100 protein-coding genes, 7 tRNA genes and 1 other RNA gene (1 of these 108 only partly in view) are annotated in these 113067 nt (G+C 56.7%); 10 read left to right on the top strand and 98 right to left on the bottom strand.

What is annotated here, in order from left to right:
* The 17 genes from NTX17_09775 to NTX17_09855 form a co-directional block, all read right to left on the bottom strand.
* A protein-coding gene (locus NTX17_09775; protein ID MCX5801661.1) for a glycosyltransferase crosses the window boundary here: on the bottom strand, nucleotides 1-241 show its 5' end (the start). It extends 683 nt beyond the left edge of the window; the window shows 241 of its 924 coding nt (coding positions 1-241); its start codon is at nucleotides 239-241; its stop codon lies off the left edge, out of view.
* Between the two features lie 116 nt (nucleotides 242-357).
* Entirely contained in the window at nucleotides 358-1593 is a 1236-nt protein-coding gene (locus NTX17_09780; protein ID MCX5801662.1) for a Wzz/FepE/Etk N-terminal domain-containing protein, read from the bottom strand.
* Between the two features lie 150 nt (nucleotides 1594-1743).
* Nucleotides 1744-3372 (bottom strand): SLBB domain-containing protein, encoded by a 1629-nt coding sequence (locus tag NTX17_09785; protein ID MCX5801663.1) that lies wholly within the window; start codon nucleotides 3370-3372, stop codon nucleotides 1744-1746.
* Nucleotides 3373-3409: 37 nt separating this feature from the next.
* Nucleotides 3410-4513: a UDP-N-acetylglucosamine 2-epimerase (non-hydrolyzing) gene (gene wecB / locus NTX17_09790; protein ID MCX5801664.1), complete on the bottom strand. Its 1104-nt coding sequence runs from the start codon at nucleotides 4511-4513 to the stop codon at nucleotides 3410-3412.
* Nucleotides 4514-4532: 19 nt separating this feature from the next.
* Complete coding sequence (rfbB, locus tag NTX17_09795) at nucleotides 4533-5564, bottom strand: dTDP-glucose 4,6-dehydratase (GenBank protein ID MCX5801665.1); 1032 nt, start codon at nucleotides 5562-5564, stop codon at nucleotides 4533-4535.
* Nucleotides 5557-6012 (bottom strand): dTDP-4-dehydrorhamnose 3,5-epimerase family protein, encoded by a 456-nt coding sequence (locus NTX17_09800; GenBank protein MCX5801666.1) that lies wholly within the window; start codon nucleotides 6010-6012, stop codon nucleotides 5557-5559. The genes rfbB and NTX17_09800 overlap by 8 nt, the downstream gene beginning before the upstream one ends.
* Before the next feature lie 119 nt (nucleotides 6013-6131).
* Complete coding sequence (locus tag NTX17_09805; protein ID MCX5801667.1) at nucleotides 6132-7451, bottom strand: UDP-glucose/GDP-mannose dehydrogenase family protein; 1320 nt, start codon at nucleotides 7449-7451, stop codon at nucleotides 6132-6134.
* Nucleotides 7448-8440 (bottom strand): GDP-mannose 4,6-dehydratase, encoded by a 993-nt coding sequence (locus NTX17_09810; GenBank protein MCX5801668.1) that lies wholly within the window; start codon nucleotides 8438-8440, stop codon nucleotides 7448-7450. The genes NTX17_09805 and NTX17_09810 overlap by 4 nt, the downstream gene beginning before the upstream one ends.
* Complete coding sequence (locus NTX17_09815) at nucleotides 8437-9390, bottom strand: GDP-mannose 4,6-dehydratase (protein MCX5801669.1); 954 nt, start codon at nucleotides 9388-9390, stop codon at nucleotides 8437-8439. Before NTX17_09815 ends, NTX17_09810 begins: the two co-directional genes overlap by 4 nt.
* A 99-nt stretch (nucleotides 9391-9489) precedes the next feature.
* Nucleotides 9490-10260 (bottom strand): orotidine-5'-phosphate decarboxylase, encoded by a 771-nt coding sequence (pyrF, locus tag NTX17_09820; protein ID MCX5801670.1) that lies wholly within the window; start codon nucleotides 10258-10260, stop codon nucleotides 9490-9492.
* Between the two features lie 76 nt (nucleotides 10261-10336).
* Nucleotides 10337-11302, bottom strand: coding sequence for a dihydroorotate dehydrogenase (locus NTX17_09825; protein ID MCX5801671.1), 966 nt, complete (start codon nucleotides 11300-11302; stop codon nucleotides 10337-10339).
* Between the two features lie 50 nt (nucleotides 11303-11352).
* Nucleotides 11353-12237, bottom strand: coding sequence for a dihydroorotate dehydrogenase electron transfer subunit (locus NTX17_09830; protein MCX5801672.1), 885 nt, complete (start codon nucleotides 12235-12237; stop codon nucleotides 11353-11355).
* A 98-nt stretch (nucleotides 12238-12335) separates the two neighbouring features.
* Entirely contained in the window at nucleotides 12336-13859 is a 1524-nt protein-coding gene (locus NTX17_09835; protein MCX5801673.1) for a tetratricopeptide repeat protein, read from the bottom strand.
* 59 nt (nucleotides 13860-13918) lie between these two features.
* Nucleotides 13919-15208 (bottom strand): dihydroorotase, encoded by a 1290-nt coding sequence (locus NTX17_09840; GenBank protein MCX5801674.1) that lies wholly within the window; start codon nucleotides 15206-15208, stop codon nucleotides 13919-13921.
* 25 nt (nucleotides 15209-15233) lie between these two features.
* Nucleotides 15234-16169, bottom strand: a complete 936-nt coding sequence (locus tag NTX17_09845) for an aspartate carbamoyltransferase catalytic subunit (GenBank protein MCX5801675.1) — start codon at nucleotides 16167-16169, stop codon at nucleotides 15234-15236.
* Nucleotides 16166-16708: a bifunctional pyr operon transcriptional regulator/uracil phosphoribosyltransferase PyrR gene (pyrR, locus tag NTX17_09850; protein ID MCX5801676.1), complete on the bottom strand. Its 543-nt coding sequence runs from the start codon at nucleotides 16706-16708 to the stop codon at nucleotides 16166-16168. The genes NTX17_09845 and pyrR overlap by 4 nt, the downstream gene beginning before the upstream one ends.
* Nucleotides 16709-16914: 206 nt before the next feature.
* Entirely contained in the window at nucleotides 16915-17994 is a 1080-nt protein-coding gene (locus NTX17_09855; GenBank protein MCX5801677.1) for a methylated-DNA--[protein]-cysteine S-methyltransferase, read from the bottom strand.
* Nucleotides 17995-18521: 527 nt separating this feature from the next.
* Between NTX17_09855 and NTX17_09860 the strand changes: the two genes are divergently transcribed.
* The 4 genes from NTX17_09860 to NTX17_09875 are packed head-to-tail and all read left to right on the top strand — an operon-like array spanning nucleotide 18522 to nucleotide 22821.
* A complete protein-coding gene (locus NTX17_09860) occupies nucleotides 18522-19739 on the top strand; it encodes an efflux RND transporter periplasmic adaptor subunit (protein ID MCX5801678.1) in 1218 nt (405 codons plus the stop codon).
* Between the two features lie 24 nt (nucleotides 19740-19763).
* Nucleotides 19764-20507 (top strand): ABC transporter ATP-binding protein, encoded by a 744-nt coding sequence (locus NTX17_09865; GenBank protein ID MCX5801679.1) that lies wholly within the window; start codon nucleotides 19764-19766, stop codon nucleotides 20505-20507.
* A complete protein-coding gene (locus tag NTX17_09870) occupies nucleotides 20507-21646 on the top strand; it encodes an ABC transporter permease (protein MCX5801680.1) in 1140 nt (379 codons plus the stop codon). Before NTX17_09865 ends, NTX17_09870 begins: the two co-directional genes overlap by 1 nt.
* A 2-nt stretch (nucleotides 21647-21648) precedes the next feature.
* Nucleotides 21649-22821, top strand: a complete 1173-nt coding sequence (locus tag NTX17_09875; GenBank protein ID MCX5801681.1) for an ABC transporter permease — start codon at nucleotides 21649-21651, stop codon at nucleotides 22819-22821.
* Nucleotides 22822-22843: 22 nt separating this feature from the next.
* Here NTX17_09875 and NTX17_09880 read toward each other — a convergent pair whose 3' ends face one another.
* From NTX17_09880 to NTX17_10085, 42 genes are all read right to left on the bottom strand, one after another.
* Complete coding sequence (locus NTX17_09880) at nucleotides 22844-23581, bottom strand: ZIP family metal transporter (protein ID MCX5801682.1); 738 nt, start codon at nucleotides 23579-23581, stop codon at nucleotides 22844-22846.
* Nucleotides 23582-23729: 148 nt separating this feature from the next.
* A complete protein-coding gene (locus NTX17_09885; GenBank protein ID MCX5801683.1) occupies nucleotides 23730-24098 on the bottom strand; it encodes an FKBP-type peptidyl-prolyl cis-trans isomerase in 369 nt (122 codons plus the stop codon).
* Nucleotides 24099-24503: 405 nt separating this feature from the next.
* Nucleotides 24504-24722, bottom strand: coding sequence for a BrnA antitoxin family protein (locus NTX17_09890; protein ID MCX5801684.1), 219 nt, complete (start codon nucleotides 24720-24722; stop codon nucleotides 24504-24506).
* 982 nt (nucleotides 24723-25704) lie between these two features.
* Entirely contained in the window at nucleotides 25705-25965 is a 261-nt protein-coding gene (locus tag NTX17_09895; GenBank protein ID MCX5801685.1) for an MBL fold metallo-hydrolase, read from the bottom strand.
* Nucleotides 25966-26260: 295 nt separating this feature from the next.
* Entirely contained in the window at nucleotides 26261-26590 is a 330-nt protein-coding gene (locus tag NTX17_09900) for a type II toxin-antitoxin system PemK/MazF family toxin (GenBank protein ID MCX5801686.1), read from the bottom strand.
* Nucleotides 26575-26832, bottom strand: a complete 258-nt coding sequence (locus NTX17_09905; GenBank protein ID MCX5801687.1) for an AbrB/MazE/SpoVT family DNA-binding domain-containing protein — start codon at nucleotides 26830-26832, stop codon at nucleotides 26575-26577. Before NTX17_09905 ends, NTX17_09900 begins: the two co-directional genes overlap by 16 nt.
* A 149-nt stretch (nucleotides 26833-26981) precedes the next feature.
* A complete protein-coding gene (locus tag NTX17_09910) occupies nucleotides 26982-27209 on the bottom strand; it encodes a hypothetical protein (GenBank protein ID MCX5801688.1) in 228 nt (75 codons plus the stop codon).
* Nucleotides 27210-27267: 58 nt separating this feature from the next.
* Nucleotides 27268-28938 carry a phospholipase D-like domain-containing protein gene (locus NTX17_09915; GenBank protein ID MCX5801689.1) on the bottom strand — a complete coding sequence of 557 codons (1671 nt, stop codon included), beginning with the start codon at nucleotides 28936-28938 and terminating at the stop codon, nucleotides 27268-27270.
* Between the two features lie 165 nt (nucleotides 28939-29103).
* On the bottom strand, nucleotides 29104-29706 hold the full coding sequence (locus tag NTX17_09920; GenBank protein ID MCX5801690.1) for an isochorismatase family protein: 603 nt from the start codon (nucleotides 29704-29706) through the stop codon (nucleotides 29104-29106).
* A 203-nt stretch (nucleotides 29707-29909) separates the two neighbouring features.
* Nucleotides 29910-30257: a hypothetical protein gene (locus NTX17_09925; protein ID MCX5801691.1), complete on the bottom strand. Its 348-nt coding sequence runs from the start codon at nucleotides 30255-30257 to the stop codon at nucleotides 29910-29912.
* 191 nt (nucleotides 30258-30448) lie between these two features.
* On the bottom strand, nucleotides 30449-31321 hold the full coding sequence (locus NTX17_09930) for a hypothetical protein (protein MCX5801692.1): 873 nt from the start codon (nucleotides 31319-31321) through the stop codon (nucleotides 30449-30451).
* Nucleotides 31318-31680: a hypothetical protein gene (locus NTX17_09935; GenBank protein MCX5801693.1), complete on the bottom strand. Its 363-nt coding sequence runs from the start codon at nucleotides 31678-31680 to the stop codon at nucleotides 31318-31320. The genes NTX17_09930 and NTX17_09935 overlap by 4 nt, the downstream gene beginning before the upstream one ends.
* 408 nt (nucleotides 31681-32088) lie before the next feature.
* Nucleotides 32089-34212 carry a glycine--tRNA ligase subunit beta gene (gene glyS, locus NTX17_09940; GenBank protein MCX5801694.1) on the bottom strand — a complete coding sequence of 708 codons (2124 nt, stop codon included), beginning with the start codon at nucleotides 34210-34212 and terminating at the stop codon, nucleotides 32089-32091.
* On the bottom strand, nucleotides 34209-35117 hold the full coding sequence (locus NTX17_09945; protein MCX5801695.1) for a glycine--tRNA ligase subunit alpha: 909 nt from the start codon (nucleotides 35115-35117) through the stop codon (nucleotides 34209-34211). Before NTX17_09945 ends, glyS begins: the two co-directional genes overlap by 4 nt.
* 57 nt (nucleotides 35118-35174) lie before the next feature.
* Nucleotides 35175-35942 carry a DNA repair protein RecO gene (gene recO / locus NTX17_09950; protein MCX5801696.1) on the bottom strand — a complete coding sequence of 256 codons (768 nt, stop codon included), beginning with the start codon at nucleotides 35940-35942 and terminating at the stop codon, nucleotides 35175-35177.
* Nucleotides 35943-35996: 54 nt separating this feature from the next.
* Nucleotides 35997-37211 (bottom strand): hemolysin family protein, encoded by a 1215-nt coding sequence (locus tag NTX17_09955; GenBank protein ID MCX5801697.1) that lies wholly within the window; start codon nucleotides 37209-37211, stop codon nucleotides 35997-35999.
* Nucleotides 37211-38458 (bottom strand): CBS domain-containing protein, encoded by a 1248-nt coding sequence (locus NTX17_09960; protein ID MCX5801698.1) that lies wholly within the window; start codon nucleotides 38456-38458, stop codon nucleotides 37211-37213. The genes NTX17_09955 and NTX17_09960 overlap by 1 nt, the downstream gene beginning before the upstream one ends.
* A gap of 20 nt (nucleotides 38459-38478) precedes the next feature.
* Nucleotides 38479-38943 carry an rRNA maturation RNase YbeY gene (gene ybeY, locus NTX17_09965; protein MCX5801699.1) on the bottom strand — a complete coding sequence of 155 codons (465 nt, stop codon included), beginning with the start codon at nucleotides 38941-38943 and terminating at the stop codon, nucleotides 38479-38481.
* Between the two features lie 10 nt (nucleotides 38944-38953).
* The gene (locus tag NTX17_09970; protein MCX5801700.1) at nucleotides 38954-41227 is read right to left on the bottom strand and encodes an HDIG domain-containing protein; all 2274 of its coding nucleotides are present in this window, start codon (nucleotides 41225-41227) and stop codon (nucleotides 38954-38956) included.
* The gene (locus tag NTX17_09975; GenBank protein ID MCX5801701.1) at nucleotides 41224-42183 is read right to left on the bottom strand and encodes a PhoH family protein; all 960 of its coding nucleotides are present in this window, start codon (nucleotides 42181-42183) and stop codon (nucleotides 41224-41226) included. The genes NTX17_09970 and NTX17_09975 overlap by 4 nt, the downstream gene beginning before the upstream one ends.
* A 141-nt stretch (nucleotides 42184-42324) precedes the next feature.
* Nucleotides 42325-43020: a LysM peptidoglycan-binding domain-containing protein gene (locus NTX17_09980; GenBank protein MCX5801702.1), complete on the bottom strand. Its 696-nt coding sequence runs from the start codon at nucleotides 43018-43020 to the stop codon at nucleotides 42325-42327.
* Nucleotides 43021-43143: 123 nt separating this feature from the next.
* Nucleotides 43144-43410 (bottom strand): hypothetical protein, encoded by a 267-nt coding sequence (locus NTX17_09985; protein ID MCX5801703.1) that lies wholly within the window; start codon nucleotides 43408-43410, stop codon nucleotides 43144-43146.
* A gap of 193 nt (nucleotides 43411-43603) precedes the next feature.
* A complete protein-coding gene (gene aspS, locus NTX17_09990; protein MCX5801704.1) occupies nucleotides 43604-45367 on the bottom strand; it encodes an aspartate--tRNA ligase in 1764 nt (587 codons plus the stop codon).
* Entirely contained in the window at nucleotides 45364-46647 is a 1284-nt protein-coding gene (hisS, locus tag NTX17_09995; GenBank protein ID MCX5801705.1) for a histidine--tRNA ligase, read from the bottom strand. The genes aspS and hisS overlap by 4 nt, the downstream gene beginning before the upstream one ends.
* Complete coding sequence (locus tag NTX17_10000; GenBank protein ID MCX5801706.1) at nucleotides 46608-47039, bottom strand: VanZ family protein; 432 nt, start codon at nucleotides 47037-47039, stop codon at nucleotides 46608-46610. Before NTX17_10000 ends, hisS begins: the two co-directional genes overlap by 40 nt.
* 69 nt (nucleotides 47040-47108) lie before the next feature.
* Nucleotides 47109-48566, bottom strand: coding sequence for an NADH-quinone oxidoreductase subunit N (locus NTX17_10005; GenBank protein MCX5801707.1), 1458 nt, complete (start codon nucleotides 48564-48566; stop codon nucleotides 47109-47111).
* Between the two features lie 110 nt (nucleotides 48567-48676).
* A complete protein-coding gene (locus NTX17_10010; protein ID MCX5801708.1) occupies nucleotides 48677-50146 on the bottom strand; it encodes an NADH-quinone oxidoreductase subunit M in 1470 nt (489 codons plus the stop codon).
* A 75-nt stretch (nucleotides 50147-50221) separates the two neighbouring features.
* Complete coding sequence (gene nuoL / locus NTX17_10015) at nucleotides 50222-52135, bottom strand: NADH-quinone oxidoreductase subunit L (protein ID MCX5801709.1); 1914 nt, start codon at nucleotides 52133-52135, stop codon at nucleotides 50222-50224.
* A gap of 21 nt (nucleotides 52136-52156) precedes the next feature.
* Nucleotides 52157-53143: a tetratricopeptide repeat protein gene (locus tag NTX17_10020; protein MCX5801710.1), complete on the bottom strand. Its 987-nt coding sequence runs from the start codon at nucleotides 53141-53143 to the stop codon at nucleotides 52157-52159.
* 19 nt (nucleotides 53144-53162) lie between these two features.
* Nucleotides 53163-53471, bottom strand: coding sequence for an NADH-quinone oxidoreductase subunit NuoK (gene nuoK, locus NTX17_10025; protein ID MCX5801711.1), 309 nt, complete (start codon nucleotides 53469-53471; stop codon nucleotides 53163-53165).
* Nucleotides 53468-53983 carry an NADH-quinone oxidoreductase subunit J gene (locus NTX17_10030; protein MCX5801712.1) on the bottom strand — a complete coding sequence of 172 codons (516 nt, stop codon included), beginning with the start codon at nucleotides 53981-53983 and terminating at the stop codon, nucleotides 53468-53470. The genes nuoK and NTX17_10030 overlap by 4 nt, the downstream gene beginning before the upstream one ends.
* Before the next feature lie 2 nt (nucleotides 53984-53985).
* Nucleotides 53986-54462, bottom strand: coding sequence for an NADH-quinone oxidoreductase subunit I (locus tag NTX17_10035; GenBank protein MCX5801713.1), 477 nt, complete (start codon nucleotides 54460-54462; stop codon nucleotides 53986-53988).
* Between the two features lie 15 nt (nucleotides 54463-54477).
* Nucleotides 54478-55491: an NADH-quinone oxidoreductase subunit NuoH gene (nuoH, locus tag NTX17_10040; protein ID MCX5801714.1), complete on the bottom strand. Its 1014-nt coding sequence runs from the start codon at nucleotides 55489-55491 to the stop codon at nucleotides 54478-54480.
* 113 nt (nucleotides 55492-55604) lie between these two features.
* On the bottom strand, nucleotides 55605-56708 hold the full coding sequence (locus tag NTX17_10045; protein ID MCX5801715.1) for an NADH-quinone oxidoreductase subunit D: 1104 nt from the start codon (nucleotides 56706-56708) through the stop codon (nucleotides 55605-55607).
* The gene (locus tag NTX17_10050) at nucleotides 56709-57227 is read right to left on the bottom strand and encodes an NADH-quinone oxidoreductase subunit C (GenBank protein ID MCX5801716.1); all 519 of its coding nucleotides are present in this window, start codon (nucleotides 57225-57227) and stop codon (nucleotides 56709-56711) included.
* 91 nt (nucleotides 57228-57318) lie between these two features.
* The gene (locus tag NTX17_10055; protein ID MCX5801717.1) at nucleotides 57319-57807 is read right to left on the bottom strand and encodes an NADH-quinone oxidoreductase subunit B; all 489 of its coding nucleotides are present in this window, start codon (nucleotides 57805-57807) and stop codon (nucleotides 57319-57321) included.
* A complete protein-coding gene (locus NTX17_10060; GenBank protein MCX5801718.1) occupies nucleotides 57795-58154 on the bottom strand; it encodes an NADH-quinone oxidoreductase subunit A in 360 nt (119 codons plus the stop codon). Before NTX17_10060 ends, NTX17_10055 begins: the two co-directional genes overlap by 13 nt.
* A gap of 83 nt (nucleotides 58155-58237) precedes the next feature.
* The gene (locus NTX17_10065) at nucleotides 58238-58702 is read right to left on the bottom strand and encodes a PTS sugar transporter subunit IIA (protein MCX5801719.1); all 465 of its coding nucleotides are present in this window, start codon (nucleotides 58700-58702) and stop codon (nucleotides 58238-58240) included.
* Between the two features lie 109 nt (nucleotides 58703-58811).
* Nucleotides 58812-60935, bottom strand: coding sequence for a GWxTD domain-containing protein (locus tag NTX17_10070; protein MCX5801720.1), 2124 nt, complete (start codon nucleotides 60933-60935; stop codon nucleotides 58812-58814).
* Nucleotides 60932-61741, bottom strand: coding sequence for an energy transducer TonB (locus NTX17_10075; GenBank protein ID MCX5801721.1), 810 nt, complete (start codon nucleotides 61739-61741; stop codon nucleotides 60932-60934). The genes NTX17_10070 and NTX17_10075 overlap by 4 nt, the downstream gene beginning before the upstream one ends.
* Nucleotides 61742-61818: 77 nt before the next feature.
* Nucleotides 61819-64923 (bottom strand): sigma 54-interacting transcriptional regulator, encoded by a 3105-nt coding sequence (locus NTX17_10080; protein ID MCX5801722.1) that lies wholly within the window; start codon nucleotides 64921-64923, stop codon nucleotides 61819-61821.
* A 38-nt stretch (nucleotides 64924-64961) separates the two neighbouring features.
* Nucleotides 64962-65327, bottom strand: coding sequence for a hypothetical protein (locus tag NTX17_10085; GenBank protein ID MCX5801723.1), 366 nt, complete (start codon nucleotides 65325-65327; stop codon nucleotides 64962-64964).
* A 635-nt stretch (nucleotides 65328-65962) separates the two neighbouring features.
* On the opposite strand from NTX17_10085, the gene NTX17_10090 reads away from it, so the two are divergent.
* Complete coding sequence (locus NTX17_10090) at nucleotides 65963-67327, top strand: sensor domain-containing diguanylate cyclase (GenBank protein ID MCX5801724.1); 1365 nt, start codon at nucleotides 65963-65965, stop codon at nucleotides 67325-67327.
* A gap of 46 nt (nucleotides 67328-67373) precedes the next feature.
* Here NTX17_10090 and NTX17_10095 read toward each other — a convergent pair whose 3' ends face one another.
* The 28 genes from NTX17_10095 to NTX17_10230 form a co-directional block, all read right to left on the bottom strand.
* Nucleotides 67374-69374 (bottom strand): HEAT repeat domain-containing protein, encoded by a 2001-nt coding sequence (locus tag NTX17_10095; GenBank protein ID MCX5801725.1) that lies wholly within the window; start codon nucleotides 69372-69374, stop codon nucleotides 67374-67376.
* Nucleotides 69375-69377: 3 nt separating this feature from the next.
* Nucleotides 69378-73427 carry a C25 family cysteine peptidase gene (locus NTX17_10100; protein MCX5801726.1) on the bottom strand — a complete coding sequence of 1350 codons (4050 nt, stop codon included), beginning with the start codon at nucleotides 73425-73427 and terminating at the stop codon, nucleotides 69378-69380.
* Nucleotides 73428-73736: 309 nt separating this feature from the next.
* Complete coding sequence (locus NTX17_10105) at nucleotides 73737-75059, bottom strand: peptidyl-prolyl cis-trans isomerase (GenBank protein MCX5801727.1); 1323 nt, start codon at nucleotides 75057-75059, stop codon at nucleotides 73737-73739.
* Between the two features lie 259 nt (nucleotides 75060-75318).
* Nucleotides 75319-76020 (bottom strand): hypothetical protein, encoded by a 702-nt coding sequence (locus NTX17_10110; GenBank protein ID MCX5801728.1) that lies wholly within the window; start codon nucleotides 76018-76020, stop codon nucleotides 75319-75321.
* Nucleotides 76021-76149: 129 nt separating this feature from the next.
* Nucleotides 76150-76743 carry a hypothetical protein gene (locus NTX17_10115; GenBank protein MCX5801729.1) on the bottom strand — a complete coding sequence of 198 codons (594 nt, stop codon included), beginning with the start codon at nucleotides 76741-76743 and terminating at the stop codon, nucleotides 76150-76152.
* A 452-nt stretch (nucleotides 76744-77195) separates the two neighbouring features.
* Nucleotides 77196-77271 (bottom strand) — tRNA-Val (locus NTX17_10120).
* A gap of 3 nt (nucleotides 77272-77274) precedes the next feature.
* On the bottom strand, nucleotides 77275-77502 hold the full coding sequence (locus NTX17_10125) for a hypothetical protein (GenBank protein ID MCX5801730.1): 228 nt from the start codon (nucleotides 77500-77502) through the stop codon (nucleotides 77275-77277).
* Nucleotides 77503-77505: 3 nt separating this feature from the next.
* A complete protein-coding gene (larE, locus tag NTX17_10130; GenBank protein ID MCX5801731.1) occupies nucleotides 77506-78345 on the bottom strand; it encodes an ATP-dependent sacrificial sulfur transferase LarE in 840 nt (279 codons plus the stop codon).
* Nucleotides 78346-78362: 17 nt separating this feature from the next.
* Nucleotides 78363-79397 (bottom strand): endolytic transglycosylase MltG, encoded by a 1035-nt coding sequence (mltG, locus tag NTX17_10135; GenBank protein ID MCX5801732.1) that lies wholly within the window; start codon nucleotides 79395-79397, stop codon nucleotides 78363-78365.
* Between the two features lie 38 nt (nucleotides 79398-79435).
* Nucleotides 79436-79918, bottom strand: coding sequence for a Holliday junction resolvase RuvX (gene ruvX, locus NTX17_10140; GenBank protein MCX5801733.1), 483 nt, complete (start codon nucleotides 79916-79918; stop codon nucleotides 79436-79438).
* A gap of 19 nt (nucleotides 79919-79937) precedes the next feature.
* Entirely contained in the window at nucleotides 79938-80378 is a 441-nt protein-coding gene (locus NTX17_10145; protein ID MCX5801734.1) for an ATP-binding protein, read from the bottom strand.
* Nucleotides 80375-81355: an RluA family pseudouridine synthase gene (locus NTX17_10150; protein ID MCX5801735.1), complete on the bottom strand. Its 981-nt coding sequence runs from the start codon at nucleotides 81353-81355 to the stop codon at nucleotides 80375-80377. The genes NTX17_10145 and NTX17_10150 overlap by 4 nt, the downstream gene beginning before the upstream one ends.
* A 19-nt stretch (nucleotides 81356-81374) precedes the next feature.
* The gene (gene lspA / locus NTX17_10155) at nucleotides 81375-81854 is read right to left on the bottom strand and encodes a signal peptidase II (GenBank protein MCX5801736.1); all 480 of its coding nucleotides are present in this window, start codon (nucleotides 81852-81854) and stop codon (nucleotides 81375-81377) included.
* Nucleotides 81851-82228: a TraR/DksA C4-type zinc finger protein gene (locus NTX17_10160; GenBank protein ID MCX5801737.1), complete on the bottom strand. Its 378-nt coding sequence runs from the start codon at nucleotides 82226-82228 to the stop codon at nucleotides 81851-81853. Before NTX17_10160 ends, lspA begins: the two co-directional genes overlap by 4 nt.
* Before the next feature lie 74 nt (nucleotides 82229-82302).
* Nucleotides 82303-85728 carry an isoleucine--tRNA ligase gene (gene ileS, locus NTX17_10165; protein MCX5801738.1) on the bottom strand — a complete coding sequence of 1142 codons (3426 nt, stop codon included), beginning with the start codon at nucleotides 85726-85728 and terminating at the stop codon, nucleotides 82303-82305.
* Between the two features lie 70 nt (nucleotides 85729-85798).
* Nucleotides 85799-86620 carry a purine-nucleoside phosphorylase gene (locus NTX17_10170; protein ID MCX5801739.1) on the bottom strand — a complete coding sequence of 274 codons (822 nt, stop codon included), beginning with the start codon at nucleotides 86618-86620 and terminating at the stop codon, nucleotides 85799-85801.
* A gap of 29 nt (nucleotides 86621-86649) precedes the next feature.
* Nucleotides 86650-87036, bottom strand: coding sequence for a DUF167 domain-containing protein (locus tag NTX17_10175; GenBank protein MCX5801740.1), 387 nt, complete (start codon nucleotides 87034-87036; stop codon nucleotides 86650-86652).
* A 14-nt stretch (nucleotides 87037-87050) separates the two neighbouring features.
* The gene (locus tag NTX17_10180; protein ID MCX5801741.1) at nucleotides 87051-87689 is read right to left on the bottom strand and encodes a DivIVA domain-containing protein; all 639 of its coding nucleotides are present in this window, start codon (nucleotides 87687-87689) and stop codon (nucleotides 87051-87053) included.
* 48 nt (nucleotides 87690-87737) lie between these two features.
* Entirely contained in the window at nucleotides 87738-88433 is a 696-nt protein-coding gene (locus NTX17_10185) for a YggS family pyridoxal phosphate-dependent enzyme (GenBank protein MCX5801742.1), read from the bottom strand.
* A 156-nt stretch (nucleotides 88434-88589) separates the two neighbouring features.
* A complete protein-coding gene (locus NTX17_10190) occupies nucleotides 88590-90284 on the bottom strand; it encodes a PTS sugar transporter subunit IIA (GenBank protein MCX5801743.1) in 1695 nt (564 codons plus the stop codon).
* A gap of 139 nt (nucleotides 90285-90423) precedes the next feature.
* On the bottom strand, nucleotides 90424-91008 hold the full coding sequence (kdpC, locus tag NTX17_10195) for a K(+)-transporting ATPase subunit C (GenBank protein ID MCX5801744.1): 585 nt from the start codon (nucleotides 91006-91008) through the stop codon (nucleotides 90424-90426).
* 21 nt (nucleotides 91009-91029) lie between these two features.
* Nucleotides 91030-93051, bottom strand: coding sequence for a potassium-transporting ATPase subunit KdpB (gene kdpB, locus NTX17_10200; protein MCX5801745.1), 2022 nt, complete (start codon nucleotides 93049-93051; stop codon nucleotides 91030-91032).
* A 27-nt stretch (nucleotides 93052-93078) separates the two neighbouring features.
* The gene (gene kdpA / locus NTX17_10205; protein ID MCX5801746.1) at nucleotides 93079-94794 is read right to left on the bottom strand and encodes a potassium-transporting ATPase subunit KdpA; all 1716 of its coding nucleotides are present in this window, start codon (nucleotides 94792-94794) and stop codon (nucleotides 93079-93081) included.
* A 181-nt stretch (nucleotides 94795-94975) separates the two neighbouring features.
* Entirely contained in the window at nucleotides 94976-96820 is a 1845-nt protein-coding gene (locus NTX17_10210) for an ATP-binding protein (GenBank protein MCX5801747.1), read from the bottom strand.
* 234 nt (nucleotides 96821-97054) lie between these two features.
* The gene (locus NTX17_10215; GenBank protein ID MCX5801748.1) at nucleotides 97055-98407 is read right to left on the bottom strand and encodes a sigma-54 dependent transcriptional regulator; all 1353 of its coding nucleotides are present in this window, start codon (nucleotides 98405-98407) and stop codon (nucleotides 97055-97057) included.
* A 203-nt stretch (nucleotides 98408-98610) separates the two neighbouring features.
* Entirely contained in the window at nucleotides 98611-101472 is a 2862-nt protein-coding gene (locus tag NTX17_10220; GenBank protein MCX5801749.1) for a hypothetical protein, read from the bottom strand.
* A gap of 295 nt (nucleotides 101473-101767) precedes the next feature.
* Nucleotides 101768-102119: a transfer-messenger RNA gene (gene ssrA, locus NTX17_10225) on the bottom strand.
* A 26-nt stretch (nucleotides 102120-102145) separates the two neighbouring features.
* Nucleotides 102146-102218, bottom strand: a tRNA-Lys gene (locus NTX17_10230).
* Between the two features lie 222 nt (nucleotides 102219-102440).
* Here NTX17_10230 and NTX17_10235 point away from each other — a divergent pair.
* The 4 genes from NTX17_10235 to NTX17_10250 all read left to right on the top strand — a co-directional run bounded on the left by NTX17_10235 (nucleotide 102441) and on the right by NTX17_10250 (nucleotide 102871).
* Nucleotides 102441-102518, top strand: a tRNA-Pro gene (locus NTX17_10235).
* 99 nt (nucleotides 102519-102617) lie between these two features.
* Nucleotides 102618-102694: transfer RNA gene (locus NTX17_10240), tRNA-Arg, on the top strand.
* A 9-nt stretch (nucleotides 102695-102703) separates the two neighbouring features.
* Nucleotides 102704-102779 (top strand) — tRNA-His (locus tag NTX17_10245).
* Nucleotides 102780-102797: 18 nt separating this feature from the next.
* Nucleotides 102798-102871: transfer RNA gene (locus NTX17_10250), tRNA-Arg, on the top strand.
* Here NTX17_10250 and rdgB read toward each other — a convergent pair.
* The 6 genes from rdgB to smpB form a co-directional block, all read right to left on the bottom strand.
* Nucleotides 102853-103515 carry an RdgB/HAM1 family non-canonical purine NTP pyrophosphatase gene (gene rdgB / locus NTX17_10255; protein ID MCX5801750.1) on the bottom strand — a complete coding sequence of 221 codons (663 nt, stop codon included), beginning with the start codon at nucleotides 103513-103515 and terminating at the stop codon, nucleotides 102853-102855. The genes NTX17_10250 and rdgB overlap by 19 nt on opposite strands.
* 9 nt (nucleotides 103516-103524) lie before the next feature.
* Nucleotides 103525-104256 (bottom strand): ribonuclease PH, encoded by a 732-nt coding sequence (rph, locus tag NTX17_10260; protein MCX5801751.1) that lies wholly within the window; start codon nucleotides 104254-104256, stop codon nucleotides 103525-103527.
* A 39-nt stretch (nucleotides 104257-104295) separates the two neighbouring features.
* Nucleotides 104296-105114, bottom strand: coding sequence for a glutamate racemase (gene murI, locus NTX17_10265; protein ID MCX5801752.1), 819 nt, complete (start codon nucleotides 105112-105114; stop codon nucleotides 104296-104298).
* Between the two features lie 64 nt (nucleotides 105115-105178).
* Complete coding sequence (locus tag NTX17_10270; GenBank protein MCX5801753.1) at nucleotides 105179-105754, bottom strand: GerMN domain-containing protein; 576 nt, start codon at nucleotides 105752-105754, stop codon at nucleotides 105179-105181.
* A gap of 39 nt (nucleotides 105755-105793) precedes the next feature.
* Nucleotides 105794-107251: an N-acetylmuramoyl-L-alanine amidase gene (locus NTX17_10275; protein MCX5801754.1), complete on the bottom strand. Its 1458-nt coding sequence runs from the start codon at nucleotides 107249-107251 to the stop codon at nucleotides 105794-105796.
* A complete protein-coding gene (gene smpB, locus NTX17_10280) occupies nucleotides 107232-107714 on the bottom strand; it encodes an SsrA-binding protein SmpB (GenBank protein ID MCX5801755.1) in 483 nt (160 codons plus the stop codon). Before smpB ends, NTX17_10275 begins: the two co-directional genes overlap by 20 nt.
* 215 nt (nucleotides 107715-107929) lie before the next feature.
* Here smpB and NTX17_10285 point away from each other — a divergent pair.
* Nucleotides 107930-108016 (top strand) — tRNA-Leu (locus tag NTX17_10285).
* Nucleotides 108017-108110: 94 nt separating this feature from the next.
* Here the strand turns inward: NTX17_10285 and NTX17_10290 are convergent.
* The 5 genes from NTX17_10290 to NTX17_10310 all read right to left on the bottom strand — a co-directional run.
* Complete coding sequence (locus NTX17_10290) at nucleotides 108111-108461, bottom strand: hypothetical protein (GenBank protein ID MCX5801756.1); 351 nt, start codon at nucleotides 108459-108461, stop codon at nucleotides 108111-108113.
* 185 nt (nucleotides 108462-108646) lie between these two features.
* The gene (locus NTX17_10295) at nucleotides 108647-110317 is read right to left on the bottom strand and encodes a hypothetical protein (GenBank protein MCX5801757.1); all 1671 of its coding nucleotides are present in this window, start codon (nucleotides 110315-110317) and stop codon (nucleotides 108647-108649) included.
* Between the two features lie 408 nt (nucleotides 110318-110725).
* Nucleotides 110726-111367 carry a lamin tail domain-containing protein gene (locus NTX17_10300; GenBank protein ID MCX5801758.1) on the bottom strand — a complete coding sequence of 214 codons (642 nt, stop codon included), beginning with the start codon at nucleotides 111365-111367 and terminating at the stop codon, nucleotides 110726-110728.
* A 91-nt stretch (nucleotides 111368-111458) separates the two neighbouring features.
* Entirely contained in the window at nucleotides 111459-112406 is a 948-nt protein-coding gene (arcC, locus tag NTX17_10305; protein ID MCX5801759.1) for a carbamate kinase, read from the bottom strand.
* A 24-nt stretch (nucleotides 112407-112430) separates the two neighbouring features.
* Nucleotides 112431-113067: aminotransferase class I/II-fold pyridoxal phosphate-dependent enzyme (locus tag NTX17_10310; GenBank protein MCX5801760.1), on the bottom strand; the 637-nt coding region annotated here is incomplete at its 5' end.

Raw genomic sequence — 113067 nt, forward strand, 5'->3', positions numbered from 1 at the left:
TGCCCGTCGCGACTGCAATGGCTGCGTTCCTTGCCACGGAGGGTTTGCCGCTGCGCGGCAGGCTGAGGACTTTCACTCTGTCCCCGTATCGTTCCAGACGGGTGAGGGTATCGTCCGTGGAGCCGTCGTCTGCCACTATGATTTCGTAATCCTTGTACGTCTGAGACGTCACGCTTGCCAGAGCCTCCTCGAGCAGCGGACCTCTGTTGTAGGTCGGTATGATGACGCTTACTCCGGTCATTGTGCTCCGGCTTCTCCTGCATGGAACTACGTGTGGTGTGCGGAGGAAAGAACGTGCGAAACAGCACTCAGTGATCTGAGAAGAGTGTCAAGGCTCCGGTGTTTTCCCTGCCAGTCCTAACGTCTTCTGCTAACCAGAGTCCTCGCTCTCTGCCACAGAGAAACCGCATCATCAAGCACCTGAGATTTGCTCTTGGTCAACGTCTCCCAATCGCCGGGCCTTGTCTCCTTGAGTGTCTGAAGGTACTCGAAGCCGGCTGCGTAAAGCATACTGAATACCGCGCCCAGACAACCTGCGATGGCGAGTATGATGAGACGCTTGGGCCTGCTCTTTTTCTCGGGCACCTTGGCCACGTCGAGTATCTGAATTGTAGGGGTGTCCTTTGCCTCTTGGATCTTCGCTTGCTCGTGCTGCTCGGTCAGCAGGCCGAAGAGGGTCTCCTGAATCTTGACGTCTCTCAGCAGCCTCCCGTATTCGAGCGCAAGCCTTGGCATTTGTGCGAACGGAAGCGCGAGCGTTCCGTAGTCGCGAGAGCCCGGAGTGCCCGTGTTTATGCTGCCTATCTTCCTCTTTACTTCCGAGATTTCCATCTGCTTCCGAGCGATTTCCGGATGGTCCGGCGTGAAAGTCCTTCGGAGAAGCCCCAGCTCGATCTCGGCCATGGCGAGCTTTCCCTCAAGCACTGCCACGTTCTGAATCTGGGCCTTCATCTGCTCGTCGAGAGAGATCGCCTTGTTCCGTTCCTGAAAACCACGGAGAGTGTCTTCGGCCTGCTCCAAGGTACGAGTCGCGTCGCTCAAGCGCTCTTCCATGAAAATCCTGGTGTTCCGCGCCCTGGAGCTACTCACCTTCTGATTAATCCGATTCAATTCCTCGACGAAGCTGTTTGCAACATCGGCGGCGCGTCTCTTGTCGGTGTCCTCAAACCTGAGGGTGACTATACCCTCAGGTCCCACCTTGACTCTCGTGTGAGACAAGCATGCTGTCACGGCTTCGTCCATCGTCTTGGACTTGTATCTCCTCACGAGGTCACGTTTTTCCACAACGGCCTCCACGACGGTCCTACTCTTCAGTATCGAAGCATAGACGTGAGACGGAGTCGCAAACGCCGGCAGAACCATCTCCTGGCCACCCGCGAGGCCTACACTTTGAAGAATGGAAGAAGTCAGGCCCGCGAACGAGGATTCTCTCTGGGCGGGAAGTATCGACGTGGTGGCGGTGTACCAGTTAGGAAGAAGAAGCAGTATGACGGCGGTAGCGACGCACACTATTACCGTCGTCCCCACTATGAACTTGGCCCACTTCGATGCCACGAACACCAGGCGATAAAGACTCACTGTTCCCGTTTCCAAGACCCTTCTCCCTGAGGATTCTCCGGTTGCAGCACAAGTCCGCGAATGCTATCACGAGGTTCCCAGGGTGTCAACAAACTGCGACTTCCCAATTTCCTCCGGCGGTCGGCCCCCGAGCACCTTCGTGTGAAAGAAGCGCGCCGGGTGTTACTACCTGGTGGCCTGATCTATGACGATATATATCGTGGCCAACTCGGCCAGAAGTGAGATCGTGTCCTTGACGATCGTCCACCGCGCCCCTTCCGCTCTCACAGGAACGTTTATCGAGTCGTTGGAAAGCACGATGCCGGCTTCGCGAGACGAGAGTGATTGCCCCGTGGAGAGTCTTGTCACGAGCGTTTTGCCACCGTCTGCCCTGCGTGTGAAACCACCTGCTTCGTGTATGTAGAATCCCGCGCGCTTGTCTTGCACGTAACACACGTAGCCGGGTCTCCGCACTTCGCCGGTAACGTACACATAGCCCACTTTCTTGGGGATCTCAATAACGTCCCCCGATTCCAAAACGACGTCTCTTTCGGCCCTCTTCTCGACAAAGAGCTTGACCATGTCGCACTGAACCACTCCCTGCGTCCCGCTCGCGAGAGACCGAGGACGAATCACTCTCCCCCCGCTCAAGTCTGCCTCCGCGGTCAGACCACCTGCCCTCAACACCACTTCCGAGAGTTTGTCCTCTCTGGGGTTGATGGCGTACCAGCCGGGGAACTGTACCTCGCCTCTCACTAGCACCTGTTCTCTTTCCAAATAGTGAGCGGGAGAACGAACGTAGATTCTGTCGCCGTCTCTGATTTCAAAATCAGTCGTGCCGAGTATCACGGATTGAACATCGAAAAAGTTGGACTCCGCCTTGTCGTCCGAAACGAAACGCCGCAGTTCTCCCTTATCAAGATCTGCGCCTGGTGTCACGCCGCCAACCAGTTTAAGTATCTGAGAGAGTCTTTCGCCTTGAACCAGCTCGTACGTTCCTGGAAACATGACCGCGCCGCCCACGGAAAAGAAGCGCTCACTCTTGGGAACGTAGATGATGTCCCCGTCCCTGACGCACGGATTGCGTGAAAGGTCGCCGGTCACGAAGAAGAGAACCAGGTCTACTCTTTCAGTCTCTCCATTCCGTCGCCTCAGCTCGATGTTTCTCAAGGAAGAAATCTCCCGCGGTCTTGGTACAGTCAAATCGCTCGGGGCGACGTCCCGGAAGGTGGAAGTCTGTTCGAATCCGGGGTCCACGGTGTCCCCCGCGGCGATGCTGATTATTTCGGAGACGCGCGTCACTTGAGAAGCGACGTAGGAGCCCGGAGACTCGATCTCCCCGGAGACGTGCACCTTGAATTTTCTCAACACCGCAAGTCTGATCTCGACGTTGCCCTGGGGAATTGCCGATAGGACCATAGATCTTATGAGGTTCCTCGCTTCTTCGAGGGATTTGTTGCCCACCAGAAGACTGCCGGAGTCAGGAACAAAAATCTTCCCCTCCGTGTCTACCTCAAGCCGCAACTGCAGACTCGCCTTCCCCCAGACGTTTACGACGAAGACGTCGCCAGGCCCCACCATGTACTGACTCGCATCTATCGGGCCGTCCTGGAGGAGCATTCCCTCTTCGATGACTGCCTTCGGTCCGATTGTTCTCGGAGAAATGAGTTGATTCCTCACCTCCGGCGTGTCGATCTGAAAAACGTCGGGCGCGCGCGATTGAGCTTCTCCGAGACTGACGGCGAGAAAGAGAAAGGCCGTTAAGACAGAAAAAACGATCGGCAAGGCTACCAGCAGACTCAATCGCATTTTCATTCCGTTCTCTCCTGACAACTTGATTGCAGTTCGTTCGTCAAGTGTTCTTCTTCAGCCAGTCCTCGATCACCGAAGCGATGCGCGACGACGCGTTGCCGTCCCAAAGCGGAGGCACGCGGCCCTCCTTGCCCCGGCCGTCAATCGTCTCGAAGGCTTCGTGAATGATTCTGTCCGGGTCGGTTCCGACTATGGTGTTGGTCCCGGAAGTGACCGTCACGGGCCTCTCCGTGTTCTCCCTGAGCGTGAGGCATGGCACTCCCAGCACCGTGCTCTCTTCTTGAATGCCTCCCGAATCCGTGAGTATGAGCCTCGAGGAGAGAAGGAGTCTCAAAAAATCGATGTAGCCGAGCGGCTCCAGGAGTATCAGTGATTTCGAAGACTCTATCGTCTTCCGTGCCGATCCGGACGTGAGATTCTTCCTTGTGCGAGGATGCACCGGGAAGACCACCGGCAGACGACGCTGAATTTTTTCGACGGCCGAGAGAATGCCAGACAGCGTCTCCGCATCATCAACGTTACTGGGACGGTGAAGCGTCAAAACGGCGTAGTCCTTCTCCTTGAGCGAGAGCTTCTCCAGAACGCGAGACTTCCATGCTATTTCTTTGTGTCGTTCCAGGCAGTCTATCATGACGTTGCCGACAAAATGGATCCTGTCCGGCTTGACGCCTTCACGCTTAAGATTGATGTTCGCGTCCTCGCACGTTGTAAAAAGGATCGTGGACAGAGAATCCGTTACGATCCGATTGATCTCCTCGGGCATGGACCTGTCGAAGCTCCTGAGGCCTGCTTCCACGTGTGCAACGGGAACGTGCAACTTCGCCGACGTAATCGAACAAGCCAGAGTAGAATTCACGTCTCCCACGACGGCGACAAGGCGAGGCCTCTCGCTCAGCAAGACTTCTTCGAATTCTATCATTACCCGTGCCGTCTGCTTGGCGTGCGAGCCGGAGCCCACTCCGAGACACCTGTCGGGCGCAGGAATCCCGAGTTCCTCAAAGAACACATCTGAGAGTTCTCTGTCGTAATGCTGACCCGTGTGAACCAAAATGGGCTCGATCAGGGGACTCTTCTTGACCTCCTCCAGGATGGGAGCAATCTTCATGAAGTTCGGTCTCGCGCCGCCGACAAAGATTACTTTCATGCCTCAAGAATCCCGCGTCTCAAGCGCCGTACATTTTCCCATAGTAGTTCCTGTAAGCCTCGCTGGACTTGATCTTTTCCCACCACCACTTGTTTTCGCCGTACCATCGGACCGTATCTGCGAGGCCCTTGTCAAGCTCGACCTTCGGTTTCCATCCCACAAGTTGTCTTATGCGGCTGGTATCGAGAGCGTAACGTTTATCGTGCGCCGGCCTGTCCGTGACATGCTCTAGGAGGTCCTTAGGTTTGCCCAGCAGGTTCAAGATTCTCTCGGCAACTTCCAGAACGGAGAGTTCGTTCCCGGCGCCGACGTTGAAGACCAGGCCTTCCACACCCTCAGTCCCTATGAGCGTTTCCAGTGCGGAGCAATGGTCTTCGACGTGAATCCAGTCTCTGGTGTTCCTGCCCGTGCCGTAGACCGGCAGTTTCCTGTTCTCCATCGCGTTCGTGATGAAGAGAGGAAATAGTTTCTCGGGATACTGGTGTGAGCCGTAGTTGTTGCTGCAGCGAGTGATGATCACCGGAAGGTTGAAACTGACGTAGTACGAAAAGGCAAGCCTGTCGCCGCCCGCCTTGCTTGCCGCATAAGGATTCGTGGGCATGAGAGGCGTGTGTTCGCCCGCCGGCTCACCGAGAATTTCTCCATAGACTTCGTCTGTCGAAATTTGTACGAAGCGCTTGAGACCGAGCTTCTTTGCCGCCTCGAGCAGCACGTACGTGCCGTAGACGTCCGTGAGCACGAAGCTCGATGGATCTCCCAGGGATCTGTCCACGTGCGTCTCGGCCGCGAAATTGACACAGATGTCACAGCCCTTCATGGCCTCTTCCACTTTCTTGGGATCGCATATGTCGCCTTGAATGAAGCTGTACCTGGGCTCTCCCTCGAGCTCCTTCAGATTATCGAGGTTGCCGGCGTAGGTCAACTTGTCGAGCACCACGACGCCGGCGTCGGGATAGTCACTGACGATTCTCTTCGCGAAATGACTCCCGATGAATCCGGCGCCTCCGGTCACCAAGTATTTGGCCCTCTTGGCCCAGCCTGTCTCAACCATCTTTCCTCTCCCAGTTGTACGGGATCTCTCCGCCGTGCGGGTCTATTCTGTGCTCGTCAGGATTCTTGCGGTCGTACGGAAGGGTCGGGCAGTTTATCAGATATCCCGGTTCGGTCCCGATTGCTTTCATTCCGTGAACCACGTAAGGAGGGATGACAACCAGCGTGGGACTCTGTTCACCCATGAACAATTCGTTGATCTGCCCGTAGGTCTGGGAATCCTTTCTCTGGTCGTAAAGCACTACCTTCATCATTCCTTTTACTATTGTGAAGTAGTCCGTCTGAAGTTTGTGGTAGTGCCAGCCCTTCACGACTCCGGAATAGGCGACAGAAAGATAGACTTGGCCGAACTGTTGGAAGATTTCGTCATCGCTTCTGAGCATCTCCATGACAAAACCTCTCTCGTCCGGGATCATTCTTAGCTGCTTGATCTTCACGCCTTCGATCATCTTGCACCTCTCTGGGATCAGTGGATCCTCTCTATTCTAACACCAGCATCTGAGCGCTCATGCCCGAGTACTCACTCGCGCTCAAGTACGCGTGCGCGTACACCTTCACATGAACACCTCTATCTAGGGCCGGATGTAGCTCTTCCGACGCAGTAGTACTTGAAGCCCAGCTTGTTCAGCTCTGCGGCATCGTAGATGTTTCTGCAATCGACCAGGACCGGCTTCTTCAAGAGCCCCTTGATCTTCACCAGGTCGAGTCTTCTGAACTCGTTCCACTCCGTGAAGATGACCAGGGCACTACTTCCCTCGCACACGTCGTAGGCGTTGGAGCAGTACTGAACCGCGGGAAGGACGGTCCTGGCAGCGACCATGGCAGCCGGGTCAAACGCCTTCACCCGCACTCCCTTGGAGAGCATTCGTCTCGTTATGTAAATCGCGGGAGACTCTCTGATGTCGTCCGTTTCCGGCTTGAAGGAGAGTCCCAGCACACCGATTGTCTTGCCCCCGAGCGTTCCCACTGCTCGCTCGATCTTCCTGAACACGAAGTCTCTCTGCGTACGGTTTATCTCGAGCACGGCCTTGGGTATGCGAAGCTCGCACCCGGCCTTTTCCGCGAAGTGCACGAGCGCGGCAGTGTCCTTGGGAAGACAAGAACCACCGATGCCCGGACCGGCGTGCAGAAACTTAGGCCCGATTCTCCTGTCCAACCCCATCCCCTTGGCAACCACCTGGACGTCGGCTCCGAACACTTCGCACAGCCTTGCCATTTCGTTCATGAAAGAGACCTTCGCGGCAAGGAAAACGTTGGACGCGTACTTGATCAGCTCGGCGGTTTCGACAGTCGTTTTTACCATGGGAGTTTCTATCAGGTAGAGCGGTGCGTATATCTGAGAGAGAAGGCTCTCCGCCTTCTTCGTCCAGGTCCCGATGACCACTCTGTCCGGCCTCATGAAATTCTCAACGGCGGAACCCTCGCGAAGAAACTCCGGGTTGGACGCCACGTCAAAAGGCACTTTCCCTTTCCTGTGTCTTGTGACAATCCCCCTGACCATGGCTCCCGTTCCCACTGGCACCGTACTCTTCTGGACGATCAGCTTGTAGCTTCTCATGTGCCTGGCGATGTCTCTTGCGACCGCCCTTACGCCAGAAAGATCGGCGTCACCGTTCTTCGTCGCGGGCGTCCCCACGGCGATGAAGAGCACTTCTGATTCCGCCACGGCCTCTTCGATGGAACACGTGAACCTCAGTCTTTCTTCGGCGCAATTTCTCCTCACGATGTCGAGAAGACCGGGCTCGTAGAACGGCATCTTGAGACGCTTGAGCGCTTCGATTCTGCCGGCGTCGGAGTCAGGACAGATCACTTCGTTCCCGAAGTCGGCAAGGCACGCGGCGGTAACAAGCCCGACGTAGCCTGCGCCGATGACAGCGATTCTTCTCACCTTGTCTCCTTTCTCTGCGAGCCGGACTTCGAAGACTCTTCCACTTTCTTCCGCCAGAAGTCCAGGAGCTCCGAGAGGGTTTCTTCTATTCTGTAGCGCGGCTCCCACCCCGTGTGAGCGACGAGTTTGGAATTGTCTCCAGCGAGGTAGGGAATGTCCGCGGGTCGCACCCTCGACTCGACCTGCTTCACGATTATCTCCACTCGCGAAAAAGAGAGGAGAAGGCGAAGCAGTGTTTCCATGCTCGTCGCCTTGCCCGAGCACACGTTGTACGCTTGACCCGGCTTTCCCTTTTCGAGAATCAACCTGTACGCCCTCACCACGTCTCTCACGTCCGAAAAATCTCGCACCACGCCCAGATTTCCCACTTCAATCACCGGCTCGCGAAGGCCGGCCTCGGCTTGAGCTATCTGAGAGGCGAAACTCGGCAGGGCAAAGGTCGTGGTCTGGCCGGGGCCGGTGTGGTTGAAAGAACGGGTTCTCAAAGCTGTGATGCCGTGGCTTCGCCCGTACTGTATGGCAATGAGGTCCTGCGTGGCCTTGCTGAGAGCGTACGGCGAAACAGGGAGAAGCGAGCCCTCCTCGGTAAGCAAGCCGGCGCCGGCTTGAGGTCCGTAGATCTCAGCGGAGCCCACTACCAGAACGGCGCAGGCGGGGCAGCTCGAGCGAACGGCCTCAAAAAGATTGAGAGTCCCAAGCGCGTTTGCGAGGAAGGTTTCACGAGGTTGGGAAAGAGCTTTCGAGGACGAACTCTGGGCCGCGAGGTGTACGACGGCTTGAGGTTTCAGGGTCGCCAGGAGAGAAAGCACGGCTTCGGCGTTCGCAACATCGCATGCCCTCACCCTTCCGGGATCCAGGGGAGGTCCCACGTGTTCGCAGGCCGAGTCAAGGTCGGAGGCCCACACCTCATACCCGGATTGCAGAAGCTCTCCGTAGAGGTGCCTCCCGACGAAGCCCAGGCCGCCTGTCACAAGAATTCTTGTCTTCACTGCTTACCGCGCCAGAACTCCAGCAAGTCCTTGAGGGTTTGTTCAAACGGAATGAGTGGCTTCCAGCCGGTCTCTTTGAATAGCTTGGAACTATCTCCGATCAGCACCGGCACGTCGGAGGGCCTCATTCTCTTCTCTTCCCTCACTATTCTGAGCTTGATGCCGCTTAGCCTCATGAACATGTCGAGCACTTCGGATATGGTTCTGCCAACTCCCGAACAGATGTTGTAGACTTCTCCGGGCTTGCCCTTTTCGAGAGAAAGCCAATAACCTCGAACGACGTCCCTGACGTCCGTGAAGTCACGCACGGCGTCGGTATTGCCAACGTAGATGACGGGTTCTCTCTTGCCTTTCTCAACCTCGACGATCTGTTTCGCGAAGTCCGAGCACACAAACACGTGCGCTCTTCTCGGCCCAGTGTGGTTGAAACCGCGGGTCCTGACCACGTCCATCCCGAAACTCATGAAGTATTGGTACGCAAGTAGGTCCTGGGCCACCTTGCTTACGGCATAAGGGCTCAGCGGTCTCAGAGGATTGGTTTCCTTGATAGGAAGCTCTTCCTGATAGACCATTCCGTATTCCTCGCTCGACCCGGCAATCTGGATTCTGGGCTTCAGCCCTGTCTTCTTGACCGCCTCGAATATGTTCAATTCACCGATGATATTGGTCGTGAGCGACTCGGTCGGCGCTCTCCAAGAGGTGGGCACGAAGCTCTGGGCGGCGAGATGAAAAATCCAATCGGGTTTCACCTGCTCGATGACGTCTCTGACGGAGGAGGCGTCTCTGACGTCACATTCGAACATGCAGAACTTATCCTGACAGTGTTCGATGTTCTCAGTCCGACTTCTCCATCTCTGAATGCCGTAGATCTCGACGCCCTTCTTTGTCAGACAGTAATCAACCAGATGGCTTCCGGCGAATCCAGTAATTCCCGTAATGAGGATTCTCATCAAAACCTCCGCTGAGTGACTCAACTTCCACGATTGATACAAACACCGTCTATGAGTTGGATGCAGCGAGTCTCATGATCTATTGTGCCAGAGAGGATGCTAATCAATCGAGTCGAAAGCTGCAATCTCGTTTAGAAATCTCTTCGCCTCCTCCAGAGGATTCGAGGCTCTCGTAATCGGTCTTCCCACGACCAGATAATCTGACCCGGCGAGCAGTGCGTCCCTCACGGTGCCCGCTCTCTTGTGATCGTCCTGCGGCCCGCGAAGTCTGATACCGGGGGTGATGATCACACATTCACCACCCAAAGCTCTTCGCACGTCCGCGGCCTCCCTGACGGAGGTGATGATGCCGCCGATGCCGCATTCCTTCGCAAGCCTTGAGAGCCGGAGCACCTGTTCGAGAACCGAGCCGGCCGTGTCTCCTGCCTGTTCGCTCCCCAGGCTGGTCAGCACCGTCACACCCGCAAGTAAAGGCCTCTCACTCGTCCGACTTGAACCCTCCTCAATTCCTTCCGCTGCTGACTCGAGGCACTCCCTACCGGCGCTCAAGTGAAGGCTAATAATAGCAGCACCAAGACGTGTTGCGCAACTCACCGCTCTCTTCACCGTGTTGGGAATATCGTGAAGCTTCAAATCCAGAAAAACCCTCCCTCCCCTCTCTCGAACTCCGCTGACGACGGAAGGACCCGAAGCCACGAAGAGCTCGAGACCGACCTTGAAGAACTTGACATCCGGGAGGAGGAGATCGACAAGCGAGAGAGCTTCTCCGTCCGTCGGAACATCCAGAGCTACTATGAGTCTTTCACTCGGGTGGCGGAGTCCCCCGCTCGGGCGATGGGCCCTCCCGTCTGGGTAGGATTTTCTTGTCATTCTGCCAATTCCCTTGCGGTCGCGAAGAGTCACTCTCCGAGGCCACACGCGAGGAAAAACGAATGCACACGGCGCCTCAGAGCTCTGGGGACTTAACCGTGCCCCTCATCTCGGCAAGCGAACGCACTCGGTTGTTCCTGCAATACTCTTCGATGCCTGCGAGCACGAGCTCGGGCGTTCTGAGATTCCTCAAACACGCGCTTCCCACCTGGAGGGCGGTGGCTCCAACCACGATGAATTCCAGAGCGTCATTGGAGCAGCAAATCCCGCCGCACGCGATTACCGGCACGCTCACGGCGGAGACCACCTCCCAGACCTTGGCCAGAGACAGCACCTTGATGGCCGGGCCGGAGAGCCCGCCGGTTCCGCCTCCCAACAGGGGTCTGCGCGTCTGCACATCCACGGCCAGAGCCTTGAAGGTGTTGCCCACCGTCAGCGCGTCTGCCCCTTCGGAAACGCACGCCCGGGCAATGAGAGCGATATCTGTAACGTTTGGCGTGAGCTTCACAATGATGGACCTGGAGGTCTTTGGCCGTACAGCCCTGACGACGCCTGCCGCGCCTGCAGGCGAACAACCGAAACTCATCCCGGCCTCTTTCACGTTCGGACAAGAAATGTTGATCTCGAAACCGTCAAAGCCGCCGGCGTCCTCAAGACGCAGCACAATCTCGCCGTACTCGCGCTCGCTGAAACCTCCGACGCTAACGACAATCTTGGTCTTGAGAGCCTTCAGGTGACGGAGTCGCCGCGAGATGAACGCCTGGCAGCCGACGTTTGCCAGTCCGATGCTGTTCATCAGGCCCGAATGCGCCTCCGCCAGTCGAGGGGGTGCATTGCCCTCTCGAGCGTTGAGGGTCAGCGTCTTTGTGACGACCGCGCCTATCTTGCCCAGGTTCACGATGCCTTCGAGCTCGTCACCATAACCAGCCAAACCCGAAGCAATCATCACCGGATTTCTGAGCTGCAGGGATCCCAGCCTCACCGAAAGGTCCAGGCGCGAAGGGCCCAGGCGACGGGGTTGTGAAGTTGCTCTCCTAGTCATGATAAATCACTTGAGGCACAGACGATAACTTGTTATATGACAACATATAATCACGCGAGCTCCGAGCAAGAGCCCGCGAAGCTCGGACCCTCGTAGTTGTCCCAGTCTACTGAAGCAGAGCTGAAAACCGGCCCGTCCCTGCACACGAGAGAATATCCGGCTTTAGAAGCTGTGGCCACATTCGCGCCGCGCGCGGAGTTCGCGGATGTCACGGTCATTACTGCGCATCCCTGACAAGCCCCCACGCCGCAACCCATCCGCGCTTCCAGTGAAACAAAACAGGGCACGTCGTACTCGATGGAAAACTCATGAAGACGTTTGAGCATCCCAGCGGGCCCACATCCGTACAGTGCTGCTCGCGACCATTCAAGACCAGAAGAGGATGCGGCGCCTCTCAAGAGTTCCATCACCGTTCCCTTCTTGCCGAGACTTCCGTCCTCCGTGGAGACAAAAATCTTGTCGGCTTTCACCCTGTCGAGAAACACGATCTCATCCTCACGAGCCGCGCCCACGAAGAAGATGACTCTCCTGGATCCTGATCTCTCGCGCGAAAGAAAGATCAAAGGTGAAACCCCCCTGCCACCTCCCACCATCACCTCGATTTCTCTGGAGCCGAGCGGAAAGGCTCTGCCGAGGGGACCCAGCAATTCCATCTTCTTGCCGGGACGGATGCCCGACAGTATCTTGGTGCCCAGACCTGAAACGGAATAATAGATCTGGAGTGTTTCCTCCCCCGATCCAAAATCAAGCACGCTGAAAGGCCGCCTGAGAAAAGGGCCCGCGCCTTCGGGAAGGCCGAGCATGACGAACTGCCCGGGTCGCGGGGCCGGGATCTTCCCACGTAGGCTGAGGAGAAAGCCTGACTCAGAGACTCTGCGATTCTCCATGACTTCCGCCTCGATCTCTTTGGGACGATCCGTTTGTCCGGGAGTCATGATCTCTCCGCTAGAGCTCTTGTCTCTAGGAACGGTTGAGCCGCCGGTACGCATCACATTGTCGTAGCGCGCACGACCGTGCGCACGTCTTCGCAGAGCTAGTGTGTCTCATTACTCAGGGTATCAGCCATCAGGGTATCAGACGTGGCCCCTTCCTTTTGAACGGGTTCGACGCCCAGATTTCCGAGCACCTCTCCGGCTGCCGGCGCGTATTCGCTGTTGGGGAAGTGTTCGATGATTCTCTCGAAGATCTCGACCGCCGATGCAGTATCTTGCTTAACGTGGAGAAAGACGTACGCGGCCGCGTACGCAGATTTTGGGGCAAAGCTTGTCGTAGGAAAATCCTTCTCCACACTCAGATATTTTTCGATCGCCTTGTCAGGTTTTCCCAATTGAAACAGGCTGAGCTCGCCGATCAGAAACGCTGATTCAGCGGCCTTCTCCCCTTCGGAGCTCAGCGCCGTCTGATTGAATTCTTTGAGTTTGGCGAGCCCCTTGCTCCTCAGGTCTGCCAGTAGCGCAAACTCGGAACGCGAGGCGTGCTCCTTCACCTTGTCGTAGGCAGCACTCGCCGATTCAGGGTCCTCAAGGTTCACCTCATAGACGTAGCCGATCCTGAATTGCGCTTCGCTCGCCTGAATCGTCCGAGGAGATTCATCCACGACGGACTGGTACAGTTCGATTGCTTTCTTGTAATCACCCTTCTGTGCCACAACGGATGCCATCTTGAGCTTCACGACGGATGCTTTCCCAAAGTCCTTGGCAAGACCAAGCGCCTTTTCGTAGTCCTTGATGGCCGCATCGAAGTTCCTCTCAGAACCGTAGGAATCTCCAGTCTTTATCAGCGCATCCAACACCTGTTCGTCGTCGGGACTGTTCGCAGCGACGGTCGAAAAGCTGACCCTGGCGCTGTCATACTTCGCCATTTCAAAGTAGCATTCTCCGGCTCTGGACAGACTCTTGAAGTACGACTTCGACTTCCTATTCGCGGCGACAAGTCTGTAGTAAGGAAGGGCGCCTGCGTACTGCCTCCTGTCAAATGAAGCATCACCCAGGGCAGATAGGGCGGCCTCCCTGTCTTCGGAATGAGGATATTGCGTGATGAATTTTTCCAGGACTTGGGAAGATTGATCGTACTCCTTCCTCCCGAAAAAGCACATCCCTGTGAGAAACTGGGCTCTGGGAATGAGTGGGCTCTTGGGGTAGTACATGGTGAGTTCATTGAATTTCCGCATTGCCTTGTCGTAATCGTGCTTCTGATAGTAACACTCTCCGAGCATGAGAATTGCGTCGTCCACCCACTTGCTCTTCGGATAGACCGATATCACCTTTGCGCATTTCTCGATGGCTCTGTCCAGAAGGGCCGACACCTGGCCCGACACGCCCGCCGTCGGCGTGCCCCCCGCCGGCGTGGTTTTTGATCTGGCCGGCTGCTGGGCGGCCCGCATCGCTTGCTGATAGTATTTCCGTGCAGAGTAAAACGTGTTGTAGTAGGCGCAAGAGACAACGTGTGCGGCGAGAAGAGCGGAGAGAAGCACAATGACCAACAAACCCGGTCGTCGTGGATTCTGCAGCTTCAGGAAATCACGAAACCGAGAGCATGTTTCTTTTTGTGTCATCATGCAACCCCCGAGCTTTCAAGCCCACGGAGTGGTCACCACTTCATGCCTGGCCCACAATTCTAAGCCTGACGCACAATCTTACCGTCCACAACGGTAACAATCGCTTTACCCACGAGTGTCCATCCCTTGAAGGGAGTATTGCGGGAGCGGGATGCGAAAGAGCGGGGGTCGACTGTCCACTCCAGTTGCGGATCTATGACTGTGATATCCGCAGTCAGGCCGGAGGCCATCTTTCCCGCCTTGATGCCCAGGACAGAAGCTGGAGCCAGAGTCAAGGCCGCGATTGCTTGCGACAAAGAGAGCAGCCCCTTGCTCACGAGGAAGGTCATTACCACGCCCACGGTGGTTTCCAGTCCTATCACTCCGAAAGCCGCTTCGTCAAATTCCACGTCCTTTTCCTCTTCGCAGTGCGGGGCGTGGTCCGAGGCAATCACGTCTATGGTGCCGTCTCTCAGTCCTTCCACAACGGCCTCGCGGTCCTCCTCGCTTCTCAGCGGCGGGTTCATTTTTGTGCTTGTATCGTACCCCGATACGGCCTTGTCGGAAAGAACCAAGTGGTGCGGCGTGGCCTCAGCCGTGACGGAAAGCCCCCTCTTCTTTGCCTGCCTTATGAGGTCCACCGCGGCCCTCGTGCTGACGTGCGCAATGTGGACGCGTGCCAGGGTGAGCTCCGCGAGGACGATTTCTCTTGCGACGGCAGCCGCCTCGGAGGCCGCGGGAATGCCCTTGAGGCCGAGGGTCGTCGACCAGTAGCCCTCGTTCATAACGCCTCCCTTACCGAGATAAGGATCTTCGCAGTGAGAAATGAAAGGCAATCCCGCCATGCGTGTGTATTCCATTACCCTGCGTGCCACCTCGGAGTTCCCCACGAAATTACCGTCGTCGGAGACTGCAACTGCGCCCGCATCACGCAGGTCCATGATTTCCGCCATCCGTTCGCCCCCAAGACCCACGGTTGCCGCCGCTACGGAGAACACCTTGACCGGGCTCGTTCTCGCGGCAGTCTCGAGCACGTACCTGACCATCCCGGAGGTGTCGATTGGAGGTTGCGTGTTGGCCATGCAGGCAATCGAAGTGAACCCCCCGCGGGCCGCGGCAGCGCCGCCACTACCTATTGTCTCCTCGTCTTCCCTGCCAGGCTCCCTGAGGTGAACGTGCATGTCGACCAATCCCGGAACGACCAGTTTCCCCTCCAGCTCCAGCACTCGCATGCCGGCGTTGACCTCTATTCGTTCGGCGAGAAGTTCTATCTTGTCTCCGGAGATGAGAACGTCCATTCTGGCGTCAAGGCCGCTTGACGGATCGATGACTCTTCCGCTTCTCAGAAGAAGCTTCCCATCCTCGCTCATCGGATTTTCAGCCTCGCCTCGCTACTCACTCGAGCTTGTCGCCCGCTTCGAGACCACTGAGGAGGTACAGAACTGCCATCCTCACCGCCACCCCGTTTGAGACCTGCTCCAATATCACCGAGAACGGGCCGTCTGCCACGTCCTGAGCGATCTCCACTCCTCTGTTCATGGGCCCTGGATGCATCACAAGAACGTCGTCTTTCGCGACAGAAAGCCGCTCGCGCGTGATGCCGAAGCACCTGGCGTACTCCCTCAAGGTCGGAAAAAGCGAACCTTCTTGTCTCTCCAACTGGATTCTGAGCACGTTTACCACGTCGGCGCCCTTGAGAGCGTCTTCAATACTGCTCGTCACCTCCACGCCGAGTCTTTCCACCTCGAGAGGCATGAGGGTCCACGGCCCGCAGACTACGACCTTCGCCCCGAGCTTGGAAAGACCCCATATGTTCGATCTCGCAACCCTGCTGTGAGCAATGTCACCCACGATGACCACCCTGAGTCCTTCTACTCTCTTCTTGTACTCGCGAATCGTGAAGATGTCCAGTAGCCCCTGGGTGGGATGCTCGTGCATTCCGTCCCCGGCATTGATGACCGAACAGTTCAAGGAACGAGCAAGGAAATGAGGAGCACCGGAGGCTTGGTGCCGTATCACAATCATATCAATCTGCATGGCCTCTATGTTCCTGGCCGTGTCCTTCAGGCTCTCGCCCTTTGAAACGCTGCTGCCCGAAGCAGAAAAGCTCACCGTGTCGGCGCTCAGCCTCTTCTCCGCGAGCTCAAACGATATCCTTGTCCTGGTGCTGGGCTCGAAGAAGAGATTCGCGACGGTTTTTCCCCTCAGCGTGGGCACCTTGGGAATGGGCCTCTCCAACACTTCCTTGAAGGAACGTGCAGTATCGAGAATGGACTCGATGTCCTTCGCCGTCAGTTCTTCGAGACCCAGAAGGTGTTTCCTGCCTGTCAACCCTGAGCCACCTCCCCTATTGAGACGCCGTCGAACCCGTCCTCTTCTTCTACGTTCACGGCGACCACTTCCCTCTTGGACGTGGGAAGATTCTTGCCGACAAAGTCGGCCCTCACCGGCAACTCCCTGTGTCCTCTGTCAACAAGAACCGCAAGCTGGATGGCCGTGGGTCTGCCGAAATCTATTATTTGGTCAAGCGCAGCTCTCACGGTTCGTCCCGTAAAAAGAACGTCGTCCACGAGCACGACGACCTTCCCGGTTATGTCGGAGGGTATCTCGGTCGATCGTATCACCGGGGTCGCGCCCGTCTGTTGAAGGTCGTCCCTGTAAAGTGTGATGTCGAGTATTCCGAGAGGGACGTCGGCTCCTTCGAATTCCTTGAGTTTCCTCTGAATTCGCTGTGCCAGTGCCACTCCCCGCTTCCTTATGCCAATGAGCACTATTCCTTCCGTGCCTTGATTTCGCTCGACTATCTCGTGTGCAATTCTTGCAACGGCCCTGTCCATGGCCTTGGCGTCCATTATCTGGGCCTTCTCTATGAAGCTCACGGCCGTCCCTCCGGGAAGCTCGGAAAAAAGAAGCCTTCTCGCTTGAGCAAGAAGGCACAGGTGGACTCGATGTCGGACATCATCCGTTTCCCCTTGCTAGCCTCTCGGAGCTAGCTTAAAAGGTCTGACCCACGCAGGAAGCGTAGACCATGGATTGAAATTACCACGTCACGAGCGAAGGCACAAGAGTTTTCTAATCAGGTACCTCGCTTCCGGCTCGAGGATTGCGACCTGCGGTTCGTCCGCTCCAGGTCCAACAAGTATTGTTTTCTCCACAGCCCGCCGCCGTAGCCACCCAGACGACCGTCTTTGTTGACTACCCGGTGGCAGGGGATCAGGATCGCCACACGGTTCAAACCGTTGCAGCGGGCCACGGCGCGGTGCGCACCTACCGCACCCATCGCGCGTGATACGGCTTCGTAGGAGCGCGTCTCACCGTAGGGTATGCGCAACAATTCCTCCCAGACTCTGCACTGAAAGGGAGTACCCGGAAACACGAGCGGAACCGTAAAACGCCTCCTGGAGCCCGCGAAGTACTCGGCCATTTCGTCCTTCAGGCGGACGAGGTGCTCGTTCTTCCCGGGTATCACAGTACAAGAAAACAGTCTGCGAAGCGTTTTGAATTGAGCCTCCAGCATCCGGCGGTCCGTGAACTCAAGAAGACAGACGCCTTCCGAGGTAGCACTCGCGACCAGCGGTCCGAGAGGACTTTCCAGCAACGAAGTCACGATGCAATCCAGCTTGCGGCTGCGGCCGGGAGGCCGCCCGAACGTCCGCGCGAAGGCTTCTCGAAATCCGCTGTGCGACTCGTACCCGTGTCCGAGGATGACCTCGTCCAAGTCGGTCCCCTGTCGGATCTGCAACAGTGCCCTTCCCAAGCGTCGCGCTCGCGAATAGTCCTGAAACGTCATTCCGTAGTGCTTGCGAAAATAACGCCTCGCCGCGGCGGGATCTATGCCGCGTTCACGAAGGTCTCCGTCTCTCAGTCGAAGGATCGGATCCCGCTCGATCTCGGCGAGCAGTGACGTGACCCAGGGGGGCGGACTCCCGGGTAGCTCCATCGGGTTACAGCGCCTGCAAGGGCGGTAGCCGGCAAACAGGGCTTCTCGGGCCGTCGCGAAGTACACCACGTTGCGAGGCAACGGCTTGCGCGCCGGACACGATGGCCGGCAGAAGATACCCGTAGTGCGCACCCCGAGGAAAAAAATCCCATCGTAGGTAGCATCACTCTTCTGATAGGCACGCTGCATCTCGGCGATTGAAGGTCGCGTCTTCATGCTCACGATTTCACCCTCCTTGAGGTAGACGGTGCGCAAATCGGGGGCCGCGATAGAAGGCCCCATGTCCGTGCGCCCAATTCTGCCTGCGGCAGGGATAATCGTCCACCGATTCTTGAACACCAATGTCTGGTGTCGCAGGCGGTATCGCGTCCCGTGCTCGTCAGAGACGCTCTCCGACAATGACGACGCTCGATGCCGGCACGAAATGGCGACGCGGGGCGCGGGCACTGCCGCTCGCGATCGGCGACCGCACGCGACGAAAACAGGGACTGCGCTACGATCGTGCGTGTCTAACTCATATCTGCCATCATACTGGAGCTCTCGGGTCAGAGCAAGTCCACTCTGAGCGCTTTTGGTGTTGCGTTGAGCAACCCGGGCATATAGTATTTACGTGTTTGCCCACATGGACGGGGACAACATGGATGGGCCGCACAGATAGGGACAACATGGAAGAGACTGCCCAACGGGGACGGACCCATACCGACGGGAACCAGCTGGACAGAGATCTAACGGATAGAGGCCGTATGGACAGAGACCTCATAGACAAGGACCTTTCAGAACTGAGTATCGACCCGTCTGCGCGGGAAGGCCACAAGGCCGACCGTCGGCTGATTGTGTCGTTCGTCATAGTCGGCGTGGCGACGCTGGCGGCCCTTCTCTGGTTCCTTGGCAGAGGGCACGCGGTCGAGGTCCGTGTCGCGACGGTGCGAGAAGCCAGTGCGGCTCAGGCCGCCGTATTGAATGCGAGCGGGTACGTGACTCCCAGGCGCCGTGCGACCGTCTCAGCCAAGGTCACGGGGAAGATTGCTGAGGTTCTCATCGACGAAGGAATGCACGTCAAGACAGGACAGGTCCTCGCCCGGCTCGACGACGTGGATGCAGTCGCCGCTCTCCGCGCGGCCCAAGCGGAGAAGGCCGTGGCGGTCGCGGCACTTACTGACCTCGACATGAGGCTCGCAAACGCCGGCCGAACCCTCAAGCGCATGAAGGAACTCCGAACTCGGGAGCTCGTGAGTGAGGAAGAGCTCGACAACGCCGAGACGGCCGTGGCGAGCTACGAGGCGCAGATCTCTCTCGCGAAAGAAGAGGTGAAGGCCTCGGAGCGGTCCGTCGAGATCACCCGGCAGAATCGCGAGAACTGCATCGTTCGAGCCCCATTCGCCGGCATCGTGGTCTCTAAAGACGCTCAACCCGGGGAGATGGTCTCCCCCATTTCGGCCGGTGGCGGTTATACCCGCACCGGCATCGCCACAATCGTGGACATGGCCTCGCTCGAGATCGAGGTCGACGTGAATGAATCGTACATCGCGCGTGTGACGCCGGGCCAGCGCGTGGAAGCGGTGCTCGATGCGTACCCGGACTGGCGGATTCCTTCCGCGGTCCGAACCGTCATCCCGACGGCCGACAGACAGAAGGCGACGGTCAAGGTCCGCATCGCCTTCGATGAGCTCGATCCCCGCATTCTCCCTGACATGGGAGTGAAAGTCTCTTTCCTGGAGGGAGCAGTCGATTCGACCGATGCCTCCCTCACGCTCGTACCACGCGACGCCGTGCGACTTGAGAAGGATAGGCCCTACGCCTTCGTCGTGAAGGACAGTCGCATCGAACGTCGGGCAGTCCGAACAGGCCGCGAAGGCGGCTCCGACATCGAGATTCTCGCCGGGCTCCGGCGCGGCGAACAGGTTGTAACATCATCAAGCGGTGAGCTCCATGATGGCGCCCGCGTCTCTGTTGCGAAATAGTCAAGCTTACACAAGGAGATTGCCATGGTCCGGGTCGATGGTAAGGGAAGCGGATCGCTCGTCGAAATCAGAAGCCTTGATAAGAAATACCACCGCGGTGAGGAAGAGATCGACGTTCTGCGCGGCCTCAACCTTGACGTCGACCAAGGCGAGTTCATCGCGTTCATGGGCCCCTCGGGCTCCGGAAAAACGACGCTCCTCAACCTCATAGGAGGCCTCGACGTCCCGACGGCGGGCTCGGTGCGCATTGCCGGGGACGAGATCAGCGCCCTCTCGGGTCGCAAACTTGCCGCGTGGCGCGCGCGTCACATCGGATTCATCTTCCAAATGTACAATCTCATCCCGGTGCTTACGGCCTACCAGAACGTGCAGCTTCCGCTCCTTCTCACCGGCCTCTCGAGGGTCGACCGTCGCAAACACGTGGAGGCCGCGCTCGACCTGGTCGGTCTCGGCGATCGCATGCACCACTACCCGCGCCAACTCTCGGGCGGCCAAGAGCAGCGTGCGGCGATCGCTCGCGCGATCGTGGCGGACCCCACGATTCTCCTGTGCGACGAACCTACCGGAGACCTCGACCGGGCCTCCGGCGACGAAATTCTCGGCATCATCAGCCGCCTGGCGAAAGAGCACGGGAAGACCATATTTCTTGTGACCCACGACTCGCTTGCCGCGAAGCGCGCGGGGACGGTGCTGCATCTGGACAAGGGGACGCTCCTCGAGTGCGGCGCAGACGGACCGCCCGTCTGTAGGCCGGAGGAGAAGGCATGATGAAATACCTTCACCTCGTCTTGGTCAATCTCAAGCGCAAGAAACTCCGTACGGCACTCACGGCCGGGTCCTTTCTGGTGGCGCTATTTCTTTTCGGACTACTGATGACGATAAAGGTTGCCCTGAGTTCGGGTGTCGACGTGGCCGGAGCCGACCGGCTCGTCGTCCGCAACAAGGTGTCCCTCATCATGCCCCTGCCGTTCGCCTACCGGGACCAGATGCGGGCGATACCGCACATCGCGGACGTGACCTTCGCGACCTGGTTCGGCGGATACTATCAAGACATGAGAAACTTCTTCCCAAACTATGCGATTGACGTGGAAGCCTACCGCCGGGTCTATCCCGAATACACTATCTCGGACGAAGAGTGGAACGCCTTCATGAACGACCGACAGGGTTGCATCATCAGCCCAGTACTCGCGGATCGTTTCGGATTCAAGCTCGGAGACCGGATACCCATGGAAGGAACGGTTTGGCAAGGGACTTGGGAGTTCAACGTGCGTGGAATCTACGAGGTCCGGCGCAAAGAGCTTCTCACTTCCGAGCTCTGGTTTCAGTACCCCTACCTCGACGAGCGGAGGCCCTTTATGAAGGGCACCGTCGGGTGGTACGTCGTGAAAGTCGACGATCCTGCGAACGCCGTCCAAGCGGCCAAGGCAATAGATGAGCGTTTCGCAAACTCCCCCTTCGAGACGAAGACCGAGACCGAAAAGGCCTTCGCCGCAGGCTTCGCCAATCAAATGGGAAACATCAAGCTCCTTATCCTCTCCATCGGGAGCGTCGTCTTCTTCACACTGCTCCTGGTCACAGGAAACTCGATGGCCAGCGCTATCCGCGAACGTACGGGAGAGCTTGCCGTCATGAAGACAATAGGTTTCAGCGACGTCTCAATCCTATCGCTGGTCATGTCCGAATCGCTCATCGTGGCCGCTACGGGCGGGGCAGCCGGACTAGCTCTCGCAAAACTCTTCACTCTGAGAGGTGACCCGACGCACGGAATGCTCCCGTTCTTCTACCTGTCCGGGAAGACTCTGGCCATCGGTTTCTGTTTGACACTCGTCGCCGGCGCGGTCTCGGGAATCATCCCCGCCGTCGGAGCGATGCGCCTCAAGATAGTGGACGCCCTTAGAAAGGTGTGAGCATGGCTATACCAATCGAATACAATCTCCGCAGCGTCGTCAACCGCTGGGTCTCCACACTTGTCGCAGTGCTGAGCATTGCCGGCACCGTGGCCGTGTTTATAGTCATGCTGGCCATGGCCCAGGGGTTTCGTGCGACCCTCACGTCATCCGGCTCGCCACAGAACGCAATCATACTGCGCGGTGGAGCGAACGCAGAGATGATGAGCGCGGTCATGCTCGATCAAGTCAAGGTCATCGCAGACGCGCCAGGCGTGGGCCGCTCGTCAGCGGGAGAACCTCTCGTGAGCGCAGAGGTCGTCGTGATAGGAGCCTTTCCCCTCCTCTCTTCCGGGTCGGACGCAAACGTACAGATTCGTGGCACCTCCCCGCTCGCACTCCAGGTGCGCCCGGAAGTCCGCATGGCGCAGGGGCGCTTCTTCCAGAGTGGTCTCGCAGAGTTGATCGTCGGCAAGAACGTTACCGGAATCTACAAGGGCTTCGATCTCGGCTCTACGGTAGACTTCGGCGGCGGACGGTGGACGATCGTCGGAGTGTTCGACGCCGGGGGAAGCTCCTTCGACTCGGAGGTGTGGTGCGACGCGAGCGTGCTGAATCAGATCTACAAGCGTCCCGAGAATGTGTTCCAGTCGGTCACGGTGAGACTGGCTTCCGTCGGGAGCTTCAAGGAGTTGAAGGACGCTCTCACCACCGACCCGCGTCTCACGGTCGACGTCTTCCGTGAGACGTCGTGGTATTCGGAGCAGTCACGCACGGTGGCAACGATCATAAGAGTGCTCGGCTTTCTCGTGGCAATAGTCATGGCCGTGGGAGCGATATTTGCGGCTCTCAACACGATGTATTCGGCAGTCGCGGCCCGCTCCTCAGAGATCGGCACCCTGAAGGCTCTCGGCTTCGGCCCGGCAAGCATCGTCGCGTCTTTCCTGGCCGAATCGATGATAATAGCCCTCGCAGGCGGTGCGATCGGCTGCCTTGCAGCCCTTCCTTTCAACGGCTTTACGGCTGGGACGATGAACTGGGCGAGCTTTTCCTACCTGGCGTTCTCCTTCCGCGTGACACCGGCCATCGTCGGAACCGGCATCATCTTCGCCCTTCTCATGGGCGCGATCGGCGGGATTCCGCCCGCAGTGCGCGCGGCACGCCTACCGATAGTCGTGGCGCTCCGGGAGCTGTAGGAGGCGGCGGCTACAAGGACCCCTATCCGGCCAAACGAACTACAACGAAGATAAAGGCCGCTCCCAGGCACGTGAGCCCTATGAGGCCGATGGCAGTCGTAGGGTCCTTCTGAGAGTGGGCCTCGGGCAAAATGTCAGAGACGCCGATATACAGAAGGAATCCGGCGAAAAATCCCAAGTAGAGCGTCAGGAATGAAGGGGGAACCCTAATAATCAAGGTAGAAGCCGCGCCCAAAACGGGAGCGAGCGCGTCCAGCAGAAGCATCACAATCGAACGGCGAGTAGTGTTGTGATGAACCAGCATCAAGCTGACCGTGTTGAGACCATCACAAAAGTCGTGTGCAATCACGGCAATGGCCACAATGGTGCCGACGGATTCCGAGACGTGAAATGCCAGACCGATCCCGACGCCGTCCATGAAGCTGTGCCCAACCAGGGAAAAGGCGGAGAGGACACCTACCTGCGGGTGATGGTGCGCAGCATAGTCGGCCTCGTGGACGTGATGGATCAATACGAATTTCTCAAGACTGTGAAAGAGGAGGAACCCGACGACAAGCGCAACCATTGCCCCCGTGACACCGGCTCCCCGCTCGTGGGCCTGTCGGAAGATCTCGGGCAGAATGTCAAAACTCACGACGCCTAAGAGCACACCGGCAGTGAAACTGAGAACAAGGTGCAACCGGTCACGGAACCTGAGCGCGAACAATCCGCCGATCGAGGTCGAGAAAAAGGTAGCAATTGACAGCAATACTGCGTTCATGGATCGACTGCGTAACGGGTTTAGTGCCGCTTCAATGCCGCGGTACTTCTGATTGACGTCCAAAGCCGCGGGCGAGCAACGGGTTCTGTCGGTCCGCTCCGGCAGCCGCTGCCGGTCCGGGCTCCCAGAACATGTCAAAGCGTCTCACTTACCGAGTTGCCGCTTGAACTGCCAACAATTCCACTTCAAACGTGAGAACCGAATTGGGTGGGATGCTCCCCCCTGCGCCTCTCTCGCCGTAGGCCATCTCGGATGGAATAACCAGCTTGCGCTTTCCGCCAACCTTCATGCCCACAACCCCCTGGTCCCAGCCTTTAATGACTTGCCCCTGTCCCAAGACGAACTCGAAGGGTAGATTTCTGTCGAGTGACGAATCGAATTTCGTGCCGTCCGCCAACCAACCGGTGTAGTGAACGCTTGTTCGATCGCCTACTTTTGCTTCCGCCCCCGTACCGACGATCAAGTCTTCAATTACCAATTGAGAATCTCCTTGAGAAGTGCTCTGCGCAACCGGCACGCTCTGCGAAGTTGACACATTCTGCCCAACACCTGAAGAAGTGTTCTTGGAAGCAGCACAAGACATCATCGCCGCAACGGCGATGACCATCGCTATTCCCGTCACAATCGCCGCGCATTGACCCCTTCGGCGCCTGGCTTCCCGCTCGACACGCTTGATTGCTCGAACCGAGTGCTTGATCACGTTGACCTCCTGGGACAATCCCCTGTTGAACGAAAGCTCCGACGATTTGCCGACGTTGCACGATGGCAAGCGTAACCCTTAGTATATCTGAAGCGCGCGCAGTATCAAATCATGTAATTTGTCACATGAAACCCACTTATGCAGGCGACGTGAAGACGGAGGCCGTCGGTTCAGGAGGCAAGGCCGACCGTCAGGTCCATGGGCAGGTTGTGGGCCACTACCCTAAGCCACGGATTTCCAGCTCAAAGAGAGCTTCTTCCCGCTAGCCGCACACTCCCGCAGATACAGATTGATCAACGTCTGATAGCCAATCCCCGTGTCTTGCGCCAACTGCTTGAAATACTGGATCGTGTGACCATCCAAGCGAATCGTAACCTGCCTCTTCAGGCGAGACGCATACGGATTACGCTTGCCCTTCGAGAAATCATATTCCTTTCTCATGTGAACCACCTTCGATTGTACTGGCTTCGCTCTCGTCGGGTCAATACCGAGCACCTTAATGACTATTTCTTTGTGAGCCTTACCCGCGCAAAGGATTGGAGCTTCCCGCCCTCTTCACCATCCATGAGCCACTGCCAAGTGTCGGTACCTTTGCTGTACGCGAATGTTGTGTGGAAGAAGCTGCCGTCTTTGCCCTTGAACAAGAACGCGATGCCTCGCACGCATAACGGCGCGGATGAGCGGTGGGACAAGGCGGCGCGGCGCTTGCGCCGGTTAGATGCAGCCCAGTTCCCGCAACCTGCGTTCACATTGCAGTGGATTCTCAAACTTCATCGTCTGGATGCCGAATTGTGCCGCAGCTTGTAGATTGACCTCCGTGTCGTCGATAAAGACGATGTCAGGCCCCTCAAATCGGTGCGTGCCGCCGTCCGTCGAGCGAACTCTTCGGGAGATACGGTGCCTCGATCGAGCTCCAGCCAGTCCCGATGAAGCAGGACCTCGGCAAGTACCTTGGCACGGACCTCGGGTTCTCTGAACACTCTGGCGATTAAGCTGTCTGGGTCCCACGTGAAGACGATCCCACCGAGGTCGAACACAATGTTCAACCCGAACCTTCCCACATGCAGTTAACGAAACAGGTTTCACCTAGAATGCTCTGTACCGCCCGGCACTCATCATCAAATATCCCAGGCCTTCAAGTGCGATGAAGATCCCATGAGGACTATATTGTGAAAAGAGAGAGCCCCTCCGTTTCTCCTTTGTGTTTGTTCGTGGAACGTCTTACGTCACAGCCATAACGGACGCGTTTCCGGTCGCCTTGGACATTTCGTCATACCGCATCTTCATTGAATAACCCACTCCCGACCATCCACCGTAATTTTCCTATTCTCTTTCTTCTCTGATTCAATATCTGTGAATTGACCATGTCCTGGATAGACCATTGTTGAATCCGGGAATAATTCGTACAGTTTTCTAACTGATCTTATCTGATCTTCCCCGGAACCATTCTGGGTATCAGTTCTACCAACCATTCTGTAACATAGAACATCGCCGGAAAATGGACTATTCCCAGTGCAGTAACATATCCCCCTGAAGAATGGCCTGGGCAATCGATTGCCCTTGTTTCCATACGTCCTAACCTGAATACTTGATTATCCTCAACAAATATATCCGGTTTACCAACTGATTCCATATCGAAATCTAATGATCTCGCAATTTCTGGATCGCTCTCCACTTCAGCCAACCAACCGCGACCGCAATGTTCTATTGCCCACTCCTTTCTGCCGAAGGAATCTTCTGATAAGTTCTAACGAGCCGTGTCATACCGTGAAGGCAGCGCACTGATTCATCATGAAGAATATAGCCGGCCTGCTCCAGGACTTTGCATGAGGCGACATTGTCGCTTGCCACAATGCCCAAGACCAGCGGCAAATCGAATCTCCGAATCCCCCATTCCGACATTGCCGTGACGGCTGCGGCCGAACAACGCTGCGATTGACCTGCGGGCTGCGGAGCGCACCGGCAGGTGCATGGGCAGGTTATGGTGCAAACATCTCAGCCAGAACAGACAGAATGGCGCCGGCAGCCCTGCGGTCAACAGATCCGAGCTTTCTCACCAGGCGCGACTTGTCAACTGTGCGGAGTTGGTCAAGAACAATCTGGCTCGTCCTGCCCTTGAAGCGGCAGGGAACCCGGCTGGGGTAAGACCGTGGCTTGGTCGTCAGTGGTGCAACAATAACAGTCCGTATGTAGAAATTCATCTCGTTGGGAGACACAATGACACACGGACGAGTCTTCCTGATCTCGCTTCCAACGCTAGGATCGAGATTCACAAGATGGACCTCGAACCGCCTCACTTCCACTCCCACCCCTCCTCATCCCAACTGCTGCCACTGACAAGCTCACTATCCAAGAGAATATCATCCCTCAACCTCGCCATGCTACGAAACGCCTCGGCCCAGTTTGCACGAGGTCGCTCTGCAGGGCTGATAACCAGACGATTTTCTCTAACGCTGATGTCCACCTCACCCTTCAGCCCGGTTTGAGCGATAAGGGGTTTCGGGATACGTATGCCTTGGGAGTTGCCGATCCTGACAATTCGTGCTTTCACATTGCATCACCACCGTAATTACATTGTAGCCACATCAACTCAGTTTGTCAAGGTTTTTCTACGATCTCAGAAGAAGTCAGCCGAGCAACTCCTGCACCATAACGATGCCGCTCAGCCGCAAGCCGTGAGTCAGCGCCGCCCAACTTGCCTCAGGGTGTGCCCTCGACAATTGACGGCTGCAGCGGCCAGATGGGCTCATGTTCTGCGAGAGCCTCTGATGACATCAACCACGACGTTCCGAACGCGTTCTTCATCTTCACCATACCAACCCCGGGTGTAAAGTCGAGTGTGAGAAACAAGCCACCCCCTTCCGGGTACACCCGGTACGTGCAGGTCATGTATTCGCCAGACGGAGTGGAGACGACTTCCTTGTTCATCCTTACCAGCATCTCCGGCTGACTCACCTTCGGCGACCTCGTGGCAATCACCTGCCGTCTAATCGCCCATCCAGAAATTGATCTCCCGCAGGGCCGTGCTGCCAGCTTTCAGATAGCCCTTCTGCCAGCTATCGCCGTCTTCGAGACCCTTCCACTGTTTCGTCTTGGGCTGGGTTTGCCGGCGGAAACGCCAGCGGTATTGGTTATAGATCGCCATGATGTTCGTGGCGTAGGCGGCGGCCAGGCCCGGGGTGTCGCGGATGATCAGAAGGTTTTCGTCGTTCGTGCCGCTCGCCTTCGGACCGAGGTTGTGCGAGCCCGTCAACAGAACCGGGTGGGCGCCGAACGGGTCGACAACCACCGCTTTGCTATGAACCATCGCGAACGTGCCCGGTAGCTTCTTCATCTCGCGGCGGAACCACTCTGTCGACTCGTCGATCGCCGCGGGCAGGACCACCTCGAAGTCAGCCTTCTCGGAATTGTCCGACTCAAACAGTTCCACCGGGTTGGCCTTCGTGCCCGGGTCCTGATTGATGGCGCCGCGGATGTACAATCGCCTCTCCACACTTCCGACCCGGGCCGTGTCGATGATCTCGTTGAGCAGCGTGTCTTTCGGACCCGGATTGAACATCAAGAACAGAATCGCCTGTTTCGCGCCGCCGATGATCTTGCGTGCCTCCGTCAGATCGACCTGCTCCACCGTGGGCGTGAACCACAATCGCACCGGCGTCTGGCCGACATCCGCTTTACGCGGCCGGCTGTTGCTCTTCTTTAGGTCGGCCGGAGTCTCGTCGCCCGCGTCCTTCAGTAGGTCCCATTGCTTGCGATACTCCTTGGCCAGGTCGAAATCATCGATCAGCACGGAGTTGTTCGCCTGAGTGCAGAGGCCGGTTTTCGTCCAATTTTGACTGCCCGTCCATACCCAGCGCGGCTTCTGGTGAGCGTCGCACATGACTAGAAACTTGTTGTGTCCCAGTGCTCGCGGGGAAATCATCCGGTCGTGCAGGTCGATCTTGCTCTTGAGTCGCTTGCGGGCGTCGTGGTTCTGATCGCCGTCCTTCTTTTTCACACTGCCGTTGGCCAGGACTACATGGGCGCGCTTGCCCAATTTCTCGAGCGCGGTTTCCAGTTGCTCATCGTCCAATTCGTAAAGCGCGCCGTAGATGTCGCGCTTCTCCTTTGCGGCGGCATCTAGCAGTTCGAAAAGCCGCGCGCCCAGCGGCCCGAACAGGTAGTTGCGGAACGGATTGTCAGGCGTCTCGATGACCGTGCGCAGGTTCTTGGTCTTCAGATCGTCGTCCGTCACTCCGAGCCGTCGCGACACCCACTGGGCGGCCACGATGCCGCGATTGAAGTAGGCCTCGATTTTCGGCGCGAACTCGTGGGTGAGGATGATCTCCTCGGTCCATTCGCTGGCCGTGTCCGAGTCGGGGCGCAGATTGTCCTTGTCCGGGCCGACCATCGGCAGCACGCGGTACTGCACCTTGTCGCCAGGCTTGGCCATGTAGTCGATCCACTGGTATTTCTGAATCGGCCAGTTGGTCGAAGCCCGTCGTTCGCCGTCTTCGTGCGACTGGTCTGCGAACCCAACCCAGGTGCTGACGACTTCTTCGACTCCGTTGCGCCGCCGCATCAGTGCGAACCCGCGACACCCGGGGATGAATCCGTCTGGCTTCCAAGCAATGAAGACGTCATCCCCGTTGTGGTAGACCTTGATTCTCATGTTCATGGGCCCTCCCTTCGATAACGGTTAAAGGACTGACGATGAGGAATTGTTGAAACGAAACCACTCCGCGTCGTCGAACGCTCGTGCTCAGCGGCGCGGGCGCAGCCCGCGTCCGTCTGCATGCGCTTGTTAGACGGCAGTCCATCTGGTCCGTGACGCTGCGGACTTCTACCACATGCTGAGCACGACGTCGTACCTTCCATAGACATCCTTTTTCAGCTCTTCCGCTTTCGGATTAGCCCAGTCGTGCATCCACTCAGAAACAAGTGGCATCCACGTCATCGGCACAACTCCCGCCTGTAACATGCGCTGGATCCCATAGGTGTGAGCCTCCGGCGAGGCGTCACCGCCAGCATCGAACAGGCCGTACACATCAAAGCCTTCACGCAATCCATGAATGGCCGTGTACGCAAAACACATGCTGGTCCACAGGCCCGAGACGACAAGCTTTCTGCGACCGGTCTTCTTCACGGCCTGCAAGACGCGCTCGTCCTCGAAAGCATCGAAGCCGGGCACCTTGCGCGCAATCACCTCCTGGCCGGGGAAAAGGTCCGTGATTTCCTTGATAAACTCTCCGTTCCCCTCGGGCCATATGGAGGTCAGGACCGTCGGTACCTCCAGAATCTTCGCGGCCTTAGCCGCAGCGACAGCGCTGTTGCTGATGGCGTTCCTATCGCCGGACGCCGCCCCCTTGAACATCGTAGGCTGGTAATCCACCAAGAGCAGCACACTGTTCTGAGCCGTTAACATCTCCAATTTGGGATCTCCCATGTTTATCTACCTCCTCTTTGATTCTTTGTGACTCCACACGCTTGTCTGCTCGCTGTCTAACGGCTCGGCTAAGCTGCGGCGCGCGAACGCTTTGTGTTAGCCGCGAGCGGGCCGCGCCGTCAGCTTGAGCCGGTAGTTAAGCGGCCCGAAGGAATGCTGACACAACTGTGCGTCTGCCACCGACGCGTGGCCGTCTACGGTCATCACTTGCTTGTCGGTGACGGCGCAAGAAGTCCAGCCAAGGCGCCGATGGCGGCAGCACCCAGCGCCGTTAGCACATCAGGGATATTCGGCGAACTGCCGGTCGAAGCAATGGCGCTAAGGTAAATGGCCCCGAATGTCGCCGCGATGCAGACGCCGCCAAGGGCAAGCACTACGATGCGGTACGTCCAGCGATCAGAAACGAATGCAGGGGGCGGCAGATCGCGCGTGACTTGCTTGGCCACCTCGCGAAGAGTGTCTTCTGGTTTCAGCTTTACCTGATCGAGGAGGCCAGGCGTGCTGAGCAGGTGATCGACGAGAATGTCCGCGGAACGCCGTGGTTCTGGCATAGAGTCCTCCAATGGCTACTGGGTACCGGAAACGAGCATGCCCAAGAAACTGACCGTAATACGCGGAAATGAGTGGCGCACAAACCGCGCCTGTGAATCTTGGTCGAAACTAGGAGGCTACCCCGCAGTTTGGGTGTCCGACTCGATTTCATGGTTAGCGTTCTTGTCACCTATCTCCCCAACCGGTCACGCTAGAAAGCTAGTGCAAGACCTGTCGAGAATTGATCGCCCTTGCTAAAGTTGGGCGCACCGCTGCCGTTCTCATAGCGAAAGTCGAGCGAATACTTGTCTTTAGTTATCGCTACGCGGATTAAGCACTCGAGCCGGTAGTATTCCTTACTATTCTTTATGTCGTACCAACCCGTCATAGTAGGCAGCAAGCGAATGCTCTCGGCCAAATCGAAACCATAAACCAACTCCGCTTTGACACGTGCAATTGCTTGATCTGGCTTCTCGTCACTCTGGTCTGTATTGCCCCCTTCCGTAGAAGACGTGTTACTTGTAATGCTTATGTTCTCTTGGTCGCTGAATTTGTAGCCGCCCTGAATGAAGAGGCCGAAGGCCCGATCCGGATCTAACCCGAATCGCGTTGAGTGAGCCAATTCGGCTTGGTTGATTGGCTCACGCGGGCCGAGCGGTGTCCATCCAAACTCCGCCAAAGCCACCGGGTTGTTAAAATCACGATCTGATTCAATTCCAACAGAAAAGGGTAGGACGTGTACCCACCCGAGATTGTCGGGCTCCCCATCTTGATCCAGTGGACGAGGCATTAGTATGAAGCCGCGAAGTTTAGCAAGCACGCTCTCAAAGGAATCATTGCCGCCAGTGCGTACTTCAACGGTGGGGCCAAGATAGCCAGCAATGCTATTTGTCGCGAAGTACCGACTCTCACTTAGCTTTGGACTGACCTTTGCTACGAACCCCAGCGCGTCCTTCTCTATCTCAGTGCGAATCACAGACCAACTGATTTCCCCTCCTAAACTGGCCGAACTATCTTCGGCGAGCGTGATGGCTGGGAAGGCAACCAGTGTTACAGCGAGCAAGAACCCTATACTTTTATTCATGGCATAACCTTTTGTGAGAGTGTCGCGATCGTTTCACCTTTGAGGGGGCTGGGCCAGCCAGTCTTTTTCAATTTGATACCGCTTTTGTGACACGACTGGATAACGGAGGCGCAAAACAATTGTTCCGACGAATCGCCACTTATCGTGGCTCCTTCAAGCGCGGCGCCTAAATCAGTTGCGGTAAGAATTGCAGCAACATTGGGATAGCGTGCTGCAGCACTTGAGGCAATAATTTCATTGATAGCTGTTATTTCGGCGGGCTTGAGCTTCTTCGGATTGCACCAAGCGGCAAGCTGTTTACGCATAATGCGTTGCACTTCGCCGAGTTGGTATGCTTTGAGGTTAGTTGTGTCTGGCATAACGCTCTCCCTTCGTTGAATAGTGAACTCAATACGCTTCGCCCCACCTTTCCAAGCCAACCACGGCTTACGCCGTTTCCAGATAAGCGCCTTCAGAACGTCTTCCGTTCCGGATAACAGTCTTTGCCTGCCGATCTCCAATTGTCCTTCATCGAGACTCTGAGGGACAATCTTCGATCTGCATTTGGTCTTACAAAGAATGTCTATTGTGTCTGAGCGCGTAGCTGTTGGTTATGCAAGAGGTGATGTGCCTGTCGCGTCTAATCGCCACAAGATATCACATAAGCGGCATCATGTCAAGAACGAACTACCGGCAATTTGTGAGGTATCTTGGGAGGATTGAGTGGCCGAAGGGCAAATCAGGCGTCGGGTTGGTGCGCGAGCGGCCGGCCTGAGCGGCGCCAGCCTCTACCTCCCCCGCCCCTGCTCCGCCTGCTCGGAGAGGCGAGAGAAGTCTGCGAGCTTCAGGAACTCGGACCGTACGAAGGCCAGAAGGCCGAGTCTAATGTCCCGCACCTTCGCGTCCTGATCCATCACCAAGACGCCGTCGAAGAAGGCGTCTATCGGGGCTTTGAGGTTAAGTAGGTGCCCAATCGCGTCTCCGTAGTTTTCGCTCTTGACGGCACTCGAGATCAACCCGGAGGCCTCCCGCAGACCCTGGAAGAGATTGCGCTCAACCTCTTCGCGCAAGTCCTGGAGAACCGGGGTCGGGTACTCGTGGGTCTTCAATATGTTCGAGACTCGCTTGAAGGAGATAACGACTCCCGAGAACTGTTCATTTGATTTCCAGCGCGCGACCGCCTCTGCTTTGAGCCAGCTTCTGAAGGGGTCATCGCTGTCGACTGAAAGCACTGCGTCCACGACGTCCTGCTCTATGCCCATCTCGGACAAGATGAATGCGAGCCTCTGCGCCAGGAAAGAGGCGATCCCACCACTGAGGCCTGTCTCCCAACCCGAACCACCCTCGCCCCCGAACTTCCTCGACAGAAGCTGGATGGCCTTCTCGACACAAGACGAGAGAGAGAAGTGTAGCTTCTTCTCGATCAAAATCCTCATAATGCCGTTGGCCTGGCGTCGCACGCCGTACGGGTCCTCGGACCCGGAGGGGATTCTGTCCGTCGCGAAACTCCCGACGATTTCGTCCAACCTGTCGGCGATGCTGACCGCGCACCCTTCGAGGCTCGATGGCAGAGTGTCTCCTGCGAACCCCGGCAGGTAATGCTCCTTGATCGCCTGCGACACGCTCGCGTCCTCGCCCGCCCTGGCAGCGTATTCACCGCCCATTATGCCCTGGAGAGTCGTGAATTCTTTCCCGTCCCTAACCATCTCGCTCACGAGGTCAACCTTGCAGAGTAAGCCCGCTCTCTTCGCACTGGCCGCCCTGGACTTGTCCCAGCTTTCCATGACGAATTGAGAAAGTTCCGCGAGCCGCTCGCTTTTGTCGAACACGGACCCCAGCGATTCTTGCCAGACGACGTCTTTGAGTAGCTCGAGCTGCCTGGCGATGCCGATTGACACGTCTTTTTCCCAGTAGAAGCGCGCGTCGTCAAGTCTCGCCCTGAGTACTCTCTCGTTTCCAACGCGCACGTTGTCCTCGCCCTCTTTCCCGCCGTTACGGAGCGTTATGAAGAAGGGCATGAGATTTCCGTGATCGTCCTGAACGGCGAAGTAGCGCTGATGCTCTCGCATTGCGGTCACGACGACGTCCCTGGGTAGCGCGAGAAAGTTCTTGTCGAACGAGCCCGCAACAGGGACGGGGAATTCCACCAGGTTGGCCACAATCCCGACGAGCTCGGGATCTTCCACCACCGCTCCACCCTTCTTTCTTGCCTCCTCCCTCACGATTTTGTCGACCGCTCGCCGCCGCTCTTCTGCGTCAGCGATCACCCAGGCCTTCTCGAGTTTTCCCAAGTACTCGGAGGCGTTCTTGAGTTTGATCGGTTCGGGAGCGAGGAATCTGTTCCCGAAGGTGAGTCTGTCGGAATTGACGCCCGCAACTTCGAGCGGGACCACCTCGTCTCCGAGAAGGGCAACTATCCACCTTACGGGACGTCCGAATCTCACGGATGGCTCGGCCCAAGTCATGGTCTTGGGGAAGGAAAGCGAAAGGACTAGCGAGGGCAAGAACTCCGAGAGGACCTCCTTCGTAGGCTTACCGTGCTCCTTCACTATCGCGCAGACGTAGTCCCCCCGGCCAGTCTTTTTGATCGCGAGACACTCCACGCCCACGCCCTGGCTTCGCGCGAATCCTTTCGCGGCCTGGGTCGGCGCACCCTTGTCGTCATACGCCACCCTCGACGCGGGTCCCACGACCTCTTTCTCCAGATCCTCCTGTCTCTCTGCGAGTCCCTTCACGTGTATCGTGAGACGCCTCGGCGTCGAATAGACGTCGATGGACGAACACTTTAGGCGTCGCGAATCCAGCTCCGACGCAGTCTTGTGACGCAGCTCCTGCACGGCCGGTTCGATGTAGCTTGCGGGAAGCTCTTCCACGCCGATTTCCAGCAAGAAATCCAAGGTCGATTGTTTCATGCTCCGCTCCCCTTTTCTTGCGCGGCTTCTGCGGCTCCCGGTGCGAGAAGCGGATAGCCCAGTTCTTCTCTTTGAGCCAGGTACGACAGAGCGGCTTTTCTGGCCAAACGGCGGACTCTCGCGATGTAGCCCACCCGTTCTGTGATGCTTATCGCCCCCCTGGCCTCCAGGACGTTGAACAGATGAGAGCACTTTATCACGTAGTCGTAACCAGGAAGGACGAGCCCCTTCTCGAGAAGCCTCGCCGCTTCCTTTTCAAAACGATTGAAGAGATCCTTGTGGAGTTCAGTGTCGCTTTCTTCAAAATTGAACTTGGAAAATTCGTATTCGCTTCTCTTGCAGAGCTCTCCCCACTTGACGTCTTTCGACCACAGGAGGTCCGAGAAACTCTCCACGCCCTGAATCGAGGTGGCGATGCGCTCTAGGCCGTACGTGATCTCGGCAGACACCGGATTCAGGTCGAGGCCGCCGGCCTGCTGGAAATACGTGAACTGCGTAATCTCGAGGCCGTCCAACCACACCTGCCAGCCCAGGCCCCAGGCTCCGAGCGTGGGCGACTCCCAGTCGTCTTCGATGAGTCTTACGTCGTGCAGCTTCGGGTTGATTCCGATGACCTCGAGGCTCTTGAAGTAGACGTCCAGGACGTCAGACGGAGCCGGTTTCAGAATCACCTGGTATTGATAGAATCTCTGCACCCTGAACGGGTTGTCACCGTAGCGGCCGTCCTTGGGCCTCCTCGACGGTTCCACGTACGCGACCTTCCAGCGCTCCGGCCCGAGCACTCTGAGAAACGTCTCCGGGTTGAAGGTCCCGGCGCCCACCTCGGAGCTGTAAGGTTGGGTGAGCACGCAACCGTAATCAGACCAGAATTTCTCGAGCCGAATAAGCATCTCCTGAAAAATCATCGCTCACTCCGTTCATGTCACAGTTCTCAATCACGTCCTCTGTTGCAACGTCCTCGTCTATTTCAAGCTCTTCAGAAGCCTCAACGATTTTAGCCCGGGAAGTCTGTCCACGTGAAACTGTAGAAAGACTTCGATGATCCGGTCTACTTCGCTTTCGAGTCTGGACGTAGTTTTCTCCCCGGCAGCGACCGAGAGAGGCTCCTTCTGCAGTTTTCTCAAGAGCCCTTTCGCCTCCGGCGTGATCTGGAAGGAATCCGGCTCTTTCGAGCCGCAGACCCTGCAGATCAGGCCGCCCTTGAGAGGAGCGAATCTCGAGAGCCCCTCTCGCCCCTCTTCTTCCTTCCCGCAACGAGAGCACCGAAAAAGCTCAGGCTTGTAGCCCAGCAGTTCGGCGGCTTTGAGCTCGAAGGCCCAGAACACGTTCTTGAGCCCCTCTCTGGGACACTTCTCCAACGTGTCGAGCGCGTCCAGCACGAGTTGAAACAGCGCCGGGTTGGGTTCTTCGCCCATCACCATGCTGTCCAGAAGCTCTATGCACGCACTCGCAAACGCGAAGCGCGCCACGTCCTTCTCGAGACCGGGGAAGTGGCGCAGAGCATCGCTCTGTGAGAGAAGCTGAAGATCTCTCCGATCCTTGCGATAGAAGACCACCGCAGAGTGGGTGAAGAGCTCGAGGCTCGAGCCGAACTTGCTCTTGGAGCTTCTTGCTCCCTTGGCCACCACCTTGACTTTTCCGTAGTCCTTGGTGTAGAGCCAGGCAATCTTGCTCGTCTCGCCCAACCTCAGGCTTCTCGTCACCACTGCGTCGGTCTTACTGATCGCCAACCGAGTTCCTTTCCAAACGCACGTCTTCCCTACGTCAACGGCGACGCCGACGCGTCAAGCAGACCCGGTCTTGCCGGACAACGCGTCGACCTCCGCCCTCACCTTCACGAGCTTGATCTTACGGACGTCCGCCTCCACCACCTCGTACAGCACTCCTCCCCTTCGGACGCTCGCCCCCACTTCGGGAATCCGTCCGAATTCCTGAAGAAGATAGCCCGCCAGGGTCTCGTAGTCGCCCCTGGGAAGCCTCATGCCGGTGGCAGATTCAAACTTGTCTATTTCAATCTGCGCGGGGGCAAGGAAAGTGCCGTCCGCCGCGCGATGAACCGCTCGCCTCGGCGAGACCGGCTCGTGTCCCATCTCGCCGACAAGCTCTTCGAGCACGTCCTCGACGGTGACCAGTCCAGCGATGCCTCCGTATTCGTCGAGGACTATCGCCATGTAGCCGTGGCTTTTTTGAAATTCCTTCAGCAGTTCGCCGCAGTTCTTTGATTCCGGAACCATCGGCACGGGCCTCACAATCTGTGAAACAGTTTTTGTGAGGTCGTTCTCCTTGAGAAGATCCATCACGCGCACGATGCCTATTATCGACTCAACGTCGCCCTCGTACACCGGTAACCTTGAGAACCTCTTGGTCGCGAAAACGTCCACGCATTCGGCGAGTGTACTGGAGCTTGCCACTGCGACCATCGCGCTCCTCGGCACCATTATGTCTTCGACCGTCGTCCTGGTGAACTCCTTCACGACCGAGGCGAGCGGCTCACTACGCAAAGCATCCGACGGGTCCCGCGAGAAGACTGCACAAAGCTCCCGTGCATAACCTTCTTCGAGACGAGAGGTTGCGGGACCGGCAGCATTTCTTGCTATTCTAGCCGCCGCCCTGCCGATGGGCAACACGAAAAAGCGAGTCGCGCCGCTCGCGAGCGCCCTCGCAGGTCCTTCTGCGCCGAGGGCTCGAGCGAGCCGAAGAGGTAACGCAATGGCGCAGGCCAGTACCAAGAGCAACCACACAAGGCCACCGAGTAGCGCCCACGCGAGCGGGTGACCGACCCCTTGGGCCGGCGGTGACGCCGAGAACAGAGACGAGGAAAAGAAGGATAACGACGCCAGCGATGAAGCGACCGCGACCGACAAGCTCAGAGCAACTCTCAGTTCGAGATGGACGCGTCGTCCGACAAGTCCGCTCCTGGTGCCGCGCGCAAGAAACACGTTAGAGAGCGCCGTAAGATAGACCGCGAGCGCCCCCGTTATCCAGAACCACACCCACATCAGTTTCTCTTCTCCACCTTAAGACTCCAGATCGCCTTGCCTGTTGTTTTGGCCACGGAATACGAGAAGACTTCGTCGGAAACTCGCTCTCCCTTGAACGGTTCGGCGCCCAATTGCTTCCTGACGTAATCGCCCAGTGTCTGACTCAAGTTCCCGGAAGGCACGACTCCAAAAATCTCCTTCAGATCTCCCAGTGCTACGTTGGCCTTCACGATGGCGGTTCTATCATCGATGACCTGGTACGCAGGCTCTTCAGGTTCGTAATTCTCATAAAAGTCGCCCACCACCTCTTCCAAGATGTCCTCGCCGGTCACGAGTCCCATTGTCGGGCCTGCTGTTTGTCCTGTCGTCCTCGCCACCCTCTGCCCCGTCACTTTTCCCGAAGGACCGGTCACTATGGCAAGGGTGGCCCGCGCCTTCTGCATTTGTTCGAGCGCGTGTTCTATGGTCGCGTCGCTCCCAACGAACACCGGCTTTCTGGCGATCGAACTCACGGCGTCAGCGCCGCCGCCCTGATGCAGCCGAATCACGACGTCCTTTGCGGTCACGTAGCCGGTGATCGAGTCTATGGTTCCAGAGAAGATAGGAATTCTGGTGTAGGAGGCTTCCCTCACCAAATCAGCGACTTCGGAAACGCTCGAAGAGTCTTCGGCACAAACCATGTCGGTCCTGGGAACCATGACCTCGGAGATCCTGCGTTCCCTGAGCCTGAGAAGGAGTCTCAAGACCTCTTTCCCGTGGCCGGACCCGCCATTCACCGCCTTGCCCCTGGCATCGCCGGTCCGCCCGGGCGCGCCGATCAGGATTCTTCGCAGCCGCTCTGCAATCGCAAGAACGGCTTCGGAAAGAAAGAGTGATTTCGTATGGGCTGCAGCACCCTGGCCGCGCCCCGCTTGCATCCCCTGCCCCGCTTTCGCCTCCCGCCCCGCTCTCCTCAGAAGAAACGGAGCAAGCACAAGAGTTGCAAGAAAAGCGGTGCCAGGAGATAGAATCCACACACCCACTTTCGTCAAACCGAGAGCATGCAGGGACAGACTGAGCAGATAGCAGGCGGCGGTCAGCGCAGAGATTTCTAGTAGATAGAGTCCCCCCGAAGCCAGGTTTCTCTTCTCGATTTTCTCGTCGTCGAATTGAAGACTTCCGTCACCTGAATCAAGCCACAGCAACGTTCTCGCGCGATGGGCGAGAAGAAAGAAAAAGAATGCAGCCAGGGTGAGCACGGAGAGGAGGGTCGCTACGACTTTCATCTCAAAGAGTCCGGTCTCCTTCACGCACCTCGCCCCTTCAGGCTTCTTGACGACGAGTTTCTACGTTTCGAAGCGATCAGGGAAGATATCGGCCGGTCAAGCGAAGCGATGTGAAGATTCTCGCGCTTGTGCATCCTGGCTCGGTCGTTGCTCGTGCCGTCGTCGAGGCCGCACAGATGGAGCAGCCCGTGGATCAAGAGTCTTGCCACTTCGTTACCCAGGCTCACGCGGTATCTCTTGCTCTGGAGTATCGCTCTATCCACGCAGACTATGACTTCCCCGAGCCTGATTCCGGGAACAGGCCTTCCCTTTCCCATTTCGGGTGTCAATTCGAACGCGAGGGTGTCCGTGGGTACGTCGCGGCCCGTGAACATCCGATTGAGTCTCTGCGTCGCCCTGTCGCCGAGAAAGACGATCGAAATTTCGTCGAAACGAATCCCCTCGGAACAAGCAGACTCGCGTTCCAACACAGAAGAAGCAATCATCCTCGCGCACCTAGAACGAATGCCAATCCTTCTCTGTCTGTTCGCTATTGATATCTCCATCTTCCTTTTTCTTCACGTCTTCAGGGTACGACGGACGCCCGTGGAAAATACTCGTGAGGATAGGGATGAAGCTCCCCCGAATCTTTGCAAGCTCGGCCAAGGTGAGGCCGCATTCGTCGAGTTCGCCCTCCGTGGCCCTGTTCTCGATGATCCGCTTTACGATGCCGTGTATTCTGCTGGATGTAGGAGTCGAGAGCGACCGGGAAGCTGCTTCCACGGAATCAGCCAGCATGATGATGGCGGCTTCCTTCGAAGAAGGCTTGGGCCCGGGGTAGCGATACTCGTCGATGGGTGCATCGCTGTCGATCTCGAGAGCCTTCTGGTAGAAAAACGCCATTAGCGTTGTTCCATGATGCTCCATTATTAACTGCCTTATGATTCTGGGTAGCTTCTCCCGCTCCGCGATCTCAACCCCCTCCCTCACGTGCGACTCCAGGATAAGGCAGCTCATCGAGGGTGTCAGTCTGTCGTGCCTGCTTCGCGCGTCTTTCTGATTCTCGATGTAGTACTCGGGCTTTGTAATCTTGCCTATGTCGTGATAATACGAGGCCACTCTTGCAAGCAGAGAGTTGGCGCCTATGGCCTCCGCGGCCCCTTCGGCAAGGCTTCCGACAACCATGCTGTGATGGTAGGTCCCCGGGGCCTCAATCATCATCTTCCGCAATATGGGCCTATTAAGATCGGATAGCTCGAGAAGCGTGATGTTTGTAGTGAGTCCGAACGTGCTCTCGAGCACCGGGAGAAGAGCAATCGCGATCAGGGTGGATGCAAACGAATTGAGGATGCCGAAGGCCGCACTCTTGACAACGACGGAGCCGGCCATGCCGGAGCTGAACCCTCCCACAAGAATCGACACCACGTAGGCCATGGACACGAACAGCATGGCCGTGTAGAACTGCCTTCTGTGCGTCACGCCGATCACGGCAAAGACACCCGTGACGGCGGCAATCAGGGAGACTATCAGAAACGTCAGGTCGAGTCCCGCGAGGGCTCCGACGAGCACACTTGTGATGATGCTCACAAGGAGTGCGAGCTCATCGCCGAGCAAAAGGGTTATCAGGAAGGGCACGATGGCGATGGGTACGAGGTACGGCGATTGCTTCAATACGTTCAGAACTATCGCGGCAAGCGCCACGACCAATATCGCCACGATGGCAATCAAGAGCAGCATGGGAGCGTCGGAGAGAATCTTGGGCCGCCTCACGCGCAGGTACCAGGCAAAAACAAGAACAAAAAGCGCTACCACGGCCATCCTGCTTGCGTAAGGCAGCAACCGGCCCAACCCTCGCACTCCCTGGTCAAGCCCGCGCCTGTAATACTCGAGAGAACGCAGCTTCCTAAGATGCTCCGCCGTGATCCTCTCGTGACTCTCGATTATCTTCTCGCCCTGCAGGACGACGCCTTCATACGGCGAAACGGAATTCCGGGCTTCGGTTCTCTCGGATTCTGTTCTGACGGCGTCGTACTCTGCGTTAGGATCTACGAGCTGGCTCACGAGTTCGACGAACGCTGACGAGGCGACGGAGTTCTTGGAAAACTCTCTTCTTGCGTCGGTTCGAGCCAGCTCAAGAACGCTGTTCTTGTCCCGAAGCGACGAGACGGGGATTTCAGTCTCGCCCTTGGCGCCTCTGATCATGACTCTGCCGTGCCCCCCAATTTCTACGCCCCTTTTCGACTTCACGACACCTGCTTCGAGAGTGCGCACGGCAAAGGCCTCCACTTTCGCCACGACATCCAGGCCGAGGGCTCTTCTCGCAAGCAAAGACTGTGTCTCGGGTGAAAGACGGACGTCTCCGAGCACGGAAATGTCGAGGGGCGCGTCTTGTCCGGCTTCGTGAGCCTGTACGGCCTGCCTCAAGGCCGCCAGTCTGGCCATGCATATGCTGGTTTGCTGAGCGTCGACGGCGAAGACCGGCAGGACCGTCTTCGCCGCTTCTTCCTTTTCGGCCTGATACTGTGCGTCCGGCTTCAATATGCTGAACTGAAAAGGAGCTATGATCTGCTTGTCAGAAACGGCGCCTTCTCTGTACTCGCTTTTTGGCGCGATGGAAGGCGGCGGGAAGAGCAACACGGCGACGATCACAAAGCCCAGGCCCACGGCGAGCTTCTGAGAGAGGAGGAGTCTTTTCTTCAGGCCTTCGTCTTGCGAAACGGAGAGAGGCAACCTTGGTTTTTGCTCTTTGGCGGAGCCTCTGCGAAACAGATTTCTCTTCGGAACTTTCACTTTCGCTTCCTCTCTTCAGCCTCGAACGCCATGATGATGTCTTTGACCAGCTTGTGCCTCACGACGTCGCGCTCAGTGAGATAGATGAACTTTATGCCCTCAACGCGCCCGAGGATGGATTGGACCTGGATGAGACCGGACTGACTGCTGTCGGCCAGGTCAACCTGCGTTATGTCGCCCGTGACGACGGCCCTGGAGTGGGCACCGAGACGCGTGAGAAACATCTTCATCTGGCCTAAGGTCGTGTTCTGGCCCTCGTCGAGTATCACAAAACTATTGCTGAGGGTCCTGCCCCTCATGTAGGCAAGAGGCGCGATCTCGATTACTCCTAGCTCTATGAATCTTTTCATCCGATCGAAGCTCAGCATCTCGTGAAGGGCGTCGTAGAGAGGCCGCATGTAGGGATTGACCTTGTCCTCAAAACCTCCCGGAAGAAATCCCAGGCTCTCCCCGGCCTCGACGGCCGGTCTCACAAGGAGTATTCTGTCCACTATCTTGACCTTCAAGGCATTCACCGCCGCCGCCACGGCCAGATATGTCTTCCCCGTTCCTGCCGGACCGATTGAGAAAACAACGTCGAATTCTTCTATTGCCTTCAAGTATTTTGCCTGGCCGACGGTTCTCGGAGAGACAGAAAGGTGCTCGAGGTGGTAAACGGTTCTCTGCGCATTGTCCAGAGTCTGAGAGGTCTGTTCCTCGACCGAGTCGATGGCGTAGCTTACGTCGTGTTCCTCGAGCACACGGCCCTCCTTCACCAGGGCTATCAGTCCCTCCAGGACTCTGACAAGCGGTCTGACCTCATTCTCGGGCCCGCTCACGGCAATGACGTCGTTGCGCACAACCACTCTTGCCTTGAATCTCGCCTCGATTATTCGGAGGTTGCAGTCCTCTCTGCCCAAGAGGCGAAGCGGCTCTATGTTTTCGATGGACAGCTTTTCGGTGATTTCCTGTTCCAATTCCTCACCTCAACGGCAGGCGAAAGAGTTACACGCTGCCCCGAGAAAAAGGGGAACTCTTGGCCTCTAGGAGGGCAAGAGTTCCCCTTTGTAAGTATTTGTAATACGTTATCCCGATTGGAGTTAGCCTTAAGGCTGGCCCTATCTCGGGATCTTCAAGACCTGTTTCGGATAGACGAGGTCCGGATCCTTAATCTGATCCTTGTTGGCCTCATAAATCTTTGGCCACTCGCGGCCGCTCCCGTAGACTTCCTCGTAGCCCGCTATCTTGAACAGGAACTCTCCCGTGTACACCACCCACTCCGAAGGAAGACCTCGCGGTACAACCAGCACCCAGTCAGGGTAGATCAAGCTAGGATCTTTTATCTGGTCCCTGTTGGCTCTGTACAGCACGGGCCACTTCAGGGAGTTGTTATAGATCGTCTCGTAGCCAGAGATCTTGTACAGGCAATCGCCTTTGACCACAGTGTAAGTCTCGGGCTCAGCCGACTTAGCTCCGGGCTTGGGCTCAAGTTTGTCTATCTCGCTCTGAAGCTCGGCAATCCGTGCGTCAAGGGTTGCCACTTCGCTCTCGAGATCTGCGGCTCTCTTGTTGCCATCTGCGACCTTCTGATCTGCGGCTTCTGCGTTCTTGGCCTGTTTGTCCAGCTCGCTCGCAAGCTGGTCACAGTAAGAGTTCCTCTGCTCTTTGGAGAGCTTCGTGAACTCCTCAGCGGTGTAGTAATCGCCCCTCGAAACGTCAGGAGTGCGAAGCACTTTGTTCGAGCAACCCGCTAGAAGGCACAAGGCCAGAAGGGCCACAGCTATGAGCACAAAGTATGCTTTTCTGCTCCTCATAGCTTTCTCCTCTATTCTTTTACAGTCAATCACATTACTATTACCTAACGATTCCACTGTTTACCTTTGCGTCCGAGCGCCAGGATCGTCTCCTGGTCGCCCAGGCCGTCAACACGACCACCCCTACTGCGCCGCCTTCTCAAGCTCGGCCTTCCTAGCCTGTAGCTCTTCGATAGTCGCCTGTTTGCTCTGAACCTGAGCCTCAAGGTCAGCCACCCTCTGGCTGCCCTGCTGCAGCTGCTGATCAACCGCACCGGCCTTGGCTCTCGCTTGTTCTACTTGATCTTCACTGACGGTGCAAGGAAGATTGGCGGCACAACCCGCCATAAAACCCACCACAAACAAGATGGCTCCAATAAACAATAACGACTTGACTAGCCTAGTAGACATTCAATGCACCTCCTTTCCTGCGTGAAAATAAAATTGTTTGACACAACTTATGCCATGGCAAGAAGTTAGCCATGCCACGCCACGCTTCCACACGTGGCGCCATGTTACATATCCAGCCAAGAGCTGTCAAGCAAATTCAGCAGAGACGCCGGAATCGGACTTGCTTCGCCCCCGGAGTCTCAACTCGCATATTCTATACCAGTTTGATGCCCAGATCGGCGATGTCTTTCCCCTCGACTTCGCAGGGAGACGCGTCCATGAGGGAGCTCGCGCTCGTGGTCTTAGGGAATGCGATGGTGTCTCTAATCGTATGTCTTCCAGCCATTAACATGACTATTCTGTCGACACCCAGGGCGATGCCTCCGTGCGGAGGCGCACCGAATTTCATGGCGTCGAGGAGGAAGCCGAACCTCTTTCCGGCCTCATCGGGAGTCAGTCCTACGATCTTCATGACCCTGAGCTGAAGCTCAGGAGAATGGATTCTTGTGCTGCCCGAACCAAGCTCCACGCCGTTGCACACCAGGTCATAGATGTGGCCTCTTACCTTGCCCGGGTCGGTCTCGAGGGAATCAATGCATTCATCGTACGGCATACTGAAAATGTGGTGCGTCGCCTCCCAATGCTTTCCTTCTTCGTTCCAGGTGAAAAGTGGGAAATCCAGCACCCATGCAAACCTGAAATTAGACATTGCAGAATCCGTCCTGTTTCCCAAGACGGTCCTCACCGCGCCCATGGCCTCGAAAGCGTGCCGCCCCGTTGCCGCCGCGACGAAGGCGGTGCCGGCGACCGGCGCTCCTTCGAGCAACTTCCCAGCGAACTCTTCGCTGATCGACTTGCTGAAGCCTCCTTCGAGTGCCCCGTTCGCCACTCTTGCCCAGAGGAGCGGCTTCACACCCGTCTGGCCGATGAGTGATTCGAGATCGGAGATCTCTTTTCTCGACAACTGAAATGGAACGACGAGACCCGCAACGCGGCCTCCCGCACTCACGGCGTCGGCAACAAGAGAAAGGCCGCACGAAGCTGCCACGCCGGTCAATTCGATCATGTCAAAGGGAATTCGCAAGTCCGGCTTGTCGGTGCCGAACCTTCGCATCGCCTCTTCGTAGGAAAATCTCGGAAAAGGAGTCTCGAGCTTGATTCCCAGGTTTTCTTCGAACGTGTCTGCGAACATCCGCTCCATTGTGCCGAAGATGTCTTCCTCGCTGCCAAAACTCATCTCCACGTCTATCTGGGTGTGCTCCGGTTGCCTGTCTGCTCTCAGGTCCTCGTCCCTCAGGCACTTTGCGAGCTGAAAGTACCTGTCAAAGCCCGAAACCATGAGAAGCTGCTTGTAGAGCTGCGGCGATTGAGGCAGTGCGAAGAACTTGCCCCTGTGCACCCTGCTGGGAACAAGAAAATCCCTCGCGCCTTCGGGCGTAGGCCGAACAAGTATGGGGGTCTCTATCTCGAGAAAGCCTTCCTTACTGAGGCACTTTCGCACGCTCTGGCACACGCCGTGCCTCAACGCGAATACTGCTTGAAGCGACTCTCTTCTAAGGTCCATGTAGCGATACTTGAGTCGCAATTCCTCGCTCGCCAACGCCTCATCCGACGGGAGAAACGGGGGAGGCGTCGCTTCGTTGAGAATCTTCAACTCCGCAGGGAGTATTTCGATCTCACCCGTCGGCATCTCCGGGTTCCGTGCGCTTTGAGGTCTTTCCTGCACTGCCCCCTTCACGGCAATGACGTATTCCAGCCCGATTCGCTTCGTCTTCTCCATCTGTTCGGGCGAAAGCAACTCGGGTCTAAACACGACTTGGGTCACGCCGTACCTGTCCCGCAGGCCGACAAAGATCACGCCACCAAGATCTCTCACGCTCTTCACCCATCCCATGAGAGTCTCTGTGCGACCCGCGTGCGTGGCTCTGAGTTCGCCGCACGTGACCGTTCTTTTCCAATCGCCAAGAAGCTCCATCATTGTTCGAGCCCTTTTCCCAAGTAGCCTTCAAGTTCCGCCTCGGCCACTTTCGTCTGTTCGCCACTCATCATGCTCTTGACCGTGAATACTCCGCTGCACAGTTCGTCCTCGCCTATTATTACACTGAAACGGGCGCCCAGAGAGTTTGCTGTTTTCATTTGTGACTGAAGACTTCTCTGAGCCAGGTCCAGCTCCACGCGGAGAGTTCCTCTCAACGTGGCGGCGACCGCGAAGCATTTTTCTCGCGTCTTTTCAGAGACCGAGACCACGTACACGTCCGTTCCGGCAGGCACGGGGACGTCGAGATTCTCTTTCTCGACGGCGAGCATAATCCTGTCCAGGCCCGCTGCAAAGCCCACGGCAGGCGTCGGAGATCCTCCGTAGAGCTCGATCAAACCGTCGTATCTGCCCCCGCCCCCAAGCGCGCTCTGCGCGCCGAGCATGTGGTGGTGGATTTCGAAGGCGGTCTTTGTGTAGTAGTCGAGGCCGCGCACGAGTCCGGGATCCACTTGAAAATCCAAGCCCACCGCCGCCAGCCTTTCCTTCAGCGCGTTGAAGTGATGCGAACACTCTTCGCACAAACATTCGAGTATGGATGGGACCTTCTCGACCGTTTTCTTGCAGTCGTCCACCTTGCAGTCAAGAATTCTGAGCGGATTTCTGTCGAAGCGCACTTTACAATCGTCACACAGGCCGTCAAGACTGTCTTTGAGTCGCTCCTGTATCAGCCGGGAGTAATAAGGTCTGCACTTGGTGCAGCCCACGGAGTTGACCTTCACGGTGAAGGCCTGGAGGCCGAGCTCTCTAAGTAGCATCACGTGCAAGAGGATGCTCTCGGCGTCCCCTTCTACACTCACGTCCCCCACCAGCTCGGCGCCTACCTGGTCGAATTGCCTAAGCCTGCCGGCCTGCGGCCTTCCGTAGCGAAACATGGGACCAAAATAGTAGAGCTTGAGCACCTTCGAACGCTGAAGCAACCCGTGCTCTATCACTGCTCTCGCCACCGAAGGCGTGCCTTCCGGTCTCAGGGTCAGGCTCCTGCCTCCCCTGTCCACGAATGTGTACATCTCCTTGAGAACGATGTCGGTGCTGTCACCGGTGCCCTTGTGAAAGAGCTCCGTGTGCTCAAAGATGGGTGTTCTTATCTCCGAGTACCCGAAGCGAGAGAGTACGCCTCGGAATTTCTCCTCCAGCCACAGCCACTTTGCGCTTTCGGGAGGAAGGATGTCCCTCGTGCCCCTTATCGACTGGAATTTTCTTCGTTCTTCTTCCTTCTCCACTTGCTCTCCACACCGAACAGGGCGAATTGACCGAACGTGGCGCCTGCAACGTCCGCAAGAAAGTCAAAAACGCTTCTCGACCTCCCCGGAACCGTGCTCTGATACCATTCATCACAAAATCCTACTGTCACTGCGGCGATTATGGCGAAGCCGAACCAAAATCTCCTCAAGAATCCGGGGCCCGAGTGGCGAAAGGTTCTGCCGACAAGAAAACCCAGAAGCCCGTATTCGGCAAAATGGGCGAATTTGTCCAGGTAGCGGATATGCGTGGGGCCCGGCAGGTCAGAGATTGAGGAGACGCCGAATATCAGGGCTATGTAGCCCAAGACCGGCAGCCAGAACCTCAAGAAGATGGAAAGAAATCTGACGTCGGAGCCTTCAAGTTCTCTCACGCGGTACTCTCCCACCTAGAAAGGATGGAAAAAGAAAGCCAGGGATCATAGAATCGGTGGGCTCTCGGCTTAACCACCAAGCCACAGTCTAACAGAATTGCGGGCGATTTCAATAAGTGGAACGGGATAGAGACCAAGTAAGAAGGTGAAGAACGACATCAGAATGAGCCCGACCCTCATACCGGGGCTAATCGCTACGGGCGCGTATTCCGGCTCCTGGTCCTTCGCGAAGTACATCACCTTGAGAATCTTGCAGTAGTAGAAAAGGCTCACCACGCTGGTGAGCACGCCAACGACGGCGAGCGTGTAGAACTTTTCTTCGATCGCGGCGGCAAAGATAAAGAACTTCCCCAAGAATCCCGCCAGAGGCGGAATCCCCGCGAGCGAAAGAAGAAAAACTGCCATCGCCGCAGCGAGCGCCGGCGATTTCCTGTTGAGTCCCACGAAGTTCGAAAGCTCTTCCCCTCCCGACGCACGCGATACGACCGTGACGACAGAGAATGCTCCGATGCTCATGAAGAGGTAGGCGAACAGGTAGATGACGATGCTCTCCGTACCGGCCTTGGTGCCGACGCAAACGCCGATCAGAAGATATCCTGCGTGGGCGATGCTGGAATAGGCGAGAAGCCTCTTCACGTTGGTTTGCACGACTCCCACGACGGTGCCCACGATCATCGTGAGGACGGAGAGAACCGAAAGAACGTACGTCCAGTCGATGTCGAGAGAAGCGAAGCCTCCTCTGAAATACGCGAGCACACGGATCAAGACCACGAACCCCGCGGTCTTCGACACCACGGAGAAGAACGCCGCCACCGGGGTCGGACTGCCCTCATACGTGTCGGGCACCCACATGTGGAACGGGACGATGGTCATCTTGAAGGTGAGGCCCGCGAGAAAAACGCCGAACCCGCCCATGATCAGAAGCCTCTGCGTGCTCTTCGTAAAAGCGAGACCGATGTCCTCTAGAAGCGTCGAGCCACAGACTCCGTACAGGAATGACATTCCGTAAAGGAGAATCGCCGAGGAGAAAGCGCCCAGAAGAAAATACTTGATGCCGCTTTCGTTTGACTTCGCGTCTCGGTAAGCGTAGCCGGCAAGTATGTAACAAGGGATGCTTGCCATCTCGAGCCCCACGAAGATCATGATCAGGTCGCCCGCCGAGGCAAGCACCATGAAGCCGAAAGTGGCGAAGAGCAAGAGAGAGTAATACTCCCCGAGGCTCAGTCTTCTCACCAGGCGACAGTCGAGAGTCGTCAGGACGACAAGAAACGCTGCGATTAGAAAGACGAATTTGACTGTCGTCGTGAAGGGATCCGAGACAAACGCGCCGTTCAGGGTCGTGGCTTTGAGAAACCATCCCCTTTCTGCCACAATCAGCGCGACCGCGATCCCGCAGAGCGTGAGCCACCAGAGGACCTTCTTCCTTTCTTCTGAAATGAGAAGGTCCGCGACGAGCACTACGAGAGCGGCGATTACGACGACGAGCTCCGGTGCAATGAGCCTGAAGTTCACGTTGACAAAGCTCAAACTAGCTTCCTCCCTCTTTGTTCAAATGCCTTATCCAGGCTCAGGTTCTACACTCCAAACTCAGGTCTCGCCAAACCAGGATCGGATTCCTCTGATCCTCCCAGCCGGGCTCAGATTCCTCTCATCAGATGTGAGAGAGCCTCCATGGAGGAGTTCATAAGAGCGATAATGGGCCACGGGTAGACGCCGATGGCCACAGTAAGAATCTGAAGCGGAACGAGCGAGACAAGCTCCCTCGCACTCAGGTCCGGGAAACCGGCGTGTTTTTCCTGAGCCTTGCCCAGGAACATGCGCTGGAGCATCCAGAGGAAATATCCCGCCGTTATTACGATGCCGACTGCCGAGATGATCACTATCGGCTTGAAAATCGCGAACGCTCCCACAAACACCATGAACTCCGCTATGAAACCAGCAAGGCCCGGCAGGCCCAGAGAGGCGAACACGGCTAGACTCATGATGCCCGTAAATATGGGGAGTTGAATCGCCAGGCCGCCGAAAGCATCTATGTCCCTGGTGTGGGCGCGGTCATATATGACGCCCACGAGAAGAAAGAGAGACCCCGTGATGATGCCGTGTGCGAACATCTGCATCACGGCACCGTTCATCCCCGTGGTGGTCATGGAAGCGATCCCGAGCAGCACGTAGCCCATGTGACTCACGCTCGAATACGCCACAAGTTTCTTCAAGTCTTTTTGCGCCATGGCGACGAGGGCGCCGTAGATGATGTTTATTACGGCAAGGATGGCGAGCGGAACCGCGAAACTCCGGGCCGCGTCCGGTAGAATCGGATAGCTTATCCTCAAGATTCCGTACGCTCCCATCTTCAGCAGAACGCCGGCAAGAATCACGCTTATCGCAGTGGGTGCTTCGACGTGTGCGTCGGGAAGCCAGGTGTGAAACGGAAACACCGGGACCTTGATCGCAAATCCGAGAAAGAGGGCGAGAAATACTATCATCTGGAATCTGGGGGCAAATGGGTGCGCCGCGGATAGCTGCACGATGTCGAAAGTGTGCGGCATGCTCGTGAAATACATCGCCAGTATTGCCAGAAGCATCGCGACGCTTCCCAGGAGCGTGTACAGGAAAAACTTGATGGCGGCGTATTCTCTGTTCGGCCCGCCCCAGATTCCTATCAAGAAATACATGGGGACGAGCATCGCTTCCCAGAAGACGTAAAAGAGAAAGAAGTCGAGGGAGACAAAGACTCCCGTCATTGCAGTCTGAAGCAAGAGGAACAGCGCGAAGTACTGCTTCACGCGATCCATTATTCCGTAGCTCGCGATCACGGCCACGAAAGAAAGCAGGGCGGTCAGGAAGACCATGGTAATGCTGAGACCGTCGACACCCAGGTAGTACGAGACGTTGATGGGGGGGATCCAGGGAGCCTTCTCGATGAATTGGAAGCCGGCCATGCTCCTGTCGAACTTCACAAGCAAGAGCACGGAGAAGATGAGCGAGATCCCGCTGAAAACGGTGGAGACGGTCTTTATGCCCTTCTCGCTGTTGTTACTCATCAAGAGGACGACGATCATTCCGAGCATCGGCACAAAGGTGACAAGTGTTAGAATCGGAAGCTCCATTCAGTTTTCCTCCGTCTCAGTGCAAGAATCTCACGATCTCAGCAGAAGTCCGCTGTCGAAGCAGGAACTTCCTCGTCAAGACAAGAACTTCACTATCAGAATCGTTGCGAGCCCCACTATTATCATCAGAGCATACTGCTGCAAGTAGCCGGTTTGTGCCCGCCTCGCGATGGAACCGGCGAATTGTGTCACAAAAGCAACTCCGTTGACGGCGCCGTCGACTACGTAAACGTCAAACCATCGCTTTATCCTGCTCCAGACCACGGTGACCGTGGCGACCCCGTTGACCGCACCGTCTATGACTCCGAGATCGAACGCGAACAAACCTCTTGTCAGCAGGACGAGCGGCCTCACTATCAACGCAAGATAGATTTCGTCCACGTAGTACTTGTTGTAGAGAAGCCTGTAAATCGGGGCGAATCTCTTGGAGAACGCGTCTCTCGAAATCCAGCCCTTGACGTACGTGCCGTAGGAGAGAAGTATTCCCGTACCCGCAACCAGGAGAGAAGTCCCCATCACCCCGTAGTCGGGACCGTGGTGACCGTGCACCTCGCCGCCCGACAGAAAGCTCCCTATTCCCTGCTTGAACCACGGCAAGCCCACCCAGCCTGCGCACACGGAAAGCACACCCAGAACCGCCAGAGGAATCGCCATCACAGAAGGAGACTCGTGCGCCTTGACCTTTTCCTGTCCAAGGAAGACCACAAAGTAAAGCCTGAACATGTAGAAAGCAGTGAGCAGTGCACCCGCGACTGCGACGAGATAAAGACCGGGATTGCCGGATCGATGCACGGCAACGAGTATTTCGTCCTTGCTCCAGAACCCGCTGAACGGCGGGACACCCGCGATGGCCAGGCATGCGATCAAGAAAGTGGTCGACGTAATCTTCATGTAATTCCTCAGACCGCCCATCTCTCGTATGTCCTGTTTCTGGGTGGCGTGGATGACGCTCCCGGCACACAGAAACAGAAGCGCCTTGAAGAAGGCGTGCGTCATCAGATGAAACATTCCTGCAACGTATCCACCGCATCCGAGTCCAAGCATCATGTAGCCAAGCTGGCTGAGCGTCGAGTAGGCAAGCACCCTCTTTATGTCGAACTGCGTGCACGCGATGGTGGCCGCGAAAATCGCTGTGATTCCTCCTATCGTGGCCACCGTCAAGGAGGCCTCGGCGCTGGACGAGAAAAGCGGGAAGCAGCGGGCGACCATGTAAACACCGGCGGCCACCATCGTGGCCGCATGGATCAGGGCGCTTATCGGGGTCGGACCTTCCATGGCATCGGGTAGCCACACGTGGAGCGGAAATTGCGCACTCTTCCCCACCGCGCCCGCGAACAGACAGACGGTGGCAATGGTCAGAAATCTTGGAGCGAACTGGCCGCCCTGGGCCATCGAGAAAATCTCTGAGAACTGGAACGTGCCGGCCGCGGTGGCGAGCAAGAGAATGCCGACGAGAAAGCCGAAGTCCCCGACCCTGTTTGTTATGAAGGCCTTCTTGCCGGCGTCAGAGGCACTCTTCTTCTCGAACCAGAACCCGATCAAGAGATAAGAACAAATGCCGACGAGTTCCCAGAACATGTAGAGCAGGAAGAAACTGTTGGAGAGGACGAGGCCGTACATGGAGAAGATGAAAAGCGAGATGTATGCGAAATACCTGGAAAATCTCGGGTCTCCATGCATGTAGCCGACGGAGTATATCTCCACCAGCAGACCCACCACCGACACCACGACGAGCATGAGGGCACCGAGCGGGTCCACGGCGGCCCCTATGGAGAACACGTATTTCCCGGCCTGGAACCACGGGTAGCTGACGTCCACCCTGCCGCCTGAAAGCACGTAGAACAGGAAGGCAAACGAGAGGCAGGTTGAGGCAGCGGCGGCGCCTATGGCGGGGAAGGACCCTTTGCCGGGCAGCCTCTTACCAAAGAAAATCGTGACCGCAAAAGCAAGCAGCGGAAGAAGAGGTATCAGGAATGCTGCAACAATCAACTGAGTTCCTCCAGATATGTCTCAAGTGTTGAAATGCGTCTTGTCATAAAGGAGCTCCCCCAGAATCAACCTCGCCGAAGGATCGGTCGGATCGAGCTCCAGCGCCTTCTTCATCTCCGCGATGGCCTCGTCGATCGCGCCCTTCTCCACGTAGAGCAACAACCCAATCTGATAGTGCGCCTCGGCGAATGCCGCGTTCAAGCCGAGAGCGCGCTTGAACATTCCGATTGCAGCGTCCACGTCGTGCAGATCGCTGAGCATGACGCCGAGCTGAAAGGTGGAGTCCGTGTCGGTCTTGTCAAGCTCGATGACCTTCCCGTAGTGCCGGGCGGCCCTCTCTTTGTTCCCAAGCTTACGGTATGCTTCGGCGAGCTTCCTGTGAGCCGCGGTGAAGTCACCGAGTAGTCCGATTGCCTTCTCCAGCATGGAGACCGCGGAGGAAAAATCGCCTTCCTCGAGCGCCAGCACGCCGGACATGTAACGAGCCGCCGCCGAGTCCGGCTTCTTGTCGAGCAGTCTCTCCACGATGGGCTTTGCCCTCGAGAATTTTCTTTCTTCGATGAGCAGGGAACCGGCCCACTGTAGAGAGAGCGCAAACTCGGGGTTGAGCTCGTAGCATTGTGACAGGTGGTCACAGGCCTTGAGTCGTTCTTCCTGAAGCGCTTCGAGAAACCCCATCAGAAAACTCGCTCCCTGAAGTCTAGGATTAAGCTCCATGGCTTTCTTCGCGGCCTCCCTTGCAGGGCCGATCTCTCCAAGCGCAAGGTTGCAGGCCGCAATGTAGAGGTGCGAGAGTTCGTGGACGGGATCCAGGGCCGCACCGGTCTTGAACTCCTCGAGAGCGCTCAGAAAGCTCCCTTCATTGAACAACGCGATGCCCCTTGTCATGAGGTCCCGCACGCTACCCTTCGCACGCGTACGCCTCTGCCTTTCACCGAGTCTCGTCCCGCACTCAAAGCAATACCTGTGATTGTCAGGATTGGTGGTCTGACACTTCGGACAAATCATTGCGTCTCCCCGCCAATTCCTACCACTTCAGGATGTTGAATCTGTCGGCAAAAACCGCTCGCACACTCCTGTAAAGCGCCAGAATCAGCGCCAATCCAACGGCCGCTTCGCCTGCGGCAACGGTCATTACGAACACCGCAAAAACCTGTCCGTTGAGGGTCGACGTTTCCACAAAACGGGAGAACGCTACGAGGTTCAGGTTTACGGCGCCGAGCATTATTTCTATGGAAATGAGAATACCGATGGCGTTGCGTCTCGTGAGCACGCCGAACATGCCGACGACGAAAAGAATCGCTCCAAGAATGAGATAGTGCGATATCGGTGTCACTTCTTTGTGATTTCCTTTCCCAAGAAAACGGCGCCCACCAGGGCCGCGAGAAGAAGCACTGACGCTACCTCAAAGGCCTCCAAGTAGGTTGACAGAAGTTGCCTTCCGATGATCATTACGCTCCCTTTCTGAACAGGCGGCACCTCTACGGACCAACCGGCGCCGCCGATTATGTAGACAAAGGCGCCGAGTAGTGCCGCACAGAGTATGAGGCCGGGAATCAAAAGGTGGTTGGTTTGCCTTATTGCATCGGAAGTGATCCTCTCCGTCAGAACGATTGCGAATATCATCAGTATTACGATTGCCCCGACGTAAATCAGTATCTGCACAACGGCCAGGAAATCCGCCTCGAGAAGAACGAAGACGCCGGAGAGCGCGAAGAACATCACGGCCAGCGAAAGCGCGCAGTGAAAGATGTTCTTCAGCGTGACTGCCATGATCGCGAAGACAACCGCAGCAAGGCCAAGCAGCTTGAAGGCCAACGGAGCGCTGAAGAGTTCAGCCCAGCTCAAATTCAGACCTCCGGTCTCTCAACAAGATCCTCTTTGTGATAGATCAAGCCGTCCCTCGTCTCGGTAGCAAGCTCATACTTGGAGGAAAGTCCGATGGCGTCATGAGGACAGGCTTCGGCACAGAGATTGCAGAACATGCACCTGGAAATATCGACGTCAAAGACGTCCACCTTTCGCTTCTTTTCTTCGCCGGGGGAGGTCTCTATGTTTATCAGGTGATCGGGGCACGCTCTCGCACACAGCATGCAACCGATGCACTTCATCTCGTGGGTGCCGGGGTCAACCTTGAGAACGTGAAGCCCCCTGTAACCGGCCGGCAGCTCCCGCCTTTCGTAGGGATATCTTATGGTAATCGGGCGCGAGAACAGGTATCGCAGCGTCACCTTCAATCCGTCTACGAGGGTGCGTAGTCCATAAAGAACAAGAGCCACGGGACCCGGACCACTCTTTGTTCTACCTGTTTTCGCAGCGTCTGCCATAACCTCTTCTTCGTCCTAATTCAGAACCGCCATCACAAGTCCGGTCACCAGAAGATTCAAGAACGCAAGGGGCAAGAGCACCTTCCAACAGAAGGACATCATTTGATCCACTCTCAGCCTGGGGAACGTGCCTCGCAGCCAAACCATAAAGAACATGAAGAAAAACGCTTTTCCCACGAACCAGAAGAACCCCGGAAGTATTGGCCCGTGCCAGCCGCCAAGAAACAGTACGGTCGCCATGGCGGAAATGACGAACATGTTTGCGTACTCCGACAGGAAGAAAAACGCGAACCTCAGACCACTGTATTCCGTGTGGAAACCGGCGACCAGCTCGGACTCCGCCTCCGGTATGTCGAACGGAAGCCGATTGACCTCACCGATGCCGGCTATGACGTAGATTGCGAAACCCAGAGGCTGGAGAAACACGTACCAGACGTGCTTCTGAGCCTCGACTATCCCATGAAGGCTCAGGGTCTGAGCCAGCATAAGGACGCCGAGCACGGAAAGAAGAAGCGGCACTTCGTAACTCACGATTTGGGCGGCCGCCCTCATCGCGCCGAGAAGCGAGTACTTGTTGTTCGAGCCCCAGCCCGCCATGAAAATGCCGATGGTCGCCACCGACCCTATCGCGAACACGAACAGAATGCCCATGTTGATGTCTCTGGCAACGAGCTTGTCCGAGAAAGGAATCACCACGTACACAACGACGGTGCTCACGAAAACGACAAGCGGGGCCAGGATGTAAACGGGTCTGTCCACGCCGCGAGGGATGATGTCCTCTTTTAGGAAAAGCTTGATCGTATCGGCAATCGACTGTGCCCAGCCGTGCCGGCCGGTATGGAGCGGCCCCCTCCTCACCTGAATGTGCCCGATGACCTTTCTCTCAAACCAGACCATGAAGAGAACCATCAAGACCATGAAGACCATGACGCCCAGAAAGGCCACGGCCATCACGCCGAGCTCATAGATTGGCCGAGGGAGAAGCTGCGGCAGGAAAATCCAGACGAATTTCAGGAGTTCAACGTTCATTTTCTACCAGTGTTTCCGTTCCTATTATGTTTCCGTTTCCCGGGGTTCGCCGGTGTGCGACTGCACAACCACGCGAGCAGGCTGCGGACAAGCACGTCCGCACGTTCACAATCCTATCGGTCAACCTCTCCAAGCACGATGTCAATGCTGCCCAGAATGGCAACAATATCGGCGATCAGAGCGCCCTCAGTCATCGCGGAAATGGCCGCAAGGTTGATGAACGAAGGAGCTCTTATTTTCACGCGATAAGGATTCGTGGTGCCGTCGCTTATCACATAGAAGCCGAGCTCTCCCTTGGGGCCTTCTATTCTCGAATAGGCCTCGCCCTTCGCCGGCTTGAGCACTCTCGGCAGCTTGGCCCTGGAATCGCCTTCGGGAAGCCCGTCCAGCGCCTGCCTTATGATCCGTGCGGCCTGGCGCATTTCCGTGATTCTGACGGTGTATCTGTCCCAGACGTCTCCCACCGTACCGGTGGGAATGACGAAGTCCATCTCGGGATAAACGAGGTACGGCGCGTCCTTTCGCAGGTCCCACTTGATGGCGGAGCCTCTCAACATGGGCCCGCTCGCCGCGTAGGAGATCGCGTCTTCGCGACTGAGGACGCCTACGCCCTTCGTTCTGTTCACGAATATGATGTTGTTCGTGAGAAGCTCCTCGTATTCGTCCACCCTCTTGTCGAACGTGCCGAGGAGTGCCCTGCATTTCCCCACGAACTCAGGAGTGGCGTCCCTCGCCACTCCCCCGAAGCGCACGTAATTGAAGGTCATCCTTGCCCCGCAAAGCACCTCGAAAGCGTCGAGTATGTCTTCCCTCTCTCTGAAGCAATAGAGCAAGGGAGTGGCCGCCCCCAGGTCGTTTGCAAAAGAACCGAGCCACACGAGGTGGCTTGCCAGCCTGCTCAGCTCCGCTACGATCACCCTTATGTAGCTCGCTCTTCGGGGGATCTCGACTTCGAGCAGAGATTCCACGGCCAGAACGAAGGCAAGGTTGTTCGACATTCCCGCGAGGTAGTCAAGCCTGTCCGTCAATGGAATGAACTGAACGTAGGTCCTCTTCTCGGCAAGCTTCTCTATGCCTCTGTGGAGAAAACCCACGTCCGGGAGAACTTCGACTACTCTCTCTCCCTCGATGGTAAGGCCGAGCCTCAGCACTCCGTGAGTGCTTGGGTGCTGTGGACCCATGTTGATGAAAAGACGCTCTGTCTCAAGCTCCGCCATCTAGTCTCCCGGAAATTTGTCTTCTTCTGCAAGCACGTAGTCTTTCCTGAAGGGGTGCCCTTTCCACTGGTCGGGAAGGAGTATTCTTCGCAGGTCAGGATGCCCGCTGAACTGGATTCCCAGAAGATCGAACGCTTCCCTTTCGTGCCAGTTGGCGCTCTTCCAGACGGCCGCTACGGAGGGAGCCGCGTCCTTCTCGCCGACCCCGACCTTGAGCACCAGGACGTGCTTGTGTTCGAGTGAAACAAGATGATAGACGAGGTCGAATCTAGGAGCACGTTCCGGATAGTCGACTCCGGATATGCAGGTGAGATAGTCGAAACCCAGGCCGGGCTCTTTCCTGAGAAATCTGGCCACGTTTTCGAATGCCTCGAGCTTGACCCGAACCGAAGGCCAGTTCGTCCGCTCTTCGACAACGGAAATCGAATCTGGAAATTTCTTCAACAGCAGGTCGACAACGGGGCTGGGCCGAACGGAGTCTTCCTTCTGCCCTGCGTTTTCGCTTTCGGAATCTCCCACCTGTTCCCTCCGACTATTTCCGCTCTTCTCTCCGGGTCGGCAGATCGCCTGGGTCCCGGCACACAATTCGCTACTCAACTCGTGGCACTAATCAGCTCGTCTTCCTGGCCAGAGTCTCCCTGTCAATCTTCTCCCTCAACTTCAGTAACCCGTGCAGCAGAGCTTCGGGCCGGGGAGGACAGCCGGGAATATAAACGTCGACAGGTAAGAGCAGGTCCACGCGCTTGACGACCGAGTAAGAGTCGTAGAACGGCCCGCCGGCGATCGCGCAACCGCCCATCGCAACCACGTATTTCTTCTCAGGCATCTGCTCATAGAGAAGTCTGAGTCGTGGCGCCATTTTCTTGGTGACGGTTCCAGATATTATCATGAGGTCCGCTTGTCTCGGCGAGGCTCGAAAAACCTCCATTCCGAAACGTGCAAGATCGTACCTGGAAGCTGCCGTGGCCATCATTTCGATGGCGCAGCAAGCCAGGCCGAATCCGAAGGGCCAGAGCGAGCATTTTCTTCCCCAGTTTATGGCCTTATCGAGAGTCGTGATGATTATGTTAGGCCCGAAGCGATTCTCTATAATGCCCACTTCAAGGCTCCCTTTCTCCACGCGTAGGCAAGCCCAATCAAGAGCACGCCCACAAAAACCGCCATGTCCACGAAGGCCACGGGGCCGATGCTCTTGAACACGAGCGCCCAGGGCACGAGAAAAATCGTCTCAATGTCAAAAATTACAAAGCAGAGGGCAAACACGTAGAAGCGAATATTGAACTGCGACCAGGATTGGCCGACGGGAATCTCGCCACACTCGTACGTGGTGAGTTTCCTTCCGGAGGGATCTTTCGGCTGGATGAGGGAACCTACGAAAATAGCAAGAAGCAGAAAAGCAAATCCGGCTGCCGCAAAACCGGCGACGTATGCGTAATCAAGAAGCATAGTTTGTAAATTATCCAAACCGGCCCTTGAACCCGAAGTCGCCCCGAAGCGACCTGAAGCGACAACGGCCCCTCAGCCGGTTTTCAAAGGTACTTGGCCTCGGCCTGCTTGAGAACCTCGAGGAACTCTTGCGCACCGGCGCACTTTTTCAAGTGCTCTCGGACACTCTCTTCTTTCAGCAGGCGCGAAATGTTGGCAAGCGCCCGGACGTGAGGCCCCCTGAGCGCCTCCGGAGACACGAGAAGTATGAACAGCCTCACGGCCTCCCCATCCACGGACTGGAACTCTATGCCCTTGGGCGAGAGACCGCACGAAGCCACCAATGAATCTATCGATTTCGCCTTGCCGTGTGGGATGGCCACCCCGAAGCCGATGCCGGTCGACATCATGGCCTCCCGCTCCGTAACCTGCTTGAGAATCTCTCCTCCGCTCTTCAGTCCGTGGGCCTTCTCGAGAAGGCTCACCAATTCCTCTATCACCTCGTCCTTGGTGGTGGACTTGAGCGAAGTAGAGATGGCTTTCTCGTTGAGGAGTTCCGATAATTTCATTTGCTACAACAAGTTCCGCGCTACGAAAGAGACGTTCACAAAGAGACCTGTCAAAAAAAAGGACCTTTATGGTCGAGGCTCAAGAAATATACTATTCCTGCAAGCTATGTCAATCGGAAAATGGGGCGCCGGGGATAGAGACCTTGTCGAACGCGCGTTCAGTCGTGACGCGTTGCCTGCTGACCGAATCTTCCACTTCGAGGACAAGATTGTAGCTGCCGTCTCTCAGTGCGGAGATGTCTATTGACAGCCGCTCCGCGCTCGAAGATCGCTCCACCTCTCTGTCGAAGCTACTCACAATGTAGTGCTCTCCGGATCCGAATAGGGAAACAAGAAACCCCCACAGTGAGGCGTTCCTTCTGCTGGATGGTAGTATGGAGTATTTCGTGGTGAAGCGGTATCGCCCATCCCGCCCCTGGGCAAGATTATACACTTCGTAGTAGAGCCTGAGCGGCGCCGGCGAGACGTAAGTTCCGGAGGGATTGGGGAGCACGTCCTTGTCCTTGCCGATACCGGTCTCGACGCGCCTCTCTGGAAGCAGGTAGGCCAGCTCTATGTCGCTGACGCCGAGATCGTGTGACGAGAAAGACGGCACGACGACCTTCTCTTTTGTGAGCCCGAGCGTTCCGGACACGGAGTCCTTCACTGCGACGGCCACGGTGTATTCGCCCGGTGCAAGCTTGAAGTCAAGCTCGCGGATGAGCACCGCCGCCGCACCGCGCTCCGCGTACGTGCGCGCACCCTCCAGAGTCGTGCCGACGCGGGCAAGTTCCTTCCACAGGCTATCGAAGACTACCGCGTCAAACGACACCAGTCTCCAGTTTCCTTTTGTGACATTCTCGAGCGGAATTCCGACGTAAAGCTCTTCCCGGACACACGAGTCTCCGAGGAAGCCGGCGCTGGCAAAGAGATTCTGAAAGACGTGCGCGTGGTAGTTGTGGTCGTAGTAGCTGGGGCTATAATAGGCCCTCGCGTCAATGGCGGAAGGAACAGGCACGGCGGGAAACTCAAAATACTGGAACTCGCCGCTCAGAGCGTAATCCACGAAGGCCACCGCAAACGGACCGTTGTCATCAAAGTAATACCATATCAATGTCGGCAGAGACGCGCCCGCTCCCGTTCCACTCGACGTGAAGGTGTATTCTCTGCTCTTCGGAAAGCCGTACCTTATGAGCGCCTCGCCGGGCCCGGTCTGCCAGCCCGGAGTACCTGTTTTCTCTATCGTGAACAGGGCCTTGCTGAGTCCCACGCGTCGCCAGTGCTCGAGAACTCGTTCGTTCAGTTCGGTGGTCGGGGTCGGGTCCAACCCCTTCCAGAAAGTGCGAACGAACTGCTCTTTCTGCGTTCGAGTGAAGTGCTTAAGCTTGATTCTCTGCTTGGGAGTTATGAGCAGACTGATATCATCGAAAGTCTCTTTGGTCGGACTATCACAAACCGAAAAGAACTTCTTCCAATCTTCGATCGATCTCTCGTATTCACCCTTTTCGTGGTGTGCGATGGCGCTGAGCATGATTGCGTCCGGATCAGTCGGAAAACCCCTGAGCAGCCGCTCCAGAACAAACTGCATACTGTCGGGTCTTTCTCTCTCCAGATATGCAAGAACGAGATGAGAGAGCGCCTCTTTGTTGGTGGTGTCCGTCTGCGCTGAACTCGTGAACTCGGCGATCATGCGAGAGAGATCTCTTTGGTTGCGGTACCTCTTCCAGTCCCTTTGTACGATGAGGCCCAGCATGTAATGAGATTGACCATCTTCGTCGTCTGACTTGATCAGGGTTTCGTATTGAGATTTGGAGTGACTGAAGAACCCCTGCTCGAAATAGAGGGAAGCGAGTTCATGCCTGATGTCTCGTCGCTCCGGATAGTTCGAGACAAGTTTCACCAGTATCTGCGAAGCCTGCCTGCGGCCTTCGATGGTCTCCGTTGCCCGTGCGGCCCTCGCGTACAGGAGCGATCCTTCGATCCACACCGGAAAATGAATCAGCACGGGCTTTAGTTCCGTGAGCGCCGACTCGTACTTCTTCTCTTGATAGAACCTCGACGCTCTTTGGTAGCGTGCCATGTAGTCGTGGCCCGGCGCGGTTGATGCACAACCGGAGATCGATAGGCAAACCGGAGCCAGCAGGGAAAGGGAAACGAGCAGACGAAGGAGGCGCCCCGGGGTAAGATTCGCAAGACGCGGAATCCGGCGCGTGCCGAGGCGGGCGTCGCTGCCGGGAGCTGATTCGTTTCTCATCTCTTCTTACCAAACTCCACAAGACAGGCGAACCACGCATCCACGGGCTTGTCGTCAAGAAGTGCGGGCATAAACCTGAACTTCATCACTGCCTCGGTTGCGGCGGCGCGGCAGGCCTGATCTTCCAGTCCCGAGACTATTTCGGCTCTGTCCACGGTACCGTCGGCACAAACGTGAACTCTCACAGTGACCGTGCCCCTTATCCCCCTTCTCTGCGCGGCAGGCGGGTAACTGGGCCACGTCATTACTATGGGCGTGGGAGGACTGTACTTACCCGGCGTGGCTGTACCACCCTTGCCGCTGCCTCCTCCCCGACCCGTCCCACCACCACCGCCAAAACCCATTCCGCCGCTTCCCCCTGCGCCACGGCCCAAATCGGGTGTCAGCGCCGGCGTGGGCACGATGTTTTGGGTGATCTCCAGATCGGCATCGGGTTCCCCCTCGGGAGGAAGGTCAGGTTTTCCCTTGCCTTCGGACTTGTACTCACCACCGCCAAATGATCCGGGAGTGGCTTCATCTCCGCTCAACATCGGGGGCGGTCCCAGGTTCGACGGATCGAGATACACCACGCGAGTGGGCAACGGTTCCGCCAGGTTCGCGAGATAATCAGCGACGTAGTAAGCGCTGATCGCGACAACATGAACCACTATGGATATGGCCAATCCTATCATCGTGAATCTCGGGATGAGACGCCGCACGGCGAGAGCGCCCAGATGGCCATCGTCGGGCATCGCTTTCGTCAAGAGGGCGGGGGACAGACCGGCGACGCACACCACGCCCGGCCTCAAACGTGCAGCGGACTTCAAGTGGAAAACCCCCGTGTAGCGTCACAAAAACGCCCTGCCCCCGAGTGCGGGAACAGGGCCTGTGCGCACGTCTTCAACTACACCCTCGTTTTGCCACGTGTGCGCCTATCCAGGTTGTATCTTCGGATCTTGTTCTTGAGCCCCTTCCTGCTCAAGCCGAGGTAGAGAGCGGTCTTGCTTTTGTTCCAGGAGAATCTATCGAGGGCGCTGACTATCGTTCTCTTCTCAAAGCCCTCCACCGCGTCCTTCAATTCGGCGTCGCCGCTCGCGGAAGGAGCCTCACTACCGACCATAAGATCGGACGGCAAGAGCTCCGGGGTAATCGACTCCCCTTCGTCAGCGAGAATCACTGCACGCTTTATCACTTTCTCAAGCTCTCGTACGTTGCCCGGCCAGTCATAGTCCATGAGCCGTATCATTGCGGCCTTGGATATGCCCTTTATTTCCCTTTTCATCTCCCGGCTGAAGACGTCGAGGAAATGATCGCACAGAAGCGTAATGTCTTCCCTTCTCTCCCGAAGCGGCGGAATCGATATGCAAATATCATTGAGGCGATAGTAGAGGTCTTCAAGAAATTTCCCTTCCCTCACGTCTCGCCTCAGGTCAATGCTCGTCGTGGCGCAGATTATCTTTACGTCAAGGGGCATGTAGCTTGTCGAACCAACCGGTCGTATTTCTCCGGAATCGAGCAAATGCAGCAGCCGACGTTGGAGCGAGAGCCCCGCTCTCCTGACTTCGTCGAGGAAAATGGTCCCGCCGTTCGCTTCCTGGAGAAGTCCCTTTCTGTCCTTGTCGGCTCCGGTAAAAGCGCCTCTCAAGTAGCCGAAAAGCTCGCTTTCCAGGAGGCTATCAGGTAGCGCGGCGCAGTCAACCGTTACAAATGGCTGATCGCGGCGCCCGCTACTGCGGTGGATTGCTCTGGCGACAAGCTTCTTTCCGGTTCCAGTCTCCCCTTGCAGGAGAACCGTCGAGAGGTTGTCTGTAACTTTTCCGATGAGCCTCACTATCTCGAGCATTTCGCTGTTTTGCGTGATGATGTCCGGGAACACGATGCGTTCTTCGAGCTTCTTTCTGAGCTTCAGATTCTCGTCGGCCTTGTCCTTCAACTTCATCTCAACCACAAGTCCACCCAGCTTTATGGAAAGGCCCACGCACGTGTTGAGGTCGGTCTGCAGAAATGCGCCGCTCGAGTTGCCCTTGACTCTGTCGACGTAGAGCACCGCCCTGTTGCCTTCCATCCACCTGAAAGGAACGGCAACGAGGCAGGATACCTGTCTGCCGATGTCCACTTCGGAGTCGATTCCGATCGAGGAAGGCAAGTGAAGCGATATGAATGGTTCGTGGCGGTCGAGTATTCCCTCACCGGAGGAAAGTATCGAAATTATCTTGGAGGCAACGGCAAGGGGAATCCTTCGCGCACAGACAAGCTCGTACGAAGCCTTCTCTCCGCTCGGCGCGGCTATCAACGCACCGTCCGCTCCGACGGCCTGCGAGATGACTCCAAGCATTTCGCAAACCTTCTGGTCGAAATCAAGCGACAGCTCGGCTGTTTCCTCGAGTTTTTCACTCAACTGGAATTGGCTGAGCTGAGACATCGAGGTCTTTACAAGCCGCTCCTCGATCTCCTTCTGAAGAGTCTTGGCGGCGGCGAGCGCTTCTTCTTCGTTGTCGCGGGAGAAGATGTCACGGGCGCGAGAGAGATAACCCTGTGCGGTATCAATCATGCCGCGTGTCAGATCAACCCTGGCGAACTCCAGATAGCACATGCCTACCCAGTAATCTACTCCAACCGAAAGGAAAAGATCTCTTGCCGTCTCAAGAAGCGAAACTGCCCTGGTAACGTCCGAGCCCCCTCCCGAAGAGAGCAGGAAGCGGGCGTTCCCAAGAAGCAGCCGCCCGAGGTTGAACCTCTCTCCGATGTCTCTGAGCTGCTCAATACCGGCGCCAAGAGCGGAGGCGGCTTCCTCGTTAGCCTGAAGGGTCAGATTGGCAAGCGCAGCCACTCTCCACGAAAGGGCCTCCTCGAACCTGTCACCGACGTTTCGCGCTATTTGTCTTGCATTCTTTATGAGCGAGAGCGCCTTCTCGGCTTCTCCTTTCGCCAAGAAAAGTTCGGCCCTCAGGCGCAGTAGTTCACAGCCGAGGTCCTCGCCGGCCTCGCACCGATTCGACATGCTCCACGCGTTCTCATAGTGCTGCTCGGCAGAGACAAGGTCGCCCTGATCAAAAGCGAGCTCGCCGGCGGACTTCTCAAACAGCACTCCCTCTCTGGCGAAAGTGTGCTCTGCAAGAATCTGGCGAGCCTGCTCGAAATCATTGCGTGCAAGAGCCCACTTGCGCGTCAATCTATGAACGTTTCCAAGACCTATGAGTGCACGAAGCACTCTCAATGGATCGTTTACTTCGCGGCCGATGTGCAGACACTGCTCGAAGTCCTCGGTGGCGAGCTTCCAGTTGCCCATCTTCGCGTGAATGACGCCGAGGTTCTGAAGCTGCTGAGCCCTGCCATGATATTCACCCTCAACGGCCTGCAGGTTGAGAGCTACTTGCAGGTACTCGAGCGCGCGAGGCCAATCGCAGGAGTTCTTGAAAACCAGCCCGAGGTTGTTGTAGGCAAGAGCCAGGTTCCTGATGTCACCGGCTTTCTTGAAGTAATCGAGGGACTTTATGAAGCAACGTTTGCCGTTCTCGGTTTTCCCCATCCTCAGCCAAACATTGCCAAGGAGGTTCTCAACGAATCCCTTTTCCTTGTTCTCGGACGAATCTGCAAGCAGCTCTCTTGCGCTCTCGGCGCACGCAAGACCGGTGTCGAGACGGCCCCGCACGACAGCAAGCTTGCCTTTTTCCACAAGGATGCGGGCCCGTTCAACCGAGCCGCAAGATTCCTTGGCAATCTCTTCGGCCTGCGCAAGATAGTGCTCGGCCTCATCGTTTCGGCCTAGCTTACCAAGACAGTAGCACACCTTTCTGAGAACAGAGGCCCTCTCGTCGAGCAGAGCTTCCGAAGGCAGAAGCTCCAAAGCCCGCAAGAAGTACTCTACCGCAGACTCATAGCTCGCCGCGCCGACGCAGACGTCTCCGAGGCGCGCCAGTTCCTGCGCTCCGTACTTGGTCCTATCGACACGATTTTCCGAGGGCTTCCTCTGATCTCCCTGTACGCCGCCGAGATCGCCTCTCATCATTCGTACTCCCCGCGAACGTTGCTAGAAGCTCAATGCAGCTATCTTGCCAAAATCCAGACAAGCAGCAGCGACCAGCGAGTGCCGTTCAGGCCTAGACTCGCCTCTGGCGCTTCCGTGAAAGGCGTACTCTGTTCTGTGCTCGTCAACTCCCCGCTTATGACGACGCATGCCTCGTTCCCAAATCCGAAACCTCCAGGCAGCTCCTCACCGATTCCTCGTGCAGTGTTGACGGCAATGTCGTCGGGATCCGCGGCTGGCGGAGGAGGTAGACCCTTGTCAGCTCTACCGCCACCGGGTGAAGTCCACCTGGACTCAGCGGGAGGAACACAGAACGGAAGAACCAGAGTAAGGAAGCACATCAAGCTGACCAGCAGCACACAGGTCCTGAGGTCAAATCGAGTCATGTCCTCATCCTCCTTACCTCTTTCCTTCCAACCCCTCTGCCGCTAAGAAGCAATCGACAGGATATTCTGTCGGGGGTATCCGCGACACACTTAAACCCCTTCGTCTTATCGAGCATCAAGTGTGCCATCACGACTAGTCGCCATCTCTGTAATTGTCGTTATTTCAATGCGTTATAAACGCAAAATCTGCACCCGACACCACGAGAAGCCTCAATCCCACCCCTTCAAGGCAACAGGGTTCCATCGAACCAGAGGGCGTTTCCAACTTGTTTGTCGCAAAGCAATTCAGCTGGATACTAAGTAACCGCCTTGGGCCGCCTGGTAACCATCCGTGCCCTGCTTCCGAGACACGCTCTCCATCACTACAATATCTCCGATTCGGTTTGGTGTCAAGGCGTTTCTGCGTTGCCTGAGCCCCCGTGCCTGGTGAGGAGACCGGTGCCGCCGGTGTCGGTATCAGAGGTAATCGGCCCACCTACATCAATTCATTTGAAGCAGGGCGGCTCGCCGTGTTATAATTATGTGTAAGAGTGCCGCAGGCAGTATCGCAATTGTAGAGCGCTGCGGGTAGTGCACCTTTTTGTCAACATAGTGATACAACCGGGCTTATTGGAGGGTGCCTCGCGGCGAGGGCGATGAAGAAGAATTTAACTTTCCGGACTCTACTGGAAGATGTCATCCCGGTCGACAGGCTCACCATGGCCGAGCGGGGTGAAATTGCGCGCGCGCTGGCCCGCGACGACAAGTCAGAGCTTGAGGACCTTGCGCTCAGGGCGATTGACAGACTTCAGCAACTGGGTTTTCTCAAGTACCTGGGTGAATCGCGTGAGGCACAAGAGAAAGTCATCCGTTACAGAAACCTCCTCACTTCCGAATGCATAGCGATCAGAGTCCTCTCGACGACAATGGCGGACGGGGTGCTCAAGCTGAAACTGCCGCTCCCCGGGGCCAGAATCAGGGCGACGTTCGAGCAAGTGAGAGGGATTTTGTCGCTGGACGACAAGATCCTTACTGAAAAGGATAGGCTGCTTACTGGGACAAATGACATACTCGCCTTCGTTCTGGACTCTGCAAGAGAACTGACGGGTTGTGACCACACCACGTTCAGTCTTTCAAAGTCATCCAAGGAGAGGCTCAGGTATCTGGAGCCGATTGCACAGGAGCTTCAGACGGCGCACGAATACGTTGAGGAATGGGTCATCGACAAGGGTTTCATGCTCTACGCGGCGGACGTGTCCAGGACCCGTGAGATGGCGCAGATAGTGCCTCCTCAATGCCAATCTGCGGCGATAGTGCGAGTGGGCGGCAATGGGCATCCTCTCTGCGGAGCGCTTCAGGTTTGCAGCACGAGGAAGGATTTTTTCAACGAGCAGAAGTTGATGCTCTTGAGTCTGCTGGCCGACAACTGCACTTCTCTTCTGACAAAAACCGAACGGCTCGGGAAGCTCGTGTTTGTCGATTCCCTGACGCAAGTCTACAACCGTTCCTACTTTGACGTGCAGCTCAGTAACGAGATCGCCCGAGCCATGAGAGAAAAGAAGTCGATGGCGCTCTGCATCATGGACATAGACGGCTTCAAGAGTTTTAATTCTCGCTTTGGATACGAAGGCGGCAATGAGGTCCTGCGCCAGGTGGCCATGATGCTCAAGACGGGCATCAGGCCTTTCGACTCGGCGGCGAGATGGGGAGGCGAAGAGTTTGCGGTGCTCTTGACGGCACCTGTCTCCGAGACTCAGGCGCGGGCCATTTGCGAGCGCTTGAGAACGGCGATAGAAAACGCGCAACTGCGAACGACCGATCTTTCCGGCAGTGTCGTCAATGCGACGGTGACCGTCAGCATAGGGGGGGCGCTTTATCCTGAAGACGCCCCCAACGCAAAAGAGCTCTGGAGGAAGGCGAACGAATCGCTACTCGAAGCAAAACGCCCTCCGAAGAACAAGACTCTATTCTGGGCCGAATTGGGACTGAACGACGATGGCCTTCCCGAGGCGGAAAAGTAGTCAAGGCCTGGTCGCGAAGCTTTCGGCGGGAGCGGCTTACCTGTGGCTACCGGTCACCAAGTGTTATCTCGAGGATCTTGTCGCCTCTTTCAATGCGGTCCACTACGTCCATGCCGCTTACCACTTCACCGAATATGGTGTATCTTCCATCAAGGTGAGGCTGGGGCGAATGCGTAATGAAGAATTGACTACCGCCGGTGTCCTTGCCGGCCAGGGCCATCCCGACAATACCCGTGAGATAGTGTTTCCCATTGATTTCGCACCTGATCGTGTATCCCGGCCACCCCCAACCGTCTCCTCTCGGACAACCGCTCTGAATCACGAAATTGGGAACTACGCGATGGAAAGTGAGTCCGTTGTAAAAACCTTGCTCCGCGAGCTTCACGAAATTCTGGACCGTATTTGGCGCGTCCTCACCGAAAAGTCTAATCACAATATTACCGTTTTCTGTTCTGATTACCGCCCGCCCGGTGTAGGACCGAGTCGAGACCCTGTAGCCCTGCGGTATTTCTGTGGGCGCGGGAAACGCCAGAAGGCTCAAAGCACGAAGACTGTCGGCGGGCGAAGCACCCCAGAGCTCCTTGAGCGCGCCGTAGGCTGCGTCCCTCACCCTGTAGTCGTCGTCAAACAATGACTCCCGGTATATCGAGAACGCCGCAACAGCTCCGAGTTTCTTGAGAGTCTCGATTGCAGCAAGCCTCACGTCGGGCTCGGGACAGTCCTTCCACTTCTCGTAGACTTCCCTCACTGCCCCCACGGCCCTTGGGTCCCCGAGTTCCGCCCAGGCTTCACACACACTGGCTACGACAACCATGTCTGTGTCGGCGGCGGCGCTTCTGAGAAAACCGAGGTCCGTCTCACCCTTTACCTTTCCCATACCGGCTATGCACGAGGCCCTGACGCGCCGGTCTGTCTCACGTGTGTAAACGCCGCGAAGCATGCCCGCGGAGCCCGAAATCCCCGCCTCGCCCAGAGCCTCATACGCAGAGGCCCTGACAAACCATACCGTGTCCTGGAAGATCGATTCTGTGAATCTCAATGCGGAAACCTTCCCGCAGAGAAGAATGGCCCTCGCGGCCTCCGCTCTCACGGAGGGGGAAGGGTCGGCTAAGAGGGCCGACAGGAAATCGGTGGCCGTCTCCGAGCCGATCATACCTAGAGAAGCGCACGCAGAAGCCCTCACGTGAAAAGATTCGTCTCCCAGTGCCGACACGAGTGAGGAGACGCTCTCCTGCTTCTTGAAAGAACCAAGGCTTTTCGCCGCGTTGACCCTGACGTGCCAATCTTTGTCGCTAAGAAGCGTTTTCAAGATGGGCACCGAGTCATCGTCACCGGTCTTTCCCAGCGCTCTGGCAGCGAAGCTCCTCACGAGCCAGCTCTTGTCACCTGCGAGCCTAGAAAGAACCTTGACAGATTTACCATGCGGTATGTTTTCCAGAGCATAGGCAACGCGCCACCGTAGCTCCTCATCCCTGGAGTCGGCAGCCTTCCAGAGAGCCGTTAGTGCCGTGCTGTCACGAAAGAAGGCCAAAGATAACGCCGCTTGCCGGGCCAGCAGCACGTTGCTTGCTCCGAGAAGCCGCGAAAGCGGGCGCACCGCCCCGCGGCTCTTCGTTTTGCCGAGGGCCTCAATGGCAGCGAGTTTCACGTCCGGCGAAGAGTCGGAGAGAAGCTTGACAAGGGTTTTCGAAACAGAATCGACGCCGGAGTAGGCGAGAAAGGCAGGAGATGAGCCGATTTGTCCAAGGGCAAACGCGGCGAAGACGCGCACTTCCGGGGAGACGTCCCCGGCAGAACGCAAGACGTCGCCGATCGAACTCGTGTCCTGGATTCTGCCCAGGGCAAGAGCAGCTCTCGACCGAACAACAGGATCTTCATCGCCGAGAAAGCTGGCAACGACCGAGCTTGCGGCGCGGAGATCCTCAAGCGAAGCGATCTCTTCCAGCTTCTCGGGAGCAGTGAGAGCGAAGAGGAGGCACGGGTCCAAGACAAGGAGGGAACCGAGAAGAGCGAAGGCACCGATCCAGAATCGATGTTGACGTATCATCTCTCACTCCACCTTTACGACTTTGCCCAAGAAGGAATCTCTCTTTCCCTGGACGTCCGTGACCGTAAGTCTGTACAGATACAGGCCATTCGCTATGCGGTTTCCTTCGGCGTCTCGGCCGTCCCAGATAACGCTGTTGTAGCCAACCCTGGCGTCTCCTTGCAAATCTAGGATCTTCCGACCCGAGACCGTGAAGATCTCTATCGAAACCTTCTGTAGTACCCCGGTGAGCTCATAGTTGAACGAAGTGACTTCCGCAAAGGGACTCGGGTAGCAGAACACGTTCATCAAGTTGAATTCCGCGGTCACGTTCACTGTTACCCGACGCTCGATCCCGCCCACCTTCACAGTCAGAGTGTCCCCTCCCTCAGGCAGGAAAAGCTCGGCTTCAAGCCGCCAGGTTCTTCCAACCCCGTCAATCTGCTGCTTGCTCGTGACCACGGCCGCACTGTTGACGAAGAACTCCATCTCGTCCTGAGACAGAACAATCGGGCTTGAGACCAGAGCGCTGGCTGCGATGTTCGATGGAACCCAGTCTCCCTCGCGTATGGTCCTCCCGCCGACGCTGAAAGTCGTCGTCAATTCCACCTTGAGGACAAACTCGGTCTCGCGGCCGTTGACGTCCGTGGCGTGAAGCGTGATGTCGTAGGTGGCAGGACGCAGGACAGTGGGCCAGTAGAGATAAAATTTCCTGCTGGCGCCGGCGATTGTGTCGGCAAGCGCCGTGACCGCGTACTCGCTGCGCGGAATGATTCCCCTCCCCTCCGTTCCTGATTCCTCAATCCATACCGAAGTTTCATCTACCGCGACTTCATCACTTACGTAGGCGCCGATACGGGCCGAATCGTCGGACGATTCGACATATACGCTCGATCCATCGACAAGCAGAGAATCATTCAGGCTGACGACGAACTGAGGCGGTAACGCGTCCATGCGCAGGCCGGGATCCCCCAGCAGTGCGTATGTTCTCACAGACTGTTTGTTCAGATAGTCGCCCGACAGAAATCTTATCTTCCCCGACGTTATTATCTCTCCAAGTATCCACCGTGCGCCCCTCTTTCCTCTCAAGTCAGCGGTAGGTGGAGAGCCAAAGAACGCATCAAACAGGACGACGTTCATGTCTGCCCGGATATTTGAGGGCAGATTTTCATATGCATCGCTCGAGAAAGTTGCAATCGCTCCTCTGGTTGGAAGAAGCAAGAGCTTCTCGGCAAGACAGTCACCTTGGCTTTTCTCTGTCTCACGATCGAAATCTCCGATGTGACAGGAAAACGCCGTGAAGACCCACGGCTTGTTGTAGTTGAGTACCGAGGGGACGTCATCGTCGTACACCCAGGAATAAAACAGTCTCTCGTGGGCCAACACGATCTGGCTCCCGTGGCCCTGATAGTTCACAAAAAGCCCACCCGTCGAAAGGCTTGACAAGAACTTTGGTTTCACTTCAGTCCTAACGTACTCTATCATGTCAGCCAGGGGAACGCTCTGCGGCTTGGGATAGGAAGGGACGGAATCCAGAAAGGTTCCCAGGTAGAAAGTATCCGCAGCGAAGCTGGGGGCGGCTGGGCTCGCGTTGACTATACGTCTTGCCTCATCCGATATAGACTTGAAGATGCGCTCACTGGTGCTTAAACGATCGTTCGCCATGTCGGCGCTGGAATACGAGTCATCCGCAACGAACAAACCTCTGCCTCGGAAATCCTCCGTGGTCGAGAAAGCCTCATAATTGATTATCTTCTGCACCAGGGCTGTGGCTTCCTCGCTGCTGCCGACTGTCAAGCGACCGACGTACATGTCAGGATAGTCGTCCTCCACCCCGTCCAGCGCTGTCACGAACCACTGTTCGTTTCCCACCAGTTCCTTTCCCGACGGGCCGGCTACGGGGCTGAACATGAGATAGGTAGGTACGAAGTCGGTGTCGCTTCGCGAAGCCACACCTTTGTAGTCTTCACTCGCGTCTCCGACCAGAAGAAGAAACAGGGGTGTTCCCCAGGAGCTGAACGCATATCTCATGTAGCGACGGATGGCTATTGGGGAGCGTCTCCCGCCGTTGAATTCATCGAAGACGTCGGTCAACTTCGCAAGTTCGACGTTGTGACCTTGCGATTCTCTGTGCGAGGCAAGAGGTGCCGTGAGAGGAGCAAAAGCGTCGTAGGCCACGATGAAGTAGTCTTTAGAGGCTCCCGAAGTCGCGAGGGAAGAAGGAGTGTCCGGCGCAATACTCGGCACATTGGGAAGGGCCCCCGTCGTTATCGCCGCGTATCGCTTGGGATAAACGCCTATCGAATCCCTGAACACGAGACTATACCCCGAAGCTTCAGAGGTTATCTGCGAGTCGTGGACGGTCAGAAGCACTGGATTAAGGGAATCAGTAACGTCATACAGCAGTATCCCCGGGGAAGGGAAACCGGTCAGGGTGAACTCGAGTTCGCCGGACAGAGTGCCACTGTTAAAGACAAGTACGCCGCCGGAAGCCGCAAACGTCTTGTAGTAGCTCACTTCAAACCAATCGAAGTAAGCACCGCTCCCAGTTACTTTCACACCGGAATCCAGCCTCTCACCGATGTAACGGAAAGTGTTATTCCCGCTCGCGAGCATGGTGTCCGGGATACTGAATCCCGTGTCCAACGTTGCTTCGGCCTTGAATAGAGCGGTAGAAGGACCGAATTGCGCTTCGTTGAAAAGCGTGTCCGCCTTACCCCTGCTGTTTTCCAGAATCATTGTGACGTAATGAAGGGACGGGATGAACCCCTGATACCTGGCTCTTATTCGCCAGGCCTTTGTCGTGTCGGGAGAATAAACAGAGAATGGAATTCTTATGTCGTGTGCGGTGGGCTGCTTCCAGAAATAGTAGTCCATGTTTTCTCTGGGAGGCACGTTCATGTAAAGTGAGTCTTTCTCGAATTGCTGGACGTGGAGAAAGGACGAGGGTTGCTGGGGGCTGCTTGACGAGCGCCAGGAATCCCTCTCGCTCACGAAGGACCCCGGCGAGTCCCCGACGGTCAGCCAGTAGACGTTGTCGTAAGAATAACGTGCCTCGAAGACATCGGTGGGAAAGCGATCACGAAAAGAGAGGCCGTAGAACACAAAATAGTCGTCGCCGTCGAAGTACCCATTCGAATCAGCGTCTACGATGTGGATCGGAACATTCACCTGCTTGAAAGGAGAAGGGTCGTCCTCCTCGTAGAACTTCTCAAATAGGCGCACCTGGTCAAGCGGATACGCAGTGGACAGGCCTTGTATGCTCGAATAGGAGACCTTGTACACGCTTGACGAGTCTATGGCGATCTTGTATTCCTGCACGGCCTGAGACACAGGAAAAACGGTCTCGCCCTGCCGCGACTGTGGCTTCATGCGCCAGGGCCTGGCATCTTCGTAGTTGAGAAGAAGTCCCTGATAGAGCCCCTCGGAATAGAGCTCGAAAGACGGAGCCGGCTCCAGATTGACCCTTCTTGGCTCAGAAGAAGACCCGAAGTCGACCCTGACGACAAGTCTCCTTGAGTAGACCAGCAGACCGGAGGCTGGATAGTACTGAAAAGGAAAGAGACGCACAGGAACCACTCTCTGATGCCTCAAAGTCGCCGGTTCCCCAAGTCTTGCAACTTCGGACGGGAATGGAGCAGTACCATGGTAGAAACTCTCGTCAATCGCAAACTCACGCACCGGGGTCGGAAACTCTCCGCCGCGTATGAAAGCCCTCGAGACCGGGACGGGAACGACACCCGACCTCGTGGCAGTCTCGTTCGTCAGAACGTTCAGGCGCGGGGTGCTCGCGAAAGGTATTGCAATGAGACAGGAAGTAAATGGAAGCTGAGGAAGACCCTCGTCTTCCGTGGTGAGAAAGTCGGCGAGTTCGACCAAATGGAAGGTGCGCCCGTCCAGGGTTATGGAGGTTACCTCGAAAGTGTCAACCACGACCTCAAGAGTGACTCCAGATTCGTCGCTCTTGAGAATCTGGATACCGGCCGCCAACTTGGCAAAGGCGGAGCCTTCCGGGAAGGCTGCTCCGAGCACGAACAAGCCGAGTGTGACGACGAGTCTCAAATGGGTTTTCAAGGTTCAGTAGCTCCTGTTGCGTCAAAAAAGCTGCACTGGCGAACAAGAAGAACAAAAGGGAGTCCGATTAAGCTTACCCTTGTCCTCTCGCTGAAGTTCCTAGTATAGACAACCGGCGCTACGAGGGTCAACTTGAAAGCGTTCTTTGAGGCACGGCTCTCTCTTGCGGTGAGGAAGGGTTGCCACGAAAAGAAGCGTGGATGTCAAGTGTCGCCGGCCTCCCCTTTCGAGAAAACAACGTGGGCACCGGGGACACACGAGCGCCGTCCCGTCGGCGCAGGCAATATGCCGCGGAACGTAGTGAGGCAACTATTGAGGAAGCTGTAGTGCCTCGAGTGCTTCCTCATTCACTACTATCTTCGTCTTCGCCCTGAGTCCTTCAATTAGCCGCACAAGCGCATCATCGGCCTTGGCTAATCTCAGTTTTTGTACTATGGTCGGAGCACTTTCCTCGACCGTGAGAAGTCTAGGCCCCTGTCTTTCCAGTAGCTTGCCCAGATACCAGAGGCCGTCATTGGAAACCGGACCCGCGATCGCTCCGATTGGCTTGTCCCAAAGCGCGTCATAGAGCGCAAGGTTTCCTCCCCTGTCAATGAGCTCAGTGGTATCACAAGCAGCTTCCTGTGCCGAGTAGACGGACAAATCTATCGCCACGAATTCGAAGTCCTCGCCCTCAGCGAGCCTTCTTGCAGCCTTGTCTCCTACGTCTTCGGATTCAAAGCACATCGTTGCCAGTCTTATCAGGTTCGGGGTCACGTAGTAATCCTTCTTTTCATCGTAGTACTTCCTGACTTCCTCGTCTGTAACACTGCAAGTGTCCCGCAGTTGCATGAACATCCGGCTAAAAATGATTTCTTCCCTCTTGTTGGCTATTCTCTCCTTGAACCATGGATGCCCACGCAGCTCTCGCTTGTTGAATTCGTGTTCGAAAATGAGTTCTCGACCGAACTGTTTTGCAGCAAGATTGATCTCGTCGGAGTTACCTCCGGTCGGCCTAGCGAAGCCCGGCATGTTCTCAATGTACTCCACAAACTCGCCTATCGTGAGCTTGGCACCGACAATGGAGGCGACAGGAATCCGTCCTTCTTCGTCGGTGAAAAGCTGGTGCCATACCACGCCGGATTGCGTTTCGGCGTCACCTGTGTCCATCCGCCGCACTCCACTCCTCTCCACCACCAGGGCAACCGCCTTCTCATCAACTTTGAGCTCGTAAGCGTTCTGGAGGCTGTCCACGAATTGATTGGCGATCTCCATCAGTTTGTTTGCCGGCACTTGTGATGAGGGCGTTCTGACCTCAGGGATTGCATCGAGATAGAGCGCTTGAATATACTGGCCTCTCGCGTACTCTGCAATCAGATCGTCCCAGGCAGAGAGAGTGTCCCACCCCAGGGCGTGAAAGTACTGACTCAAGAGGCGCTTGGCAATGAGCCTGTCAAGAAACTCTCTTTTGCCTTCGGGAGTTTTCGCAGGAGCGTCCTTGGCTGGCCCGACGCGCGCGAGGACAACAAGATATTCATCGGAAGCAATTGAGTAATCTCCCACTCTTGCAAGCTCAACTGCCTGAGAAGCCGAAAAAACGAAGGCAAGGAGCAACAGAGTACAAGTCGTCACCAGACAGGCTTTTGATTTCATCAGAGAACCCACCTTATCAACGTCGACGAGAAGCTCACGAGTTCCGCTAAGTCAGCTCGGGCCCAGCAAAGGCGACGGCAAGACGCTAGCGGCAGCCTTCAATCTCCTACCGCTTGAAACAAGCGAGCGTGAGCCGCACGCTCCGTTCGGATTCGACAATCCGAACACTACAACTATAGCAGAGGCGGCTCAAGAGGGACACAAAAAAAGAGTGGAAGCCACGGCCGTGGCTTCCACTCCAGAGACTTTCTGCAACAGATTACCTGTAGAGTCCCTTTATCTTGCCCCAAGTAGTGTTCTCAACGCTTGTCGGCTCATTGCCCGCACACGTCAACTCAGTGCCACCGTACCTGGCGCCACCGCCAACGGTCGTGCCCTCGTCATACGTGCTGGAACAGTTGATAACCCACGGGCCGCCCTCGGGTGTGTCCAAACTCTTAACGATTGTAAGGTCAGCCACTTGCGTGTCATCAATGTTACGATAGTACAGATATCCGATGTGATCCATCCAGTCGTGGCACAGTTCCGACGAAGAGGCCAAGCAAGCCAGCGGCTCACCAGCCAGCGATGGGCCCTTCCCGAAGCCGTTGCAAGCATTCCAGTTCATGAATGTGAGTGCAATGTCGCTGACTTCGTTAATTCCGAAAGGAAGCCCGAGGAAACCACCAAAGGCATCGCACTGACTAGTGCCAGGCTGGTTCGGGCAAATGTTCACGAGCCCGCCGATGTGAACGGCCACATAAATGTGGGAGAGCACGTCGGGTTCCCAGCACGCAAGGGTCCCAGAGAGCGGCCGGCCAGGGTGAGTGCAGATGTAGGCAGGGGTAGTCGGGAGCAGGGTCTGCTTCGCCGAAAAGCTCCAGATTTCAAGATAGAGCTTAGGATTCGGATTTCCTGCCAAGGCAATCGCGGGCAACAAGCAGATGCAAGCTGCACAGAATAGTACCAATAACTTCTTCATGTTGTTACTCCTTGAATCAAACAAAACCCCGATCAAGTAAGTGACTGAGGGCCGAAACATACCGACTTGTTTTCAACCGGGTGATCAACATCACCTCCTTGCATCGCACTGATTCTAGTCAAGAACTCCCTACGGATACGTGTGTCCATAATGGAGCTGGAACTTGGAATAGTCCAGAGCGTTAACCGTGCCATCCCGGTTGTAATCAGACCTGTATCCCGGCGGTACGGCCATGCTCTTCAGCCAGTCCAACTGGAAAACCGAGTAATCGAGAGGACCCACCGTACTCGCACCGTCCAGATCAGGGCTCACGCAATACATCGTCGCATCGTAAAACTCGTAATTGACACTCGCGTACGAACCGGTGACGGTCACCTGAGTGCTGAGCGCGGCGTTGGCGTCGTTGGCGTCCGTACCCGCGTAGAGCGTGAAGCTCGCGTAACCGTTGACATCCGTTGTCGCAACAAGCGCAGCCGTATTGAGAACGACAACGAGAGGATTAGCTATTGCAACAGTAACCACCACATTCTGCAAGGGCTGGTTGTTCTGATCGTTCACGTACACTTCAAGGCCGCTAGCGTCGCCATCAGGACACACCCAGAAGCAGGTTGAGCTTAGTGGGTTCACCCAAGACACCGTCGTATTGCCGGGGTCCGGTACGAAAGCAAAAGCTGGTGCCGCCACAGCTAGCACCAAGATCACAACGCACAAGAATCTAGTCATTGTCCGACCTCCTCATAGCGCACTGCATTATGCCGAAGCTAAGATCATAAGAAAGCAGTACCAAAGCAAGATAGCTACTCCGCCGCAACACACCTCCTTTCGACTTCACTCTGCATGATGTTCACTCGAACACAAGTTAGTATAACACAAGCCGGTAATGGATGTCAAGTAAAAAACCCCCACGTTCCCGAGCCGCCTTTCTACCCTGTAAACCTGCCTTCTGCCATAAAGTTCCACATATTGTCATCGCACATGCTCTTCTGGACGAGAGGAAGGCTTCAGTCCGGGGGGTTAACTCTAGCTAACTCAATACGTTACAAAGAATGTGCCTGACTTGCCTCCCGTCTATGGAAAGAATTATATCACATGAAGTTGTCCGTGTAAAGAAAAAACGGGCCGGATCCCCCGTTCCCGGAGCTGCTTCCGGGCGTGTCGCTGCCGGTGGTGGGCAGTGGTGGGCGAAACAGGACTTGAACCTGTGACCCCTTGCGTGTAAAGCAAGTGCTCTGCCAACTGAGCTATTCGCCCACGCTATTTCAACAGGATGGCAAGGGGGACCAGGGCGCAGTAACCCGCCACCAGAAGAATGGGTGCCAGGGTGATGGAGCCTATTGAGAGCATGACGTAACCAACGATTATCGATGCAAAACCTGCCGCAAAAAGCCAATAGCTTCTGGCCGAAAAAGCTATGACGTCACTCGCGGCTTCTCTGGTCTTGCGCCCCGTCCCGCCCTTTCTAGCCTTTTCTGGAGATTTCATGCGTCACCCCCGCAGCTCGCTGCCTATGATTTTTCTGATAGGTTCGTTCATGCTTCCGGTTCTGTAGCCCTCCAAATCTATCGTCACGAAAAGGAAGCCGAGTTTCCTGAGGTCGTTCACCACCAAGTCCCTTACCTCATGGGACAGCAGGTTGTCAAGCTCATCCGGCAGGACTTCTATGCGGGCCACGTCGCCATGAGTCCTCACCCTGACCTGAGAGAATCCTTGCCGCTTGAGGCTTTGTTCCGCCGCGGCGACTCGTTCGAGCTCCGGGCGAGTGATCTCCGTCCCGTACGGAAATCTCGATGCGAGGCAGGCCTGAGGGGGTTTGGACCAGTTGGGAAGCCCGACCGTCCTTGCAAGCTCTCTCACCTCTGATTTCGTGAGCCCCGCTTCTCTGAGCGGGCTCACTATACCGTGTTCTCTTGCGGCGCGCGAGCCCGGCCTGAAGTCGAGCAGATCGTCGCAGTTTGAGCCGTCGGCAACCCACTTGATGTTCCTCTCACGTGCAATTGCCTTGAGCTTTCCGAAGAGCTCGACCTTGCAGTGATAGCATCTTTCGGGGGGATTGCTGCTGAATCGGGGATCTGACAGCTCTTCCGTCTTGGCGACGAGACAGTTCGCGCCGATCTGTCTCGCCAGATCCAGAGCCTCCGCCAGTTCGCTCGGGGGATAGGTAGGCGAGTCTGCTATTACGGCCAGGACATTGCCCCCGAGCACGTTCACGGCCACCTTGAGAAGAAGAGAACTGTCAACGCCGCCCGAAAAAGCCACGAGAACGCTTCCAAGTCTCTCTATCAGGCTCTCGAGGTTTTCTAACTTGCCGGCCAGTTGCGCTTCCATGCTGTCTCTTCAGTTCTTCAAGCTCCAGACGAGTCCCGAGATCGGGTCGCGTCTCTCACACTTCTTATCGCCGCAAGGTGTTCTTCTATGGTCTTACTAAAGATGTGAGTGCCGTCGCCTCTCGCGACAAAGTACATGTCCTCACAATCCTTGAGCGGGAAGATGACCGCACTGACCGCGCTCTTCCCCGGATTGCAGATGGGGCCGGGCGGAAGTCCCGTCACGAAATACGTGTTGTAAGGGGAGCGCACCTCCAGATCTCTGTACACGATTCTATCCCTTCGACCTCCGAGCGCGTATGCCACCGTGGGGTCGGCTTGAAGTCTCCAGCCCTGCTTGAGCCTGTTCGTGAAGACGGCGGCTATTCTCGGACGTTCGTCGTCAACCTGCGCTTCGCCTTCCACGATCGAAGCAAGCGTTAGAACCTGATGCCAGCTCAGACCGACTTCGGCGGCCTTCTTGCCGAACTCCACGCCGAAGGCATGTCTGCCTTTGCTCACCATCTCCCTCACGATCTCGGCAGGTTCCATGCCCGGAACAAAACCGTACGTATCCGGAAAGAGATATCCCTCCAAAGAACGCGCATTCACACCGACGGAGTGAGCAAAGGTACTGTCGTCGACAAGCGCCAGAAAGGTCTTCGGGTCGAGGCGGATTTCGCGATAGAGAATGTCGGCTATCTCTTTCGACGTGAGACCCTCCGGAATCGTAACCAGGTCCTCGGGTTTCATTCCCTGGGTGAGCTGCCCTATTACTTCGAAGACGCCGAACTCTCTGTCTATCTTGAACCTGCCCGCCTTCATTTCCTTCTCGGCGCCGATGGCCCTGGCCGCCAGGATGAAAACCGCCTTGCTCCTTATGACGCCGCTCTCTTTGAGTATGCCCGCAATCTCCTGCAACTGTGCTCCCCGTGGGATGAGCACCATGATCTTCTCGGGCATACCTTCACGCGGAAGAGGCGGAAACGCGAGACTCACGACAAAGACGACCAACGCCAGGGCCAGCACGATGAGAAGCTTCCGTCCGATCCTTGTGAGCTTTTCTCTTTCCATGTTGAAAACGACTGCGACAAAGGGACAGGAGAAGTCGTTTACGGTGAGCCATTCAGTTCGGAATGTGTGCCATTCTCTTCAGGGCGTGAGCCTTCCTGCCGGGTTGTGTTGACCCTTCGACTCAAGAATGACTGGAGTATCAGGAGCGCGGCCACGATATCACGTTTTTCCTTTTTCTTCCTCGCGCGTTTGCTCAGTCCCAACAACAGTCGTTCCGCCTCCGCGGTCGAGAGTCTCTCGTCCCACAAAGTCACCTTCACGCCACAGGCAGAAGAGAGCTTGGAAGCGAAGCTCGTGACCTTCTCCGCTTGCGGGCCGGAAGTGCCGTCGAGAGACAAGGGGAGACCCACTACAATTTCGGCGACGGCCTCCCGGGTCACGAGCTCCCTGATTTCTGTGATCGCCTGCTCTTGGCTTCTCACGTGGAGAACAGAAGGATTCCCGGCCACCACCCCGCCCGGATCGCTGATGGAAACGCCTACTCTTCTTGTCCCGAAATCTATTCCCATCACGCGACCCATACGCCGTGTTCCAGTCTTTCTACGTCCCGGTCTTCTCCGAGGCAGAGCCTTTCCTCTTGACCATCGTCACCGAGGTTCCGCCCTCGAATTCAAAAACTACTTCGTCCATCAATGACTTGATTATCGCGAGCCCTCTTCCCCTGGATTCCACCGCCGCCTCGTCCAACTGGCACTTCACGCAGGAGGGATCGAAACCGGCGCCAGGATCCAAGACGGTGACTCTTAGAAGGTTTTCTTCGATCTGGTATGACAGAATCACGTGTTTCGCATCGCTGCATCCGCAACCGTGCTGAATGGCGTTCGTGCTCGCCTCGATCACGGATATCGCAATCGCATTCTTTTCGTCCTCGTCAAACCCGACGTAGTCGGCCACGGTGTCGCTCACCCTGTCAACCACACGAAGAAACTCCAAGCTGCCGGGTATTATCAGCTTTATGGAAGAATTGCGGCTAGCGTTCACGCGATTGCCTGTTGGCCTCTCCTCAAGGCTTCAAGGAGTCCTTGGATGTCAGCAGGAAGAGGGATCTCGAAGGACAACGTCTCCCCGCTGATCGGATGCCTGAATGTCAACGCAGCGGCGTGGAGCGCAGGACGCTCGATCAAACCGAGCATGTCGGATGCCTCCCTTCTCCTTTCGCCGCCAAGCCTAGAAACGGCCTTCGTTCTACCCCCGTACAGTGGATCCCCAAAAACGGGATGGCCCAGGTACGAAAAGTGTACTCTTATTTGATGCGTTCTTCCAGTCTCAAGCGAAGCCGTGGCGTGAGTGGCAAAGCAAAACCGCTCGAGAACGGAGAAACGCGTGGCCGCCTTCTTGCCCCTCTGCCAGTCCACTGCCATTTTTTTCCTGTGAATTCTGTGTCTCGCGATGGGAGCTTCGATTCTTCCCGAGCTTTCTTTGAGGAGGCCCCACACGACCAGATGGTACTTGCGTGCAACCTCTCTTTGTGCAATCTGCTTTGCGAGCGAAAGATGCGCCTGATCCGTTTTGGCGGCAACCAGCAAGCCCGAGGTTCCTTTGTCGAGCCTGTGTACTATGCCCGGACGCAAGACGCCGCCGATTCCGGAAAGGTCTCCGCAGTGGGCAAGAAGTGCGTTGACGAGGGTACCACTCTTCACACCGGCTCCTGGATGCACTACGAGCCCAGGAGGCTTGTTCACAACCACAAGGTGCTTGTCCTCAAAAACTATGTCAAGCGGAATTGGCTGGGCCTCGTGCACGCTGGCTTCCGGTTCCACCAGCGTCAGCGTCAGTTCCTGGCCCGCCCTCACTTTTTGGCTGCTCTTGGCCGTCTCACCGGCGACCCTGACGTTGCCTTCTCTTATGAGTCTCTGCGCTTGCGAGCGGGTAATCTGAGGAAAGAGCGCGGCGACCGCTACGTCAAGCCTTTTCCCCTCGGAGGCGTGGGGTATGTTCTTCTTGAGGATTTTCGGCATGGAACAAACCAGGAAAGAATCATTCTGCGGGGTGCCACGTGAGAAGAGAATGGTAAAGAAAGAGCAACACCCCCACGGTCACTGCGGTGTCGGCCACGTTGAATACGGGCCATCTCACACTCTTCCAGCCCACGTCGATGAAGTCCACCACCCCGCCGAGCCTCAGTCTATCAATCAGGTTGCCGATTGCGCCTGCAAGAACAAGGACAAGGGAGAAGGACATGCCGGGCCGACTTCTTCTTGACCGAAAGATAAGGAACAGGAGAACGAGTATGGTGAGAAAGGTCGTGAGAATGAGAGGAGTTCTGTGTCCGGAAAGTAACCCGAAAACGACGCCGGAGTTGCGAACAAAAGTGAGGCGCACGAAGTCTGTGAGGAGGGGTATGGACTGGCCCGGCTGCATGAGGCGAAGCACGACGAGCTTCGAGACCTGGTCGAGCAGCAGCGTGCCCGAAAGCACAAACAGGAACTTCTTCAACGACCCCTGCCCCCCTTTCACTGCCCGGCCTTCTCTTCTTTCTCCTTGCACTTTATGCAAAGCCTTGCGTGGGGGACCACCTCGAGTCTTTCCGGAGAAATGGGCTGGCCGCAAGACTCGCAGTTCCCGTACTCCTCTTTGTAGAGTCTCCTCAAGGCCTCGTTGATGTGATACAGCAGCCTTCCTTCCGCCGAGGCGAAGAGAAACGACTTCTCCCTCTCCATGGCGTCGGTACCGAGGTCGGCCATGTGGAACGTGTATGCCGAGACGTCGCCCGAAGAGTCCTTCAGCGTCTGGTTCAGCACATCTTTCTCCAAATGAGCCAACTGCACCAACACTTCTTCTCTCTCTTCCATCAGCCTCTTCTCGAAGTGCTTAAGATCTTTCTTGTTCACGTTTCTCACCCCTCCTGAGTCTGCCTTCCGGTCCTCGACCACCCGGGTCTCTCGCTTCTATGAGTCCTTTCTTATTATTCGGCCTTTTTCAGCGCAACCTTTACTTTCTCTCCATCGAGGGTCCATTCTTCCAGCGCGAAGCCTCCGGAGGCTTCGGTCTTCGGTAACGCCGGTTCTACGCGCTCGGCAAGAGACTCTCCTTCAATCGCCTTAGCCTGCTTGTCAGCAATCCCGGCAACGTCCCCGGGCAGCGCGGGCTCGATACTCTCGGCAAGGGCTTCGCTGGCTATGTAGTCTCTGGAGGCCTCAAGAATCGATCTCAGGTTTGCACCGGCTTCGTAGTACAGGACAATCCTGTCAGAGACTTCGAGCCCGGCCGTTTTCCGCAGAGACTGGAGCCGATGAACGAATTCCCTAACCGTGCCCTCTCGCCTGAGCTCGTCCGTGATCTTCGTCGTCAGCCAAACGCCCCACGTGCCTTCTCTGTCACCCCATCCAAAGACAGGCTGTTCCTCGCTCTCTACCGGACAGCGCAACGCGGCAGATTCCAGGGCAAGTTCCAAACCCTCTTTCTTCTTCTCCGTCACCTCAACCTCGGCGGAGGAAAGAACCACCTTTCCCTCCGAGGTCTCTATCTCGACCGTTCCACCGGAATGGATTCTCTGGAGCCCTTCCTGGTCCAGAGACTTGATGACCTTCGCAACCTCGTTCACCCTCTTACCGAAACGAGGGCCGAGAGCCTCGAATTTTGGCTTTGCGACATACTCAGTCACGCTTCTGTCATCCTGGGGAGCTTTTTCCGGGACATTCTTGTCGATCCGCACCTCTTTCACGTTGAGTTCTTCCTTCACAAGGTCACCGAACTGGGCAAGCGCTTCTTCCGCCACCCTCTTGGCCCCGACGACATAGACTGCCCGCAGAGGCTGGCGGATCTTGAACTTGGCATCGTTCCTCAGTGCCCTTCCGCGGATTTCTCTCCTGGCGGCGTTTCTCAGTGCCCTTCCGAGGGAGATGATGTCCATAACGGCGCGCATCTTCTCTTCGAGGGCGCTGTCAATGGCGCTCTCGTCGAATTGAGGAAAATCACAAAGGTGAACACTCTCGGGAACCGACGTGTTCCCCTTGCGCGCGATCTTCTGGTGAATCTCCTCGCTCACAAAAGGCGCGATTGGCGCGATCAGCCTGGCAACGTTGTTGAGGACGCCGTAAAGAGTCTCGTAGGCTCCGAGTTTGTCCGGGCCGAGCTCGGATTTCCAGAATCTTCGCCTGCATTTTCTTATGTACCAATTACTTAGGTCCTCTATCACAAACTCCTGAATCGCCCTGGCGGCCCGGGTTATCTCGTAGCTCTCCAGGTCGCCCCCGACCTGGCGCGTCAGCGAATTGAGCTTGGAGATAATCCACCTGTCGATCAAGGAAAGCTCGTAGCCGACCTTCGGACGCCCGCCTGCACCAGATCGCCCCGACGAATCCGTGCCGCAAGGCTTGGGCTCGAAGGGGCCGGCGCCGGAAGGCCGGAAACCGTCAATGTTGGCGTACAGCACGAAGAACTGGCAGGTATTCCTCAGCGTCCCTAGAAACTTGCTGGCCACTTCGGTCACGCCGTCCCTGTCGAATTTCGTGGGTATCCAGGGCGGACTCGTGGTCACAAGATACCAACGCAGGGCGTCCGCGCCTTCTTTCTCGAGAATCTCGGCGGGTTCCGCCGCGTTGCCGCGCGACTTACTCATCCGCTGCCCGTTCTTGTCGAGAATCATCTCTATCGGGACGACACTCTTGAAGCTGGACTCTCCGGAGACAAAAGACGAAATGGCGAGGAGGCTGTAGAACCAACCTCTCGACTGGTCCATGCCTTCGGAGATGAAGTCGGCCGGAAAGTTCTGCTCGAACTTGTCTCTGTTCTCGAAAGGATAATGCCATTGAGCGTACGGCATACTGCCGGAGTCAAACCAGCAGTCTATCACCTCGGGAGTGCGTCTCATGCTGCCGCCGCACGCCGGGCAATTCAGAACGAGTTCGTCCACCATCGGCTTGTGGAGATCGAGATCTTGTGGAAGAACGGCGCCAAGATTCTTCAGTTCCTCTATGCTGCCGACGCAGACTTCCTTTGCGCACGCCTCGCAGATCCAGACGTTGAGAGGAGTGCCCCAGAAACGGTCTCTGCTGAGCGCCCAATCCACGTTGTTCTCTATCCAGTTTGCAAATCTGGAAACCCCTATGTCTCTCGGATACCACTCGACCTTGCTATTGCACTCGACCATGAGATCCCTGTAGGACGTGGTCCTTATGTACCACGATTTTCTTGCGTAGTAGATGAGCGGCGAATCGCACCTCCAGCAGAACGGGTACGAGTGGACCACCTTCTCCTCTCCGTAAAGGAGCCCGCGATTCAGCAGGTCACGAATTATGTCTTTGTCCGCGTCTTTGACAAACACGTTGGCCCACGTCGTGACGTCTTCCGTGAAACGCCCCTCCCCGTCGACGGGTTGGAGCACGGGGAGACTTTTCTCCCTTCCCAGATTGTAGTCGTCCTCGCCGAAGGCCGGGGCGACGTGCACGATACCCGTGCCGTCTTCCATCGTCACGAACTCCGCAGTCTCCACCCTGAAGGCGTCGGGGGTGGAAGCGAAGAAAGGAAACACTGGCTCGTACTGGCTGCCCTCGAGCTTTCCTCCCGGGAACTCCTCGACGATCTCGTACTGACTCGACAGCGCGCCGATTCTCGCCCTGGCAAGAATGAGACTCTCGCCGCCGGTTTTCACTCTCACATATTTCTCTTCGGGATGAACTGCCAGCGCCACGTTCGAGATGAGCGTCCACGGGGTCGTGGTCCAGACAAGGAACGACGTGCCCGGTTCCGTCTTGTGCCTGAATCTCACGTAGACGGAGGGATCTTCGACGTCCCGGTATCCCTGTGACACCTCGTGGCTGGAGAGGGGCGTTCCGCAACGCGGACAATACGGCAGTATTTTGTGCGCCCGGTAGATGGCTCCTCTGTCCCAGAATTTCTTGAGAAGCCACCAGACCGATTCGATGTATTCGTTCGTGCAGGTAATGTATGGGTGATCGAGGTCCAGCCAGAAGCCGATCCTCTCCGTTACCTGTCTCCACTCCTTTTCGTACTTGAAGACGCTTTCTTTGCAGCGTCTGTTGAAGGCTTTGACACCGTATTTCTCGATTTGATCCTTGCTCGTGATGTTGAGTTCCTGCTCCACTTCGATCTCGACGGGCAGGCCGTGCGTGTCCCACCCCGCCTTTCTCTCGACCAGAAATCCCTGCATCGTCTTGTAGCGGCAGACCAGGTCCTTCACCGTCCTGGCCATCACGTGATGCACGCCGGGAAGCCCGTTGGCGGTCGGCGGGCCTTCGTAGAAGACAAAGCGCGGCGATTGAGACCTGAGGGCGAGGCTCTTTTCAAAAATGCTAGCAGTCTTCCAGAATTCGATTATCTTCTTCTCATTCGCTGCGTACGTCAGATCTTTTCCGAAACTCTCAAACATATTTCCTGGCCAAACGCGTCCGATGTTCGCCGATCCCCTTCAGATGCGACTGTTGCCGGCGACTGACTTGTCAGATGCGACTCACGACGTCCATTACGATTCGAGCTAGCTTGGGTTCCGCCTCCTCCGCGACCCGGAGAATCTTTGCTATGTCGGCTGGCTCAAGCTCTTCGGGCACGCACTTGTCGGTAACGACCGAGAGGCACAAAACTCTCATGCCGGAATGAATTGCGACCAGATTCTCTGGGACCACGGACATTCCCACCACGTCTGCTCCGGTCATGCGAAGAAATCTATATTCGGCCGCGGTTTCAAGATTGGGACCAGAGACCGCGACGAGCACGCCCCTGTGAGCCCTGACCTTCTCCCTGTCCGCCGCCTCCTGCGCCAGCCCGATGAGGTCCCCGTCGTAGGCTCGACTCATGTCGGGAAAACGGGGACCGAGGTCATCGTCGTTCGTTCCGATGAGAGGATTGTCACCCATGAGGTTTATGTGATCGCGGACGATCACGAAATCGCCGGGTTCATAGTCGGGATTCATCGCGCCCACGGCGCTCGAAAGGATCAACACCCTTGCCCCTACTGCCTTCATCACGCGGACGGGGAAGGCCACCTCTTGCATCGTGTAGCCTTCGTAGTAATGCACTCTGCCCCGCATTGTGACGACGGCCTTGCCCGCAAGCGTCCCGATTACAAGTTCTCCGGCGTGATACTCCACGGTGGAAACCGGGAAGTTTGGGATATCGGAATACGGAATCGTGACCTCTGCCTGCAAATGGTCCGCAAGCTGTCCCAGTCCCGTTCCCAGGATTATCCCGATTACCGGCGACGTCTTGGCGTTGGACCTTATGAAAGACGCGGCTTCGTCGATTTTCTTCTTGAGATCGCTCACCAAGTCTGGACACCCCCTCCAATTGCAGTTCACGAATCTGGCAGCCCGCCCGACTCGAGCGCGCGTGCAACGAGTTCTGCCGCCTCCGCTTCGCTCATCCCCCGGATGGCCACGCTCTTGTGTCTTGACGTCAGCCCTCTCACGATCTTCACTGAGCACTCGGGTAGCTCAAAGACTCGACATAGCAGCTTCGTGAGTTCCACGTTCGCCCTTCCCTCTACGGGAGGAGCCTTGAGTCGTACGCTCACGCTTCCGTCGGCCATCAGAGCCTTGACTTCCGTTCTTGAAGCGCCGGGCTGAACCCTGACTTTCAACAGGCAACTCTTCCTTTCGGCGGTTTTCTTCTGCCTGTTCCCCTCTCCCACGGTTTGTCTCGTTGTCTTATCGCGTTCGCTCTTGTCCTTTTTCCTGCTCACGTTTTCTTATCCAGCTAGTCTCCCCCGGTTGTGCGGACTTCCACGTACGGGACGCCCTCCGGCTCGGCATCGTGCTCCCCCGGCTCAGCGGAGCCTCGCCCTTCGTCCGATTCAGACGCGGCGCCCGTTCTGGCTTCTTCAAGATCCAACCGAAGGGCTCGCTGAGACTCCGAGAGCTTCGAGATGGCTTCTTCCTGTTCCTCCATGTCCACGGAATGAAATCTCAATATCTTGAGTTGGGTCTCCACGAGAGAGCGAAGTCGGGCAACGTAGATGTCCTTCTGGTTCTTCAGGTCCACGATTTCCCTTCTGAGCTCGCCGGCGCGGCGAGAAGCATCGTCGAGTATTCTATCCGCTTTGAGCTCCGCATCCCTCAGAATAAGCTCGGCCTCTTTCCTGGAGTTTTCTCTCGACTCGCTACTCACCCGTTCGGCAGTCAGGAGCGTGTCTCGAAGGGCCGTCTCCACCCTCTTGTATTCGTCCACCTGCGCCTCGAGTGCTGTCACCTGCTGCTCCAGATCTCTCTCCTTGTTGACCACCTGTTCCAGCTCGTCAGCCACAATGCCCAGAAAAATGCGCACCTCCTCGGCGTCTGCCCCCCGCACAACTTTCTTGAACTGTTGGTTGCGAATGTCAACCGGTGCGATTCTCAAAATATCCACCTCCATGCCTGGTCCGTGAGCAATAGAACACTCGCGTCTCTACCGTCTCTCTCCAAAAACCGCAGTACCCACCCTAATCACGGTCGCCCCTTCCTCTATTGCGACCTCGAAATCTCCACTCATTCCCATAGAAAGGACACTCATGTCAACGTTCGGAAAGCCGAGGCTCGAAATCTTCTCGCCGAGTCTTCTCAACAGAACAAAAGCGCCTCTCGCGTCGTCGGGTTGCTCGGCAAGCGGGCCCACCGTCATGAGTCCCCTCACGCGGATACCTTCGAGCACACACATTTGCTCCACGTGACCGGCGAGCTCATCCGGATCGAATCCGTACTTTGTCGCTTCGCCGGAAGTATTGACTTCGAGAAGCACGTCCGCGGTCCGCCCGGTTGCCGCGGCCCTATCACTTATGGCGCCGCCCAGTCTCACACTGTCGACAGACTGAATTACGTCGAAAATCTCCAGGGCACGCTTCACCTTGTTGGTCTGAAGATGCCCGACCATGTGCCACGTGACCTTCCTGCCGATTCTGTCGAACTTGGGCGAAGCCTCCTGGACTCTGTTCTCGCCCACGTGCTTTACACCGAGTTCTATTGCTTTTTCGACAACCTCGACCGGAATGGTCTTGGCGACTGCCACGACGGTTACTTCTGCCGGATTCCTTCCGGCCCTCGCTGCGGCAGATTCCACTCTCTCGGCCAGACAATCGAGTCTCGCTCTGATTTCAGATTCCGCCATATTATTCTGAAAATCCTCATTCCTGTAAACTATTTAATATAGCCGCCGGCACGCTTGCGCGCAATAGAGAAAACGGAGTGGCGTTCCATCAACCGGTGCTGCAGGTTCCCCGTCCCGGACTTGCAGATAGTATGAGGTGAATGCGGCGCTTTGCAGCTACGCGTTTGCGGCTTCCCAATCGCGGATCACGGTTATCGCGTCCTCGGAAGTATGGGCGAGCCTCAGGCTGTGAAGAAGATGTCTGCTTTGAGCCGCCCGACTGGAAACGCCCAAGACTTGAACTTGCGCCTCGGGGGTCTCGGCCGGAGAGAGTATCAGGAACACTACGTCTACGGGCTTCTCCGTGACCACGTCTGAAACGCCCTTTTTCGTCAATCCGAGTGCCACCACCGGAGTGCTCAGGCCTTTCACGCGCACGTGCGGGAAGGCGACACCTTCGTTGAGAAAAGTCGAACCCTGCTCTTCACGTTTCAATACGTCGGCAAACAGTACCCCGGCGTCTCCCGTGCCGGCGTCTTTCCAGACACTGTCCCAGACACTCCCCGCGAGCGTTCTGAGAACCACTTCTTTCGTGACAGGTTGATCCCAGATGACGACGCGTCGGGGCGACAGGAGCCCGGTCAGTGTCGACTGTTTCCTCGCCTGCGCCTCGGCCGCGGGTGCTCTCTTCTCGGGCGTCATTCCTTCCGGAACGTCGATCGCGGGCTGGCCGCCGGGTGCTTCCTCTTCACGGGTATCAAGAACAATGACAGTGACTCCTCTTGCGCCCTTCATAAGATTCCCGGCCACGTCCCTGTTCTTGCCCAGTCTTCTCCAGAAGGGCTTGGGAATCGGCCTCCCTACAATGATGTGGCCGACGCGATATTCCTTGGCGAACCTGAGAACGGTGTCTGCGACGTCCTCTCCCTTGTACGTGAAAACCATCGCGCCCAGCTGTTTCGCCAGAGTCAACGTGTCGGAGAGAAGGCGCTGGGTCCGAGCATCGATGGCGGTGGCGGCCTCTGAGGGGGTCTGAACGTAGACCGCGTACCAATTTCGGTTCAGTTTTCCCGCGAGACGCGAAGCATAGCGCAGCAGTTTCTCGGAGTTCGGACCGCGCGAACTCAGACAGACCATCACCTGGTCCGGAGTGGCGGCACTTCCGTCTTCCAGGATCTCACGCCTTCTCAAATCAATCTGTGAGGCGAGTTCTCTCAGTGTGAGTTCGCGGAGTTTCTCCAGATTCGAAATCTTGAAGAAATTGACTAGAGCGGCCTCGATACGCTCCTGAGGATAGATTTTCCCCGCCGCCAAACGCTTCTGCAAATCCTCGGTGCTCAGATCCACGTCAACGATCTGGTCGGCTTCGGCCAGCACGGAATCGGGAAGGCGCTCGCGCACCTTCACTCCCACTGCCTTCTCTACGGTGTCGTAAAGGCTTTCCAGATGCTGGACGTTCATTGTCGTGACGACGTGTATTCCGGCAGCGAGAACGTCCTGGACGTCCTCGTATCTCTTGGTGTTCCTGCCACCGGGAACGTTGGTGTGAGCCAGTTCATCGATGAGAGCCACTTGAGGCTTGCGGGCCAGGATTGCATCCGCGTCCATCTCTTCCACCGGAACGCCGCGATACTCTTGGCTGCGTCTTGGAACGATCTCCAGCCCCTCGGCAAGCTTGGCAATCTCGACTCGACCGTGTGTTTCGAGTAACCCTATCACCACGTCGATCCCTTCCTGCTTGAGTCGATGACCCTCCTGGAGCATCTGATAGGTCTTTCCCACTCCTGCACAATACCCCAGGTAAACCTTCAGTCGTCCGCGCTGGGAACTGCGGATCATTCTGAGAAATACGTCTGCCCTGTTCTCAACCATGGTTCACCATATCCAATCATTGCCGGTCATTCCCGAACATGTTCGATGTTTCCCGCGCATTCCCGATCATACTCCATCACGTTTGAGCATTTCCGAACACGTTCAGTCCACCGCGCTCCGGAGCGGCACGATCACGACTCTATTTCGACGCCCCATCCAGGGCCAGGTTCAGCATGAGAACGTTCACTCGGGGTTCGCCGAGGATTCCGAGATCACGACCTTGGATGTGCGCTTCGATCTGCTCGCGAATCGTTCTCTCGCTCAATCGCCGGGCTCTCGCCACACGGGGTGCCTGCAGCAAGGCATTCCTCAGACTGATGTGAGGATCCAGGCCGCTGGCCGATGAGGTCACGGCGTCGGCGGGCACCAGAATATCAGAAGAAAGACTGTTTTCCCTTCGATATTCCACGACGCGTCGGCCGACGGCGTCAATCAGCTTTCCTGACGTGGGGCCAAGATTGCTGCCGCCGGAACTGCAGGCGTCGTATCCCCGGCCTGCTGCCGAGGGGCGAGGGTGAAAGTACTTACCATCGGTAAACTCTTGCCCGATCAGGCTTGACCCCAGGATCGTTCCGCCACGCGCGACGAACGAACCGTTCGCCCTGGCCGGGAAGAGCCCCTGAGCAACAATCCATATTGACAGCGGATACACCCCGCACAAAATCGTGGCCAAACATAACGTTGCCACGAGTGAGATACGGATTTCTGTGATTAGATTCTTCACGGACACAAGTCTTCTTCCTTCCTACACCAGATGAAGCGCATTGACAATCGTGTCTATCAGCTTGATGCCCGGGAACGGCACGATCAGGCCGCCAAGACCGTAAATAAAGAGATTGCGTCTGAGTAACGCGGACGCACCCAGGGGCCTGAATTTCACCCCTCGCAGAGCCAAGGGAACCAGCGCAAGGATAATGAGCGCGTTGAAGATGACGGCGCTCAGGATGGCACTCGCAGGCGAACGGAGTCCCATGATATTCAGAGGGGCGATGCCTGGGAACACGCTTACCAGCATTGCAGGGATGATGGCGAAGTACTTGGCCACGTCGTTGGCAATGCTGAACGTTGTGAGCGCCCCTCTCGTGATGAGCATCTGCTTGCCGACCTCCACAACTTCTATCAGCTTGGTGGGACTGGAGTCGAGGTCCACCATGTTTCCTGCTTCCTTGGCCGCCTGTGTTCCCGTGTTCATGGCCACTCCGACGTCGGCCTGGGCGAGGGCCGGCGCGTCGTTTGTGCCGTCACCGGTCATGGCCACAAGGTGACCGGCCGCCTGCTCCTTTCGAATCAGCGCCAGCTTGTCCTCAGGTTTCGCCTCCGCGATGAAATCATCCACGCCTGCTTCTCTCGCTATCGCTGCCGCCGTCAGCCGATTGTCGCCGGTTATCATCACGGTTTTGATACCCATCGCCCTGAATCTCTCAAAACGATCCTTGAGCCCTCCCTTCACAATGTCCTTCAGATGAACGGCGCCCAGAACCTTGGCTTCGTCGGCGACCAACAACGGCGTTCCGCCCGAAAATGAGATTGAATCCACCGCGTCGTGGACCTCGACGGGAAAATCGGTCCCGACGAAGTCTCGTATTGCGTCGGGCGCGCCTTTTCGGATGTGCCTGCCGTCAAAGTCCACCCCGCTCATCCTCGTCTGCGCGGAGAAAGCGATGAATCTGGCGTGCGGCATCTCCGACATTGAGCGCCCTCTGAGACCATATTTCTTCGCCAGAACAACGATGCTTCTGCCTTCTGGCGTCTCGTCGGCCAAGGATGCAAGTTGCGCCGCACTTGCCAGCTCCTCGACCTTCACTCCCGGCGCCGGGAGAAACTCTGCTGCCTGACGATCTCCCAGCGTGATCGTGCCCGTTTTGTCCAAGAGGAGAACGTCCACGTCTCCCGCCGCTTCAACGGCGCGGCCGCTCATGGCCAGCACGTTCTTCTGAACCATGCGGTCGATCCCCGCGATCCCGATGGCGCTGAGCAGACCACCGATCGTGGTGGGGATGAGGCACACCAGCAATGCCACCAATACTGTGATGGAAAAAGGCGTGCCCGAGTAAAGCCCGAAGGGTTTGAGGGTGACGATGACGACGAGGAAAATGATCGTCAGCGCCGAGAGAAGAATGGTCAGGGCGATTTCGTTCGGCGTCTTCTGACGTCGTGCACCTTCGACCAGACTGATCATGCGGTCCAAAAAACTCTCGCCGGGGTTCGCCGTGACGCGGACCTTGATCCGGTCGGACAGAACGCGCGTGCCGCCCGTGACTGCACTCCGGTCGCCGCCCGCCTCACGAATGACGGGAGCGGATTCACCCGTTATGGCCGACTCGTCCACGGTGGCCAGACCTTCGATGACTTCACCGTCGGCGGGTATGAGCTCGCCTGCCGAAACAATGACGAGATCGTTTTTTCGCAGCCGCTCGGCCTGCGCTCTCTCAACCGTGCCGTCGGTCCTCAAACGGTTTGCCACAGTCTGAGTGCGCGTCCGCCGGAGGGCCCTGGCCTGGGCCTTCCCCCTTCCCTCGGCCATGGCTTCCGCGAAGTTGGCAAAGAGGACCGTGAACCACAGCCAGATAGTCACTTGTGCGACAAAGCCGAACGGCTCGTTTCGTGACCTGAAGAGAAGCCCGAGGGTAGTGATGGCGGCTCCCACTTCCGTCACGAAAATGACCGGGTTCTTGAGCAGCCAGACCGGGTTCAGTTTTTTGCACGCATCCACGATGGCCTGCCCAACTATTTGGTGGTCAAAGAAAGGAAGAGCTTTGACTGCCAAGATCTTCTACTCCTTCAGTCCACTTTTTCAGTAGAGCGCGCCTGATCCCGTCATTAGAAAATGCTCGACTACCGGGCCGAGGGCGAGAACAGGCAAGAAGGTGAGCGCTCCGACGATCAGGACCGTACCTACCAGCACGACGGTGAACGTCAAGCCCCACACTGGGAAGCTGCCTCCGGTTGCTGCAATCAGCTTCTTTCTCCCCAGGCTTCCGGCCAGACCCAACACCGGGACGATCATGGCGAAACGTCCGAGAAGCATGGCCAGCCCCAGGGTTGTGTTGTACCAACAAGTGTTGCCGCTCAAACCGGCGAAGGCGCTCCCGTTGTTTCCGGTGGTCGACGAGTACGCATAGAGCATTTCGGCTAGACCGTGTGGCCCGGTGTTGTTCAGGCCGGCAATGCCCCACCGACTTGCGGCGGCCCATGCCGCGAAACCCAGGATACTGAAGATCAATATCAGCACGGTGAGAGCGGCGAGCTTGACGTCGCGAGCCTCGATCTTCTTACCCAGGTACTCCGGTGTTCGCCCGACCATGAGCCCCGTCAGGAACACGGCGAGCACCACAAAGACGAGCATTCCATAGAGTCCGGAGCCGACTCCCCCGAAAACCACCTCACCAAGTTGGATGTTAAACAGCGGGATCATCCCACCCAACGGCGTGAAGGAATCATGCATCGCGTTGACCGCTCCACACGAGGCGTCCGTGGTGATGGTGGCGAACAGGGCGGAGTTGAAAACCCCGAACCGAACTTCCTTCCCTTCCATGTTTCCGTCAGCGGGATTTACCCCAAGCGCGTGCAGTCTGGGATTGCCCGCGCTCTCGGCCCACCAACAGACCAGCAAGGCTGAGAGAAAAAGAAACAACATGGCACCCCACACGGCCCAACCATGTTTCTGATTTCTTACCGTTCGCCCAAGATAGTAGGTGAGGCCGCTCGGGATGAGAAAGATGGAGAGCATCTGTACGAAGTTCGACAGAGGGGTCGGGTTCTCGTAAGGGTGTGAGGCGTTCGCGTTGAAAAAACCGCCTCCGTTCGTTCCCAGCATCTTGATCGCCACTTGCGACGCGACAGGACCCTGGGGGACGAGTTGGGTTGACGATTCGACGAGTTCTGCCCCGGCATAGGGCTTAAAGTTCTGGATCACACCTTGCGATACCAGGAAGACGGCCAACACAACACAAATCGGAAGTAGCAGGTAGAGATTCACGCGCACGACATCGACCCAGAAATTCCCGATGGTCTTCGCCGAATGCCGGGCGATGCCGCGCACGAACGCCGCAGCCACGACGATGCCCACGGCCGCCGAAACGAAGTTGTGGAAGACGAGACTCACCATCTGCGAGAAGTAGGACAGGGTGGACTCACCCGCGTAGTTCTGCCAATTAGTGTTGGTAGTGAAGCTGACCGCCGTATTGAACGCCAAGTCTTCCTTGACGGGGCCGAAACCCTGCGGGTTGAGCGGCAGGAGATGCTGAAGTCTGAGGATGGCGTACGTGAACAGTAGCCCGATCAGACTGAATGCAAGCAGAGACAGAGTGTACTGCTTCCAATCCTGCTCCTTTTTCGAGTCCACACCGAAGAGGCGGTACAACGATCGCTCGACCGGCCCCAGGACCGGATCAAGAAGGGTCTTTCCCTCGGCGTCCAGGACACGAACCAAGTGGAGGCCCATCGGTTTGGTCAAGGCCAGAAGGACCAGGACGTAGATAGTCAGTTGAATCCATCCAATGAGGTCCATGGACCCTTTCCCCGTCAGAATACCTCGGGTCGGAGGATCGTGATGAGCAAGTACGCGATCAAGACAAATCCTACGAGGATCCCCAGAAAGTCAGCCATTGCTCAAAGCCTTTCACACGCGCGCGCGTAAAGAAAGCAGAGGCCGAAGAAAACGATGGAGATCAAGATGTAAGCAAGATCCGTCAAGATTGACTCTCCTTCTCCGGGGTTCGGTCGGCCCTTCTGAGCGTGAAAGTGAAGGTGGTTCCTCTTCCTTCCCGGCTCTCAACGCCGACCACGCCGCCGTGAGCCTTCACGATTTCCTTAACGATGGCAAGTCCCAGCCCCGCTCCCGTCTCCGTTCCTTGGTCCGGGACGCGGAAGAACTGTTCGAACACTCTCGGGAGATACTTGCTTGGGATGCCCTTGCCCGTATCGGAAATCGAGAATCGGACCGTCTTCTCCTCGGCCGTCGCAGAAACGCTAACGCGGCCCCCGGCCGGCGTGAACTTGAGCGCGTTCGAGACCAGGTTGCCAAATACGTGACCGATCCGTGTCGTGTCAACCCAGACGTCGGGCAAGTCGTCCGGCACCTCGACGCTCATAGTCACTCCCTGGTCCTGGGCTGCCCGATGGAACGGGTCCAGAGCCTCCGACACCATCGCGCGAGAGGAGATCGCACGAAGTTCTAGTTGAGCTCTCCCGGATTCAATGCGACTGATGTCCAGTAGATTGCTGAGAATACCGTGGAGTCGATTGCTGTCCTCGCCGGCCGCCAACAGAAGCTCTACCTGCTTCTCCGTGAGAGGTCCCACTTTTTCCTCGAGCAGAAGGTGGATGGCCATGCGAATGGAAGTGAGCGGAGTCTTGAGCTGATGCGATACCGTCGAGATTACTCCCTTCCTCAACTCATCCTGTTGCCGGAGCTGCGTGACGTCTTGAAGCGTCAGTACGATTCCAATGGGTAACCTTTCGCTGTCCAGGATGGGCACCGCTTGCGGACGAAAGTATCTCTCTTCTCCGTTCACAAAATGCTGAACAAATCTTCGATCGTTCTGTTTGGACGTCGCGGCGCCGCCCTTGAGGACGTCGTTGTACAGATCTACGATCCATCTCAATGACGAGTCTGATATTTGTGAGCCGGGTCGTAGCCCGAAAACGGTCTTCGCCGTCTCAGTCGCCAGCTCCACGCTCCCGTGCATGTCAATTGCGGCAATCGCCTCGGGTAGACTGTCAAACGCTTGTTGCGTGGCCCGCTGGATCCGAACCAGTCTGGCTTGATCGGAGCGGCGAAATTCGCGGAGACTGGCCGCCATCGCGTTGAAAGCTTCGGAAAGGTGTCCGATCTCGTCTCGAGAAGTGCTTTGTACAACCAGATCCAGATTCCCGCGCCTGATGTCGTCCGCGGATTCTATGAGGCGATTTATCGGGCCGAGAATCCATCTTCCGGCAAAGATCATGAATCCCACGGCAACGATTGTGCCAATCAAAAGATAGAGATACATTCGCTGCCGGGCGGCGGCGGCGCTCGTGCGAGCTATCTCGTTCGCGTCGTTCATGTTTTGTTGATTGAGTTGAAGGATCTCGTCCGCCGTGTTCTTGATCTGGTCAAATAGCGGGAGGAAAGAGGTAAAGTAGGAGGCTCGCCTGGCGGCCAGCGGGATCTTTGGATCCAGCACGCCGTCTAGCGTCCTCTGGTACTGGCTAAAGAGCTGCTGAAGACGAGCCGCCCGCTCGCCTTCTCCAGGGACAGTGATGTTGCCCAGTTCGATCTCGAGCTCCTTCTCGAAAGCCAATTCGTTCTCGCGGACAAGCTTCGTTCCCTCTTCCGTATAACCCATGAGTATGAACAGCACCCCGCTGTCGGTGCGTTCCAGGGCCTCCTTCATCTGCTGACAAGCTACAACGCTCCGGTAGTTCTCGCGCAGGATGACGTCGATTGATCTTCCCAGCTTGGTGAGATGGAGGATACTCTGCGCGCCGATGACCAGGATGATCACAAGCAGCCCGCCGAATCCCAGAGACAGCTTTTGACGGATTCCCAGCATTATCGTTCTCCACTTTTCCAGTGCTCTGCTATTACCCTTTTCTATTACGCAGGCAATGTGCCAACAGATTTGTTACCTTAACCTGTTGAAAGATGGAGATGATTCCGGGCCGCGCAAGGGTAAACCTTAAATCTTTCAAGAAACCGGAAGAAAACGCATTGAAGACTGCAAGGCGATATCAAGAAGGAAGTGAGATGACCGAGAAAAGAAGGAAGGGCGGAGGTGTGCGGACCTTCAGATTCCGTACTTCTTGCGGCGACGCCAGAGGGTGGCCTGGTCGATTCCAAGAACATCTGCAGCTTCCTGCAGCGATTTCGTGGTGGCGAGAATTCGCCGTATGTGCTGTTCCTCGATTTTCTCGACCGTGACAGGATCGCCTATGCCGGGAGCCATTTCACTCGGGAGCAACGCCGTGGGAAGGCACTCGATGCCGACGCGATCGGTCTGACAAAGAATGGCGGCCCGCTCGACAACGTTACTCAACTCCCTGATGTTTCCCGGCCAGCGATATTGCTTCAGCGCCTCCAGCGCCTCGTCAGTGAAGCCGGCGAAGGACCGGTGGCTGTTGCGACCACAGAATGCGAGTAGTCTCTCTGCAAGCGTGACGACATCATCCGGCCGTTCTCGCAACGGAGGAATCTCAATCTGAATGACGTTGAGCCGATAAAAGAGGTCTTCTCGAAACCGTCCTGCGGCCACCGCCTGCTCCAGGTCCACGTTCGTCGCTGCGATGATGCGCACGTCCGCTCGTCGCGTCGTGTAGTCGCCAACCCGCTCGTATTCTCTGTCCTGTGCGAAACGCAGAAGTTTCGGTTGCAGGGACAGAGGCAAATCGCCTATCTCATCCAAGAAGAGCGTGCCGTTATCACAGGCTGCGACGCGACCGGGATTATCACGAACGGCTCCAGTAAAGGCTCCCCTTACGTGCCCGAAAAGCTCGCTCTCCAAGAGCTCGGAAGAGAAGGATGGACACGAGACGATGCCCATGGGTTTCTCCGCGCGATTGCTCCACGCGTGAATGGCGCGCGCAAGCACGGTCTTACCCGTTCCGCTCTCGCCTCTGAGAAGAATTGTGGCGTCGGACGGCGCCACCTGCCGCGCCAGAGCCACGGCGTGCTGCATGGCCGAACCGGTACTCGAGAAGTCAATCTCGGGACGCGTTCGACCGAGATCTTCCTGCAATGCGGCAACCCGTTCCTCCAGCACTCGCATTTCGTGCACCTTTTGAACGGCCAATTTGACCTGGGCAGGCGTGAAAGGTTTCGGAATGTAGTCCGTTGCCCCGCGGCGCATGGCTTCGACGGCAGTCTCGATGGAGGCGTAGGCAGTGATGACAATGATCTTGAGCCAAGGACACGTGGCCAGCAGAGCGGGAATCAGGTCAAGCCCGTCATCGGTCCCGAGTCGCAAATCCACAAACGCAAGTTCGAAAGCTCTTCTCGACGCCTCAGCCAGGGCGTCCTGAAAATTGCTGACGGCGATGACTTTGTGACCTTCCGTCTCGAGACACACCGACAAGGTCTTGCGAATGTTGATCTCGTCGTCCACGACGAGAATGTTCAACGCTTGACCGGATGTGGTTTCGATTTGTGGCCTCCCTTCGCCTCCATGCCTTGAGCAACAGCATACTAAATCGATGCTGGAAAATCAATTTGGGACGACGCCCGATTGTGTACCGCATTGCGGGGAAATTGACTCCCCGGGAATTTGCCGCTAACGTTGAACTTGAAGAGGCTCTCATGAATTGTTCATGCACCTTCCACCGCGATCTTCGCCGGACCGAATAGAAATCAAAGCGAATCAAAATCGAAAACAGCCTCGACTCTGTTTTCCCCGTCTTCTATGCGATGAACCCACCTGATGCCGAGAATGAGGGGAAAGCGTAAATTGAAAAAGTGCGTTTCGAAACCCGTTTCAACTCCGGCCGAACGGTAGGGTGTTTTGGCGTTGCCATCCATTCCAATCGTGTAATCGTAAAACAGCCTTCCTTTTATCCGTTTCAGATACGCAAATGAACCCAACGAAACATCGGGACAAAACACCGGAAACGTGTATGACGCCGAGGCATGCGCGAGTTTTTTGTGGAACACGGAATCGTATCCGCGCGAGAATGGGAGGGAAATCGGAAACAGGTAATTATCCGGCTTCTGTTCCTCCCATGCGGCCCGGTACACGAAACTGTGGTGTTTCACGAACCCGGGAAGATAAAGAATCGCCTGCGATAGAAATTGCGAACCCCGGTAATCGGTTCTAAACGGGGCGTGCCGGTACTCGATTTGCAGATCCTGAGCCCAGCGCGGCGCCACGTCGCGAATCGCGCCTTCCCGGTAACGCGAGAATGTGAGCCGGTAATGAAGCGGGACCAGGCTGCCGCTAGGCGGGTCCGGCCGGTCCTCAGCGTATTTGTCCGAAACACGGTTGAATGACGCATCCAGGCTGGCCTGGAATCGAGTGATATGAATATCCCGAGATAGATCCAGCGGGATGCTCAATCCCAGACGAGTCGAGGTTTCCGTCCATGAGTCCGTTCGTTCTTGGTCTTCCTCGTCCTTGAATACAATCTCTTTTTCTCCGCGGCTCAATCCGAGATCGATCACCGGAAATAGCCCGGCGTAAACAACGTCTGCGTCAAGCCGGACACTGGAATCTTTCGTGTCAATCATGGGTCCGAAGGTAAGCGATGTCGTATTAAGTTTATCCCTGGAAACCAGAAGTAGCCCGAATTCATGAGAACCCGAAACAGGATACCAGGAATGCACATTCAGAAGATGCGAAAACGGCTTGTAGTCCTGAATCGGGTAAATTACTCTCGGGATCTGTGATTCGTCCAGCATGGGTCCGTTTTCCTGGGCTGCAAGCGTTTTTGCGTAACCGGTCGCATCCGCAGCCGCTGAATCCGGCTCTGTCCACAGGGAAGGATCGAAATCCGCTTCGCATACTTCCATCCCGTCGGGCGAATATCCGGAAAAAAGTAGTTTTTTCCCGTTAGGTGAAACCTGCGGCGAGAATGCACCATAGGGTAGGGATGTGACCTGGTATTCGATATTGGTCTCCATATCCACGGCATGGATGTTATCGATTCCAGATTTCGGGGAACTGAACAGGACCCAGTGGTCGAAGAGTACGGGATGGGAAATACCGGCCCAGCCGGGTGCAAGGGCTTCACGGGTTTGGCAGGACTTGACGTCAAGAACGGATATGCCCTTACCGCGATCGTCCTGGAATGTGAAAACGATGCTCTGCCCGTCCGGAGACCAGCATGGGGACTGAAGGAATGCGTTATCCGAACTCGGAATCCGCTCGAGAAGTCCTCCCGTTCCTACGTCAAGGATGACCAGTGCGCACCTCCTGTCCTTTTCGAATTCTACGGCAGCGATGCGCCCGCCGTCCGGTGAAAATGAAGGATTGAAATATGGAAATCCGCCGGCTATCCTGTGGGTTTCCCCGGTACGGACGTCCATGACCACGATGGACGGTAGGGTTCTCGCCCCCCAGCGTATGTCAGGAATGCCTTCATCCCAGACGATTTTCCCGGCAGCCACCGAACTCCTCGTGCCGTTCGGCTCCAGGGGCGATATCTGTTTCAGTATTCTTTCGTTTTCCCTGGTATCAATGGCCACGATGGACCAGGGAACGGCGTAGCTCCATTCTTGCGCGACGACCGTACTGTCGTCCAGGTATTGCGGAAAGCGATATTTCGTCCAGGTCGAAGGCTTCCGATTCAGTATCCGGTACTGCGGGTACGTCCTGACAGGGATCTGGTTTCTCCATGCCTCTTCCAATTCGACCAGGGTTTCTTCGTACAATTGTGACACGCTCTTTTCTGTTTCTTTCTTGATGGCGTTTGAAAACGAAAACGGCCAGAACGACCATTCTGACGTTCTTCTAATGATGCGATTCCAGACCGAAGGTCCGTATTCTTGTCTGACGTGGGAGACGAGCGGATAACCCAGCTCATACCAGTTCGGCGTCCAGTCTCTGTAGGAGCCGATGTACTCCTTTGAATAGGAATACCGTATATTGTTCAGAAGCTGGGTCCGTATGCCCATGCCGAATTCGGGAATGCGACCCCGACCGTTTCTCGTTAGCGCCGTTTCCATGCCTACCGCATCGCCTTCCCACCACCATAAGGGGATTGAGAACATCGATAACGCGGAAACGCCCGATTCGCCGCTTACCCAACCGGCAAATCGGGTGAATCCCGTATTCACCTTGTCGAACTGGACCATGTGTCTGCCTTCATGAGCAGCAAGCAGCCTGTACCATTCCCCCGATCCCGTAAAAGTCCCCTGCACGGGCAGGTGGTACCATTCGGATTTTCGAGGCGCAAGCATGACATAACCGTTTGCGTTTGCACCCTGATTGGTCAGAAACAGCGAAATCCGTTTTCTTTTCGCGTCCAGCGTTTGATTGAGCGGGCCGTACAGGTATTCCATCGTATTGGCGACTCTCAGTCCCTCCTCGGAAAGCTCGTCAGGAAAAACGATCTCAAAATGCGCAGTCTCGATTGTTTTCCATCGGATGCCCGGAGGATTTTGGTAGGTGTCGATCATCTGGGCGTGAGTCAACGCCGGCAGAATCATCGCCGGAAGGAGCCATTTTAGAATGGATTTGCTGAATGCCATGGTGTTTTGAAATCGCGTGATGGTCATTTTCTCCTCCCACGCCCGAGTCCCTGGGTCTGAATCGAAAATGGATCACAGATCGCAATGAATTCCCACGCCAGGGCGAAGAATGTTTATATAGGAGATTCGATTCCGTGTCAAGATGCGTGGGCATCCGGATTGACGTGGAGAATTTTGCCTATCTTCTGAGGCGCGTTGAAGAGAAAGTCAAGGAAATGCACAGCGAAGTGCCGGAGACCATTCGCTTGAAGGAGGTGCAACTCATCGCTGAACAGCGCCGGGGCCTTCAATCGCACCGGACACCGGTTCGAGTTCTCTGCTTTGGTGGAGGCGGCGGGAATCGAACCCGCGTCCGAAGAAGTTTAAACGTAAGCCGCTACGTGCGTAGTCTATCTTTTATTTCTCGCGTCCTCCGTCTCCGACAGACAGGATACGGAGGGCGCCAGCCCGCTAAATCTCGCTTCCTACCCACGGGCGAAGAGAGGAAGCCAGCCTGCCTTCGTCGGCGCCCTTCTCCGCCTCAACAGGCGAAGGCGGGAAGGACGTGGCTACAGTCTATGCAGCCAGGGCCAACTGTGTGTTGGCATTTGAATTTTCCCACTTGTTTAACGAGCCAATGGGGACCTCGGCACGCTGCTTGCGTCTCTGCCTCCCCGTCGAAACCAGGCGCCCCCACTTTCAAATGCAGGAGAAGAAGGTTTGCGCCGTGGAGGAGTCGAACCTCCGACCTACTGATTAAGAGTCAGTTGCTCCACCAATTGAGCTAACGGCGCAACGATTGTTCCGGGGAAAGAGAAGCCCAGCAACCGAGTTAGAACATAACACCTGGAGCGTGGACTGTCAAGAGGTGCGCGTGACGTGGCGCAGATGACGTGGTGTCAAGCCCTGGCGCCGCGCGCGTGACGTGGCGCAGATGAACGCCCGCAACATTCCCCAGTATTGACACGGCCGCGCCCATTGCCTATGATGAGGATGGCGTGTTTCGCATTCGAAATCGGGGCGTAGCGCAGCCCGGTTAGCGCACCTGCCTTGGGAGCAGGGGGTCGGAGGTTCAAATCCTCTCGCCCCGACCATTCTTGTGATCCCCTGCCGGCGCGGGCAAGAGTGCTCCTCAGTAGTGTAAGTCGAACAGCAAGTGCCGCAACGCACGGCGGCGCCGGTGCATCGATAGCGCGCCTGTAGCTCAGCTGGATAGAGCAACGGATTTCTAATCCGTTGGTCGGGGGTTCGAATCCCTTCAGGCGCGCCATGACAGGCGGTGGACGTAGCTCAGCTGGTAGAGCGCTGGACTGTGGATCCAGCTGCCGCGGGTTCAAATCCCGTCGTCCACCCCACCACTTCTTTCCTGCAATGCGCCCGTAGCTCAGCTGGATAGAGCGTCGGACTTCGAATCCGCAGGTCGCAGGTTCAACTCCTGCCGGGCGTACACCCTATCCCCTCGAGGTACATCTTCCGGAGATGCCGCCTCAGGGAACCGAGCGCTCGTCCCCTGTGACTCAGCCTGTTCTTGAGAACCGGACTGAGCTCGGCGAAGCTGGATTTCTTGCCTTCCGGGATGAATACCGGATCGTAGCCGAAACCGTTCCGCCCCCTGGGCTCGAATGCGATGCGCCCCGGACACTGACCCCTGAAAATCTTCTCAGTTCCGCCGGGAATGGCGAGGGCGATCACACATTTGAATCTTGCAATTCTCTGCTCCTTCGGTAGTGATTGAAGAACATCGAGGAGCTTCTTCACGTTGTCGGCGTAGGTCGCATTCTCTCCCGCATATCTTGAAGAGAGAACTCCGGGCCTGCCCTCGAGTATGTCTACTTCAAGACCCGTGTCGTCCCCTATTGAAGGGAGCCCCGTGAAATCGCTCGCAAGTCGGGCCTTCAAGAGCGCGTTGTCCTTGAGGGAATCCTTCCCTTCTTTCGGGTCAGGGGCACCGGGGAAGTCACTCAGGGACAGGATCTCCAGCCACTTGGCGGAAAGAATCTCCGTGACCTCCTTGAGTTTGTCACGGTTTCCGGAGGAGAGGACTATTCGAAGTCTGTCGTTGGACGCGGCCACCCGTTTAGTAGATTTCATCTTCCCACACTAGCCCTTCTTCTCGCCGGCGATCGCCCGCTTCTGAGCTTTGATCAGTTCATTGATGCCCTTTCTGCCAAGCTCCACCATCGTGTCCATCTCTTCCTTGGTAAACGGCTTCACCTCGGCCGTTCCCTGTATTTCAACGAGGCGTCCGGATTCCGTCATCGCCACGTTCATGTCCGTGTACGCTCTGCGATCTTCGTCGTAACACAAATCGATAACGACCGCGCCGTCCACGACGCCCAGGCTGACCGCGGCGACAGGTTCGACGAGCGGCAGCCTTTCAATCGTCCCGGAGGCGACGAGACCGGAGAGCGCGAAGTGCAGGGCAACGAACGCACCCGTAATGGAAGCGGTTCGCGTTCCTCCGTCGGCCTGAATTACGTCGCAGTCGAGTATTATGCTCCTCTCACCCAGGACCTTGAGATCTGTGACTGCCCTGAGTGCCCTGCCGATGAGTCTTTGTATCTCCGAGGTTCTTCCTCCGACTCGTCCCCTGTGAGATTCTCTCACGGTCCGCTCCTGCGTGCTTCTCGGAAGCATCCCGTATTCGGCGGTCACCCAGCCCGTTCCGGAGCCCTTGAGAAAAGGAGGAACGCTGTGTTCGACGGTGGCCGCACAGATGACCTTCGTGTCTCCAATCTCCATGAGAACCGACCCGTCGGCGAACTTGAGATAGTCGGTCCGTATCTTGATCTTACGCATCTCGTCAGGTTTTCTTCCATCGACTCTTTTCATGTTTCACCCCGTTTCCTGCTCGGTCGTCTACTCGCAGCCCTATCTCTCGTACCAGGGGACGTCGGACTGGTTGACCAGTGTTAATCCGTCGATTTCCTGCCCCAGAAAACGCTCACCGACGTCCTTGAACTTCCTCGGAATATCACTCACGTAGAAATGCCTGAACACTCTTCCCCCGCTTTCGGCCTCCATCCCCTTGTCTTTCAGGATCGCTATGACTTCGTTGGCCGCCTCCTCACCCGAGTCCACAAGCGTGACGTTCTTCCCCGCGGCCTCCTGGATGATGCCGCGAAGCACCGGATAATGGGTGCAACCCAAGACCAGCACGTCCACGGCAGCGCGCGTCAGCGCTTCCAGGTATTCATTTGCGACCAGCTTCGCAACGGGGTGAAGTATCCATCCCTCTTCCGCGAGCGGGACAAAAAGCGGGCATGCCACGGAATGGACCTTCACGGCGGGGTCCAGGGAGGCGATTGCTTTCTCGTACGCGCGACTTTCGACCGTCCCCACGGTTCCTATGACGCCGACGACCTTCTTCTTGCTAAGATGGACGGCGGCCCTTGCGCTGGAGTCTATCACTCCCACGATCGGCACGTCGAAAGCGCCTCTCAGCTCCTCGAGCGCCACCGCCGAAACGGTGTTGCACGCAACGACTACGAGTTTGACGCCTCGATTCAGGAGGAATCTCGTGTTTTCAAATGCGAATCGCTTTACTGTTTCGACCGACTTCGAACCGTATGGCACGCGCGCGGTGTCGCCGAAGTAAACGATGCTCTCGTTCCGAAGTCTCGAAATCAAGTGCTTCACGACGGTGAGGCCGCCGATTCCCGAATCAAAAATACCTATGGGTGAACCCATCTGAAGCTCCTTGCGATCTCACGCCAAGCGGCCCGATCTCGCCGGTCCGACAACGTCAAAATCGCTATTGCCAATCAAACACGCTCAGGGGCTCGGTCAGGTCGTAATGCCCCCCCAGCGAATCGACCGAACTTCCCTCCACCAATATCTGCACGTGCGTGATGTCGACGAAGTTCGCCGACACGGTACGAACTATCGAAGCCAGGATCAAATACTCTTCCGTCGAGCCTCCCGTGAAACCACTCTTCAATTCCCCCGAAAAATCCAGATACGCAGTCCTGCCCGCAATGTAGGCACTCCTCAGTAGAGTTCCCGGAGGAAGAACGCCGATCCCCTTGCCCGTCGGACCCGAAATGAGTTCTCTCATGATGCTTGCGAGCAGCGTCGAAGGCTCTGCGGAAGCCATGATGTCCCGCGTGGTCTCGATGGGTTCGGTCCCGTCTTCCGAGCCGAAATATAGAATCACGGCCTTTGTTCCGACCTCGACTTCTTCCGAGGGCTTGGTCACGGGTTCGCCGGGTTTCTCTACGCCGGCTCTGCGTTTGGAGAAAGTGACGACCAAGACTATGGCGAGAAGGCACACAATAATGAAAAGGACGAAGTTGAGCCTCTTGGATGCTCTGGTTTTTGATGTGCCCATGCGTGCCTCCGAATCGTGCGGACATCTATCGCGGTGCTTCTATCTCGCTCCTTCGTTCACAAACTCGCCGATACCCTCTGCGATTGCTGCAGCAATTCTATGCCGGGACGAGGAATCTAGCAAGAGAGCTTCGTCGCCGGGATTCGTCAAGAATCCGCAGCACACAAGTACGGACGGCATGTCGACCCCCTCAAGTGCAACTGCCGGGACTCTGCGCAATCCCAACTCCTTGAGATTCGTGGCACTGCCGAGCCTGTCGGAAATGCCCCCGGCAAGAGAAAGGCTGGCGCGAGCGTGCCTCTCGGAGGCGCCTTTCCACGAGCTCACCTGGACACCGCCGATCGCCGGCTCCGAAGCCGAGACCCCATCACCACCCGGCGCCTTGTAGACTTCAAGACAATACCCGCTGGCTCCGGGAGACGCGTAACCGTCGCAGTGAATGCTCACAAAAATGTCACCATGAGCTGCGTTGGCCTCGACGGCCCTTGTTTCCGGAGTTTGTTCGGAGTCGTCTTCTCTCGTCAGTACTACTTCGAGCGTCCCGGTCTTTGAGAGGAAACCCTTGATGTCTCGAGCGATATCGAGATTTACTTGTTTCTCAACCGCTCCACCCTTGCCCTTCACGCCCTCGTCGGAACCTCCATGGCCGGGGTCGAGCACGACCACCCGGTACTTGCCGCCAGACAGCTCCCCGCCAAACGGGGCAAGACTCATCTCACGCATCTGTGAGTCGGACGAGGTGAAACCGATGGCAATCCTTTCGGGTCCTGTCTCGCGCTTTAGACTGTAACCGAGAGTGTGAGAATCCAGCGCCATTCGGAGCTCGACCCCCTTGGCGCTCTGACTGACCAGAAGCTTCTTGACAAGACCGGCCTTGGCGGACGAGGGTTTTGCGGAGACGACTGCATTTTCGAGAAGTATCACAAACGACTCTTTGGAAAGAGAAACGGGCAAGTACTCAACCTTCCCCTGGCTCTCGACGGTAACATACGTGAACTCGCCCGACGTTTCGAGACCGATCCTCACCGGCACGCTGCCCTCTCTCAGGAGAGAAAGGGTCTGATTGTCGGCGCTCCACGCGACTCTCTTCTGTGAGAACTGAGGCACAACTTCGAGAAGAAACTCGACGGGCACGTAAGGCACACCTCTGACGAAGAGAACGGGCGCTCCCAGCACGAAGGTTTGGTCCCCGACAGCCAGGATGGGGCTTCCGACGGTGAATCGGATCCTCGTGCCCTCAACGTTGAGGACGGCCTTCCTGGTCTCCGCCTTCCAGAACTTGGTCGCTCCCAAGAGGAGAGCGGCGTCGTCCATGGAAACGTAGTCCCTGCCCTGTATCCTCGTCGACTTGCGGGCCTCGGCGCTGACGTAGGAAGGCGCAAGACCGGGGAGGATCGCAACAAGGAGGATCGCGACGAGCAAGACGGAAATGGGAGACAGTGGTGTCATGGTGCGGTCTCTGACTCTCGGCACGGTGTCATTCAGTCTTCCGGTCACGCCTTCGTCCCTTGAGAGCTCTTTCTATCTCGCGTTCCTGTTCCCTTCGAGCGATGCTTTCTCTCTTGTCGTATTTCTTCTTGCCCTTCACGAGCGCCAGCTCAACCTTAGCATGCTTTCCCTTGAAATATACGTTCAAAGGCACGAGCGTAAGCCCCCGCTCGTTGATTTTTCCGGCCAGCCTGCGGATTTCTTGCTTGTTGAGCAACAGCTTCCTTGTTCGCAAGGGATCGTGGTTGAAACTGCTGGCTTCGTCGTAAGGACTTACGTGCATGTTGTGCAGAAAAACTTCGCCGCCGTCGACGGTAGCATATCCGTCCCTGATGTTCGCCTTGCCTTCCCGCAGAGACTTGACCTCGCTGCCGACCAAGACTATTCCGGCCTCCATGGTTTCAAGTACGAAGTAGAGGTAGCGGGCCTTGCGGTTTGCGCAAACTTGTTTGATCGTTGTTTCGGGACACATCGTGCGATTGATAACAGATGGAGCCGTCGGTTTCAACAGGTTAAAGTCTATCCAGGATGTCGTTGTCGACCGGGAGCTGGCCGTTCGCAGCGGGCTATCGTGTTTCAACGAACCAGAAGTCTATCCAGGATATCGTTGCGCCGAAACGCAAATATGCTATTATTCTCCCGCAAGAGAGGTTGACGCGAGGCTAGAGAGTCACGCAGGAAGCGCGTGCGGAAGTGGCGGAATTGGCAGACGCGCTGGGTTCAGGGTCCAGTGAGGGTAACCTCTTGGGGGTTCAAATCCCCCCTTCCGCACCATGCATCACCCTTTTCAGCGCCCCATTGATCGCCCGCGATGGCTCCACGCCGAGCCCCGGGCCATCTACTCTTGCTATTCAGTCCCGTTACCGGCTCATTCCGATGTCTGAGGCAGCTGCAAATCAGGAGGACCCTGGGTGGCTTTTGTGGCAAGAGAGGGTTTCTGCTTCCTGAGCTCCCGCTTTACTGTCTCGAGCTCCCGTTCGCTCAGACCGTAGATATCCTTGATGGTCTTCTCGCAGTATCTTCCCTTCCAATCCCTGCCGAATTTCCTCAACGATGTTCTCTCGATGCCGGTCTTGGACTCTCTGCTTTCGGATACACCTCGAGGTGTACCTCCCCTCACGACTCGTTGCTCGGGTTGAGCACAGGAGAGGGTCATAACAAGGAAAAATGTGAGGGCAAGGAGCTTCCGCACGGGCGAACCCCGCGTAATGAGTGACATAACCGCACAACCGTGCCGTCACCCTAACAGAAGCTCAACTGCAGTTCAACTCCAAAAACGAAGATGCTACAGAGTCACCTACTGACCGGAGCGCGCGCCATACTACGTCACTCGTCCGAATACAAAACCCTGAGCCTCGGTGCTCCCCGCGACCTGTCAGCCAAAGCGGTAGATGTGAAAACCTGTCAGCGCAATACAACTAACTTCTGGACACCGCCTCTGGCACACCCACCTGCCAAGAAACGCGCAAAGTAGACCCCGGGTCTCACCTCCTTACCTCTCTCGTCCCTACCGTCCCACAATACCTCTCCCTCCCCCCCAGAACACTCTATACGCCTCACTAACCTCCCAGATAAATCCAGCACCTCAAACTCCGCCTCTCTCCTGGCCCCAGCGTAGTAACCCAACATGAAGCCTACCCCTGACGGATTGGGCCTCACTCCGATGAAGCCTACTCTCACACCTCCCTCACACGGCCGCACCAACACAGGGCCCGCCTCCTCACACAACTCCCCAAAAGGCGACTCAACCTCCAACCAATATCGATACCTCCTGCCCAACTCCACCGTGCTGTCTACAAAACTCTCAACGTCCACCAATGGCTCTACCGTGTACACCAACTCCCTCTCTCCCTCTGCATCAGGCTCTCCACAACCACCTGCGTCTGCACGGTACACGTTGAACCTCACCTGCCCCCGACAGCTCCACTCAACCACCACCCGCTCCCCCTCTACACGAGCGCTGAAACCCTTGACCCACGGCTCGGACAGAAAATCATCTGAATACCGAGCCCAGATGTCATAGTCACTCCCACTCGGACCACGACTCCGCTCCCACACTACCCATACCCTCCCTCCTGTACCTACACCCACATCCGGCCACTCATCTGTTGCCGCAAGCTCGCTGTCAGGCTCTGTCACCATCTCCTCTCCCGTCCACCAGCAATCCGACCACCGGCTCACGTACACATCTCCCTTGTACACGTTGTCATGATCCGCCCTGGCCCACGCAACCACCGGCCCACCCTCCACACTACCGCTCACCATGAGACCGTAATCCCACTCACTCGGGTCAGCAGGTGGCAAAGGGATTGAACCACTGATACTCCAACCCGCACCATCCCAAAAACCAGCACAAATGTTAGAAGTGGTGTCAAAATACACTATCCATGGACCCTCACCACTACTGAAACATATCTTCGGGCCCCCACCCCTGATCGAAAGAGGAGACTCTCTCCAGGTGCCCTCATCCCGGTACACGCAGTGAAGCGTATCAACGTGATCCATCGCTTCCCACACAACCCAAGGCACACCCAAGCCAGAGACCGCTATGTCAGGATACCCATCCTGAACCTCCGGATGATCTATGTGCTCCAAAGATGACCAAACGCCATCCACACGATTCCGAAAGAAAAGATCAAGGTCGTACCCAGGGTGTCTGTTCACAAAGGCACCAACCACAGCCCAAACCGACGTCGTGTCCACGCACCCCATCTCATAGCCCTGCCCTTCAATACCTGCCGCATACAGCGTCTCAGGCTCACACCATCCTGCACCTGCCCAGTGCGTCGTCAACACGTCACAGTACGGCGACGTACCCCCACGATAACGCTCCCAAACCACCCACGGAATACCGTCCTCCCCGATGCAAGCCATATGCCACGCATCCTTCTGCACATTGTCCGGGTGCACCCTCTCCTCGGGTGTCCAACCTTCCCCTCTCCAACGAGAATACATAATCTCAAAATCACCCTGACTAGCATCAATACCCATCCAAAACACCCAAGCCGTCCCCGCACTGTCAACAACCACCATAGGACTCCAGTCATAAGACGTGTCTTCCACGTTCACCTGCATCTCAGGACTCCACGTAGCTGCAAGAACGGGCGATGCTGTTGGAAGGAAAAAACCACAGGACAGAACAGAGGTTGTCAAGAGCAGTACTGTGGAGGCAAGGACATGCATGTGGCCAAGATCGCGGCCAAACCAGTGGCCGAAACCCAGCCTTCCGCCTTGCCTGCGTGAAATAGCCCCCTCGCGAGCGAACCCCATATCACAGACCTCGAGTGAAACCAAGGTACACTTCGCCGTAAACCAAACTTCTGCCGCAGCACAAACCTAGGACTCCGGCCCCTCTCTGTCAACACATTTCCGCGAGTCACAGATGCTATCCCACAAGAACGTCTCCGCTTCCAGCTACAGAACTCTCGAAAGTACCGGCGGCCTGCCCCTGGCTCTTGCCGCCTAGCGGGACACCGGCCCGCCCTACCTGAACAGTGCTTTTATGGCACCCCAGGGCTCAGGAACAATGTCGGTGGCGCAACCATTAGGCCCGCCCGGACTCGGAGGGCATTTTGTCCCGAGCGGAGGCTCTGTTCCGCTGTAAGGACTGAGCGCGTCGAAAATGTACCAGTCCTGGCTTCCGGACGGCTTCCTTCCCACGGAACGGTTCGAACCGCCCGCAGCCTTTCCGTAGGTATAAGAGTCCACTTGGAAGCTGTCTGCTCCGACAAACCTCCACAGGCGAACGGTGTCTCCCGTGTTGGCAAGACTCAGCCCGTAAGCAGGATATCCGTTCGCGCGCTCCCAGGCGTAGGACTGGCTGCCGTAGACAGCGAGGTGGCCTTGCGCCGGGATGGTGCCAGAAAGCCCGTACCTCCACGTCGTGTCGGCGTCGGCGATGCGATATCCGTCGAGAACGGCCGGCGATTCGGAGTTGTTGTAGATTTCTACCCACTCGTCGTCGCGGTAGTTGTACACACTGTCACCGTTCCAGTCAATGGAAGGGGAAGGCAAAATCTCGTTGATGACAACGTCGGCGGAACACAATACGGGAAAGAGAACAATACCGAAGAGAACAATGGAGAGAACAACCACGAGCGGAAGAGCGAAGGCAATGCGTTTCATTCTTTCATCCTCCCTTCATCCCAATCACCACACACTTGCCTTGGAACTGACTGAATCGAGAGAACTGTAGCTGGAAAGGCGGGATGTTATCTTACGGAATGATTTTGGTTCCGGCCTTGCCGTCGATGGCGCGGCCTATTTCATCGCAAGACGTGATTATTACTTCCTTACCACCTCCCTCCAAAAACTCGACGGCAGCCTGTATCTTGGGCCCCATGCTTCCGGGGGCGAACTCGCCCGCGGCAAGGTATCTCTTGGCCTCGGCGGCGGACATGAGGTCGATGTCGTACTGGTCGGGCTTGCCGAAATGGAGGGCCACCTTGGAAACGGCAGTAGCTATGACGAAGGCTTCGACGTTCAGCACTGCGGCAAGCACACTCGATGCAAAATCCTTGTCTATGACTGCTTCCACCCCTTTGAGCATGCCTTCGGGGGTTTCGACGACGGGAATCCCACCGCCCCCAACTCCTATGACGATCCTACCGGCCTTTACCAGTTCGCGAATGACTTCTGCTTCCACGATCTTGAGCGGTCTGGGTGAGGGCACCACCCTTCTGTAACCCCTTCCAGCATCCTCGACCACGGACCATCCCTTTTCGCTTGCCAGTCTCTGAGCCGTTGACCTGTCGTAGAACGGCCCTATCGGCTTGGTGGGCTTCAGGAAGGCCGGATCGTCGGAATCAACGATCACCTGAGTGACCACAGTCACGACGCTCTTGTCTATTCCCGCTCTCTTGAGCTCGTTGTAGAACACCTGCTGAATCATGTAACCCAGGCCGCCCTGGGAATCGGCGCCACAAATGTCAAGCGGCATGGGCGGTACGATGTCCTTTGCGGCCTCATTCCGTATGACGATGTTTCCGACAATCGGGCCGTTCCCGTGGGTCACGATGAGCCGCGTTCCCTTCCTTATCGTGTCGACGAGCTGGACCACGGTCGCGCGCGTAACTTCGATTTGCTCGTCGATCTTCCCGGTCCCTCGCTCGGGGATTATCGCGTTGCCGCCGAGCGCGAGGACCATGCTCTTAAACGCACTCAATAACGTCCCTCCGTCAATGCCGCCCTACAGCTTCTCTATGAACTCCTTCATGCGGCTGAGTCCCTTGTTGATGTTTTCAATCGAATTCGCATACGAGAGTCTCAAGTAGCCCTTGCCGTACTTACCGAAGGCCGTGCCGGAAAGCAGAGCTACTCCCTTCTCCTCGAGAAGCCTCGAGGCCAGCACGTCGCAATCCATGCCGGTCGCCTTGACGTTGGGAAACACGTAAAAAGCGCCCCTCGGGGTCTTGCAGCTCACTCCCTTGATTGAATTGAGGCCGCGCACGACGACGTCGCGGCGCTTCTTGAACTCTCGCACCATCTTCATCGAGTCGTCTTGAGGTCCCGTTATGCCGGCGATTCCCGCGCGCTGCGTGAAGGAGCAAGTGCAGGAAGTGCAGTTTGTCTGTAGCCTGGCCACGTGCTTGGCCAACGTCTCATTCATGATGCCGTAACCCAACCGCCAACCGGTCATCGCGTAGGTCTTGGTCCAAGGTCCCGTCACCGCAGGCGCCGTTTGCAGCTTGCCAGTGAAGGTGATGGAGAGACTCGTCGCCGTCTTGGCAATGCCCAGCGCTGGCGGAGGTGTCGCGCTCGCCGGAGTTATGAGTTGGATCGCGTTCATCGGCGCGCGGGGATCACCACTGCCCGTGATGGCGTAT

This window comes from Candidatus Eisenbacteria bacterium (genome assembly GCA_026388185.1).
GTDB lineage: Bacteria > Eisenbacteria > RBG-16-71-46 > JAFGJU01 > JAFGJU01 > JAPLKG01.

Excerpts from the sequence above, each read along its gene's own strand:
- NTX17_09785 (MCX5801663.1), bottom strand. The coding sequence starts at position 3,372 with ATGAAAATGCGATTGAGTCTGCTGGTAGCCTTGCCGATCGTTTTTTCT.
- wecB (MCX5801664.1), bottom strand. The coding sequence starts at position 4,513 with ATGAAAGTAATCTTTGTCGGCGGCGCGAGACCGAACTTCATGAAGATT.
- rfbB (MCX5801665.1), bottom strand. The coding sequence starts at position 5,564 with ATGGTTGAGACAGGCTGGGCCAAGAGGGCCAAATACTTGGTGACCGGA.
- NTX17_09800 (MCX5801666.1), bottom strand. The coding sequence starts at position 6,012 with ATGATCGAAGGCGTGAAGATCAAGCAGCTAAGAATGATCCCGGACGAG.
- NTX17_09815 (MCX5801669.1), bottom strand. The coding sequence starts at position 9,390 with ATGAGAATCCTCATTACGGGAATTACTGGATTCGCCGGAAGCCATCTG.
- pyrF (MCX5801670.1), bottom strand. The coding sequence starts at position 10,260 with ATGACAAGAAAATCCTACCCAGACGGGAGGGCCCATCGCCCGAGCGGG.
- NTX17_09825 (MCX5801671.1), bottom strand. The coding sequence starts at position 11,302 with ATGACTAGGAGAGCAACTTCACAACCCCGTCGCCTGGGCCCTTCGCGC.
- NTX17_09830 (MCX5801672.1), bottom strand. The coding sequence starts at position 12,237 with ATGACTCCCGGACAAACGGATCGTCCCAAAGAGATCGAGGCGGAAGTC.
- NTX17_09835 (MCX5801673.1), bottom strand. The coding sequence starts at position 13,859 with ATGATGACACAAAAAGAAACATGCTCTCGGTTTCGTGATTTCCTGAAG.
- NTX17_09840 (MCX5801674.1), bottom strand. The coding sequence starts at position 15,208 with ATGAGCGAGGATGGGAAGCTTCTTCTGAGAAGCGGAAGAGTCATCGAT.
- NTX17_09855 (MCX5801677.1), bottom strand. The coding sequence starts at position 17,994 with ATGAAGACGCGACCTTCAATCGCCGAGATGCAGCGTGCCTATCAGAAG.
- NTX17_09860 (MCX5801678.1), top strand. The coding sequence starts at position 18,522 with ATGGACAGAGACCTCATAGACAAGGACCTTTCAGAACTGAGTATCGAC.
- NTX17_09865 (MCX5801679.1), top strand. The coding sequence starts at position 19,764 with ATGGTCCGGGTCGATGGTAAGGGAAGCGGATCGCTCGTCGAAATCAGA.
- NTX17_09870 (MCX5801680.1), top strand. The coding sequence starts at position 20,507 with ATGAAATACCTTCACCTCGTCTTGGTCAATCTCAAGCGCAAGAAACTC.
- NTX17_09875 (MCX5801681.1), top strand. The coding sequence starts at position 21,649 with ATGGCTATACCAATCGAATACAATCTCCGCAGCGTCGTCAACCGCTGG.
- NTX17_09880 (MCX5801682.1), bottom strand. The coding sequence starts at position 23,581 with ATGAACGCAGTATTGCTGTCAATTGCTACCTTTTTCTCGACCTCGATC.
- NTX17_09890 (MCX5801684.1), bottom strand. The coding sequence starts at position 24,722 with ATGAGAAAGGAATATGATTTCTCGAAGGGCAAGCGTAATCCGTATGCG.
- NTX17_09910 (MCX5801688.1), bottom strand. The coding sequence starts at position 27,209 with ATGAACAAGGAAGTCGTCTCCACTCCGTCTGGCGAATACATGACCTGC.
- NTX17_09915 (MCX5801689.1), bottom strand. The coding sequence starts at position 28,938 with ATGAACATGAGAATCAAGGTCTACCACAACGGGGATGACGTCTTCATT.
- NTX17_09920 (MCX5801690.1), bottom strand. The coding sequence starts at position 29,706 with ATGGGAGATCCCAAATTGGAGATGTTAACGGCTCAGAACAGTGTGCTG.
- NTX17_09925 (MCX5801691.1), bottom strand. The coding sequence starts at position 30,257 with ATGCCAGAACCACGGCGTTCCGCGGACATTCTCGTCGATCACCTGCTC.
- NTX17_09930 (MCX5801692.1), bottom strand. The coding sequence starts at position 31,321 with ATGAATAAAAGTATAGGGTTCTTGCTCGCTGTAACACTGGTTGCCTTC.
- NTX17_09935 (MCX5801693.1), bottom strand. The coding sequence starts at position 31,680 with ATGCCAGACACAACTAACCTCAAAGCATACCAACTCGGCGAAGTGCAA.
- glyS (MCX5801694.1), bottom strand. The coding sequence starts at position 34,212 with ATGAAACAATCGACCTTGGATTTCTTGCTGGAAATCGGCGTGGAAGAG.
- NTX17_09945 (MCX5801695.1), bottom strand. The coding sequence starts at position 35,117 with ATGATTTTTCAGGAGATGCTTATTCGGCTCGAGAAATTCTGGTCTGAT.
- NTX17_09955 (MCX5801697.1), bottom strand. The coding sequence starts at position 37,211 with ATGTGGGTGTGGTTCTGGATAACGGGGGCGCTCGCGGTCTATCTTACG.
- NTX17_09960 (MCX5801698.1), bottom strand. The coding sequence starts at position 38,458 with ATGAAAGTCGTAGCGACCCTCCTCTCCGTGCTCACCCTGGCTGCATTC.
- ybeY (MCX5801699.1), bottom strand. The coding sequence starts at position 38,943 with ATGATTGCTTCTTCTGTGTTGGAACGCGAGTCTGCTTGTTCCGAGGGG.
- NTX17_09980 (MCX5801702.1), bottom strand. The coding sequence starts at position 43,020 with ATGAGGAGCAGAAAAGCATACTTTGTGCTCATAGCTGTGGCCCTTCTG.
- NTX17_09985 (MCX5801703.1), bottom strand. The coding sequence starts at position 43,410 with ATGTCTACTAGGCTAGTCAAGTCGTTATTGTTTATTGGAGCCATCTTG.
- aspS (MCX5801704.1), bottom strand. The coding sequence starts at position 45,367 with ATGATGGAGCTTCTTGGCGATTGGAAAAGAACGGTCACGTGCGGCGAA.
- NTX17_10010 (MCX5801708.1), bottom strand. The coding sequence starts at position 50,146 with ATGGAGCTTCCGATTCTAACACTTGTCACCTTTGTGCCGATGCTCGGA.
- NTX17_10020 (MCX5801710.1), bottom strand. The coding sequence starts at position 53,143 with ATGATTTGTCCGAAGTGTCAGACCACCAATCCTGACAATCACAGGTAT.
- NTX17_10035 (MCX5801713.1), bottom strand. The coding sequence starts at position 54,462 with ATGGCAGACGCTGCGAAAACAGGTAGAACAAAGAGTGGTCCGGGTCCC.
- nuoH (MCX5801714.1), bottom strand. The coding sequence starts at position 55,491 with ATGAACGTTGAACTCCTGAAATTCGTCTGGATTTTCCTGCCGCAGCTT.
- NTX17_10045 (MCX5801715.1), bottom strand. The coding sequence starts at position 56,708 with ATGGCGGAGCTTGAGACAGAGCGTCTTTTCATCAACATGGGTCCACAG.
- NTX17_10060 (MCX5801718.1), bottom strand. The coding sequence starts at position 58,154 with ATGCTTCTTGATTACGCATACGTCGCCGGTTTTGCGGCAGCCGGATTT.
- NTX17_10065 (MCX5801719.1), bottom strand. The coding sequence starts at position 58,702 with ATGAAATTATCGGAACTCCTCAACGAGAAAGCCATCTCTACTTCGCTC.
- NTX17_10070 (MCX5801720.1), bottom strand. The coding sequence starts at position 60,935 with ATGAGAAACGAATCAGCTCCCGGCAGCGACGCCCGCCTCGGCACGCGC.
- NTX17_10080 (MCX5801722.1), bottom strand. The coding sequence starts at position 64,923 with ATGATGAGAGGCGATCTCGGCGGCGTACAGGGAGATCAGAGGAAGCCC.
- NTX17_10085 (MCX5801723.1), bottom strand. The coding sequence starts at position 65,327 with ATGACTCGATTTGACCTCAGGACCTGTGTGCTGCTGGTCAGCTTGATG.
- NTX17_10090 (MCX5801724.1), top strand. The coding sequence starts at position 65,963 with ATGAAGAAGAATTTAACTTTCCGGACTCTACTGGAAGATGTCATCCCG.
- NTX17_10095 (MCX5801725.1), bottom strand. The coding sequence starts at position 69,374 with ATGATACGTCAACATCGATTCTGGATCGGTGCCTTCGCTCTTCTCGGT.
- NTX17_10105 (MCX5801727.1), bottom strand. The coding sequence starts at position 75,059 with ATGAAATCAAAAGCCTGTCTGGTGACGACTTGTACTCTGTTGCTCCTT.
- NTX17_10110 (MCX5801728.1), bottom strand. The coding sequence starts at position 76,020 with ATGAAGAAGTTATTGGTACTATTCTGTGCAGCTTGCATCTGCTTGTTG.
- NTX17_10115 (MCX5801729.1), bottom strand. The coding sequence starts at position 76,743 with ATGACTAGATTCTTGTGCGTTGTGATCTTGGTGCTAGCTGTGGCGGCA.
- NTX17_10125 (MCX5801730.1), bottom strand. The coding sequence starts at position 77,502 with ATGAAATCTCCAGAAAAGGCTAGAAAGGGCGGGACGGGGCGCAAGACC.
- larE (MCX5801731.1), bottom strand. The coding sequence starts at position 78,345 with ATGGAAGCGCAACTGGCCGGCAAGTTAGAAAACCTCGAGAGCCTGATA.
- mltG (MCX5801732.1), bottom strand. The coding sequence starts at position 79,397 with ATGGAAAGAGAAAAGCTCACAAGGATCGGACGGAAGCTTCTCATCGTG.
- ruvX (MCX5801733.1), bottom strand. The coding sequence starts at position 79,918 with ATGGGTCGCGTGATGGGAATAGATTTCGGGACAAGAAGAGTAGGCGTT.
- NTX17_10150 (MCX5801735.1), bottom strand. The coding sequence starts at position 81,355 with ATGCCGAAAATCCTCAAGAAGAACATACCCCACGCCTCCGAGGGGAAA.
- ileS (MCX5801738.1), bottom strand. The coding sequence starts at position 85,728 with ATGTTTGAGAGTTTCGGAAAAGATCTGACGTACGCAGCGAATGAGAAG.
- NTX17_10185 (MCX5801742.1), bottom strand. The coding sequence starts at position 88,433 with ATGGCGGAATCTGAAATCAGAGCGAGACTCGATTGTCTGGCCGAGAGA.
- NTX17_10190 (MCX5801743.1), bottom strand. The coding sequence starts at position 90,284 with ATGGTTGAGAACAGGGCAGACGTATTTCTCAGAATGATCCGCAGTTCC.
- kdpA (MCX5801746.1), bottom strand. The coding sequence starts at position 94,794 with ATGGACCTCATTGGATGGATTCAACTGACTATCTACGTCCTGGTCCTT.
- NTX17_10210 (MCX5801747.1), bottom strand. The coding sequence starts at position 96,820 with ATGCTGGGAATCCGTCAAAAGCTGTCTCTGGGATTCGGCGGGCTGCTT.
- NTX17_10220 (MCX5801749.1), bottom strand. The coding sequence starts at position 101,472 with ATGACCATCACGCGATTTCAAAACACCATGGCATTCAGCAAATCCATT.
- rdgB (MCX5801750.1), bottom strand. The coding sequence starts at position 103,515 with ATGAAATCTACTAAACGGGTGGCCGCGTCCAACGACAGACTTCGAATA.
- rph (MCX5801751.1), bottom strand. The coding sequence starts at position 104,256 with ATGAAAAGAGTCGATGGAAGAAAACCTGACGAGATGCGTAAGATCAAG.
- murI (MCX5801752.1), bottom strand. The coding sequence starts at position 105,114 with ATGGGTTCACCCATAGGTATTTTTGATTCGGGAATCGGCGGCCTCACC.
- NTX17_10270 (MCX5801753.1), bottom strand. The coding sequence starts at position 105,754 with ATGGGCACATCAAAAACCAGAGCATCCAAGAGGCTCAACTTCGTCCTT.
- smpB (MCX5801755.1), bottom strand. The coding sequence starts at position 107,714 with ATGTGTCCCGAAACAACGATCAAACAAGTTTGCGCAAACCGCAAGGCC.
- NTX17_10290 (MCX5801756.1), bottom strand. The coding sequence starts at position 108,461 with ATGTCACTCATTACGCGGGGTTCGCCCGTGCGGAAGCTCCTTGCCCTC.
- NTX17_10295 (MCX5801757.1), bottom strand. The coding sequence starts at position 110,317 with ATGCAGGTGAACGTGGAAGACACGTCTTATGACTGGAGTCCTATGGTG.
- NTX17_10300 (MCX5801758.1), bottom strand. The coding sequence starts at position 111,367 with ATGAAACGCATTGCCTTCGCTCTTCCGCTCGTGGTTGTTCTCTCCATT.